Raw genomic sequence first — 115,343 nt, 5'->3', positions numbered from 1 at the left:
ATGAATATAATCGGCATTACAGCAATTACAGTTAAGAATATCGCGCCAACAAAAGTCAGACGATATAACACGCTTGTTAAATACGTTTGAGTGTTTTCACCCGGGCGAATACCTGGAATGTAAGCACCTTGTTTTTTCAAGTTGTCTGCCACATTTTCTGGATTCACTTGTACGAATGCATAGAAATATGTGAACGCGACGATCAATGCAACGTAAATCAACATCCCAACAGGTTTCTGATAATCAAACGTGTTTTCAATGAATGTTGTTACATCATTTTGACCAAAGAACGCTGCTAACGTACGAGGCGTAACAAGGAACGCTACTGAGAAGATTACCGGAATAACCCCTGCAGCATTTACTTTTAACGGTAAGTGCGTTTGTTGACCACCTGTTTGTTGATTGCGTCCAGTAACTCGTTTTGCATATTGAATTGGGATTTTACGAAGTGCTTGTTGCACGTAAATTACACCAACGACAATTGCAAGTAAAATCAAAGCAAGTAATGCAAGGATGATAATGTTAATAAACAGTTTATCACCAGCACCCTCTATTTGTTGTGCATAAATTTGGTTTATTCCTGTAGGTAATGCTGCAACGATACCTGCGAAAATTACGACAGAAATACCATTACCAACACCATGTGCAGTAATTTGCTCAGCAAGCCATACAAGGAAAGCTGTACCAGCTGTCAATACAATTGAAATTGTAACGTAAGTTAGAATTCCCTCTTCTTTAATCAAAGATCCACCATACATTTTGTTGAAACCAAATGACATCGCGAATGATTGAATAAAGGCAAGAATAATTGTAAAGTAGCGAGTAAATTGTGCAAGTTTACGTCTTCCGACTTCACCTTGCTTTGCCCACTCAGCAAACTTCGGTACTACGTCCATTTGCAATAACTGAACAATAATTGAGGCTGTGATGTATGGCATAATTCCCATCGCGAAGATAGAGAAGTTTTTCAAAGCACCACCGCCAAAAGTATTGAGGAAACCAACGAGGTTAAACTCATCAGTTGCCTTTAATACATTTGCGTCAACGTTCGGTACTGGTATGAATGTACCAATACGGAAAACGATTAACATTAAAAGAGTGAAAATGATTTTATTTCTTATATCTCGAACACGCATAAAGTTAGAGATTGTCTGAAACATTAAATCACCTCAGTAGTTCCGCCGGCATTCTCGATTGCTTCTTTCGCTGAAGCTGAGAATTTATGAGCTTTAACTGTAAGCTTTTTGTTAAGTGTTCCGTTTCCAAGAACTTTAATTCCAGCTTTTTCATTGCTCACAAGACCAGTTTCAAGTAATAATGCAGTTGTTACTTCTGCACCGTCTTCGAAACGGTTTAATGTGTCAAGGTTAACGATAGCGTATTCTTTACGGTTAATGTTCGTAAAGCCACGTTTTGGTAAACGACGGAATAACGGGTTTTGTCCGCCCTCAAAGCCTGGGCGTACACCGCCGCCAGATCGAGAGTTTTGACCTTTATGTCCTCTACCCGCAGTTTTACCGTTACCAGAACCGATACCACGACCAACGCGATTGCGTTGCTTACGAGAACCTTCTGCTGGTTTTAACTCATGCAGTTTCATAGTGGGTGGCACCTCCTTGTTCATTAATTAAAAATTAATTTTCTTTTACAGTAACTAAGTGAGCTACTTTATCAAGCATACCGCGAGTAGCTGCATTATCAGCTTTCTCAACAGTTTGATTTAATTTACGCAAACCAAGAGCTTCAATAGTTTTACGTTGTGCCGGTTTAGAACCGATCACAGATTTTGTAAGGGTGATTTCTAATTTGTTAGCCATTATTATTCCCCCCTTATCCTAATATTTCTTCCACTGATTTGCCACGTAATTTTGCAACGTCCTCTACGCGTTTTAATTCAGTTAAACCTTGAACAGTAGCACGCACCATGTTAATTGGTGTGTTAGATCCAAGTGATTTTGAAAGAATATCAGTAATACCAGCAAGTTCTAGTACGGCACGTACTGGACCACCAGCGATAACCCCTGTACCAGGAGCAGCAGGTTTGATTAGGATTTCTCCTGCACCGAAGCGACCAAGCACTAAGTGTGGAGTTGTTCCACCTACACGTGGCACTTCGATTAAGTTTTTCTTCGCATCTTCAACAGCTTTACGGATAGCATCTGGCACCTCTTGAGCTTTACCAGTACCGAAACCAACATGTCCGTTTCTATCGCCAACTACAACTAATGCTGTGAAGCGGAAGCGACGTCCACCTTTAACAACTTTAGCAACACGGTTAATAGTAACTACGCGTTCTTCAAGTTCTCCAAGTTTGTTTGCGTCAATTCGACTCATGAAATGTGTCCCTCCTTCTTATTAAAATTCTAAACCGTTCTCACGTGCAGCTTCAGCTAAAGCTTTAACACGTCCATGATATAAGTAACCACCACGGTCAAATACTATAGCAGTAATATTTTTTTCCGTAGCGCGTTTCGCGATTGTTTCACCGATTTTTGATGCAGCTTCTACGTTGTTACCAGCACCTTCAAAACCATTCTCTTGAGAAGATGCGCTAACAAGTGTTACGCCTGCTACGTCATCGATAAGTTGAGCGTAGATGTTCTTGTTAGAACGGAATACGTTTAAGCGTGGACGCTCAGCAGTACCCGTAATTTTAGAACGTACTCGCGCATGACGTTTTTTACGAACTTGATTTTTATCCTGTTTCGTAATCACAAGGGTCACTCCTTTCTAATGCTTAAGCAGCATTATTTACCTGTTTTACCTTCTTTACGACGAACGTATTCGCCTTCGTAACGGATACCTTTACCTTTATACGGCTCTGGTGGACGAACGTCACGGATATTAGATGCAAGAGCGCCAACGCGTTCTTTGCTGATACCTTTAACGATGATTTTTGTGTTAGAAGGAACTTCTACTTCAAGACCATCTTCTGGTGTGAACTCAACTGGGTGAGAGTAACCTACGTTAAGTACAAGCTTTTTACCTTGTAATTGCGCACGGTAACCGACACCGATAAGTTCTAATGATTTTTCGAAACCTACAGAAACACCAGTAACCATGTTCGCTAATAGCGCACGAGTTGTACCGTGGTTTGTGCGGTGTTCTTTTGAATCAGAAGGACGAGATACAGAGATCACATTACCTTCTTGCTCAATTTTCATATCTTGGTGGAAAGAACGAACAAGTTCGCCTTTAGGACCTTTAACAGTAACAGTATTGTCAGCTTCGACAGTAATAGTTACGTTAGCTGGTACCTCGATAATTTTTTTACCTACACGAGACATTTAGTTGCACCTCCATTCATTTATTGCTAATTACCAAACGTATGCTAGAACTTCGCCGCCAACTTGTTTAGCGCGAGCTTCTTTATCTGTTAATAAACCTTGTGAAGTTGACACTAAAGCGATACCAAGACCGTTCAGTACTTTAGGAACTTCATTTGTTTTAGCATATACACGTAGACCAGGTTTAGAAATACGTTTTAGGCCAGTGATAACGCGTTCGTTTTCTTTACCGTATTTTAAGAAGATACGGATGATACCTTGTTTGTTGTCTTCCACGTATTCTACGTCACGTACGAAACCTTCACGCTTTAAAATTTCAGCGATTTCTTTTTTCACGTTGGAAGCTGGTACTTCTAACTTCTCGTGACGAACCATGTTCGCATTACGAATGCGAGTTAGCATATCTGCAATCGGATCAGTCATTGTCATTACATTTACCTCCTTCCCAAATTAGGGGATTACCAGCTGGCTTTTTTCACGCCAGGAATTTGTCCCTTATATGCAAGTTCTCGGAAACAAATACGGCAAAGTTTGAATTTGCGATATACTGAGTGTGGACGACCACAGCGTTCACAACGTGTATATTCTTGCACTTTAAACTTTTGCTTACGTTGTTGTTTAACGATCATAGATTTTTTAGCCACGTTTTCGCCCTCCTTGTTTAAATTACTTTTGGAACGGCATACCGAATTGTGTCAATAACTCGCGAGCTTCTTCGTCAGAGTTCGCTGTCGTTACGATCACGATGTCCATACCGCGTACTTTTGAAACTTTATCGTAATCGATTTCTGGGAAAATTAATTGCTCTTTAACACCTAGAGTGTAGTTACCGCGACCATCGAATGCTTTTTTAGAAACACCACGGAAGTCACGTACACGAGGTAATGCGATTGCGATTAATTTATCCAAGAATTCATACATACGCTCACCGCGTAATGTAACTTTAGCACCGATAGGCATACCTTCACGTAGACGGAAACCTGCGATCGATTTTTTAGCTTTAGTTACTACTGGTTTTTGACCAGTGATAATTGTCAATTCTTCTACAGCTGCATCTAGCGCTTTAGAGTTTTGAACTGCGTCGCCAACACCCATGTTGATAACGATTTTATCAACTTTTGGAAGTTGCATTACTGATTTATATCCAAATTTGCTCATTAGAGCAGGAGAAACTTCATTTAAATATTTTTCTTTTAGGCGGCTCATGTGTGTACCTCCCTTCTTTTATTTACTAATTAGTCGATTACTGCACCTGATTTTTTTGCAACACGAACTTTTTTACCGTTTTCGATTTTATAACCTACACGAGTCGGCTCGCCAGATTTAGGATCGATTAGCATTACGTTCGAAACGTGAATTGCAGCCTCTTGGCTAACAATCCCACCTTGTGGATTCAATTGGTTAGGTTTAACGTGTTTTTTCACGATGTTTACACCTTCAACAAGAACGCGATCTTGTTTAGGGAAAGAAGCTAGGATTACTCCTTCTTTGCCTTTGTCCTTACCAGTGATAACCTTAACCTTGTCACCTTTTTTTACATGCATGCTGTCGCACCTCCTTGATTGGCACTGTCATGAAATTAAAGAACTTCTGGAGCTAGAGAAACGATTTTCATGAAGTTGCTGTCACGTAATTCACGTGCAACAGGTCCGAAAATACGAGTTCCGCGTGGTGATTTATCATCACGAATAATTACACAAGCATTTTCATCAAATTTGATGTAAGTACCGTCTTTACGGCGAACGCCTGATTTAGTACGAACGATAACAGCTTTAACAACGTCACCCTTCTTGACAACGCCACCTGGTGTTGCTTTCTTAACTGTACAAACAACGATATCACCGATGTTAGCAGTTTTACGGCCAGAGCCACCAAGCACTTTAATTGTAAGAACTTCACGTGCACCTGAGTTGTCAGCAACTTTCATACGACTTTCTTGTTGGATCACTTAGGTTACCTCCCTTCGGAAATTGGTTGTTCCGAAATAGTTATTAAATAATAACCGCTTTTTCTACAACTTCAACTAGACGGAAACGTTTAGTAGCTGATAGCGGGCGAGTCTCCATGATACGTACGATATCACCGATTTTCGCTTGGTTTTGCTCATCATGAGCTTTAAACTTTTTAGAGTACTTTACACGTTTACCATAAAGCTTATGCTTTTTGTGAGTTTCAACTAAAACAGAAATTGTTTTGTCCATTTTATCTGAAACGACGCGGCCCGTGTAAACTTTGCGTTGATTACGCTCAGTCATACTTGAAAACCTCCTTTATCAGTTATTTGCACTGATTTCTCTTTCACGAATAACAGTTTTCATACGCGCGATTGCTTTACGCACTTCACGAATACGAGCTGTGTTTTCTAATTGACCAGTCGCCAATTGGAAGCGAAGGTTGAAAAGCTCTTCTTTCAGTGATTTCACTTTTAATTCAATTTCAGAAGTGGCAAGGTCACGGATTTCATTAGCTTTCATTAGATTCACCACCAGTTTCTTGACGTTTTACGATCTTACATTTAACAGGAAGCTTATGTGATGCTAAACGAAGTGCTTCACGTGCAATCTCTTCAGATACACCAGCAATTTCGAACATTACTTTTCCTGGTTTAACAACTGCTACCCAACCTTCAGGAGAACCTTTACCAGAACCCATGCGGACTTCTAGAGGTTTTTTCGTGTAAGGTTTGTGCGGGAAGATTTTAATCCAAACTTTACCGCCACGTTTCATGTAACGAGTCATCGCGATACGTGCAGATTCGATTTGACGGTTAGTAATCCAGCTAGCAGTTTGAGCTTGTAAGCCCCATTCGCCGAAAGATACTTCTTTGCCGCCTTTCGCTTCGCCACGCATGTTTCCGCGGTGTTCACGACGGTATTTTACGCGTTTAGGCAATAACATATTATTTGCCTCCTTCCACAGATTTCTTCGTAGGAAGAACTTCACCACGGTAGATCCATACTTTAACGCCTAATTTACCGTAAGTAGTGTCAGCTTCTGCGTGTGCATAGTCGATGTCAGCACGTAGAGTATGAAGTGGAACAGTTCCTTCACTATAGTGTTCAGCACGCGCGATATCAGCGCCACCTAAACGACCAGATACTTGTGTTTTAATTCCTTTTGCTCCTGCACGGATTGTGCGTTGGATCGCTTGCTTTTGCGCACGACGGAATGAAACACGGTTTTCTAATTGACGAGCGATGTTTTCAGCTACTAGACGAGCGTCAAGATCAGCACGTTTAATTTCGATAATGTTGATGTGTACACGTTTACCAGTTAGTTCGCCAAGGTATTTACGAAGGTTTTCAACTTCAGTACCACCTTTACCGATTACCATCCCTGGTTTAGCAGTGTGAATTGTAATGTTTACACGGTTTGCAGCACGTTCGATTTCAACTTTAGAAACAGAAGCGTCTTTAAGAGCCGTTTCAATATATTTACGCACTTTGATGTCTTCGTGAAGTAGAGTTGCATAGTCTTTTTCAGCGTACCATTTTGACTCCCAGTCACGAATAATACCAACGCGCAGTCCTATTGGATGTACTTTTTGACCCACGGATTAACCCTCCTTCTTCTCAGATACCACTAAAGTGATGTGGCTTGTGCGTTTGTTAATTGCGCTTGCACGTCCTTGTGCACGTGGACGGAAACGTTTTAATGTTGGACCTTCATCAACGAATACTTCAGAAACTACTAAAGAGTTGATATCTAGATCGTAGTTGTGCTCAGCATTAGCAACTGCAGATTTTAATACTTTCTCAACGACTGGAGACGCCGCTTTTGGAGTATGACGTAAAATTGCAACTGCCTCACCTACTTGCTTACCTCGGATTAAGTCTACAACTAGACGGACTTTACGAGGAGCGATACGTACTGTGCGAGCGATAGCTTTAGCTTGTGTCATTAGGAATTACCTCCTCTCAAAATTAGCGTCTTGTTTTCTTGTCGTCTGCACCGTGACCTTTATAAGTACGTGTCGGCGCGAATTCACCAAGTTTGTGGCCTACCATATCTTCTGTTACGTATACAGGAACATGTTTACGTCCATCATATACAGCAATTGTTAATCCGATGAAGTTCGGGAAGATTGTAGAACGGCGAGACCAAGTCTTAATAACTTGTTTCTTCTCAGAAGCCTCTTGTGCTTCCACTTTTTTCATTAAGTGGTCGTCAACAAAAGGTCCTTTTTTCAAACTGCGACCCATGTAGGAACCTCCCTCTGTGATTCCACCACGGCTCTCACATAGAACCGTAGTTTAACCACTTTATTTTTTACGACTACGGATGATGAATTTATCCGATTTGTTTTTCTTATTACGAGTTTTGTAACCAAGTGCTGGTTTACCCCAAGGAGTCATCGGTGATTTACGTCCGATTGGAGAACGTCCTTCACCACCACCGTGTGGGTGATCGTTAGGGTTCATTACAGAACCACGAACAGTTGGGCGTTTACCTAACCAACGGCTACGACCTGCTTTACCGATGTGTACAAGTTCATGTTGTTCGTTACCAACTTGACCGATTGTAGCGCGGCAAGTAGCAAGAACTAAACGTACTTCACCAGATTGTAGACGAACGATTACGTATTTGTCTTCACGACCAAGTACTTGCGCAGAAGTACCAGCAGAACGTACTAATTGTCCACCTTTACCAGGTTTTAACTCGATGTTATGGATTGTTGTACCCATTGGAATGTTTGCTAATGGTAATGCGTTACCTACTTTAATATCAGCATCTGGACCAGATACGATTGTTTGACCAACCTCTAGACCTTTTGGTGCTAAGATGTAAGCTTTTGCTCCATCAGCGTAATTGATTAATGCGATATTCGCAGAACGGTTTGGATCATATTCAATAGTAGCAACTTTCGCTGGAATGCCATCTTTAATACGCTTGAAATCGATGACACGATATTGCTTCTTATGACCACCACCATGATGACGAACAGTGATTTTACCTTGGTTGTTACGACCAGCTTTGCGTTTAGTTGGTTCAAGCAATGATTTCTCAGGCTTGTTAGTTGTAATTTCCGCAAAGTCTAAAGACGTCATATTACGACGACCATTAGAGGTAGGTTTATACTTTTTAATCGCCATTGTGTTTCCCTCCTTCTTGATTGTTCAAATCATAAATCCCTAAAGGATTACATTTCGAATAATTCGATGTCTTTGCTGTCCGCAGTTAGTTTAACAATCGCTTTACGACGTTTGTTAGTATAACCACCGTAACGGCCAACGCGTTTAAATTTACCTTTGTAGTTAAGAACGTTTACTTTCTCAACGTTTACGCCAAAGATTTCTTCTACAGCGTCTTTTACTTGAGTTTTGTTAGCGCGAGTGTCTACTTCGAAAGTATACTTTTTCTCTGCCATAAGTTCTGAAGAACGCTCAGTAATGACCGGACGTTTTAAAATATCACGTGCTTCCATTATCCAAGCACCTCCTCAACTTTTTCTACTGCAGACTTAGTGAATACAACTTTTTCGTGACCTAAAAGATCAAGAACGTTGATTCCGTTTGCAGTTAAAACTGTTACACCAGGGATGTTACGAGCAGATAATGCTACGTTTTCATCAAGGTCAGCAGTTACGAATAAAGATTTTTTCTCTAAAGAAAGATCTTTAAGAATTTTTGTAAATTCTTTTGTTTTTGGTGCTGCTAGTGTAAGAGCATCAAGAACTAAGAAGTTTTGTTCTACAACTTTAGCTGATAAAGCTGATTTAAGAGCTAAACGACGAACTTTTTTAGGTAATTTATAAGAGTAGCTACGTGGAGTTGGACCAAATACCACACCACCGCCGCGCCATTGTGGAGAACGGATAGAACCTTGACGAGCACGACCAGTTCCTTTTTGACGCCATGGTTTACGACCACCACCAGCAACTTCAGAACGGTTTTTAACCTTATGATTACCTTGACGTAGAGAAGCGCGTTGTGCAACTACTGCGTCGAATAATACTGCTTCATTTGGCTCGATTCCGAAGATCGCTTCGTTTAACTCGATTTCACCAACTGAAGCACCTGTTTGACTAAGTACAGATACTTTTGTCATTCCTGTTTCCTCCTTTCTCGAAGTGATTAGTTAGCTTTAATTGCAGTTTTAACTGTAACTAGAGCTTTTTTAGAACCAGGAACATTACCTTTAACAAGTAGTAGGTTACGTTCCGCATCAACTTTAACGATTTCTAAGTTTTGGATTGTAACTACTGTGCCACCCATTTGACCAGGCAATTTCTTTTGTTTAAATACGCGGTTCGGAGCAACTGGACCCATTGAACCAGGACGACGGTGGTAACGAGAACCGTGGGCCATTGGACCACGAGATTGTCCGTGGCGTTTGATAACACCTTGGAAACCTTTACCTTTAGTAACTCCTGTTACATCAATTACATCGCCTTCTGCGAAAATTTCTACTTTGACTTCTTGACCAACTTCGTATTCTCCAACGTTCACGTTGCGGAATTCACGAATGAAGCGCTTAGGAGCAGTATTCGCTTTTGCTACGTGACCTTGTTCTGGTTTGTTAGAAAGCTTAACGCGCTTATCTTCGAAACCAACTTGGATCGCTTCGTAGCCGTCAGTATCAACAGTTTTCTTTTGAAGAACTACGTTTGGAGTAGCTTCGATAACTGTTACCGGGATTAAATCGCCGTTTTCAGCGAAAACTTGTGTCATACCAATTTTTCTACCTAAGATTCCTTTAGCCATTTGTCACACCTCCTGTAAGTTTTAAAAAGTTATATTGTTTTTACCATTAAAGTTTGATTTCGATATCAACGCCAGATGGTAAATCAAGTTTCATTAACGCATCAACAGTTTGTGGTGTTGGGTTAACGATATCGATCAGACGTTTATGCGTACGCATCTCGAATTGTTCACGAGAATCTTTGTACTTGTGAACAGCACGTAGAATTGTGTACACAGACTTCTCAGTTGGAAGTGGAATCGGACCTGATACACTTGCACCTGAACGTTTTGCAGTCTCCACAATTTTCTCAGCAGACTGATCTAAAATACGGTGATCATACGCTTTTAAACGAATACGAATCTTTTGTTTTGCCATTATTTTCCCTCCTTCTCGCCTATTTTCTAGACATTCTCCACGAAAATTCTCCAACACACCGCCATGGCAAAGCGGCCGGGTGTGTCGGCAACCTCTCGTTTCATCGCAGTCAAAGACCAACATTCAACATTATATACAATAAAAAAAGAATAAGCAAGTCTTTTCGCTAAATTCTTTTAAATGTTGTAGATTTTCTTTACTACTAATATTTCTCGCTTATTTAAGCCGTTTACTAGTATATATAATTTTTAATGATTTTGCAACACATAACCTAATACCATCAACGTTTTCGGACATTTCGAACAATTAATGTTCAACTATAAAATATAAAAGCAGTCTCAATAGTTCAGAGACTGCTTTTATAAGTTATAGAAAGAACACACAAGCGATCCAGCCAAAAATAACAAGTGGAATGTTTATAAAGATAAACGTCGGTACACATGTATCCCAAATATGATTATGCTGTCCATCAACATTTAAGCCGGCAGTCGGTCCTAGCGTTGAATCTGATGCAGGTGAACCTGCGTCTCCTAATGCGCCTGCTGTACCTATTAAACACAGTATCGCTAAAGGGCTCATACCTAGTCCTTGAGCTAAAGGAACAAATAAGGTTGCAATAATCGGCACAGTAGCGAATGAAGAGCCTATTCCCATTGTTACAATTAATCCGATTACTAACATGATGAATACCGCTAAGCTTTTATTCCCCTGAAGGATAGCTAGAGAGCTTGTAATTAAAGTATCTACATCACCCGTCGCATTGATAACTGATGCAAATCCATTTGCTGCAATCATTACAAAGCCAATAAACGCCATCATTTTCATACCCTCAGATAAAATCTCATCTGCCTCTTTCCATTTAAGAGCACCTGTGAAATACATAATCATTATCCCTGCAAAGGCTCCGACAATCATAGAATCCGTACTGATTTGTGCCCATAGCGAAACAATTAGCGCGATAACAGTCGAAATCATAACCGATTTACTTACCTTCACATTTAAAGATGTTGTTTCAACTTCATTATCTTGATATTTGCGAGGTTTGCGATAAACAAAGAACGCTATAGCTAATCCAAGCAACATACCCAAGATAGGAATGGCCATTGCTGCTGGAACATCACTTGCTTTTGCAACCATGCCAGCATTCGTAACTTGCGTTGACACAATCTCTTGGAAAATAGCTCCGAAGCCAGCTGGCACAAAGCTATACGTACCAATCAAACCAACCGCAATCAATGTTGCTATAATTCTACGATCCACTTCAAGCATATTTAAAACCTTTAAAATAGGCGGTATTAGTAATGGGATAAAAGCAATATGAATCGGGATTAAATTTTGAGAGAAAATCGCCATCATAAAAATAAGAAGAAAAATTAATACTTTCACTAAGCCCTTCCTATTACTAGAACCATTTTTATTTAACATGTTCAAAATACCCGATATCATCAACTCAGGTATTCCCGTCTTAGAGATTGCTATAGCAAATCCACCAAGTAAGCCATAGCTTAGCGCGATAGTGGCACCTGCACCTAATCCTTCTGTAAATGACTCAACCGTTGCTTGAATACCCATACCACTTGCTAAGCCTCCTGCAAAGGCTCCTAAAACAAGAGAAAGGACTACATTGATCCGAAGCAAACTTAATATTAACATGACAGCTACTGCCACAATTACCGCATTCATAAAGACACTTCACTTTCACACACTAGATTGTTAATATGTTAAACTTTAATATTCTGACAAACGAAAGTCAAGCAGTTTTTATTCATTACAAAAAGCCCGAAAAGTATGAAATCTATCCTGCCACGTCACATTAACAAAAAAACAGCATGATCTCTATAAGATCACACTGTTTTTTGGAGTTTCTACCTATTTAATAGTCTATAGAGACTCTCTGATGACTTTTTTATAATAACCAACTGAAAGCACCGCAAAGATCGCATATAACGCTATATAACAGCTCATAGCAATCCATAACGGGGCTGTTAACTCCGTACCAAATAAAAACCATCCTGATTTCACCGCAAAATAACTATGGAGGAGTCCAATCAATAATGGAACACCAAAGTTAAACGCTTGTTTCATAAAGATTCCCTTCATAATATCTCGTTCTGAAAAGCCTATTTTTCTTAAAATCGTATATGCTCCTCGTTCCTCTTCTGCTTCAGACATTTGTTTAAAGTACAGGATGCTACCCGTTGTCATTAAAAATGCTAAACCTAAAAACGCCGTTGTAAAAATTGTTAACCCAAGGGATTCAATATTACTTTTACGCTCTGCTTCAAATGAATCGATAATATAATTTTGGGTATTCCCATCAGTGTCTATAATAGATATAACATTTGCGCTCGTTTCTTTATATAATCTCTCAGCTAGCGCTAAGTCTGTTTTTGACTGTAACGTAATAGAAGTTTGTTTATGCCAAGGAAAAAGCTTTGCTTGAGTAGACAATTTGTCAAACAGTGTGTCTGATACTACGAAAATCGGTCCCCCGCCTCCAGCAGTTATTGTTCCACCAATAATACTTTCATCATGAATCGCTTTGACATGCAATGTTTCTTCAAGATCACCTGCAGACACTACTAAATCTCGATCCTTTGCTAAAGGAAACATCTCGGCCATATAGCCTCCGTAGTTTGTTAAAATCACATCATTACCCGAAATTGATGCATTTGGTGTTTTGTGTTGATAATCAGATAGTGGAATCGTGTATATCGTCCCTTTCATATTATAAAAAGGGCTATCTTGTTGTTCATCAGCCATTAATTGAGCTATTGAAGCTGTAACTCCTTGTAAACGATATTCAACTTTGTTATAAGCTATATTATTTTCCTCTAGCTTATTTAAAAAGGCCTGACCTTGATCCTCATGCAAAATATAATCTCCAGGTACTTGGCTATAGGCTGATGCTTCTGAAGAATAATACGAAATATATGATAGTGTTGTAATCCCAAGAGATACACCTGTTAAAACGGTAATAAGCGTCAATGATTTAGCATTACTTTTCATGCGATGCATAATCGGTGTTAATGCTAATACATCATGGACAGACAGATGGCCATTTTTCTTTAAACGGATGGTATTCATTATAAATGCCACGGAGAAACGAAAAACTAGGAACGTTCCACCAATTGTAGTAGCCAAAATAATAATCATATTTAAAAATAGATTGCCTGCAGTATTAATATCAAATAGCTTTGTTGATGCATAGTAGCCATATGCAATGAACACTAGCCCTAAGAAGCCGATAACCATCTGTAATGGATTGAATCGTTTCACACGCTCATCCGCTTGTTTAGCAGCACTAAATAATGATAGTAGCGAGACACGGTGGATCATCCATGTCATTTGTATCAAGACAACTACTAATAAAATAGCGAAAACGAAGATTGATTGCTGTAATGCCTGTGTACTAAAGGTCATAGTCACAAGCGTTTCTTTTTCAAGTAGACGCAATAAAATCATTGCGATTAAGCGGGAGCTAAAGAAACCTACTAGCATCCCTACTACGACAGCTCCGACAAATAATAAAATACTTTCTAACGCCAATAATCGTACAATCAGGCCCTTCGTCATCCCAATTAGCTGATATAAGCCAATCTCTTTACTACGACGCATCATAAATAAATGGTTAGCATACAAGACGAAAAATAAAATAATAAAGTACAAAATATACGTTGCAGCTTTAAAACCAGCTGATGCTGTGCCACTCTTCTGGACCGTATTGAAAACGTCACCATTATGCTGTAATGTCACAAAGGAAAAATAGAGTGTCACACTGAAAATAAGTGCGAAAAAGTATAAATAATAATGCTTCATATTTTTCTTCATGCTTCGGAATACAAGCTTACTAAGACTCATAACCGTCACCACCTAGCACACTTTGCGTATGCATGATTTCTTGGAAAAACGCCTGTCTAGTCTTATCACCTTTATACAATTCACTGTAAATAAGCCCATCCTTTAAAAACAAAACACGTGTACAGAAACTTGCAGCCACCGCATCATGTGTGACCATCATAATCGTCGCCTTTTTAGTTTCATTAATGCTTTGTAAGTTTTTCAGCAATGCTGTTGCTGATTTTGAATCGAGTGCACCGGTAGGCTCATCTGCAAAAACCATCGATGGATTTGTAATTAAAGCTCGAGCAGCAGATGTTCGTTGCTTCTGGCCACCTGATATTTCATTCGGATATTTATTTAAAATATCTGCAATGCCTAGTAGATATGTCAGCTCCTTCACTCGACTTTCTGCAACAGCTTTAGGTAGCTTCCCAATAGCTAATGGCAATAAAATATTTTCTTTGACCGTTAACGTATCCAATAAATTATAGTCTTGGAATATGAATCCGAGCTGCTCACGACGGAAATTAGCTAACGCCTTTTCCTTCATACCGCGTAAACTTTGGCCATTTATTTCAATTACACCTTCCGTTGCAAAGTCAATTGAACACAAAACATTTAATAGTGTCGTCTTGCCTGAGCCTGATGGACCCATAATGCCAACAAATTCACCTTCATTTACTTCTAAATCTATACCTTTCAGCACTTCTTGCACCGTTGATTTTTTACCATATACTTTTTTTACTTTACGTCCAATTAAAACTGCCACAGGTTAACTCCCCTTTCTATACTACAAGTGTACCCCGTCTGCTTATTCTTTTCGTGCGTTTTACATGACAATATAAAAAGGTAGGTGACAATTTCGTCATCTACCTGTTAGTTTGACATATTCATTTTGTAATGGAAATCGTAGCGTAAATATCGAGCCTTCTCCTACAACTGACTGCACGCTAATTCGCACGCCAATTTTTTGAGCAATATTCTGTGCTAAATACAGACCCATACCAGTTGATTGTGCAGATTCTCTTCCTGCCGTACCTGTATATGATTTCTGAAAAATTCGTGGTTTATCCTCTTTACGAATACCTATACCCGCATCCTTAATATGTAGCAAAGTTGCCCCAGTTGAATCAATTTCCGTAAAAATAAAAATCTCTGTATTTACAGGGCTATATTTTATGGCATTGGATAACAGTTGTCTAACAATGAATGCTATCCATTTACTATCTGTCATGACTACTTCCGTTAATTCTCCTACATCGAAGCCAATATCTTTTTCTAAACACCAAGCCTGCATTGCACGGATTTCTTTATAGACAACTGTCCGTAGCTCAATTTCTGTTAAATAATTATCTTTTTCTATAGAAGCTAGCCGTGTTTGATGTAACTGCTGATCAACCAATAGATGGAGCCTTAACCACTCCGTCTCTAATTTTCTACGCAAAGATAAATCCTCGACATGATCTAACATCAAATTTATCGTTGTTAACGGTGCCTTCACCTCATGTACCCAAGCAAGGAGGTCATCTGAATATTCCTGTAGCTGCACCTTCGCATTATTTAGTTCGGCATCCTTATCATAGAAGACATCTTCAATTTTTTTGTAATAAGCCTCTTGAAATGGTGATAAAGCTAAACTTCGAGTATGAGGCTCATCAAGACGACTATCCACATTTCCCAGGAAATCTTTCAACTGACCGACTTCTCTTACATAACGCCATAATAAAAATAAAGAAAAAGTAACGAGCATGATAATATTCACGTACCAAATGGATATACCTACTAAACCAACATCTAAAGAAAATAATATGTTAAGAATAATAAGAAGAAACACAAAAAAACCAACCCACGCAAGCCGTTCTCTTAAAAATAATAATGCCATTTTCATTCACGTCACCTGCGTTACGGCAATATAACCAAGCCCTTTTTTTGTCACAATGACTTCATGTAAACCAATATCCTCTAGCTTTGTACGTAATCGATTAACATTTACAGACAATGTATTGTCATTGACGAAACGCTCGTCGTCCCATAATTTTCTCATTAAGTCTTCTCTCGAAACAATTTGATTAGCCTTTTCCAACAAAATACGTAAAATAAACAATTCGTTTTTAGTTAAGGAAACAAGCTCCCCATTAAACATAATCTCGCTTCGCGCATAATCGAGAACAGCACCATTAAAACGGGTAACATCCATTGCCTCTTCAACATAATCATAAGTACGACGCAAAATAGCTTGTACTTTTGCAAGTAACACTTCCATATGAAAAGGCTTTTGTATAAAATCATCGGCACCCATTTGCATGGCCATCACCATATCCATGGGATGATCTCGTGAGGATAGAAAGAGAATGGGTACTTTCGAAATATGTCGTATTTCACGGCACCAATGAAAGCCATCATATGCTGGTAATTGAATATCAATTAATACTAGTTGAGGCTTCTCTTCTATAAAATCATCCATCACCTTTTGAAAATCATTAGGACCTACCACTTGTAAGGACCATTGCGAAAAACGCTCATGAATCATTGCAAAAATTGATGGATCATCTTCTATCAATAAAACCTTCATTTCCATATACATACACTCCTTCCACAACTATATTTTAACATAAAAAACCAATCTGTAAGCGTCCCTACAGATTGGTTTTAAAATTAGCATAGGCTAAAAATTATTTTTGGATAGTAGCAACTACGCCAGCGCCTACAGTACGGCCACCCTCACGGATAGAGAATTTAGTACCTTCTTCAAGAGCGATTGGAGCGATAAGTTCTACTGTCATTTCGATGTTATCACCAGGCATTACCATTTCAACGCCTTCTGGTAAGTTACAGATACCTGTTACGTCAGTTGTACGGAAGTAGAACTGAGGACGGTAGTTAGAGAAGAATGGAGTATGACGGCCACCCTCTTCTTTAGATAAAACGTAAACTTCAGCTTTGAAGTTAGTGTGTGGAGTGATTGAGCCTGGTTTAGCTAATACTTGACCACGTTGGATATCTTCACGAGCTACACCACGAAGTAAAGCACCGATGTTGTCACCAGCTTCAGCGTAGTCTAATAATTTACGGAACATTTCAACGCCTGTTACAGTTGTAGATTTAGCTTCTTCAGCGATACCTACGATTTCAACTACGTCACCAACTTTAACTTGACCACGTTCAACACGGCCAGTTGCAACTGTACCACGACCAGTGATAGAGAATACGTCCTCTACTGGCATCATGAATGGTTTGTCAGTTTGACGTTCTGGAGTTGGGATGTAAGAATCTACAGCGTCCATTAATTCAACGATTTTTTCTTCCCATTCTGCTTCGCCTTCAAGAGCTTTAAGAGCAGAACCTTTGATTACAGGAATATCGTCGCCTGGGAAGTCATATTCAGATAGTAGGTCACGGATTTCCATTTCTACTAATTCTAATAATTCTTCGTCATCAACCATATCACATTTGTTCATGAATACTACTAAGTATGGAACACCTACTTGACGAGATAAAAGGATGTGTTCACGAGTTTGTGGCATTGGGCCATCAGCAGCAGATACTACTAAGATACCGCCGTCCATTTGAGCAGCACCAGTGATCATGTTTTTAACATAGTCAGCGTGTCCTGGGCAGTCAACGTGTGCATAGTGACGAGTTTCTGTTTCATATTCTACGTGAGAAGTGTTGATTGTGATACCACGTTCTTTTTCTTCTGGTGCGTTATCGATATCAGCGTATGATTTAGCTGTACCACCCATTTTTTTAGAAAGAACTGTAGCGATTGCAGCAGTTAAAGTTGTTTTACCATGGTCAACGTGTCCGATTGTACCAATGTTAGCATGCGTTTTTGAACGGTCAAATTTTTCTTTAGCCATTAGAGATTGCCTCCTCGAAATTGTATGTTTTATTTTTAAAATTTATAGAATGAATGCTGATAGAGAACGGGCCCATCCTCTATCCTGCAATCATAGCTTACAAATTAGTTATACTTTATGCAAGATGAAAATTCAATTATTCACCTTTATTTTTTTTGATGATTTCAGCAGCAATTGATTTTGGTACTTCTTCATAATGATCAAATGTCATTGAGAATACACCACGACCTTGAGTTGCTGAACGAAGAGTTGTTGCGTAACCAAACATTTCCGCTAACGGAACCATTGCACGAACAACTTGTGAGTTACCGCGAGCATCCATACCCTCAACGCGTCCGCGACGAGATGTAATGTTACCCATGATATCACCAAGGTACTCTTCAGGAATTACTACTTCAACTTTCATCATTGGTTCTAAAATTACAGCATCACATTGTTTAGATGCTTCTTTAAGAGCCATAGATGCAGCGATTTTGAACGCCATCTCATTCGAGTCAACGTCATGGTAAGAACCGAATACTAATTTCGCTTTAATGTCGATTAATGGGTAACCAGCTACTACACCGCGGTCAAGAGAGTCACGAAGACCTGCTTCAACTGCAGGAATGTATTCACGAGGAATTACACCACCAACGATAGCGTTTTCGAATTCAAAGCCTTTACCTTCTTCATTTGGAGAGAACTCAATCGTTACGTCACCATATTGTCCACGACCACCAGATTGGCGAGTGAATTTACCTTGAACTTTTGCAGAGCTACGGAATGTTTCACGGTAAGATACCATTGGAGCACCTACGTTAGCTTCTACTTTAAATTCACGGCGCATACGGTCAACTAAGATATCAAGGTGAAGCTCACCCATACCTGAGATGATTGTTTGTCCAGTTTCTGTGTCAGTGTGAGCACGGAAAGTTGGATCCTCTTCTTGAAGTTTTTGTAAAGCTTGACCCATTTTATCTTGGTCAGCTTTTGATTTTGGTTCTACAGAAAGAGAGATTACTGGTTCTGGGAATTCCATTGATTCAAGAATAACTAGGTTTTTCTCGTCACATAGTGTATCACCAGTAGTAGTATCTTTAAGACCTACTGCTGCTGCGATATCCCCAGCGAATACTTTAGAAATCTCTTCACGAGAGTTAGCGTGCATTTGTAGGATACGACCTACACGTTCACGTTTACCTTTAGAAGAGTTTTGTACGTATGAACCTGCATCTAATGTTCCAGAGTACACACGGAAGAAAGTTAATTTACCTACGAATGGGTCAGTCATAACTTTGAATGCAAGAGCTGAGAATGGCTCTTCATCAGAAGATTTACGTTCTAACTCTTCGTCACCATCAACTGAAGTACCTTTGATTGCTGGTACATCAACTGGAGATGGTAAGTAATCGATAACTGCATTTAACATTGGGCGTACGCCTTTGTGTTTGAATGCTGTACCACAGATTACTGGGTAGAATTCTACTGCAATTGTAGCACGACGGATAGCCGCTTTAAGCTCAGCAACAGTGATTTCTTCGCCTTCTAAATATTTTTCCATGATTTCTTCATCAACACTTGCAACAGCGTCGATTAATTTTTCACGGTATTCTTCAGCTAATTCGCGGTGTTCTTCAGGAATTTCACCTTCAGTTACTGCAGTACCTTTTTCGTCGCCGTAGAAAGTTGCTTTCATTTCAACTAAGTCAATGATAGCAGAGAACTGATCTTCAGCTCCGATAGGTAATTGGATTGGGTGAGCGTTTGCTTGTAAACGATCATGTAGAGTTCCTACTGAATACAAGAAGTCTGCACCTGTTTTATCCATTTTGTTAATGAATACGATACGTGGAACGCCGTATGTTGTAGCTTGACGCCATACAGTTTCAGTTTGAGGCTCAACACCTGATTGAGCATCAAGTACTGTTACAGCACCGTCAAGTACGCGTAATGAACGTTCTACTTCAACTGTGAAGTCTACGTGTCCAGGAGTATCGATGATGTTTACACGGTGGCCTGCCCATTGAGCTGTTGTAGCAGCAGAAGTGATAGTGATACCACGTTCTTGTTCTTGCTCCATCCAGTCCATTTGAGAAGCGCCTTCATGAGTTTCACCGATTTTGTGAATCTTACCTGTGTAATAAAGGATACGCTCAGTTGTTGTTGTTTTACCAGCATCAATGTGAGCCATGATCCCAATATTACGAGTATTCTCTAGAGAGAATTCGCGTTTCATTAGGTATTTCTCCTTCCATATTGGGCTTATGCTATGTTTAGATTACCAACGGTAGTGAGCGAATGCTTTGTTCGCTTCTGCCATTTTGTGCATATCTTCACGTTTCTTAACTGATGCACCAGTGTTGTTAGAAGCATCTAGAATTTCGTTAGCTAAACGCTCTTCCATAGTTTTTTCACCACGAAGACGAGAATAGTTAACTAGGTAACGAAGACCTAAAGTTGTACGGCGTTCTGGACGAACTTCAACCGGTACTTGGTAGTTAGAACCACCAACACGGCGAGCACGTACTTCAAGAACTGGCATTACGTTGTTTAGAGCAGCTTCGAATACTTCGATTGGATTTTCACCAGAACGTTCTTTAACTAGTTCGAACGCACCGTATAAAATCTTTTGAGAAGTACCTCTTTTACCATCAACCATCATTTTATTGATTAAACGAGTTACTAGTTTTGAATTATAAATTGGATCTGGTAACACGTCACGTTTGGAAACAGGACCTTTACGAGGCATGTGTTTTCCTCCTTTCGAATAATTATCGATTTATTTTTATACGCTGGCCTTATACGAAGTTATCACTTAACTCTAAATCAGCTAGCATGATTTGAGTTTGGTGATATCAACGTAAGACTCAACACTAATTAACACTTAACGTGTTAAATTATTTTTTTTCTTTAGGGCGTTTTGTTCCGTATTTAGAACGTGATTGTAAACGACCGTTTACACCAGCTGTATCAAGAGCACCACGTACGATATGGTAACGAACACCCGCTAAGTCTTTTACGCGTCCGCCACGGATAAGAACAACACTGTGCTCTTGTAAGTTGTGGCCTTCACCTGGGATATAAGCTGTAACCTCAATTTGGTTAGTTAAACGTACACGAGCGTATTTACGTAACGCTGAGTTTGGTTTACGAGGTGTCATTGTACCTACACGAGTACAAACACCACGTTTTTGTGGAGATTTAACGTCAGTTAAAGATTTTTTAAATGAGTTATATCCTTTGTTTAACGCTGGTGATTTTGATTTCGTGATTTTAGATTGACGAGGCTTACGTACTAATTGGTTAATTGTAGGCATCGGTATTTCCTCCCTTCATTTATTCCTTGTTAATACCACACATCCAGGTGGTTCATTTTTTGGGTAAAAACAAAGTCTTTGTGTTTTATACACAAAAACTAATCTACAGCAATAGCAACAACCGCAGCTCCAACATGGATTCCGCAGGCTTTGCCCAGTTCCTTTTTGGACTCGACAAGAATAACTGGTATACCGTTCTCTCTCGCGAAAGTTATGGCCGAATCGGTTACCCAATTGTCTGCATCAAGTGCCACAAAAAGCTCTTTCACTAAACCAGCTTGCATTGCTTTTACTGCTTGCTTTGTACCAATGATTGTTTTACTAGCCCTTACTTTATCATAAGACATTTTCATATCCTCCGAAGTACAGACAGTTAACTATCAACCTTCAATATATTATCATTATCAATTTCTACTGTCAACTAATATCTTTAAAAAGTCCGAAGAGATGCGCTTTTGCCATCTCTTCGGAGCTTAGTTAAGTTATTCAGCAGAAACTAAATCTTCTGCGTCAAGCTCATCTTTTTCAATGCGGATTTGACGATAACGTTGCATACCAGTACCTGCTGGAACAAGTTTACCAATAATTACGTTCTCTTTTAATCCTAGAAGTTCATCACGTTTACCTTTAATTGCAGCATCCGTTAACACACGAGTTGTTTCTTGGAATGATGCAGCAGATAAGAATGATTCAGTTTCTAGTGAAGCTTTAGTAATACCTAGGATTACAGGGCGACAAGTTGCAGGATTTTTGCCGTTCATAACAGCATCTACGTTTGCCTCTGAGAATTGGTGAATATCTAATAATGAGCCAGGTAATAAATCTGTATCACCAGCTTCAATTACGCGAACTTTACGAAGCATTTGACGTACCATTACTTCGATATGTTTGTCTCCAATTTCTACCCCTTGCATACGGTATACTTTTTGTACTTCTTTTAGTAAATATTCTTGAACTGTTGAAACGTCTTTTACTTTTAATAATTGTTTTGGATCGATAGAACCTTCTGTTAATACTTGACCACGTTCGATTGAGTCACCTTCGATAACTTTCAGACGTGCATTATAAGGTGCTTGGTATTTACGAGTTTCTACGTCACCTTGAACTGTAATTTCTTTTAGACCCTCACGGATTTCAGTAATATCTGAAACCGTACCAGCAATCTCTGAAATGACAGATTGACCTTTTGGATTACGCGCTTCGAAAATCTCTTGGATACGTGGAAGACCTTGAGTAATATCGTCTCCGGCTACCCCACCTGTATGGAATGTACGCATTGTTAACTGAGTACCTGGTTCACCGATTGATTGAGCTGCAATAATACCAACTGCTTCCCCAACTTCAACTTTTTCACCAGTTGCTAAGTTCATGCCGTAACATTTTTTACATACACCATGTTTTGTATTACATGTGAACGCTGAACGGATTGTTACTTCCTCGATACCTGCTTCTGTAATAACACGAGCGACATCTTGGTCGATTAAACCGTCTTTTTCTAAAATTACATCGCCTGTTTCTGGATGGAAAATCGTTTTCTTCGTATGACGACCAACAATACGTTCGTCTAACGCTTCGATTAGTTCTGTACCTTCCATTAACGCACCGATAGTTAAGCCGCGGTCAGTTCCACAATCATCTTCACGAACGATTACATCTTGTGCAACGTCTACAAGACGACGTGTTAAGTAACCTGAGTCGGCAGTTTTTAGGGCTGTATCGGCAAGACCTTTACGAGCACCATGTGTTGAGATGAAGTATTCCAATACTGTTAAACCTTCACGGAATGAAGACTTGATTGGAAGTTCGATAATACGACCAGCCGGGTTGGCCATCAGACCACGCATACCAGCTAACTGTGTAAAGTTAGACGCGTTACCACGGGCACCTGAGTCAGACATCATAAAGATTGGGTTTGTTTTCTCAAGTGACTTCATCAGTTTTGATTGAATTTCATCTTTCGCTGCACTCCAGCTAGAGATAACACGGTCATAACGCTCTTCTTCTGTAATGAAACCACGACGGAATTGCGCTTGAACTTTATCTACTTTCTCTTGTGCTACAGCTAGGATTTCGCCTTTGTCCGGTAATACCACGATGTCAGATACACCAACAGTGATACCAGCGCGAGTTGAGTATTTGAAACCTAAGTTTTTCATGCGATCAAGCATTTTAGATGTTTCAGTAATGTGGAAACGTTTAAACACTTCTGCAATGATATTTCCTAAGAATTTTTTGCGGAATGGGTTTACAACAGGTACGGATGCAAAATGTTTGCGAAGTACTGCTGAACGTTGTGCCTCTACTTTACCTTTTTCATCTAATTGGCTGTAAGCAGCATCTGCTTCAAGCTCTGCTAAAGTTTCTTCGTCAATTGTTAAGTTTACGAAGTATTTCTCTGGTGTTACTTGCTCTAAGTTGAAATCAGTAGGTTCGTTAATGAACGGGAATGATTCAGGCAAGATTTCATTAAAGATCACTTTACCAACAGTTGTTAATAAGAACATATTATTTTGTTCTTCTGTAAATGTTGGGTTGTTCAGTGAACTTGCTTTGATCGCGATACGTGTATGCAAGTGAACATGACCTGTATCATATGCGATTAAAACTTCGTTTGGTCCATAGAAAATTGAACCTTCACCACGAGCATCTTCACGCTCAAGTGTTAAATAGTAGTTACCTAATACCATATCTTGAGATGGTGTTACAACTGGCTTACCATCTTTCGGGTTTAGGATGTTTTGTGCAGCAAGCATTAGAAGTCGAGCTTCTGCTTGCGCTTCTGCTGATAATGGTACGTGAACCGCCATTTGGTCACCATCGAAGTCAGCGTTGTAAGCTGTACATACTAATGGGTGAAGACGAATCGCACGACCTTCAACAAGTGTTGGTTCAAACGCTTGAATACCAAGACGGTGAAGCGTTGGTGCACGGTTTAGTAATACTGGATGCTCACGGATAACATCTTCTAAAACGTCCCATACGTCGTTGTTTAAACGTTCGATTTTACGTTTAGCAGATTTAATATTGTGTGCAAGACCACGTTCTACTAGCTCTTTCATAACGAAAGGTTTAAATAGCTCAATTGCCATTTCCTTCGGTAGACCACATTGGTACATTTTTAAGTTTGGACCTACTACGATAACTGAACGACCAGAATAGTCAACACGTTTACCAAGTAAGTTTTGACGGAAACGACCTTGTTTCCCTTTTAACATATGTGAAAGTGATTTTAACGGACGGTTACCTGGTCCAGTTACTGGACGACCACGACGACCGTTATCGATTAATGCATCAACAGCTTCTTGTAACATACGTTTCTCGTTTTGAACGATAATGCTTGGTGCTCCAAGATCTAATAAACGTTTTAAACGGTTATTACGGTTGATTACACGACGATATAAATCATTTAAGTCAGATGTTGCAAAACGACCACCATCTAATTGAACCATTGGACGAAGCTCCGGTGGAATAACAGGTAGTACATCTAAAATCATCCACTCTGGAGAGTTGCCTGAGTTACGGAATGATTCTACTACTTCAAGACGTTTAATCGCACGTGTACGGCGTTGACCTTGTGCTGATTTTAGTTCTTCTTTTAAAGAATGTGTTTCATCTTCAAGATCGATTTTAGCAAGAAGCTTTTTGATTGCTTCTGCACCCATCGCTGCTTCGAAAGTTACACCGAATTTTTCACGGTATGCACGGTACTCTTTTTCAGAAAGTAATTGCTTACTCTCTAAGTTTGTAGCGCCTGGTTCAATTACAACGTAAGATGCGAAGTAAATTACTTCTTCTAAAGCACGTGGAGACATATCTAAAATAAGGCCCATACGGCTTGGAATACCTTTGAAGTACCAAATATGAGAAACTGGAGCAGCTAATTCGATATGACCCATACGTTCACGACGAACTTTTGCACGTGTTACTTCAACACCACAACGATCACAAACTACGCCTTTATAGCGAACACGTTTGTATTTACCACAGTGACATTCCCAGTCTTTCGTAGGACCGAAAATACGTTCACAGAATAAACCATCTTTTTCTGGTTTTAATGTACGATAGTTAATTGTTTCTGGTTTTTTCACTTCACCATATGACCAAGAACGAATCTTGTCAGGGGATGCTAAACCAATTTTCATATATTCAAATTCATTAACGTCTATCAAGGAGCCTACCTCCCTCTAGTTATAGGTCTTTATAAAGACTCTTTTACGCAGCTCGACAATCGTTTGCAAAAATACATTTTGACAAAAGATTAAAAATAGATTGATTTCATTCATAAAGAAAGTCGAGCAGGGCGTTAAATCCTGCCCGACTAATTTGAAAAATAAGTTTGACCATATTCACACGAATGTGAACTTAACCTTATCCATTATTCAAAAGACTCTACTGGCTCTTCTTCTGTTTCTGGCTGTGGCGCAATATTAAGTGCGTCAGCAGGTTGAAGATCTTCTTCTTCGTCTAGATCGCGAAGCTCTACTTCTTCATCATTGATTGTTAACATTTTAACATCCATACCAAGAGATTGTAGTTCTTTAATCAATACTTTGAATGATTCTGGAACGCCTGGCTCTGGTACGCTTTCACCTTTAACGATAGCCTCGTATGTTTTCACACGACCAACAACGTCATCGGATTTAACAGTTAAAATTTCTTGAAGTGTGTATGCCGCACCGTATGCTTCAAGTGCCCATACCTCCATCTCACCAAAGCGTTGTCCACCGAACTGCGCTTTACCACCAAGTGGTTGTTGTGTAACAAGTGAGTAAGGACCAGTTGAACGTGCATGAAGTTTATCGTCAACCATGTGTGCAAGTTTGATCATGTACATGATCCCAACAGATACACGATTATCGAACGGTTCACCTGAACGTCCATCATACAGAATTGTTTTACCGTCACGGTTCATTCCTGCTTCTTCCATTGTTTCCCATACATCTTCTTCGTTGGCGCCATCAAATACTGGTGTTGCCATATGAACACCTAAGTAACGAGAAGCCATACCTAAGTGTAACTCTAAAACTTGTCCGATATTCATACGAGAAGGTACACCTAATGGGTTTAACATGATATCGACAGGAGTACCATCTGGCATAAATGGCATATCCTCTTCCGGTAAGATACGAGAGATAACCCCTTTGTTACCATGGCGTCCGGCCATTTTGTCCCCAACGCGAATTTTACGTTTTTGAACAATGTAAGCACGAACTAATTGGTTAACACCCGGTGGTAACTCATCGCCGTCTTCACGGTTAAATACTTTAACGTCAAGGATGATACCGCCCGCACCATGTGGTACGCGTAATGAAGTATCACGAACTTCACGTGCCTTTTCACCAAAGATTGCATGTAATAAGCGCTCTTCAGCTGTTAATTCTGTAACCCCTTTAGGCGTTACTTTACCTACAAGAATATCACCATCACGTACTTCCGCACCGATACGGATAATACCACGTTCGTCTAAGTTACGAAGTGCATCTTCCCCAACGTTTGGAATGTCGCGTGTAATTTCTTCAGGTCCTAATTTTGTATCACGAGATTCTGACTCGTATTCTTCAATATGAACTGAAGTATATACATCGTCTTTTACAAGGCGCTCACTCATGATAACAGCATCCTCATAGTTGAACCCGTTCCAAGTCATGAACGCAACAAGTACGTTACGACCTAAAGCAAGTTCACCATTTTCCATAGATGGACCGTCTGCTAAAATATCGCGAGGCTTCACACGTTCGCCAACTTTTACAAGTGGACGTTGGTTGTATGAAGTACCTTGGTTTGAACGAATAAATTTTTGTAATTTATATTTTGTTAAATCGCCTTTAACTTCTTTACCGTCGACTGTTTCAATGCGACGTACATGGATTGAACGAGCTTCAACATGCTCAACAATTCCATCATATTTCGCAACTACAGCCGCGCCAGAGTCACGCGCATCTACGTGTTCCATACCAGTACCAACAAACGGAGCTTCTGGATTTAAAAGAGGAACCGCTTGACGTTGCATGTTGGCACCCATAAGCGCACGGTTAGAGTCATCGTTTTCTAAGAATGGAATACATGCAGTCGCTGCAGAAACTACTTGTTTAGGAGATACGTCCATATAGTCCATTTGAGCCTTATTGAAAACTGTGTTATCTCCACGGAAACGACCTACAACTTCATCGTTAGTGAATGTACCATCAGGATTTAATAGCGAGTTCGCTTGCGCTACATAGTAGTTATCTTCTTCGTCAGCTGTTAAATAATCAATTTGATCCGTTACTTGGCCAGTTTCATGGTCAATACGACGATATGGCGTTTCAATGAAACCAAATTTATTTACTTTAGCGAATGAAGATAACGAGTTGATTAAACCAATGTTTGGACCCTCAGGTGTCTCAATCGGACACATACGACCATAGTGAGAATAGTGAACGTCACGCACTTCGAAACCAGCGCGCTCACGCGTTAAACCACCAGGCCCTAATGCAGATAGACGACGTTTATGCGTTAACTCTGCCAGTGGGTTTGTTTGGTCCATGAATTGAGATAATTGAGAGCTACCAAAGAATTCTTTAATAGACGCAATTACTGGACGAATATTGATTAATTGTTGCGGTACGATAGCGGCTGTATCATTAATAGACATACGCTCACGCACAACACGTTCCATACGAGATAAACCGATACGGAATTGGTTTTGTAATAACTCACCAACAGAGCGAAGACGACGGTTACCTAAATGGTCAATATCATCTGTTGCCCCTACTTGGTAAAGTAGGTTGAAGAAATAACTTACTGAAGATAATACATCAGCAGGTGTAATATTCTTCACTTCTTCGTCAATGTAGGCATTGCCAATAACATTGATTTCTTTTTGAGCTTCATCTTTAGGTGCATAAATTTTAATAGATTGGATTGTTACGTCATCTTCAAGTACTCCGCCAACTTGTGATAAATTGCGGTAGCCAATGCCTTTAGAAGAATCCTCTAGGTAAGGTAAAATCTTATCTAAAGTACGACGATCTAGCACAGTGCCCTTCTCTACTAAAATTTCGCCTGTTTCTGGATCAACAAGCGTTTCAGCAATCGTTTGGTTGAATAAACGATTTTTGATGTGAAGCTTTTTGTTCATTTTGTAACGACCAACATTCGCTAAATCATAGCGTTTAGCATCAAAGAAACGAGAATATAATAAACTTTTCGCACTTTCTACTGTTGGTGGCTCACCTGGACGTAAACGCTCGTAGATTTCTAAAAGTGCTTTTTCTGTACTTTCAGAGTTATCTTTTTCTAGCGTATTACGTAAATACTCGTTATCACCGATAATATCGATAATCTCTTGATCTGAACCGAATCCTAATGCACGAAGTAACACTGTTACTGGTAGCTTACGAGTACGATCAATACGTACATATACTACATCCTTCGCGTCAGTTTCATATTCTAACCAAGCACCACGGTTTGGAATTACTGTCGCACCGAAGCCTTTTTTTCCGTTTTTATCAGTTTTATCATGGAAATACACACTTGGTGATCGAACTAATTGTGAAACAATAACACGTTCAGCACCGTTGATAATGAACGTACCTGTTTCAGTCATTAATGGGAAGTCACCCATAAATACATCTTGTTCTTTCACTTCGTCTGTTTCTTTGTTGTAAAGACGTACTTTCACACGTAATGGAGCTGCGTAAGTAACATCTCGCTCTTTACATTCATCGACATCATATTTAGGATCACCTAATGAATAATCGATGAATTCTAATGAAAGATTACCTGTAAAGTCCTCGATCGGCGAAATGTCACGGAACATTTCACGTAAACCTTCTTCAAGGAACCACTCGTAAGACGCCGTTTGAATCTCAATCAGATTTGGAAGCTCAAGCACCTCTTTAATACGCGCAAAGCTTCTACGCTGGCGGTGTTGTCCGTACTGAACTAGTTGACCTGTCAACTCATTCACCCCTCAATAAAGCGATATTAGGTCTTTGCAAAATCATCCAAATAGTGTATGATTTCGAAAGACAAAAAGAAAACGAGTCTTCAAAAGATCTCATTTTCGGTTAACTAAACTTATCTTGGCAAGTATACCCATATAAAATCATTCATATACCAAAAGGGCACACGACCTCAAAATAATATTTTTGCATTGTATCATATTATCATAGCCGTTTTGTCAAGTCAATATTTTATACATATTTCATTTATTTTTTTGCACGCACTATCCAGTATCCTTTTTTCTTCTCCACAACATCGACTTCAGAAAATTTTTCTTCTAAATAGCTAACCGTTGATGGTGCACCTTGCTTCTTCTGAATCACTACCCATAACTCTCCAGAAGTGACTAACTTATTATAAGCACCATCGTAAAAGCGGAAAACCGTGTCCTTTCCTGCGCGAATTGGAGGATTGGTTAAAATAGCTGCAGCCTTCGCCTCATCATCAACATTCGATAGTCCGTCACTGACAAATATTCGTACATTTTGAACACCGTTTACTTGCGCATTTTTTTGAGAAAGCGCAACTGCTCGTTCATTAATATCCATCATCAAAACAGTGCGCTCAGGATTTGCCTTGGCAATCGATAACCCAATTGGCCCATAGCCACAACCTACATCAAAAATCGCACCATCTACATCCGGCATTTGAAACGCGTCTATCAATACACGGGATCCAAAATCTACTTCGCTTTTACTAAATACACCTGCATCCGTTTCAAAGGAAAACGTATGCCCAAGTAACTCGAACGTCCAGTGACGAGGTTTACTTTCAGTTTGAGGCTTACTTGTATAATAGTGATCTGACATTTTCACGCCTCCTCAGAATGAAGAAAAAGCTCGCCACAATGACGAGCTTCCTTTTGTATAAAAGTAATACGAGATTACTTAACTTCTACAGATGCGCCAACTTCTTCAAGTTTAGCTTTGATTTGTTCAGCTTCATCTTTAGAAACGCCTTCTTTAAGAGCTTTAGGAGCGTTATCTACAACTTCTTTAGCTTCTTTAAGACCTAAACCAGTGATTTCGCGAACCACTTTGATTACTTTAATTTTTTCAGCACCAGCAGATGCTAATACTACGTCGAATTCTGTTTTTTCTTCAGCTGCAGCAGCACCGCCAGCAACTACTGCTACTGGAGCAGCAGCTGTTACACCGAATTCTTCTTCGATAGCTTTTACTAAATCGTTTAATTCAAGAACTGTCATAGCTTTGATAGCTTCTAAGATTTGCTCTTTGTTCATTATAATTTCCTCCTAATTGGATGTGTTTTAGTTTTTTTGCGGTCAAGCCGCGGAAGTTATGCAACGCAAGAAATTATGCGCCTTGTTCTTCTTTTTGTTCTGCAACAGCTTTTGTTGCAAGTGCGAAGTTGCGCACTGGAGCTTGAAGTACAGATAAAAGCATTGAAAGAAGACCTTCGCGTGATGGAAGTTCTGCAAGTGCTTTAACATCTTCAACAGAAGAGATTGTACCTTCAATAATACCCGCTTTAATTTCTAAAGCTTCGTTTTTCTTAGCGAACTCGTTGATGATTTTAGCAGGGGCTACAACATCTTCAGTTGAGAACGCGATTGCGTTAGGACCAGTTAATACTTCATTGATTCCTTCAACGCCAGCAGCTTCAGCAGCACGACGAGTTAAAGTGTTTTTGTAAACTTTAAACTCAACACCAGCTTCACGAAGTTGTTTACGAAGTTCAGTCACTTGTGCAACGTTAAGACCACGATAATCCACTACTACTACAGAAGCAGCGCTTTGGAATTTTTCAGTGATTTCTTGCACTTGTGATTGTTTGTTTTCGATTGCTTTGCTCATGATGACACCTCCTATTAGAATGGGTCATTTATACCGACAAAAGTAAAGCCTCTGGGTCATATAGACACAGAGGCTGAAAGTCATCATCTTTAAAATAAGAATCCGAATTCCGATGTCCTCGGTAGGATCATTAAGTGACAAGTCACTCCTACTGTCTACGGTACAAATGGATGATTCACAACAGCATCCATCTTACCAAAGATACGGATAGCTGTCAATCGATTTATATAAAATTATTTTACTACTACGTTAGCAGCGTCAATTTTAACAGCTGGGCCCATTGTAGTTGTAACATTTACAGATTTCATGTAAGTACCTTTAGCTGCAGCAGGTTTTGCTTTTTGAACAACGTCAAATACAGTTAAGAAGTTTTCTACAAGTTTTTCTGTAGCAAAAGAAACTTTACCGATAGGAGCGTGGATAATACCAGCTTTATCAGCGCGGTATTCCACTTTACCAGCTTTGATTTCTTCGATTGCTTTTGTTACGTCAAATGTAACTGTACCAGTTTTAGGGTTTGGCATTAAACCTTTAGGTCCTAATACACGACCAAGTTTACCAACTTCACCCATCATGTCAGGAGTTGCTACGATTACATCGAAGTCAAACCAACCTTGTTGGATTTTTTGGATGTATTCTGCATCGCCTACATAATCAGCGCCAGCAGCTTCTGCTTCTTTAAGTTTTTCACCTTTAGCGAAAACTAATACACGTTGAGTTTTACCAGTACCGTTTGGTAGTACTACTGCACCACGGATTTGTTGGTCATTTTTACGAGTATCGATTCCTAAACGGAAAGCAACTTCTACAGTAGCGTCGAAGTTTACTGTGCTAGTTTTTTGAGCAAGTTCGATTGCTTCTTGTGCGCCGTATACGTTGTTACGGTCGATTAATTTCACTGCATCTTGCAGCTTTTTACCTTTTTTAGCCATTATATATTTCCTCCTTGATTGTGGTTATAGCGGATTTTACCTCCCACGAATAAAGGTTGCGCGTTCACAAAGAAACTCCGCAACCTTCCAAAAACAAAAACATCAAGTAACTGGGATTAGTCTTCGATAACAATACCCATGCTTCGTGCAGTACCTTCAACCATTAACATAGCAGCTTCAACTGAAGCAGCGTTAAGGTCTGGCATTTTAGTTTCAGCGATTTCGCGAACTTTATCACGTTTAACCGTTGCAACTTTTTTACGGTTTGGTTCACCAGATCCAGATTGGATACCAGCTGCTACTTTAAGTAAAACTGCTGCAGGTGGAGTTTTCGTAATGAAAGTAAATGAACGGTCTTCGAATACTGAAATTTCAACCGGAATAATAAGACCAGCTTGATCAGCAGTACGCGCATTGAATTCTTTACAGAATCCCATGATGTTCACACCTGCTTGACCTAATGCAGGACCAACCGGTGGAGCTGGGTTTGCTTTACCAGCAGGGATTTGAAGTTTAACAACTTTAATAACTTTTTTAGCCACGAGACACACCTCCTTAAGTCCGTGATGTGGTAATTGGGTTGCCCCTCCCACTCAATATCTGTCTGTCAGCTAATTGCCGATAACATTAAAATTATCATTACAGACGCCAACCGAAGTATGACAGTCTGACCTTTGAAATGATACCACTTTTAATTTTTTTAAGCAAGTAGTAATTAACAAAATCTGCGATATACGCTCAATCATACGTAATATGGTAACTAGAAAGTAAAACTATAATTTTTTAATTTGTTCAAAATCAAGTTCCATAATCGTTTCGCGACCAAACATATCTACAGATACTTTCAGTTTTCCTTTTTCAGCGTCGATTTCTTCAACACGTCCTTGGAAGTGCGCAAATGGTCCTTCTAATACTTCAACTGCTTCACCAATAGTAATATCGATTTCAACAATTTTATCAGTCATGCCCATTTGTTCTAATAGACGATCCGCTTCTTCTGGTAATAGAGGCGTCGGTTTAGCTCCGCCACCTGATGAACCGATAAAGCCAGTTACACCTGGCGTATTGCGGACAACATACCAAGAATCATCTGTCATTATTAGCTCTACTAGGACATAACCAGGAAAGACTTTACGCATCATTGTCTTCTTTTTGCCGTCCTTCATTTCTGTTTCCTCGTGCTCAGGCACGATAACGCGGAAGATTTTATCTTGCATCCCCATTGTTTCAACACGTTTTTCTAGGTTTGCTTTTACACGGTTTTCATACCCTGAATACGTATGAACAACATACCAATTTTTCTCCATAACTGCTAGGACTACTCGTCCGTCCCTCCCTTACAAATAAAAGTGAAAATGAGCGCGATATGCAAAGTGCATCCTTTATTCTTTTCACAAACTTCCCAATAGAAAAACATAGCTTTCGCCATTGCAAGCGAAAGCTCGATGATATATACCTAATTAGCATAGTCATCTATCGCTACCAACATACTTTCATTGGTAGTCACACTTATCATAATGAGAACATTTTACTGCTCTTTACTTCATAAAACAAACGAAAAAACCCGTTATTGTAATGGACGGGCTATTTTCAAAAGTATTAACATGCTCTTTTCTAAATTATAAATCTAAGTACCAGCGGAATAATGATGAAATACCTAAGTCTACTAACACAAAAAATAAAGCCATAATTACTACAGTTGAAATTACAACGACTGTATATTTCGTCAGTTCTTTACTTTTTGGCCAGCTAGTTTTTCGCATTTCCGACATTACGTCGCTGAAAAAACTTTTAATCTTGCCCATTCTAGCCTAACCTCCGAATCAATCATATCTGTCTATTTACAAAATATTTTATAACGTTTGTTTATGCACTGTATGTTCATTGCAATGCGAGCAAAATTTCTTTAATTCGAGACGTACAGTAGTATCTCCTTTAGCAGGAAAAGTGTAATTTCTCGATCCGCATTTTTCACAATTTAGCACGACTTTTTTTGCCATATAATCACCTTTTCGGCACTTTGTCTTTTAAAGACTAACACCTAAAATTGTCAATGTCAACAAGGGTACGTGCCCTCTACAACATTTCCTCAAGCACTAAATGACGCTCTAATTTCCGCTTAACTCGTTGCAAAGCATTATCAATCGACTTTACATGCCGATTCAATTTCGCAGAAATTTCATGATAGGATTGCCCATCTAAGTATAGAGCTAATACTTGTAGCTCCAATTCGCTCAAAATTTCACTCATTTTTTCTTCTAAATAACCAAACTCTTCTCTATGAATCATTAACTCTTCTGGATCGTCCATAATAGCGCCTGTTAACACATCCATTAAAGTGCGATCTGATTCCTCATCAAAAATAGGCTTATCTAGAGAAACATAGGAATTTAACGGAATATGTTTTTGCCTTGTTGCTGTTTTAATTGCTGTAATAATTTGTCTCGTAATACATAACTCTGCAAAAGCTCGAAAAGAAGCTAGCTTGTCCCCTTTAAAATCACGGACAGCTTTATACAAGCCAATCATACCCTCTTGTACAATATCCTCTTTATCAGCACCAATTAAAAAATAAGACCTTGCCTTTGCCCTTACTAGCAAACGGTATTTTGTAATTAAAAAATCCAACGCATCTGTATTACCTTGATGCACCATTTCAATAAGCTCTTCATCATTGAATCGTTCAAAATCTTGTGTCACTTGTACAATACTATTTTTAAACATGGTATCACCTCAGCTGCAACAGATAATTAGGAACAGTATAACGGAATTGGAAAATATGCGTCAATCAATCATTTTAATCCACGACGCCACTTTTCGAAGGCAAGTGCCACATCTGGCTTTAGCTCAATGCGTGAAGGTGGCTTGCTATCCTGCTTTCTTTTTACATCGTGAGAAATTTTATGCTGAATAATGCTCATATCAATTTCTAGCTCTCTTGCCGATTTGCGTAGTGCACCATTACCAAAAATAACACTTTGTTCTGCCATATCGGAAGTCGCGACGTGGATTTGTACATGTCTTGCCTTTAGTTCATGTGTCATCTTTTCAATGCGTTCATCTGCTGTTTCATTTTTCCTTGTATAAATGATTTCGACACCATTCTCTATATAAGATTGTTCCACACCCGGCACAAGATGGGCGTCAAAAACTACGATCACGCGCCATCCTATCGCCGCTTTATATTCAGCCATAAGCTCAATTAATCGCTTACGTGCATCTTCAAAATTTGTGTCACGTAATGGACGTAGCTCTTTCCAAGCTCCAATCATATTATAGCCGTCAACAAGCAAAATGTTTTTCATCGTTACTCATTCGCTTCTTGACGTTTACGATACACTTCGTACATTAATAGTGCGGCAGCTACAGAAGCATTTAATGATGTGACATGCCCAACCATAGGCAGATGATATAAAAAGTCACATTTCTCTTTTAACAGGCGTCCCATCCCTTTGCCCTCACTACCAATAATAATTGCAAGTGGTAAGGTTGCATCCATTTTTCGATAATCCGCAGAACCTTTTGCATCTGTACCAGCAATCCATACGCCACGCTCTTTTAACTCATCTACTGTTTGTGCTAGGTTATTAACACGTACAACTGGTACATGCTCAATCGCTCCTGTAGAGGCCTTCGCCACAACCGCTGTCAAACTCACTGAGCGACGCTTTGGAATAATTATACCATGTACGCCGATTGCATCTGCAGTTCGCATAATAGAGCCTAAATTATGTGGGTCCTCTAACTCATCTAATATTAAGAAAAACGGATCTTCTTGTTTTTTTTGTGCCGCCGCAAATAAATCATCTAACTCTGCATAGCTATACGCTGCAACAGAGGCAACAATTCCTTGATGATTAGCATCCGATAATTGATCGACCTTTTTTTTCGGTACAAATTGAACAATGATGCCACGTTCACGCGCTAAATCAAGCAGTTCATTGACCCCCGACTTTTTAACACCTTCTGCAATCCATACTTTATTCATATCGCGGCCTGAACGAAGTGCTTCTAACACTGGGTTTTTACCGGCAATAATTTCACCATTTTGTTCTGCCATTATTTTGACACTCCTTTTAATTCCTCGATTATTTGAATAGCGTATGCAATGATGTCATAAACGCGTTCTAATTCACCTAGTAAGTACAAGCTTCCGAGTACCGCCTCAAAGCCGGAGCTATTCCTGTATGTTTGGACATCTGTATTTTTAGGAACAGAACCGGACTTGGCATTGCGTCCTCGTCGGAACACTGCCAATTCCTGCTCTGTTAAAAAGTTTTCATCCATCATGCGATGTACAATCGTCGACTGTGCCTTTGCTGATACATAATGTGTTGCTTCTCTATGGAGTGTATTGGGCTTTACACGGCCACTACGCAGTAAATACTCGCGGACCTTTTGTTCTAAAACCGCATCTCCCATATATGCGAGCGCTAATGCATTTAATTGCTTAACATCTTCATTTCGGAGTTTATCCAAGTTACTTACCCTCGTTTCCATCTTGTCCCTTGGCGTGTATCCTCTAAAATGATACCTTGCGCCTGTAAATGGTCGCGGATTTCATCTGAACGAGCAAAGTCACGATTTTTACGTGCTTCCACGCGTTCCTGCAAAAGCGCTTCAATCTCTTCGTCTAGAAGTTCAGCTTCTTTTGCAAATTCAATACCTAAGACGTCACCTAATACCTCAAAAGTTTCAACAAAAGTTAACAATACTTTTTCATCCGTATTCGTCTCATTCAAGTAAATATTAGCAATACGAGCTAATTCAAATAATACTGAAATAGCATTTGCTGTATTGAAATCATCATCCATCGCTTCTTCAAATTGTACTTTTTGTGTAGCGATTTGTTGGAGCCATTCGTCCGAGTGTTCACCGAGACTTGCAGTAGTGGATAAGCGGTACTTAACGTTGTTATAGGAAGTGCGAATACGCTCCAACCCAGTAGCCGCAGCATCTACTAAATCTTTAGCAAAGTTAATTGGGTGACGATAATGTACAGATAACATAAAGAAACGTAAAATTTGCGGATCGATTTGTTTACGTATATCGTTCACAAGCACAAAATTACCAAGGGATTTTGACATTTTTTCATTATCAATATTAATATATCCATTATGCATCCAGTAGCGCGCAAATGTTGTATCGTTATGCGCTTCAGATTGCGCAATTTCATTTTCATGGTGCGGGAATGTTAAATCTTGACCACCTGCATGTATATCAATTGTATCACCTAAATGCTCACGTGCCATGACCGAGCATTCAATATGCCATCCTGGACGTCCGTTGCCCCAAGGACTTTCCCAATAAATCTCACCAGGCTTTGCTGCTTTCCATAATGCAAAGTCTAATGCATCGTCTTTTTTCTCGCCTGCTTCAATACGTGCACCGATTTTTAAATCATCCACCGATTGATGCGAAAGCTTACCGTAGCCGTTAAATTTTCGAGTGCGGTAATACACATCGCCAGCCGATTCATATGCGTAGCCTTTTTCGATTAACACTTTAATAAATTCAATAATGTCATCCATGTGATCCGTTACACGAGGATGCACATCGGCCTTTTTGCATCCCAGTGCAGTAACATCTTCAAAATATGCAGCAATAAAACGGTCGGTAAGCTCATGAACTTCTTCACCAAGCTCGTTTGCTGCTTTAATAATTTTATCGTCCACATCCGTGAAATTTGATACAAATTTCACATCGTAGCCTTTATATTGAAAATATCGTCGTACAGTATCGTACACAATTACAGGACGTGAATTCCCAATATGAATATAGTTATAAACAGTCGGACCGCAAACATACATTTTAACTTTGCCTTCTTCTAGCGGTACGAAAGTTTCTTTTTGTCTTGTTAATGAGTTAAAAATTTGAATACTCATTGTGTTTCTCTCTCCTTTTGTAAGCGTCCGATTTCTTCTTGCAATGCTGCTATTTGCTTTTCGAAACCTTGACAACGTTCCTCTACAGGGTCAGGAATATTTTGATGATCTAGTTTTTTCTCTAAACGAACACCATCTCTCATCACTACTTTACCAGGGATACCGACTACAGTAGAATTTGGTGGCACTTCTTTTAATACTACTGAACCCGCACCAATTTTACTATTCTCACCAATTGTAATAGAACCTAATACTTTTGCACCTGTGGCAACTAACACATTATCTTCTAATGTCGGGTGGCGTTTGCCTTTTTCTTTCCCTGTACCCCCAAGTGTAACACCTTGATAAAGTGTAACATTATCGCCTATCTCACATGTTTCCCCTATAACAACGCCCATGCCGTGGTCAATAAAGAAGCGACGGCCAATTTTAGCACCAGGGTGTATTTCAATTCCTGTAAAGAAGCGACTTATTTGTGAAATCACGCGTGCGATAAAATAAAAACGTCTTTTAAAAAACCAGTGTGCAACACGATGCGCCCATGTAGCATGCAGCCCTGAATATGTTAACACAACTTCAAGTACACTGCGCGCCGCTGGATCATTTTCAAAAATAGTCTCTACATCTTCCTTTATTCTTTTAAACATCAAAACTCCCCCTTTTCGATTCAATGTGTGTTTGTGATCTCGACCATGTTATTTCTAACCCTTACAATAACCCCACGCAAAAATGACGTTAAAACCTATTGTTATTAGTAATGATTTCCCTTTTTCATCTAACACCCGAAAATCATAAAAAAATAATAAAAAGCGCCCCTATCATTCCTAAAAAAGGAATGACAGAGACGCTGAATTTGCGCGGTTCCACTCTGATTGAAGGCATATGCCTTCCACTTGGACGTCCTATAACGGGAACGACCCGATAAAGCCTACTATTGTTCAGCTTTATGCTCAAAGGTGCATTTCGGTATTGCCTTGGCTCAGACCACTTTCAGCCGGTGATGGTCCTCTCTTTAGAGCTTGCGCCACGTACTTCTCCTTATCAACGCTTTCTCAATGTACATTCATTTTACATCGAAGAAACAGTTTGTCAATAAATTTCTATTATTTCGCGTATTTTTCTACACGGTCAATTGTTTTCTCTTTACCGATTAAACAAATAGCATTTGGAAGCTCAGGACCGTGCGTTTCACCTGTAGTCACAACACGGATTGGCATAAATAAATTTTTACCTTTGTGACCTGTTTCTTTTTGCACAGCTTTGATAGCTGCTTTGACAGTTTCAGGTGTAAATTCTTCTAAATTTTCAAGTTGTACTTTAAATGCAGCCATTACCTCTGGTACCTGCTCGCCAGCTAAAACTGCTTTTGCTTCCTCATCATATTCAATATGATCGTTAAAGAATAGGCGAGATAACTCCACAATTTCAGCACCAAAGCTCATTTGCTCATGGTAAAGCGCGATTAAATCTGTTGCCCAAGCACGTTCTTCACCTGTTAGCTCTTGTGGTAATAAGCCAGCTTTTTGTAAGTGTGGTAAAGATAAAGCCACTACTTCTTCTAAAGATAATTTTTTGATGTACTGATTATTCATCCAAGTAAGCTTTTGCTTATCAAACATAGATGGCGATTTTGATAAACGTTTCTCATCAAACATTTTAATAAATTCTTCTTTTGTGAAAATCTCTTCTTCACCTTCAGGAGACCAACCTAGCAAAGCGAAGAAATTGAACATAGCTTCTGGTAAATAACCAAGGTCTTTATATTGCGTTACGAACTGAATAATTGACTCGTCACGTTTTGATAATTTTTTGCGGTTCTCGTTAATGATTAATGTCATATGCCCAAAGCGAGGATATTCCCAGCCAAATGCATCAAAAATCATCATTTGTTTTGGTGTGTTTGATAAATGTTCTTCCCCACGGAATACGTGTGAGATTTCCATAAAGTGATCGTCTAACACTACCGCATAGTTGTATGTCGGAATACCATTTGCTTTCACAAGTACCCAGTCACCAACATCTTTTGATTCGAACGATACTTGTCCACGCACTAAATCTTCAAATTCGTATGTTACATTTTCAGGTACACGCATACGAATCGTATATTGCTCGCCAGCCGCTTCTTTAGCCGCTACTTCTTCAGCAGATAAATGACGGCAAGTACCATCATAAGTTGGTGCTGCAACGCCACGAGCTTTTTGCTCTTCACGAGACGCCTCTAATTTTTCTGATGAACAGAAACATTTATAAGCCTTACCTTGTTGTAATAACTTTTCAGCATGCTCTTTATAAATATCTAGGCGTTCCATTTGACGATAAGGTGCATAAGGACCACCAATATCGATTGACTCGTCATATTCGATACCTAACCATTTTAAGTTATCTAACTGAGACGCTTCTCCACCTTCTACATTACGCTCAATATCCGTATCTTCAATACGCACGATGAATTTACCGTTATGATGTTTTGCATATAAATAGTTGAATAACGCTGTACGTGCACCGCCAATATGTAAAAATCCAGTTGGTGATGGCGCGTAACGAACGCGAACTTCTTTCGTCATAATTAAATGCCTCCTAAATGTTCGTCTGAAAATAATTCCGACCTTTTTAATTGTTCATTTTACCACTGTAGTATAGGAAATAAAAGTAGCGCGTGCTTAGGAATTGGACACGCGCCATTTTTTATTTTTTTATCAATAGAATCGTTGCCATTGAAGCAATGCCTTCTTCTCGACCTGTAAAGCCCAATCTTTCAGTAGTTGTCGCTTTGACATTTACTTGTGATGGTTCTGCGTTTAATAGCGTTGCAATGCGATTTCTCATTTGTTCAATGTAAGGCGCCATTTTCGGACGTTGTGCCATAATGGTGCAATCTACATTGCCAAGCACATAACCTTTGTCTTCAACGATTTTCCAAATATACTCTAGTAACTTTGCTGAATCAGCATCCTTCCATTCAGGATCTGTATCTGGAAAGTGACGACCAATATCACCTTCACCTATAGCTCCAAGTGCTGCATCTGTTACTGTGTGTAATAATACATCTGCATCCGAATGCCCTACTAAGCCTTTTTCATGCGGAATTGTAATACCACCAATAATTAGTGGACGCCCTTCTTCAAATGCATGTACGTCAAAACCTTGTCCTACTCGAAACATACAATACTGCCGTTACAATAGAGATAATTGTAACAGCATTCACCTGCCTTTATGATTTTCTATTTATAGACAGTTTACCATATTTCCTAGGAAATTGAGCTCTCCACATCATCTTCACAACACTTTACATACACAACTTACTTACGATAGAGATAATCAACATACTTATTAATAGTTTGTTCAAGATTAATAAAAAAAATCCCATCAGCTACGTTTAAGGCTGATGAGATTTCAAAGTTATTTTTAATAAGCTTCCGACACTCGGCGTTGTAAAATTGCTTCACCAAATAGTAAATCTTCTTTAGTCGTCATCTTTACATTCTCGTAGGTACTTTCTACAATATGTACCGCATGACCAAGACGTTCAACTAGCATTGCCTCGTCTGTGCCTAGGAAGCCTACTTTCTCGGCAACATCCTCAGCCTCTACAATCAAATCAAAGCGGAAGGCTTGCGGTGTTTGAATCATCCACAGGCTTTCACGATCTACTGTTTCTTCAATGATGCCATCACGTACTTTTTTCATCGTATCCTTGGCACGAACGCCGGCGATAGCAGCGCCAAAATCATTCGCACTTTGCACAAGGTTTGCAATAATTGCGTGCGTAATAAATGGACGTGCTGCATCATGCACTAAAACAATATCAACTTGCTCCATTTCCTTCATGCAAGAATGAACCGAATGTTGACGCTCTGCACCACCATCGGGCAAGCCCTTGACCTTAGAGATGCCATAATTCGCGAGCATTTCTTGAATAAACGCTCGCTCCTCCGGCTTCACCGCAAGCCAAATTCCTGTACAGTTTCTATCTTGCTCAAATACTTCTAATGTGTGTATTAAAATCGGTTTCCCTAAAAGCTCTAAAAATAATTTATTTTGTCCTGCTCCCATTCGCTTCCCGCTACCTGCTGCTGGAAGTACTACTTCATACTGCACATTTTCCACTTCCTAATCATCCTTTGGCTTGGCAAAAATCATACGACCTGCTGATGTTTGTAAAACGCTCGTTACAGTTACTGTAATTGCCTGTCCTATATAACTTCGACCACCTTCTACAACTATCATCGTGCCATCATCCAAATAAGCAACACCTTGGTTATGCTCTTTCCCATCTTTAATAACGACAACTTGCATATCCTCGCCAGGAATAACTACTGGCTTCACTGCATTTGCCAAATCATTGATGTTCAGCACTTGCACTTGGTGTAGCTCACATACTTTGTTCAAGTTGAAATCATTCGTAACAATTTGAGTGTCATTACCCATTTTCTTTGCAAGACGTACAAGTTTTAAATCGACTTCCTGCACATCTTCAAAATCTTCTTCGGTAATCTCTACCTTTGTCATACGTTCATCTTGCAGTTTTTTTAATATATCCAAACCACGGCGACCTCGTGTACGTTTTAATGTATCTGAGGAATCTGCAATATGCTGAAGCTCCGTTAGTACAAACTGCGGCACCACTAAGACACCCTCTATAAAGCCCGTTTCAGAAATATCCGCAATACGGCCATCTATAATAACGCTCGTATCTAGCAATTTATAGCTACCACGAATTTCTGGAACATCAATACCTTCAGCGGCTTTTTTCTTCGCATTATGCCCACGTAATGTAAATAACTGTAGTAGCTCATCTCGCTTTTTAAAGCCGACACGGAATCCCAAATAGCCAAGCACAAATGACAGGATGATTGGAATTACTTCTGTAATACCGCGTATCTGAACGCTATCAATCGCAAAGCCTAGGAAATACGCTACGATAAGTCCTACAATTAGCCCCAGCGTACCAAATAATAAATCCCCAACTGGTACTTTAAATAGCACCTCTTCCATCCAGCTAATAAGCCGAACGAAATAGTCGGAAAATGCAAACGATAATGTAAATAGTAAAAGCGCCCCTAAAGCAACTGATACATAAGGATTATCAAGCCAAGGATTAGATGATAAATGAAGCAATTCGTATAATGGCGGTAAGAAAACAAGGCCTAAAGCTCCCCCAATCAGTAAAAAAGCAATTTGAATAAATTTTTTCATACTGTCACCTCCAATTCTTATAATCGATTATACATATTTTTCTGTAGAAAATCTTTTTTGAGCCCATCAAAACATTATTATTTTTACTGCTGTTTATTGGACGTTATTAAAGCCGTGAGAGATGCATTATTTCCGCAATAAATGTTATCCAATTTCAAGGAAATTTTATGACCGCTATAATGGAGGAAAAGTGCATGCTAGGATATCCCTCAGCATGCACTAATTTATTCAATCAATTTCATAATTCACATTTGTATCAAAATAAACTTCAACATTACGCTACAGCTTTCGCTCCACTTAAATATTGGTATTCTTTTAGAAACTAGTTATAAAATGGACCCATTAAATTATTTATAGCTCTCTAAAGCAAGCATTCAATGCATCCTTAATTGTCTCTACACCAACAATTTCGATACCTTGTGGGAAATCCCAACCGCCAATATTAGAGGCAGGGATAAACGCTCGCTTAAAGCCTAGTTTTGCCGCCTCAATCACGCGTTGTTCAATACGTGTTACACGACGAACCTCTCCTGTTAAGCCCACTTCACCAATAAAGCAATCTGTAGCACGCACAGCCTGATCTTTAAAACTTGAAACAATACTCGTCAACACCGCTAGGTCAATTGCAGGTTCATCTAGCTTCACACCGCCAGCAACTTTAATATATGCATCCTGCGCTTGTAGCATGAGACCCATCCGCTTTTCAAGCACCGCCATAAGCAATTGCACGCGGTTTTGGTCTACCCCTGTTGCCATACGTTTTGGATAATTGAAGCTCGTCGGAGTCACAAGCGATTGAATTTCTACTAAAATTGGTCTTGTACCCTCCATTGATGCCACAATGGTTGAACCTGCCGCACCTTGTGAGCGTTCCTGTAAAAACAACTCAGACGGATTCAACACTTCTTTTAAGCCCCCTTGAAGCATTTCGAATATAGCAATTTCATTTGTAGAGCCAAAGCGGTTTTTCTGACTCCGTAAAATACGGTGGTTGTGATGGCGCTCTCCTTCGAAATACAACACTGTGTCCACCATATGTTCTAAAATACGTGGTCCCGCAATTTGCCCTTCTTTCGTTACATGCCCTACTAAGAAAATGGCAATGCCTTTCGTTTTTGCAATTCGCATTAGCTCTGCTGTACATTCACGTACTTGCGATACGCTACCAGGTGCACTTGTCACCTCTGGATGGAAAACTGTTTGTATGGAATCCACGATAACAAACTTCGGCTGTACATCGTCAATCGTTTGGTTTAACAACTCTAAATTCGTCTCCGAATAAATATAAAGCTCTTGAGAAATCACTCCTAAACGCTCTGCACGCAATTTCGTTTGTCGAATAGATTCCTCCCCAGAAATATACAGCACACGGTGCCCTTTATTTGATAGCAACGCAGATACCTGTAATAAAAGCGTTGATTTCCCAATCCCAGGGTCACCACCAATTAATACAAGGGATCCTGGCACGATACCACCGCCTAAAACCCGATTGAGCTCTCCCATTTCGGTAGCTACCCGAGATTCTTCAGCTGCTTCCACTTGTATAATAGGTATAGCCTTTTGTGTTACTGTAGCCGAATGTTGGAATGCTCCACGAGGACCTTTCGCAACGACCTCTACTTCTTCAACCATTTTATTCCATTCGCCACATCCTGGACAACGGCCCATCCACTTTGCAGATTCATAGCCACAACCTGTACAGACAAATTTAGTTTTTTTCTTCGCCATAGTACCACCTCGAATATTTGTTCTTATATTCATTTTACATAAAAAAAGACAGCTTGGCACTAAAGGCCTCGCTGTCTTCTTAAATCAACATGTTATCAATAAGCGACCTGCTTATTTAGAAATTGAAACGCCCTCTTTTTTCTTAACGACGAATTCTTCATTTACATAATCGATTACAACTTGGTTTCCTTTTTCTACATTGCCTTTAAGCAGTTCTTCCGATAGACGGTCTTCCACTTGTTTTTGCAATGCACGACGGAGTGGACGAGCACCATATTGAGGATCATAGCCTTCCTCTGCAATTTTATTTAGTGCAGCATCGGTTAACTCTAACGTAATATCCTGCTCCTGTAGACGTTTTGTTAAGGAATTAGCCATCATTGAAACGATTTCTTTTAAGTGTTCTTTTTCTAGTGAGTGGAACACAATCATTTCATCGATACGGTTTAAAAATTCTGGGCGGAATGCTTTTTTCAATTCCTCTAGCATTGTACCCTTCATATCCTTATGCTTCGATTCTGAGCTTCCTAAGCTGAAGCCAAGATTTTTTTGATACTTTAACGCGTCCGCGCCTACGTTAGAAGTCATAATGACAACCGTATTGCGGAAATCAACGACACGTCCTTTAGAATCAGTTAAACGACCATCTTCAAGCACTTGAAGTAAAATATTGAAAACATCTGGGTGAGCTTTTTCAATTTCATCAAGTAGCACAACGGAATACGGTTTGCGTCGCACTTTTTCTGTAAGCTGACCACCATCATCAAAACCTACATATCCCGGAGGTGAGCCCACTAAACGTGAAGTCGAATGTTTCTCCATATATTCTGACATGTCAACGCGAATCATCGCATCTTCATCACCGAACATTACTTCTGCAAGTGCTCTTGCTAGTTCTGTTTTTCCGACCCCTGTAGGACCAAGGAAAATAAATGAACCAATTGGACGCTTCGGATCTTTTAAACCTGCTCTTGCGCGTCGAATCGCACGAGAAATTGCCTCAACAGCCTCACCTTGCCCAACAACTCGTTTGTGTAATTCTTCCTCAAGTTGTAATAGTTTAGATGATTCTTCATGTGCAATTTTTGCTACAGGGATTCCCGTCCACATAGAAACAACGGCTGCCACATCGTCTACCGTTACTTTCGATTCGGCTTTACCTTGTTCTTCTTTCCATGTTTTACGAGTTGTTTCAATTTCGTCTTTTAGCTTTTGCTCTGTATCTCTTAAAGACGCTGCCTTTTCAAATTCTTGACCAGATACAGCCGCATTTTTCTCAGAGCGAACATTTTCAAGTTTATCTTCAAGTGCCTTTAAATTTGGTGGCACCGCGAATGAACGTAAGCGTACTTTTGAACCAGCTTCATCGATTAAGTCGATTGCTTTATCAGGTAAGAAGCGGTCTGAAATATAACGATCACCCATTTTTGCCGCTGCCTCAATCGCTTCATCTGTAATTTTCACACGGTGATGCGCCTCATAGCGATCACGTAAGCCGTGAATAATTTGAATAGCTTCTTCAACAGTTGGCTCATCGACTTGAATCGGTTGGAAACGACGCTCTAAAGCTGCGTCTTTTTCGATGTATTTGCGGTACTCATCTAATGTTGTAGCACCAATACATTGCAATTCACCACGTGCCAATGAAGGTTTTAAAATGTTTGAAGCATCAATTGCACCTTCTGCCCCACCTGCACCGATTAGCGTGTGCAATTCATCAATGAATAAGATGACATTGCCCGCTTGACGAATTTCATCCATTACCTTTTTCAAACGGTCCTCAAATTCACCACGGTATTTAGTACCTGCAACAACTGTCCCCATATCAAGCGTCATTACACGTTTATCGCGCAAAATTTCTGGCACTTCATTGTTAATAATTTGTTGCGCTAAGCCTTCTGCAATTGCTGTTTTACCTACCCCTGGTTCACCAATGAGCACAGGGTTATTTTTCGTACGACGTGATAGCACTTCAATAACACGTGTAATTTCTTTGCTACGTCCAATAACAGGGTCTAACGAACCTTCACGAGCAATTTGTGTTAAATCGCGCGCTAAGCTATCTAATGTAGGCGTATTTGCAGCCTGTGTCGCTTGTTGTCCAGATTGTGCATTGTCGTTATTACCTAACAACAATAATACTTGCTGACGAGCTTTATTTAGGCCCACACCAGCATTGTTTAATACACGAGCAGCTACCCCTTCGCCTTCACGAATAAGCGCTAATAATAAATGTTCTGTGCCAATATAGGAATGGCCTAATTTACGCGACTCATCGACCGATAATTCAATTACCTTTTTCGCACGAGGCGTGTAGTGCACAATTGGTCCAACATCCTCTGTTCCTTTACCTACTAGCTCTTCAATACCTGCTTCAATCATTTGAGGGCTAATATCGATGGCTTCTAATGCTTTCGCAGCTATACCACCGCCTTCACGAATAAGCCCTAAAAGAATATGCTCTGTTCCTATTGATTCGTGCTTCCAACGAATTGCCTCTTCCTGTGCAAGCTGTAATACTTTTTGTGCGCGTTGTGTAAAACGATTAAACATCATATGAATCCTCTCCTTTTCCCCCTATAATAGGCTTACTCTTAGTTTCTAGAAATAATGCCTCTCGCAACATTTTTGCTCGTGCTCTGTCTCGCTCAGCAGGCGGTAAAACCTCTCCTGCATAGTGCTGTAAAAATCCTGGCTGCATGCTGACAACGCACTCGTTTAAAGATGTTGCTTTAATATTATCAATCAACTGCAAATCCACTCCTAAACGTACATTTGATATGCAAGTAGCAGCTTCTTCACTTGTTAAAATTCGAGCATGTGTTAATGTCCCTAGAGCTCTGTATACACGATCTTCTAAAGCAAGTTCCGCTTTTTCCATTAGCTTACTTCTTGCTTGCCGTTCTTTTTGAATAATTTTTTCTGCAACACTTTGGATATCTGCTAAAATATCTTCTTCTGTTTTTCCTAGAGTAATTTGGTTTGATACTTGATAAATATTTCCTAAATTTTCACTACCTTCACCGTATATACCCCTAACGGTCATCCCTAAACGAGTCATTGCATTGATGATTTGATTCATCTGACCTGTCAGAGTAAGCGCGGGAAGGTGCATCATAACAGAAGCACGTAATCCAGTACCAATATTAGTTGGGCAACTTGTTAAATAACCAAAAGTATCACGAAACGCATATGGCAAGGCTCCTTCTAAGGCTCGATCAATCTTATTTGCTTGCTCGTATGCCTTCAGAAGTTGAAAACTCGCCGTCATACATTGAATGCGTAAATGGTCTTCTTCGTTCACCATAATGCAAATAGATTCATCCTCAGACAACAACATAGCGCCGACTTGCTCTTTTTTTGCAAGCTGTGGACTAATTAAATGCTTTTCAACTAAAATTTGTCGTTGTAACGGTGTTAAATCTTTTATTGAAAAATAAGAATATCTTTCTTGAAGCTTGGAACTGTCCTGTATTGCGTGGGTCACAGCCTGCTCTACCTGTAATGCCTCGTTTTCCGAGAAAACTAAAGGGAAACGAAAACCATCTAAGTTCCTCGCAAGGCGGATGCGTGTACTAATGACGATATCTGAATAATCATCCTCCATATCCATCCATGCAGGTGTAGCACGCTCTAAAAACGACTCAATCATCATGACACATCACCACCTTCGAATTGTAGCTGTTGTTCAAGATCCTTTGCCTCGTCACGAAGCTTCGCCGCTTCCTCAAATTGCTCCTCGTCCACTGCAGCCTTCATGCGTTTCCGAATATCTTCAATTTGTTTTTTAATGACAAAAACATTGTTTTGAGCACCAGGCATTTTACCTATATGCTGTGGTCCTGCTTGAATACGATTAAACAGCTTTGGCAAATGCTCGCTAAACGTGTCATAACAACTAGGGCAACCAAATTTACCCTCTTTCAAAAATCGCTTATACGTAAATCCACATTGTGGACATGTTTGTTGCTGAGGTGGCGCTTGCTGTTTTTCACCGACTTTTTGCCATGTAGGTGAGCCAAACCAGTTGGATAATAATTGTTGAATCGATACAGGCTCTTGTTTAAACTCTGCATGGAACGGATGGAACTGTGAGGCACAGACATCGCAATAATGGTGTTCCACCTTCTGCCCATTTTGTACTTGAGTCACAGTTACTGTCGCATTGCGCTGCTTGCAATGTTCGCAAATCATTTCCATCACCTCTTTTATTTTTGCTTTTCATATTTAATGGTTGTTAACATCGCTCGCAAAATTTTTGCACGAATACTATCCCTTAAAGGGAGTTGTAAATCTAAAGTCGAACGATCAACCGCTGCTAACATTAATTTCGCTTCTCGCTTCGAAATTACCTGCTCATCAATCAAACGATATACTACACCTTCCGCAACCGTTTGTGAGGCTCCTCCTTCAATTTGCAAGAGCACATCATCTATCAAATCAATTTGTGAGTTTGCACGGACACGTAAAATACGGATGTATCCACCGCCACCCCGTTTACTTTCCACCAGGTAACCCCGCTCAGCTGTAAATCTTGTATTAATCACATAATTTATTTGTGAGGGCACACATTGAAATTTATCAGCAATTTCACTACGTTTAATTTCAATATGCCCTTCTCCACCTAATTCAAGTACTTGCTTTAAGTAGCCTTCTATGATGTCTGAAATATTACGCACTTTAGGAATACACCTCGCTAACCTCACTGACTTTGACTATCTTTGACTATCTTTGAGTATATTATACAAAACGCTTGAAAATAATTGCAATTATTTCGCACAAAGATTTGTGTAAAGCGCATTGTTTAACAGATTGTCTACAAAAAACACACGGCAGGGACCTGTTAACTTAATCATGATGTACTATTATTTCTGTGTAAAAAAAGGGAGCTGGCGATTAAAAAAGGCTTGTCCCTAATAATTAAAGTTGGTTTTGCCTATAATGTACCCTTTTTGCTTATAGAAAAAACGCAAGCATATGCTCATAGCATATACTTGCGTCATTAAAAATTATACCCAGCGTCCAACTATCGGGTAACGCCAAGGTTCATCTGAAAATGCCTTCACGATTCCGATAATAGGTACGATGTATACCATAGCGATGAATATTAATAAGAACGGTAAACCGATTAATACAAAAGATAGGATACCCGCAATGATAATCAATACGCCCATCACAATTTGGAACAATAAAGCTTGCACCGAAAAACTTTTCACTTCTTCATCTGAACTAATTAGGAAAAATAAAATCGGCACTAAAAATGGCGCAAAAAATGCGCTGGCATGTATGATTACCTTAGACCACTTTGTTTCCATATATATCAACCTTCCTTTATGGTGTGTCATTATTATTAATACTCCTATTTACGGAACTATACGCTAAATAGTTTCAAATGCTTCTTAAATTTTTTAAACTTTTTTTGAAAGGTATGTGATACTAGATGGAATTTAATAATACGCTTGCTAACGAATATGAAAAAGGCATTCGACGTACTTTACCAAGTTACGATGCCATGCTTCGTTTAACGAAAGCTTTTTATCAATCCGCACTACAAGAGAAAGCTAGTTTTTTAATAGTTGGCTCAGGTAGTGGTAATGAAATTATACAGTTAGCCGAGCAAAGACCCGATTGGTCATTTATCGGTATAGATCCATCTGAAGCGATGTTGGAAATTGCAGAAAATCGTCTTCAATCATTACCTAATGATATTTCTTTATTACAAGGCACAATACTAACTGCATCGGTACCTGCTACGAAGTTTGATGCGGCCAGTTGTATATTAGTTCTCCATTTTATTGAATCCTATGAGGAGAAACTTGCTACATTAAAAGGAATTGCACACCGTTTAAAATCCGGTGCACCATTTGTCCTTGTTTCTAAATACGGTCAACTTAACTCCGCTGAAACAGAGCTTCAATTTGAGTTATGGCGCGCGTATTGGCAACAGCACACAAAACTTTCAGCCTCAGAATTAGCTAGTATGGAGCAATCGATCCGCTCGCTTTCATTTATGCGTGAGGAGGCGATAGTTACACTCTTACAACAGGCAGGTTTTTCACAGCCTTCAAGGTTTTTTGCAACGACACTATTCGGCGGTTGGATATGCTATAAAGAGTAACTTTAATCTCTACAACATAGTAGTGTACTATAAGGACATAAGGTAATGATCTTCCGTTGAAATGTCTCCTCTTCCTTCTCTGCTTTAGGAGCGAGACTTCGTGCTTACTTAATACGAGATAAACAGATTTGAGGTGAATGCCATGATTCGCACGATGGCTATGACGAAAGATCAACAATTAATAAAAGAGTTCCCACTTGAAGACATAAAGCAAAACGATTATGAGTGGTATTGGGTAGATTTTGATTGCCCAACTGCAGAAGAGGAGCTTTTGCTCGATACATTTTTTCATTTCCATCCACTTGCAATCGAAGACTGCTTAATGCGTTTACAGCGACCAAAACTCGATTTTTATGATGATTTTCATTTCTTCGTTATTCATAAATTGAATGAAGAAACATTAATTGCTGAGGAATTAAATATTTTTGTTTCCGACCATTTTATTGTTACATTCCACAAAAATGAAGCGGCCGAAATTGAAAAGGTACAGAAGCTTTTAGAAGAGCAACCGAAATATTGGGAACGAGGCACTATTTTTCTGACCTATCAAACAATCGATAAAATAGTCGATAGTTATTTCCCACTTGTTTATAAAATTGAGGATCATTTAAATGCACTTGAAGATGAGCTGACATATCAAAGTAATGTGAATGCAATGCAAATTGTTTTTGAATTCCGTAGTGATTTACTTCATTTACGGCGCACTATTTTACCAATGCGTGACCTATTGTATCGAATACTTAGCTCCTATCGCTTTGCGCTTAAAAAATCGGAAAGAGCCTACTTCGGTGATATTCACGATCATTTAGCAAAGCTTACAGAAATGGTCGAATCTAATCGTGAGCTTACAGCAGATATGCGCGATAGTTACATGGCCATGAGTTCTAGCCGTATGAATGGTATTATGATGATGTTGACGATTGTCTCCACCATTTTTATACCATTAACGTTTATTGCTGGTGTTTACGGCATGAATTTCGATAATATGCCCGAACTCCACGGACGCTACAGCTACTTTATCGTGCTTGGCATTATGCTCTTGCTTGCACTATCTATGCTAGCATTATTTAAATCTAAAGGCTGGTTCAAACTATTTAAACCATAAGATACCCTAAACTAACTTACAAAAAAATCCGCGTAGTCTTCTGAGGAGAAATAGGGCACGAGTATTAGCTAGATGCATTGGCAAGTAGCCCTACTCGTGCTTTGCCCACAGAAGGCAATCGCGGATTTTTAATTTATAAAAAATTAGGGACATAGATGTCTCCAAAATTATTTAATATGGACCTCGATCATCCACTTTATTTTCACCTTGTTGCGGGAATAAAAAGTATGCTAGCACGCCCGATACTAGTGTTGCACAAATTGTTATTAATAGTTGGTTTAGGTCGGGTACATCTGCATAATATTTGGTTAACATATAAACAGATCCAATTGCTACGATTACCATCACAGGAATTACAAACTTAAAACGCTTCTTCTCCATGTAATACCTCCTCAATACTATTTTTCTCTCACATGCATTTTTTTGTAAATCCAAACAGTTCGTATTTTACAGGTTTCCTCAATGAAATTCAAATTGCGCTCTTACTACAAAAAATTAGTATGTAACAGTTACTCCGACAAACGTCAGCCTTACAAATAAAAAAATAATAAAAAAATATAGAAATATCGGAAATTTTTAACCAAATATACTACAAAAAATAGTAGAATAGATTTAATACCATATATTCACCAAATTTACAAACCTAACAATATATATACAAAGAGTCTTCAATTATTATCATTAATATGGATTTATAAAGAATGGAGCAGACACAATGAGTTGGTTTACAAAGAAGAACAATTATGGTTATTCAATTACATTAACACCTGAGGAGTTTAAGCAACACGTACAATTAGATGTTTCAAACTATCCTAAACTACAAAAACAATTACAGTTATTAGACTTAACAACTGAAGATTTAGCAATCATTAAACAATTACAACCTTTAGTTAAAAACGTCATTCCTGAAATGGTAGATCAATTTTATGCAGCGATTAGCTTAAGCCAAAACTTATTAGATATTATTAACAGAACATCACAAATTGAACGTTTAAAGGTGACTTTACATAAGCATTTAAGCGATATTTTCGAGAGTCACATTAATGACGAGTACATTAAAGAAAGAAAAGCGATCGCTGAGACACATGTTCGAATTGGACTCCAATCAAAATGGTATATTGCTTCATTCCAATCACTAACTTCCACTTTTACAAGCTTTGCGAATGATTTAGATATTTCAAAGCATGATGCTATACGTGCCATCAATGCATTCTGCAAAATCATTAACTTTGAACAGCAGCTCGTTATCGAAGCATACGAAAAAGAAGAAGAACGTATTCGTAGTGTGGCAGATCAAACAAAGCATGCACTTGTAACTACGATTCAAAGTACTGCTGAGGAGTTAAATGCGATAAGTGAGGAAACAGCCGCTTCTCTTTTAGTCATATCTTCGCAAACGGATGATATCGCAGTAGCAACTAAACAAGGTTTAAACTTCGTTGCAGATACACAGGACAAATCTAAACGGGGTCAGCAGCAATTACAAGAGCAAAATGAATTAATACACGTTATTTTGCAAAGTGTTAATGGCCTTGAAGTGACGATGAACCAGTTGCGTACATCTTCACAAAAAATTTCTGAAATTGTCGGGCTTGTCACAGGCATCGCTGACCAAACCAATTTATTAGCACTCAACGCTTCAATTGAAGCTGCTCGTGCTGGGGAACATGGTAAAGGCTTTGCTGTCGTAGCAGAGGAAGTCCGCAAGCTTGCAGAAGAAACAAAAAATGCTGTACAAAATGTATCACACCTTATTAAAGAAACAGAAAGTAATATTTCAACAATGGCAAGTTCTGTCGTCAATGTGGACCAGAAAATCCAACATAGCGTTGATACACAAACAAGTTTATCTGAATCATTCAATGATATAGCAGATGCTGTATCAGGCATTCAACAGCAATATGTAAACACAGCAAGGGATATTTCAGCAATTTCTACTTTAATTACAGAGCTATCTCAGGGAGCGACACTCGTTTCCTCTTCGTCAGACTCATTAATTAATGTTGTAAATGAATTAAATATTTAACACACATAAAAAAGGAAATTGACTGCATCGTGTCAATTTCCTTTTTGTTATTTAATGTGCCAACGCACGTTTTTGCTTGCGATGCTCTCGTCGAGCAGGACCTGTTTCAAACAGTCGTTTCTCCGCATCCGTTTCGGGGAAAATTGCAGGAATGGCCTTTGGTTTTCCACTATCATCTACTGCAACCATCGTTACAAATGATTCGGTTGTTAACTTTTCTTCGCCTGTTTCAATATTACGAGAAATAACGCGGACATAGACTTCCATAGATGAATGCCCTGTGGATGAAACAATACTTTCAATTTCAAGAATATCACCTACATGCGCTGCTGATAAAAAATCAACAGAATCAATGGAGGCTGTTACAACATGCCCTTTTGCATGCTTCATCGCTGTAATTGCAGCAATTTCATCAATATAAGCTAACACTCTTCCACCAAAAATGGAATTATGGTTATTAGTATCCGGTGGTAACACAAGACGCGTCTGAAGCGTACGCGATTGGCTCATTGGTACAGCATTGGTTGTCATAGTTCTTGTAACTTCCCTTCATGTATTATTCTTTCGTCATCGTATCGTAGAAAAAGAATTGATGCAAATTTAGAAGGATTTTTTCATCGTAATAAACTTCATATCGGTCATTTCTTCAATCGCCCATTTAATACCTTCTCGTCCATAGCCACTCATTTTTATGCCACCATAAGGCATGTTATCAACTCGGAATGTTGGAATATCATTAATAATAACAGCACCTGCTTGCAATTCATCAGCAGCATACAGGGCATCCGGTAGTACATTCGTAAAAATTCCTGCATTTAAGCCAAGTTCCGACTCATTCACTAGTCGAATTGCGTCGTCTAATGTTTCATATGAAACAATTGAGACGATTGGTGCGAATGTTTCCTGACAAACAACTTTCATATCAGCAGTTACATTTGTCATAACTGTTGGCGTTAATGTACGTTCTGTAAACGTTCCACCCGTAGCAACTACAGCACCTTGCGTTTTCGCCTCTTCAATCCATTCACGAATTCGGCTTACCTCATTTGGGTTGATCATTGCACTGACATCTGTATTTTTGTCAAGCGGATCACCAACAACAAGTTTTTCTGTTTGCGCTACAAATTCCTTTGTAAAGGCATCGATGATCGAGGAATGTACATAAATACGTTGTAAAGAAATACATACTTGTCCAGCAAAGCTAAAAGCTCCGCTAACACAGCGCGCAATAATTTTATCTATAGGTGTCGATGGCTCAACAATAACTGCTGCATTTGAGCCTAGCTCTAATGTTACTTTCCGCAAACCTACTTTTTCCTTAATACCTAAACCAACCTTACCACTTCCGGTAAAGGTCACCTTTTTCACGAATGGGTGCGTTACGAGTGTATCACTTAGTTCACCACCACTACCTGTAACGATTTGTAATGCACCATCTGGTAGTCCAGCTTCCTTAAATATTTCCGCCATCACAATTGCACTAAGTGGTGTTTGTGTTGCCGGCTTTAACACGACTGTATTGCCTACCGCAAAGGCAGGTCCCAATTTATGTGCGACTAAATTAAAAGGAAAATTAAACGGAGTAATTGCAGAAATAACGCCTAATGGCTCACGCTTTGTCCAGCCAATTCGATCACCAGCTCCTGGTGCGGCATCCATCGGTACCGTTTCACCTTTCACCTGCTTAGCTCCTTCGGCTGCAAACTGATACGTCGCTATTGTACGTTCAATTTCAAGTAAACCTGCTGATATTGGTTTGCCCGCTTCTTGCGCTAAAATTTCCGCCAATTCGTCTTTTCGACGTCGCATAATGTCGACTACTTTATATAATATTTCGGCACGTTCGTAGGCGGTTGTTTTTTTAAATGAAAGAAATGCATCTTGGGCACCTTCTATGGCTTGTTCAACATCAGAAACAGATGCCTTTGCAACCTTTGCAATTACCTCACCGTTATAAGGTGACGTTAATTCATACGTTTCCTTAGCATCTTGCCACTGTCCATTTATCCAAAGCTTTGTTTCGTTCATCTTCAAATACACCTCCAAATAATCTGTTCCTTTTTAGTTTATCATGAAGTGCTCGAATTTGACGCTATTGCGGCTGCTGTAACAGCGGATATCATCACTGCCTGCTGTGCTTGGATTAGTAATTCAATAGAAGACATAATGGCCATTGACAGTGATTGTTGTATTTTTGCTATATCATGAATAGCGATTTGTACGGCCATAAACAATACAAATTCACGATGCCACTTCAATAATTTCATTCCCTTTAATTCATGATATAAATCAACAATTTGCTGAAACTGACCTTTATTCATTTGAAAATTAATCTTTGTATAACACAGTATAGAAAAGGCAGCTCGTTTAGCATGTTAAAACGAGCTGCTCTAGAGAAGTACCAATTGTCCTCTTTCTACTACTACTTAAAATCAAATGAATCAATTTATTGATTCAATAACTTTATTTCGAAATTTATATGCTTTTCTTTGTTCTAATTGAGCAATACTTTCATATTCAATTTCGCTTAAACTTTCAAATAATTTTTCAGACATTAGACTCACTATATCTTCTAATTCAGTGCCTAAATGAATAATTTCTAATATTTCTTTTGAAATTCCTTTAGACTGTAATAAATCCATAGTATAAGGGTTAAATAAAACTTTTTCAGTTTCTTCGATTGTTAATAAATCTTTTTTTTCCGAATCAAACACTTTACCCGAGGCAACATATGTGCTGGCAATAGCTAATATAATTTTCCGATCCACTGTCCAGCCTACAACTTTAGAAATCGCCTCCACAGTTTGTGTAAATTGGTTTTCAATTATAACAATATCCATCTTCAACACATTCCTTTTCACTATTTACGTAACATTCTGTCGAAAAGATTCAATCGTTTTGTAACAATTAACATAAAAAGTAAACATAATTTAATGTTTGTAAATAGGTATTATATGGTTTAATTAATATAAACAAAGATGAACGGGGGCTATATTATGATTGAACGGACAATCAGAAAATTACTATTAACCCAGACCCTACAAGAACGATTACAGCGTTATTTATTATTGCGAAATTCCCCTAATAACGTAAACCTACAACTTCTTTTTCAGAAAAATTAGCATAAAAAACAGCGACAAAAAAGCTTTTGCCGCTGTCATTAAACTATTTAATTAAACCTAACTCTTTTAGTTCCTCTGTAGAAAATGCTCTAGACCTTGTTAAAAATCGTTTACCTTCTACGCCTTCAAGAGAGAACATACCGCCTCTCCCATTAACTACGTCTAAAATAATTTGCGTATGTTTCCAATAATCATACTGGTTTTTGTGCATATAAAATGGTGTGTCCCCAATCTTACCCAAGCATACATCCTGATCACCTAATATTAAGTCCCCGTCAGGATAACACATCGGAGACGAGCCATCGCAGCATCCACCTGATTGATGAAACATTACCGGTCCATGCTTTTCCTTCAACAATTCAATTAGTGCCAGCGCTTCTTCCGTTGCTAAAACACGTTCAACCACGCTTTAGCACCTCCTCACCGATTAGAAGAAACCAAGTTTATTTTCGTTATAGCTAACCAATAAGTTTTTCGTTTGTTGGTAATGCGATAACATCATTTTGTGCGTCTCACGGCCAATACCTGACATTTTATAGCCACCGAACGCTGCATGTGCTGGATATGCATGGTAGCAGTTTGTCCAAACACGCCCCGCCTGAATACCACGACCGAAGCGATATGCTGTATTCATATCACGTGTCCAAATACCAGAGCCAAGTCCATATAATGTATCGTTGGCAATTTCTAATGCCTCTTCTTTTGTTTTAAATGTTGTTACTGCAACAACTGGCCCAAAAATTTCTTCTTGGAATATACGCATTTTATTATGTCCTTTAAAGACAGTTGGTTTAATGTAGTAGCCATTTTCAAAGCCTTCACCTACATTATTTTTCTCGCCACCAATTAGACATTCTGCACCTTCTTGCTTACCAATATCTAAATAGGACAGAATTTTTTCCATCTGCTCACTTGAAGCTTGTGCACCCATCATCGTGTTTGGATCAAGCGGATTTCCAACTTGAATAGCTTCGACACGTTGTAGGACACGCTCCATGAATTTATCATAAATGGATTCTTGAATTAACGCTCGTGAAGGGCATGTACATACTTCACCTTGGTTAAGAGCGAATAATACAAAGCCTTCTACTGCTTTATCTAAAAAGGCATCATCTTCATCCATAATATCTTCGAAGAAAATATTCGGAGACTTTCCGCCCAATTCTAACGTAACTGGAATAAGGTTTTGTGACGCATATTGCATAATTAAACGGCCTGTTGTAGTTTCACCAGTAAAGGCAATTTTGCCGATACGCGGGTTAGATGCAAGCGGTTTTCCTGCTTCTAAGCCGAAACCGTTCACGACATTTAGTACGCCTGGTGGCAATAAATCACCAATTAACTCCACTAGCACCATAATAGATACTGGTGTTTGCTCAGCGGGTTTTAATACAACACAGTTGCCGGCAGCAAGAGCAGGAGCTAGTTTCCAAACAGCCATTAATAACGGGAAGTTCCAAGGAATAATTTGACCGACTACCCCAATTGGCTCATGGAAATGATAAGCAACTGTATCATTATCAATTTGACTTAGCGCGCCTTCTTGTGCACGTAAAGCACCTGCAAAATAACGGAAATGATCAATTGCAAGAGGGATATCTGCATTTAATGTTTCACGAACCGCCTTACCATTATCCCATGTTTCGGCAACGGCTAACTTTTCTAAGTTCTGTTCAATACGGTCCGCAATTTTAAGTAAAATGTTAGCACGCTCTGTAGCGGATGTTTGTCCCCATGCATCTTTTGCTGCATGTGCTGCATCAAGTGCAAGTTCAATATCCTCAGCAGAGGAACGTGCTGCTTGTGTAAAAACTTGTCCAGTAACAGGAGTAACATTATCGAAGTATTGACCTTTCACTGGGGGTGTCCATTCTCCACCAATGTAATTATTATATCTCTCTTTGAATTGAACTACCGATCCTTCAGTGTTTGGAAATGCATAAACCATTTTACTTCTCCCCTTTACACAAAATAATGAGAAAATATCTAGAAATATCGTATTTTTATATCGAAATAACGATATTTTCATAGAGACTCTCTTACCCACTATATTGTCAGAAATTAATGTTTATTTCAACTTTTTAAAATAAATTTTTATAATATTTATTTTAAGTAGAAAAGCTTCTAGAATTCACGGTATTTACAACGATAGGGTATACTTAAGCTAATATGAAATGTATAGGAGAACAATATGAGAATTAACAAATACTTAAGTGAAACAGGCATCGTATCTCGTCGCGGTGCTGATAAATGGGTCGAAGAAGGTAAAGTAACCATTAATGGTATACCTGCTACTGTCGGCAGCCAAGTAGAGACTGGCGATATTGTTTGTGTGGATGGAAAAGAGGTAAAAAAAGAAGAACAACTCGTTTATATTGTCTTAAACAAACCCGTTGGTATTACAAGTACGACAGAGCGCCATATCAAAGGAAATGTCGTGGATTTTATTAATCATCCTTTGCGCATTTTCCATATCGGACGACTGGATAAAGAATCAGAGGGATTATTATTACTAACAAATGATGGCGATATTGTTAACAAAATTTTACGTGCTGAAAACCATCATGAAAAAGAATATATTGTACAAGTAGATAAGCCTATTACAGATCAATTCATCAAAAAAATGGGCGCTGGGGTTGATATTTTAGATACTACGACATTGCCTTGCCACGTCGAAAAAATCTCAGATAAAGTGTTTAAAATTATTTTAGAACAAGGCTTAAATCGACAAATTCGCCGTATGTGTTCAGCATTAGACTATTCCGTTAAACGATTACAACGCATACGTATTATGAACATTAAGCTTGGAAATTTAAAAGTTGGACAATGGCGCGATTTAACTGATAAGGAGCGAACAGAATTATTTAAACTACTTAATTACACAGCAAAATAAAGCAATTGGAGGGGATAGAGAGATGCTTTCCATTCAAAGTACTGAACAACTTACAGGTGTACGGATAAGCGGTGATTTTTGGGATTTAGATGCACTCATTCATGCCATTTATAAAGTAACTGGAGATGAAAACAAATATTATGATTACCAAGGTGCACGTCTTCGCATCCTCGGTATTTGTCATAATCTCCGTCAAGCAATGCAGGGTGAGCATCAGCTTGAATTTGTGAGTAATGGGCTTAACAAAAGTATACTTTCTCGACATGAAATTATTTTTCCAAATAAAAATGTCTACTACGGGGCGGAGGTTCTATGGCCCGAGCTTGTTTTCACTGCAATTGCTTTAAATGATTTTATTCGCTTACATCAGGAGCTAATCGATTCTTCTGCTTGGAATGGTCATGTTGCCACAATTCGCAAATTCCAAGCAGGAGTTGCTGATTGCTTAGAGCAAGAGCTTACTGAAGAGCAATACTTAGTATTTTTAAGGATGCTTCATACAAAGAATCCATTGACTTTCCGTTATGCCACGCAGTATGTAGATATACTAAATTTGGAATACATACAATTGACTATGCAAGCACGTAAAGCCCAATTAGCGTCCTTTGCACTTCGCTTAATGCTCGAGGATGAGGAATACACCGCTCTAAAATCCAAGCTACTTGAAGTCGCCAGTACGACAAAAAAAGCACTACACGAAATCCCTATTAACGCAAACTACCCTGAAGAAATTTTATGGTAGATGCTAATATTTCTTCATTTTAACGGAGGGTAGGTGTCAGGTACTAAAACATATACGAGTTGTTGGTAGCGGAGGCGGTGACTCCTGCTTGAACGCAAGCAGCGTAAGACGCAACAATCCGCGCGCAAGCGAGGGTTTTCGGCTTACGGTGTGCCCGCGGAAAGTAACCGCCGTAGTGGACAACAACGGCATAGCAAAAAAGTGGTAGATTAATTGCAAGCAATCTGCCACTTCTACTATTGCTATTCAATCGTCTCGTATGCCATTTTACGAATAACTGTTTCAAGTTGCGGATAATCAGCTAAAAGTTCATCTTGTGAAAATAGCTCAAAGTCCTCAAAATCAAAACCTGGTGCTACCATACAGCCTACTAAACTAAATGTATTTGCATCATCAACGGAAGATCCAAAAATCGTACCTTTTGGCACTGCTACCTGAGGGACCTCACCCGCTTCTAAATTTAACCCTAACTTTTTCGCCTCGTATGTACCATCAGGGTAAATCATATGCACTGTTAATGGGCTGCCAGCGTGATAATACCAAAGTTCATCTGATTTTAAACGGTGCAAATGGGAAATATCTTGGGATTGTAATAAAAAATAAATGCTTGTATAAATTGGTCTTGTTACATTTCTTACAGCTATCTCCTCTGTTGATCGAAACGAAGAAATATAGTATCCTCCCTCGGGATGTTGATCTAACGCTAATTTTTCAATAAAATATTGTGCAGAATATTGCATCTAACTTCACTCCTTTTTTCCACCTTACCAAAAAGTAAAGGTCAAACGCTACTTCCATCTACCATCCCATCATAAAAAGAGGTATCCCGAATAAATCCGAGACACCCCCTTTTATTATAAGCCGCCTAAATAAGCTGCTTTTACTTGTTCACTCTCTTGCAGTTCTTTTGCAGTACCGGATAACACAATACGTCCTGTTTCAAGTACATATGCACGGTCAGCTACCGATAATGCCATATTGGCATTTTGCTCTACTAGCAATACGGTTGTACCTTCTTTATTGACCTTTTCAATAATATTGAAGATATTTTTTACCATAAGTGGTGCAAGCCCCATTGATGGTTCATCCATTAATAATAGCTTTGGTTTTGCCATTAATGCACGACCCATTGCAAGCATTTGTTGCTCACCACCAGATAATGTTCCAGACTGTTGTTTACGACGCTCCAGTAGACGAGGGAATAACTCAAAGACATGATCCATATCTTTCTTTATACCCGCCTTATCATTACGAAGATATGCTCCGAGCTCTAGGTTTTCCTCTACTGACATATTAGCAAATACACGGCGACCTTCAGGAACATGTGAAATACCTGATTTTACGATTGTTTGCGCAGCCTTACCTGCAATCGAGAAGCCTTCATATTCGATAATGCCCCCTTTAGGTTTTTGCAAGCCTGATAAGGTTTTTAATAATGTACTTTTACCAGCACCATTTGCACCGATTAATGTAACAATTTCTCCCTCGTTTACTTCTAAAGAGACGCCTTTTAACGCTTGAATATTTCCATAGAATACATCAATATTTTGTACTTTTAGCATTAGCTGATAACCTCCTCACCAAGGTAAGCTTCAATTACCTTTGGATTGTTGCGAATTTCCTCTGGTGTCCCATCAGCGATTAATTGCCCGTGATCCAGTACGTAAATACGTTCACAAATTCCCATTACTAAGCTCATATCGTGCTCAATTAACAGAATCGTTAAACCAAACTCTTTACGAATAAACGCTATTAACTCCATTAAGTCATGTGTTTCTTGTGGGTTCATCCCTGCTGCTGGCTCATCCAGTAATAAAAGCTTTGGATTGGCAGCTAATGCACGCGCTATTTCCAGACGGCGTTGCATCCCGTAAGGTAAGTTTTTTGCAAGTTCGTTCTTATAAATATCTAAGCCAAATATTTTTAAGAATTCCGTTGATTGCTGTTCCATTGCTTCTTCACCTTTAAAGTGACTCGGTAAACGGAAAATAGATGACCACATTGAATGCTTAGCTAGTGAATGGTTCGCTACTTTTACATTATCCAAAACAGATAATTCTTTAAATAGACGGATATTTTGGAACGTACGGCTGATACCTTTTTGCGTTACTTGATATGGTGCAAGGCCATTGATCTTTAAACCGTCAAAAGTAATTGTTCCTTCAGTCGGTGTATAAACCCCTGTTAGCATGTTAAAGCTTGTTGTTTTACCTGCACCATTTGGTCCGATTAGACCGACTAATTCACCTTGATTTAGGTACATATTAACGCCCTGTACCGCCTTTAAACCACCGAATTGAATGCCCATATTTTCTACTTTGATAAGAAGGTTTCCAGTCATTATTTTGTACCTCCTTTTTTACCAAACTTAAATAAGTGTGTAATTTCTTTTGTACCCATTAAACCAGTCGGACGATATAGCATTACAATGATTAATACTAAGCTGTAAATAATCATTCGTGTTTCTGGGAAGTTCGCTAGGTATGTTGATATCAACGTTAAAAATATCGCAGCGATAACAGAACCTGACAGACTACCTAAGCCACCAAGAACGACGTATATTAAAATATCAAATGATTTTAAGAAACCAAAAGTTGTTGGCTGAATAATGTAGAAGTTATGTGCAAAAATGGCCCCTGCAAGACCGGCAAAGAAAGATCCAATCGCGAATGCTACAACTTTATAGTAAGTTGTATTAATACCCATCGCATCCGCAGCAATTTCATCTTCTCGAATGGAAATACATGCACGTCCATGACGAGAATTTGTAAAGTTAGAAATTACTAAAATAGTTAATACAACACCAATGAATGCATATGTCCAGTTCGATAAATATTTAACCTGCATCCCTGCTGCCCCACCAACATAATCCGTATTTAAAAAGACAATACGAATAATCTCGGCAAAACCAAGTGTTGCAATGGCTAAATAATCCCCTTTTAAACGTAGCGTTGGAATACCTACGATCAAACCAGCTACTGCTGCTGCAAGCGCTCCTAAGAAAATGGCTAACGGGAACGGCAGCATTAGTTTTGTTGTAATAATAGCTGAAATATAAGCACCAACTGCAAGGAAACCGGCATGCCCAATAGAGAATTGGCCAGTAACCCCGATAACGATGTGCAAGCTGACAGCTAGCATGATGTTAATACACATTGTGATTAACATATTTTTGTAATACAAGTCAATTATTTCTGTTGTAATAAGTGCCTGAATAACTACATAGATGACTAGCGCTAATACGGCGTAGCCCCAGAAAATTTTAGACTTCTTCATCATTACCGCTCACCTACACTTTCTCGCGGGCGTTTTTACCGAAGATACCCGATGGTCTGAAAATCAAAATTAAAATTAAAATAACAAATGCCGCTGCATCGCGCCATAAAGAGAATCCAAGTGCACTTACCATTGATTCCACGACACCTAGTAGCATACCGCCAACCATTGCACCTGGAATAATACCAATACCACCAAGAACCGCTGCGATGAACGCTTTAACCCCTGGAATAACACCCATTAACGGGTCTATTTTCGTATAATACACACCGAAGATAACACCCGCAGCACCGGCTAAAGCAGAACCTATTGCAAATGTTGCTGAAATTGTATTATCTACGTTAATGCCCATTAGACGCGCTGCATCTGCATCATGTGAAACTGCACGCATCGCCTTCCCAATTTTAGTTTTATGTACGATGAATTGTAATAGAATCATCAGTACGATAGCGACAGATAAAATTAAAATAGACGTACTGCTAATTTGAACACCGAACACATCGAATGTTCTATTTTTAATAACTTCAGGGTATGCTGCTGGCTGAGCTCCTCTGAAGAAAATCGTCGTATATTCGATTAATAGCGACACACCGATTGCTGTAATTAAAGCCGCAATTCGCGTTGCATTTCGTAATCGCTTATATGCAATTCGTTCGATTAACACACCGAAGATTGCACAAACTGCCATTGCTAATAATAATGCTGGTAAGAAGCCCAGCTCCCATTTAGCAATTGCGTAAAAGCCAATAAATGCCCCAATCATGAAAACATCACCGTGGGCAAAGTTAATAAGCTTAATAATACCGTATACCATCGTATACCCTAACGCTATTAACGCGTAGATACTACCTAGTGAAACACCATTCACAAGCTGCTGTATCCATTCCATGAGCGTTCACTCCTTTGTTTTTTTTGAGGAATGCAAAAACGGGACCTATTTCTACATAGTTGAATTGAATGCAGAAAAACTCGTGTCCCTCATAAAAAGTTATTTCCGATTCCTTATGCTAGAATCTATGCTTTTTTTTATTAGTCTAGTTGTCTGTTAAAAAATAAAAGAGAAGGCAGGTTGCCCGCCTCCCCCTTGCCTTTTAAAAAAAATTAAGGATTTACTTTAGAGTTGAACACTTGTTTACCGTCTTTAAATTCAAGAACCGTTGCTGTTTTAATTGGGTTATGGTTTTCGTCAACTGAGAAAGTACCTGTTACTAATGAAAGATCTTTTGTTTCAGCTAATGCATTTTTAATTGCTTCGCCGTCAGTAGAGCCTGCACGTTTGATAGCATCTGCAATGTAGTAAATTGAATCATAGCCAAGTGCGTTAAATGCATCCGGTGCTTTATCACCATTCGCTGCTTTAAATGATTTTACAAAGTCCTGAATTTTTTGATCTGGGTCTTCTGCAGAGTAGTGGTTTGTAATGTACGTATTATTCAGTGCATCTGCTCCAGCTAGATCAATTAAAGTTGGAGAATCCCAACCGTCTGCTCCCATAAGTGGTACTGTAATACCCATTTCACGAGCTTGTTTTACAATTAGACCAACTTCTTCATAATATCCAGGGATAAAGATGAAGTCTGGATTCGCTGCTTTAATGTTTGTTAATTGCGTACGGAAGTCTGTATCTTTCGCAACATAAGCTTCCTCTTTGACAACTTTCCCACCACTTTTAGTAATTGTATCTTTAAATGATTTTGCTAAACCTTTTGCGTAATCAGATGCATTATCTGCAAAAATAGCTACGTTTTTCGCGCCAATTTCACCTGAAGCAAAGTTAGCTGCTACAATCCCTTGGAACGGGTCAATGAAACAAGTACGGAAAGCATATTCATTAACGCTGCCATCATCATTTACTGTAATGTTTGGAGCTGTACCCGAACCAGTAACAATCGGAATTTTGTTGTCATTTGCGATTTGAACTGTTGCAACGGTATTACCAGAAGTTGCAGGAGCTAGCATCGCTACTACTTTATCTTGCGTTGCTAGTTTAATAGCTGCCGCAGTTGCCTCTGAGTTTTCTGATTTGTTATCTACTTTAATAAGTTCAATCTTCTTGCCATCAATACCGCCTGCATCATTAATTTCTTTAACAGCTAATTCTGCACCTAAGCCAATTGATGAACCATATGAAGCTACGTTACCTGAAAGCTCTAAGTTTGCACCGATTTTAATTGTATCTCCATCTTTTGAGCTACCACCTGATGATGAGCCACCACCTGAACTTGTATTACTGTCTCCAGCGCCGCAACCTGCAAGTACGCCTGCAAGTAATGAAGAAGCTACTAGAAGTGAACCGAACTTTTTAAGCTTATTGTACTCTCTCATAATTAAATTCCCCCTGAAAATTCTCAAATGTTAGATATTTCTGATAATTATAAACAATCTTTCGCTAATGCTCAATAGCAAAAATAATTATTTATAACTATCTATTTTTGAAACAAAATAATATTCAATTAAGCCTTTTACATTGTAAAACATTCTTTATATTTAGTCTAGAGTGATTTTTCAGTATAATTAGTTATTTGTGAATTATCTATTAATTAGGACTAAATTAATAGAAAGCTATTAAGCAAAATTTTTTGTCTCTATAAAACTAACACCCATTTTGCGAAAATTGCTTTCTTTTTAATTCTTAGCTATTTTTTCTTTTTAAGAGTATACCTATCAATGCCCCGTACACAACATGACCAATAAGCCACCAACTAAAAGCGAAATAATCAGTTATAATCGGTGTCCGTTTTGAGAAAATTGTTGTAGGGAACAACATACAGCCTATAAAAATTTGTATAAAGATACTATTTCTCATTAACATGGAATTATTCCACTTACACTTATTACGAATCGTGCATAATACAGCTGTTATTAACCACGATATAATGAGATGAAAGACAAATACAATTACTTCAGGAAAACGAAAATTCTTTATAATTGGTATATAATCGACGTTTAATAGTAATGTATATACACGGCTGCCTGTAAGATTTTCAACAGCTTTGAAGAAAGCTCCAAATATACAACCTGCAACTAAGGACGCTATTATTACTTGACGATTAATAAGTATTTTCATGTGCTCCTCCTTGCTTCAATCTTAATAAATCCATAAAAGGATGATTCAATATGAATAAAAAAATAATTGTGCTATTCCGCAATGATTTACGTCTAGATGATCACCCTGCTCTATGGCATGCAGCCAATACAGGTGCCATCTTACCCCTTTATATTCAAAATGACCAATTGATAGCGCAAGATTCGGCTCAAAATTATTGGACGTACTATTCGCTTCAAAATCTCCAAATTATATTTAGTAACTATGACATGCAGCTTATTTTACGGAAGGGAGATGTCATTTCGCAAGTACTTCAATTGGCATTAGATACGCAGGCTGATGCTGTTTATTTTAACGAACGTTTTAGTCAAACTGAGCGTTCTGAAGATGAACGTTTAGCCCATATATTACGTGCAAATGATATTGAAGTAAAAGCGTTTTATGGAGATACGTTATTTGACGTGACTTCGATTCGAAATCAGCAAAACAAACCATATGCTATTTTCACATCATTTTATAAACGTTGTTTACAGGAGCTAGCACGAAAACCCCTTGGTCGTCCTGCTAACATGCAAGCTTTTCCTATGAACGTATCATCTCTAGCTTTAGAACAATTGCAGCTACTGAATGGTAACTGGTATAACAAGTTTCACAATTATTGGCGCCCTGGGATGGATGGCGCATTGGACCAATGGGAGCTTTTCATAGAGGGTAATTTATTTGACTACAAGGACAAGCGAGATTACCTAACCAAGGAAACAATTTCTAAAATGTCTCCATTTATTGCAGCGGGTAATATTAGTATTCGTTTTCTGTGGACTACTTGTCAGGAGTTAATAGAAGTTGAGGATAACGCTGCGTTCGGTCAACAAGTCGAAAGTTTTTTAAGACAACTAATATGGCGAGAGTTTTCAATCTATCAGCTGTTGTCCTATCCTTCATTTTCTTCCCTCTCTTTACGCAGTAATTTTCAGCATTTTGAATGGGAGCCTAATTCTCTTCATCTGGATGCTTGGAAAAAAGGGCAAACAGGCTACCCGTTAGTTGACGCAGGTATGCGTGAGCTTTGGGAAACCGGCTATATGCATAATCGAGTAAGAATGGTTGTTGCCTCATTTCTAGTAAAACATTTACTACAGCCCTGGCAGGAAGGCTATTCATGGTTTGAGCATACGCTACTGGACTTTAATGCAGCAAATAATGCTATGGGCTGGCAGTGGGTAAGCGGCACGGGTATCGATTCCGCGCCTTATTTCCGTATCTTCAATCCTTCTTTACAAGGTGAGAAGTTCGATATAGATGGTACATATATAAAAAAATGGGTACCAGAATTAGCACACCTACCATCAAAATATATACACGCCCCACATACAGCTCCCGCTGCTATCTTAGAGCAGGCTAGTATCACATTAGGTGACACCTATCCGCTGCCCATCGTTGACCATAAAACGGCAAGGGCCCGTGCATTGGAACGGTACAACGCCATAAAAAAAGCTGCTGGGACACAAGATAATAAAAAAGTGTTAGATTGAAAGCGATCTAACACTTTTTTGCTGTAAACGTTGATGTTCGCTGCGGCTTTGCTTTCCGCGGACACACCGTAAGCTTTGTATTAAGGTGAATAAAATAAACAATAGCCAATGGGCTTTTCGAGTTGATTGGAGTGGAAGGCGCGATACTCCTGCAGGAATGGCACGAAAGGAAAATCAACCACCTCTATGGAAGTTACGCCTTTTTTAAAGCAAAAACGCAAAGACGTTCATTAATATTTGTTTCATTTTCTAGATGTACCTCATGTATCAATTCAAAAGGTGTGCCGTGATGTAAAAACTGCAAATAATCATATGGTGGGTAATATAAAATAATGTGAATATCCCGCATATTTTGCTCAAAAGACTCCCATATATTATGAATGACAGTTCGAAAAATATTAATGGAGAACGGATTAAAGAAGAAAAAAACATTATCACACGGCTTTATTTTGTAGTTTTCTGCAATAGTATGAACAAAAGAAATGGCACATTGTGAGCCATTTTTCCGACAATAGCTCTCCTTATTATGCTCTGCCTCTTCATAAAAGCCTGCGTCCATTTCTATTCCAATTGCTGGAGCGTGAAATTTATGATGAATATAAATAGGGACCCTTCCTTTTCCACAGCCCATATCAATAAATACTGGATTTTCCGGCAAATCATATTGTGTAAATAATTGTTCCAATCCAGCATAGGGAGTTGGCTCGTAACGATGGTAATGAGCTAGTTTAGGAAATCCATATTGTTCCCCGACCGTATTAATGTGCAAAAATTTATCAAATTGTTGTTCATTCATCATTTAGATACTCCTCGAAAAAAAGAATGCTTTATTTTAGCATGTAAAAAAGCAAACACCCTATATAAAAGATTTGGATACAGATTATTTTTATAGTCCTCTTCGATCAAACCTAAAAACGGAGAATTGTTTGAGTGCCTGGCACTTAGTTTGGGTCCTAAATAATTGTGTGAGTGCCTGGCACATATTCGTTGTGCTCCGCTCCAACCAAATGAAAAAAATAGCATCAAGAGTGAACCTCTTGATGCCTTATACGATATTGTGACTTTATCTAAACGATTTGAATATGGTGTATTTTTAACGTCCTCTACGATTAAATCTAAAAACGAAGAGGAGTGCAGCCACTAAAAATGAAAACGAAGCAGTTGCTGTTAACACTGTGCTTTTATCGATTGTTGCTTCTTGCGTAGCCTGTCCATTACCTTGGTTAGGTCCCCCATTTCCATCAGGACGTTGCATAGGACCACCACCTTTATCTCCTCCGCCTTGTTCATTGCCCATGCCAGCCTCAGGCATTTGTGATGGGTCGAAGTCTTCTGGTAATTGACTCGGATCAAAGTCTTCTGGTAATTGGCTTGGATCAAAATCGTCAGGCAATTGCATTTTATTTCCATTCCCCTCGTTATTTGTGTCGCCATTTGGTATACCCATATTATTTTGAGCAGTCGCACTTGTTTCTACAACTAATTCACCCGACAGTTGTTTTAAGATTGATGCAGAACGTTGTTTAGCAAATTCAGGTAGACTGTTGTCCCCTGCCACACCCTCTAAAAACTGCTCTGTTGTATAAAATTTTGTAGGATCTGCTTCTTCGTAGCTTGTTAATAGCATCGCTAAATTGTTCGTAATCGACTGTATATAATCTTCTGTTAAATAATTCGTTGCGAGTTGTTCTAAATAACTTTCATACTTAGCGCGATATGTTTCATTGGACAGTAACGCATTTAAAAGTGGGCGCTCTTCAAGAGTTGTCCCAGATACAGGTGAAGTTATGCTAAAGTTAATTGCACTATCTGCCATTAGATTACTAGACATACCACCGCCCATATCGAAGTTCCCTTTATTGCGATTGGCATTTGGTTGGCCCTCTTGTGTTTGATCGCCATTTGACTGATCTTCCTGAGGTTGCTCGGTGTTTGACTGCCCTTCTGGTGGTTGGTCACCATTTGGTTGGCCCTCTTGTGGCTGCTTTATTGCTGGTATTTCTGCGTTCTCTTCTGTCTCACCTTCGGGTAATTCCTTATCAGCTTTTTCCCGCATTTGATTTAGATTGCCGCCGCCCATTCCACCACCGCCAGCACCAAAGCCGCCGAATGACATATTATAATCCCAAGGTATAATAGAAAACACTCCATTATTCTCATATAAATAGTAGTTGTGCTTCATATTTCCCTGGTAACTATCAAGATTTACTAGTGCTGTATTGACAGCAAAGTAGCGTAGCATTTCATCGACATCAATATATTGTTCGATGTCTCCGCCATTATTTATGGCATCAAGCATTTCAGTTAACTTTGAATCCTCAATATTGTCTTCATTCGTTTTCAAACCGATACCTGTATAGTCGGCAATATTATCGCTAATATATTTTAAATCACTGCCTGTGCCATCTGGTTTAAATAAAAATCCGTCATTGGATGCATAATTATTCGCTAAAAATGTTTCATCGACTGCTTCTACCCCTAAATATAAGCCACGTTCTTCTCCATTCACCGTAACATACATATAGGAATGGGCAGGGGTCGGTAAGCCCATTTTTTCCATAAGTTCATATGAAATATATTCTCGCATTAAAGTTGAATCACTATAATTGTTGTTTAAATTTAATTTTTTTAATCCATATAAGCTTTGATTATCATCGTAATAGTCAAAATCGACTTTCAAGCTATAACGATCGGAGTCGCTATTGACAACAGAACGTAACGATAAATTCCCTTTTGTACGAATCGCTACATTTTCTATTGTCTTGCCATTTATCGTAATATTGGCCTGCTTAAGCTCCTCATCAGCAGCGTTTTCCAGCATGTCCTCCCAGTCCTCTTGAGGTATTTCAATATCAACAGTTGTTACTTTGCTTTTATTGAACACAAGCGTCTCATAGGAATATTCCGTATTTTTCGTTTCAATGCCTAAGTTTGGAAGTACAGCAACCATCACGCCAAAGAGTAGGAGGAGAATCGCCATACTGGTATAGACAATTCGATTTTTAATCATTGACTGCACCTCTCTTGCTCGTATTTAGAAAACTATCGTTCACTTTCATTACGCTGTGAAGTTACCATCGTAGCTAAGCATAATTGCTGATTTTACACCAGGTACTTTTGTTAAATTGTCCATAAACTTTGCATCATTTTGCTTCACGCGAATTTCATATGTTGTTTCGATTTCATCATTTTGAATGATTGATTTTGATTTTAACGCGTACTTTTTAGACTGTGCAGCAATGATACGCTCCACTTCTTCACAAGCTAAATCTTCTTCAAATTTCACAATTAATAAGTAAGGATTTTCAATCGTAATTTTATTCACTAATACTAGTAGAACTAGACCAATCAAAATTGCGCCAATAATAACAAGTGGAATGAATCCTGCTCCACAAAGAATCCCTGACACTATTGCCCAGAAAATATACACTAAATCCATTGGATCCTTAATGGGCGTACGGAAACGAACAATTGATAATGCACCTACCATACCAAGTGACAACAAGACGTTTGAACTAATACCCATAATAACGAGCGATGTTGCCATAGTCATAATAAGCAACGAAATATTAAAGGAGTGCGAATAAATCACACCATTAAAGGTTTTCTTATATACTGCATAAATAAATAGCCCAACAAAGAAAGCAACAACTAGTCCAATGATTGAATCTGTTAATGAAAATGATGTTGTTTTCTCTAGAAAATTCGATTTAAAAATATCACTAAAATTCATATTATCCATTTTTCATTTCTCCTTTTTATACATGCATACGGCTAAGCTGGTATTTTGAATATGCTTCAGCACGTGTATCCACTGATTGTAGTAAATATTTAATAATATCTGGCAAGTACTCATCATATTTCACTTCTAAAATGACGAGGTTCGGTTCTAGCACATCTACCATAGGCAAATTTTTACTGAACATATCTGTATTGCGAAGGCTTGACTGCACCTTACTATCGAATGTTACACGTACATTGCCAAAGGGATAAATGTACGCCTCTCGCTCATAATCGACAACCGTCGTTGGCTTAATTTGGTGATATTTCATCTCATGAAATAATTCTCTTATTAAAACGCGGTCATCATTTTCCATCCATGCAATTTCACCAGTACGCATTTTTTCGTACTCCGTCTGTGTGATTACACACTTTGTTTTAAACGTTAAATTATTACGCTTACTTTTACGCTCTAAATTCACCAAAGCAGCGGATTTCCCATAAATACGTACTCGGTATTTATCTCGATTAATAAACCCTTCTTTTTTTTCATTCAAAACTTTGTTAGCAAAATTATCGAAGTATGTGCTTCGAATTAAATATTTTCCATCCGGACCTGCATTGTGATCCAGCTTCATCAAATGTTGGATTTTGCTTTTCAAAAGTGCATAGTCTGGATATGAGATAGCCTGTTTAATTTCCTTCCGACCATTCGGGTTAAATGATGTCAGTTTAGGCATGATGTTTTCTCCTTCCTACTATTTCTTTACAATCTTGTATTGCTCTTGTTTTTCAGTTAGCCAAGTCATATATTCTTCATTAATACGAGATTCCAAGACAGTTTCATAAACTTCATCTTTGACATCTTCAAATACCGCTTCTTCTGCAGGCACTTTATCTGTCACTTTAATAATGTGATAGCCTTCTGCTGACTGCACCACACCACTAACAGCCCCTTTTTCAAGAGCGAATGCAGCCTCTTCGAACTGCTCATCCATCTGACCGCGACTAATATAGCCTAAATCGCCACCATCTTCACTTGTATCTGAATCAGTTGAATATGCTTTCGCTAGCTCAGCAAAGTCCTCACCAGCTTTTATCTTCGCTTCAACCTCTTTAGCAGTTGCTTCATCTCCAAGGAAAATATGGCTAGCTACTACTTGATCCTGTTGACCGTAGTCGTCCTTGTTTTCCTCGAAGTATTGCGTTAATTCCTCATCCGAAATATCAATGCTTGCCGCAATCACATCTTTCGTCAGCTGATACATACGAATATTTTCCTTAACACTTTCCTTTGTTAAACCATTTTCATCGAGTGCCTCTTGTAAAGAATCCTCTCCACCATAAGATTCTACAAGCTCATCGTATTCTGCTTGAATGGCGTCATCCGATACGGTAATTCCCTCTTTTGTCGCCTCAAGCTCGACAATTTTATTGTTTATGAGTGTGTCTAACACGTCTGCACCATATTGATCGCGCAATGCCTCATCTAGCTCTGTCTGAAGAATCTTCTCACCGTCCACCGTTGCCACATAATCGCTACTCTCTCCACATCCAGTTAATAGCATTGCTAATGCAACGGGAACAGCAAATATCTTGATAAACCTTGAATTTATAGTCATTCTCTATAACATCCTTTCGTTTATTTTCTCGTTTACATTGATTACTATAAAGTGCTAATGTGTCAGTCAGATGTCAGCTTTACAATTCCTTCAAAAATTTTTACATTTCCATTAGTGAATCTTTATAATAGCTTCACAAATCCCCTTCTTCTCACATACAGCACAACAAAAAAGGCCACCACGCCGTTACAGCGTTGTAGCCTTTAATAAGGTTATTTCAAAACATGTTCCTGTTGGATTACTTTCAACTAAACGTAAATCACCACCAATTGATTGAGCCATCATTTTACTTAACGGTAAACCTAAGCCTAGCCCTCGAACAGCGTATTTTTTATTTTCCCCTCTATAAAATCGTTCGAAAATAAATGCCTGATCTTCTTGAGTGATTCCGTTACCTGTATCTTTAACAGCAATTATGACACTATCAAGTTTTTGCCTTAAGGTAATCGTCACTAACCCTTCCTGCATTGCTTGCTTTGCATTTGTTAAAAGGTTTGTGAATATTTGCTGAATACGCACGACATCTGCCTGCACATTTACTGACTCCAGAAGATAATTTACTTGTATTTTAACGTTTTGTTCATCCTCCATCACTTCCCACTGGGCCACAGAATCTCTTACTAGATGATTGACGTTTACTGTGACGAGGTTAACCGGAATCGCATCTACTGCAAAACTATTAAAAGCTAGTAAATCTCCAACCATCGTTTTCATTTTCGTCGTTTCTAGCAATGCCATGTGAATAAATTCTTCGGCGTCCTTACCGGTTACAACGCCATCTCTTACAGCCTGCAAAAGTCCACTAATGGACGTAACAGGCGTTTTTAGCTCATGCGTCACACCAGCAAGCAGCTCTGTTCGCGTTCTCTCTAATTGTTCAAGCTTATTGGCCATTTCCTTAAAGGATGTCACAAGCTCGAAAATTTCTTCTTCTTTATTATTTTGAGGTAAATCAAATGTATAATTGCCTTCTTGTACTTGTTTAGCCGCTTCAGCTACCTGCTTAATTGGGCGTACTAAGCGCTTTGATAAGAAATAGATTGCTCCCCAGCCTAGGACAGCAAGAGCTCCAATTAGTAAGGCAAGTTGACCATATTCTTGTTGAACTTTTGTTAAGTTTTCCTTTTTCTCTAGCACAAGCACCCATCCGACTACGTTATTATCCCTTTCAATCTTCTTTTTCACTATATATTGAATCGTCTTTTTGCCCTCGGCTTCGACTAGTATCTTCTTCGCTCCTTCTTCATCATCTAATAGGTTAGCAACATTATTAGTGCTTCCTGGAGGCCTCGGTCGATTACTTGTCAGAACATTGCCTTTTACATCGACTACATATAAAATCGGATCAATTTCTCTCATATTATATCGTTCACGATTACCGATAAAGCCCGGTAAGCCGTCTGTTGGTGCATTTGAACCAGTGGTATCAGTCAAACGATAAACTGTTTCTTCCGCTATAAAATTCATTAAATCAAGCCGATTTTCAAAAGCTGTGTGACGTATCCAGCTAGCGGAAATTAAAGAGATAATGGCTAGCCCTATAAAGAGTGTAAGTAAATAACGTCTCGTCCAATAGTTGAGTAAGGAGATTCGCCTATTTTTTTTGAACACTTAACTGATACCCCAATCCACGTAATGTTTTAATCTCTCCTTCTGCTTCATCCCACTCTATAAGTGCTTTACGTAATCGCTTCACCGCTAAATCGACGGCTCGATCACTGCCCTCATATTCCCAGCCCCATACTTGTTCAATGAGCTGATCACGTGTGAATGTTTGATTTGGATGTTCTGCTAAAAATAAGAGCACCGATAAATCCCGCGGTGTTAACACAATTTCTTGACCATTGAGGTGCACTTGATGCGCCTGCATATCAATTTCCAACTGACCGAATCGCTTCTTTAAAGTTGTTTCATAATTGTTTTCGGCTCGCCTTAATACAGCCTTTACTCGCGCGACAACTTCGTCAGCTATAAATGGTTTAGGAATATAATCGTCTGCACCTTGATTGAAACCTTCTAAACGATAATTTACATCTCCTAACGCAGTTAGCATAATAACTGGACAAGCGCTCTCATTGCGAATTTCTCGTAAAATCGTCCAGCCGTTTTTTTCAGGTAACATAATATCTAATAATACTAAATCGGGCTGATGTTCCGTAAACAATTCTATTGCCTGACCACCAGTAAAGCATTGTACAACTTCATATCCTACCTTGTGCAAATAGGCCTTCAATACTTGGCTAATTGCGAATTCATCTTCCACCACTAATATTTTGGTCATCGTTTTTCACCCCGCCACGGCTTGTTGATTTTTTATTATAGCATCTGTTTATGTCAGCCAAATGTCAGCAAGTTCGACTAAAGAATACTTATATGTATATTTGAAAACAGACTTATAACGATACTCCATACAACCTATTTACCTAATGCATTTATAGAAAAAGTTATTATTCTTCTCTCGAATTTTTGCAATTCGGTTGACAATGGCTTCTTTGGACACTTATCATTGATTGCGAATGATAATCATTGATAATTCATTCAATTGTAGTTTAAACTATCTTCAATAAAATGATTAGGGGGTAATAGTATGATTATTGTTACAAATCGTATTCAAGTAAAGCCTGGCTTTGCAGCAAAAATGGCACCAAACTTTACGAAGCCAGGTCCTCTACAACAGTTTGAGGGCTTTCATAAAGTAGAGGTATTAATCTCGACAGATGATCCTACATATGACGAAATGAGCGTCAATATGTACTGGGAATCGAAGGAACATTTCCAAGCTTGGCGTAATAGTGATGCTTTTGCTGCGGCACATCACCGTCCAGAACCTGGTTCAGAAAGTGCAAAACCTGAGAATAGCCCTATTATCGGCAGTAAAATTGTTATTGCAGAGCTTGCTTCTTCTATTGAAGCACAAAGCTAATAACAAATTGTAAACCTTTTAAATATCTTCTGATTCTATCTAAAAAACCATGCATATTTCTAGAAATATGCATGGTTTTTTAATTTAAGTGCCAGGCACTCACACAATTATTGAAACACGACTACTAAAATATAGCCGACAACTGATAAACAAACGGAACCGATTAATCCCGCGATAAATGCTTTAATGCCCAATTGTTTAAAAGTTTTAATCTCTACATTTAATCCTAATCCCGCCATCGCCATGGCAATTAGAATATATGCACAGTTCACAAAAGTTTGCGCAACTGCCGGTGGTACTATTCCTAATGAATTAATCCCGCTCATTACTAAAAACCCTAGAATAAACCAAGGAATAATAGAAAGAGAAAATGCTTTATCTCCTTGTTCTTTATCCCTTCTTTGATACATAATACCGATTACTATTGCTACTGGCACAAGTAATGCTACGCGAGTTAATTTTACTATGACTGCCATATCAACAGCCTCATCACCACCTGCAGACGCTGCTGCAATGACATGAGCTATTTCATGTAATGTACCTCCCGCAAAAATACCATATTGCGTTGGCGTTAAACCAAATATTGAATACAGCAGTGTATAAACAAGTGTAAATACTGTACCAAGCAACGCTACAATCGCTGCACCTACTGCTGTTTCCTTTTCATTCGCTTTAATTTGAGGAGCAATTGCAACTACAGCCGCAGCCCCACAAATAGCTGTCCCGCAGGCTGTTAAAATGCCGAGCTTTTTATCGACATTAAATACCTTCGTTAAGCCGTAAACGACAAAAAGTGCAAATACTAAATTGATAAATGCAATAAGAAAAACGCCTGCCCCTGCATGATAAATATCAGCTAAGTTCAACCGCATACCAAGCAAGATAATACCGAAACGCAATAGTTTTTTACTCGAAAATGATATACCCGTTTGCCACGCATCTGGCACACTAAACGCTGCTCTCCAAGCCATACCTAGTATAATTGCTATCACAAGCTGCCCTAATATTGAGAAGAAAGGAAATGTAGAAATATACTTAGCCACTAAGGCAAGGCCCAACGTCAATATAATGCCCTTTATAAAAGGCGGCGTTAGGAATTTCTTGATCCCTCGTTGTTGTTCCATGCTGTCCACTTCTTTCATTCTTTATGAATATTACTTTATAAAAAAGGTAATCATTAGTAAAATACATATATATAATTGCTATCATTAATTTTTCTAATAATAAGGGGTGATATGATGCAATACGATGCGTTAAAAACTTTTATTACATTAGTTGAAGTAAACAATTTTACGAAAGCCTCAGAAATTTTACATATTTCCCAACCTAGTGTGAGTCTACATATTAAAAACCTTGAACAAGCGTTTCACACGACGTTATTTATTCGTTCGCCAAAGTCTGTGCAAATTACACCTACTGGTGAAATTTTATATAAACGTGCAAAGCAAATTATGGCCATTGCGGAGGCTGCACAGGAAGATATTTTAGCATATCATCACTCAATTCAAGGAACACTCATTATTGGAGCAAGCTTTACGATTGGTGAAAATATTCTGCCATCCATTTTATCAAAACTTCAACAACAATTTCCTCAATTAGAGTTACAAGTTATTATTGGCAATACCGATGAAATTATTCAATTTACGAAGCTATTACAAGTAGATATTGGTCTTATAGAGGGACAAGCACATGACAACGAGCTCGTCATTCAGCCATTTATGCAGGATGAATTATTTATCGTCAGTGCAAGCAACCATCCACTTGTTAAGCAACCCTCTATTACTATTTCACAATTACAACGACAAAAATGGGTTGCACGAGAAGTTGGCTCAGGGACACGCAATTATTTAGACCATCTTTTTCGTACAAATGGTCTTCAAGTCCATTCACTTCTAACAATTAGTAGCAATCAAGGCGTAAAGGAAAGTGTCATTGAAGGACTAGGTCTGTCTTTACTGTCTGGCAGTGTCATTGAGCGTGACATCCGAAATGGTGATATTGCCATTTTGCCACTTGCGGAACAACGTTTTATGCGGACTTTTTCTTACCTTCACTCGCCTACGATGAAGAATAAACGGAATGTTGAGGCACTTATTGAATTTATTACGAGGAAAAATGAGGCATAAAAAAAGCTTAGCTGGCTGTATTTTAGTCGCTAAGCTTACTTTAATGTTCTAGGGTTTATCGTTTTACGAGCCTGTTTACGCTCGATAATCTCTATAAATTTTGTAGCAGCACGAGACAATGGAACGCTTTTTAAATAACACATGCCAATGCTACGATTTGGAATGCTTTCTGTTAATGGAAGCTCATATAGTAGTCCTCGCTGCAAATAATCCTGTGAAAACTCTTTTGTTACACAAGCAATCCCTAAATTACTCCGTGCAAATTCAAGCACCAAATCATGCGAGCCTAGTTCAAACTCAGGTGCAATTTGAATTCCTTTCGACATTAAATAATTTTCTACATAGTTTCTTGAATTTGATTTCTTCTCAAGAAAAATAAGTGGAAACTTAAGTAGATCTTCAAAACGTAAGCTTTTTGATTGCAGTGTTTTATATTTCTCTCCACATACGAAAATATCCTGTATTTCCGTGCACACTGTTAATTGTAGGCTCACATCTTCTATTGGAAAATTGCAAAGCCCTACATCCACTTCACCAGATTTAATAAAGTTACATATTTCAGAGGTCGTACCATTTAGCATCTGTAGCTTAATATTTGGATACATCGTATGAAAAGATTCGAGATACGGCATTAAAAAGAAGCGCGAAATAGTATCTCCTACACCTATTTTCAATTGACCTGTCGTTAAGTTTTTAAATTCCAGAAGCTTTTCCTCTCCAGCATCTAAAAGACCTAATGCCGAGTTTGTATATTCATACAGCAGCTTCCCCTCTGTCGTTAACGTTACGCCTTTCGGTGTACGATTGAAGAGTCGTGTACCAAGTTCCTTTTCCAATTGCATCATTGCTTGGCTAACTGCTGGCTGTGTCATAAATAAATCTTTAGCTGCCCTAGAAAAACTACTATTTTTAGCAACAACACTAAAAACACGATATAAATCTAATTTCCCTATCATATAAGTACTCCTTATAGCTATTATATGAACTATTAATTTTACTTATATCATTAACTGAGCGTATAGTAAAATCATATTGATTTTTATTCATATTATTTAAATTAACATATAGCTTTTTATGAGGAGAGATTATTTTGGAACGTGTAGTTGGTACAGTTGTAAGAGGTCTTCGTGGTCCTATTATTAACGAAGGCGATAATATTGAACAAATCGTTGTAGATACAGTGTTAAATGCCGCTAAAGTAGAAGGCTATTCAATTGAAGATCGTGATATTGTTACAGTAACAGAATCAGTTGTAGCTCGTGCACAAGGTAACTATGCATCAATCGATGACATTGCAACGGACGTAGCTGCTAAATTCGGTGATGATACTGTTGGTGTTATTTTCCCAATTTTAAGTCGTAACCGTTTTGCAAACTGCTTACGTGGTATTGCGAAAGGTGTTAAAAAAGTTGTTTTAATGCTAAGCTACCCATCTGATGAAGTTGGTAACCACTTAGTTGATATCGACGAACTAGATGTAAAAGGTATTAACCCTTGGACAGATACATTAACGGAAGCTGAATTCCGTGAACATTTCGGCTATAAAAAACATACATTTACAGGTGTCGATTATATCGAATACTACAAAGAATTAATTGAGGCTGAAGGTGCTGCTTGTGAAGTAATCTTCTCAAACAACCCGAAAACAATTTTAGACTATACAAAAAGTGTACTAACATGTGATATTCACACTCGCTTCCGTACAAAACGTATTTTAACAACGAATGGTGCTGAAAAAGTATTCTCGTTAGATAACATTTTAGCTGTATCTGTAAATGGTTCAGGCTTCAATGCTGAATACGGCTTACTTGGTTCAAACAAAGCGACAGAAGAAAGTGTAAAATTATTCCCACATACTTGCCAACCAATCGTTGATGGCATTCAAGCAAAAATCAAAGAAGCTACTGGTAAAACTGTAGAGGTAATGGTTTATGGCGATGGCGCATTCAAAGATCCTGTAGGTAAAATTTGGGAACTTGCTGACCCAGTTGTATCTCCTGCCTTTACTGCAGGCTTAGATGGTACACCTAATGAAGTGAAATTAAAATATTTAGCAGATAACGATTTTGCTGATCTTCGTGGAGAGGAATTAAAAGCAGCTATCTCTGAATATATTCAAAATAAAGACGAGGATTTGACTGGTCAAATGGCAGCTCAAGGTACAACACCTCGTAAATTAACAGACTTAATCGGTTCTCTTTCTGACTTAACTTCAGGCTCAGGCGACAAAGGAACACCGATGATTTATATTCAAGGTTATTTCGATAACTATACAAAATAATACGCTTTAACATATAAACACCCACCTGCATAGGTGGGTGTTTTAGTTTGCAGATGATTATTGCCGTTGATTTCCGTTACGGGCGGACGCTTTCCGTGGGCACAGTGTAAGCCGCAACCCTCGCTTTCGCGCGGATTGTTGCGTCTTACGTTCTGTGCTGTTCCCGCTGGAGTCGCCGCCCTCCACTCCAATCAACTCGTATCGCTTCTCTTCAGGGCGAAAAAGATTAAAATCATGCATAATTATCGTCCTCCTGAATAAAAAAGGTCATTTAGTTCAACCAATATTTAAATAAATTCAGATGACTACTGCGTTGCTTTCCGCGGGCACTCTGTAAGCCGCAACCCTCGCTTGTGCGCGGATTGGTGTGTCTTATATTTTGTGCTGTCTCGTAGGCGTCATCGTCCGCCACTCCAATTAACTACTAGATACCTTACACCGACAAACGAAAACACCCGCCTACAATGGCGGGTGTTTTTTATGGGCATAATGTCCGAGCGATATTTTCAAAATAGCGTACACCGTAAATAAGGGCATCCTCATCAAGTTTAAAGCGTGGGTGGTGCAACGGATATGCTTCACCAAACTCTTCGTTATGCACCCCTATAAACTGCATAGAAGAAGGGACAACCTCAGAAAAATCTGCAAAATCCTCAGTGCCGAACATTGGTGCAGCTAATTCTTGTACACCCTCTGTTCCAACAATATCGCCAGCTATACGTCGTGATAAAGCCGTTAGCTCCTTATCGTTTGTCACTGAAGGACAGCCAAGCTCCCATTTAATCTCTACTGTTGCTCCGTGCATCGACGCTATACCATTGACAATCTTTTCTAAATGACGACGAGCATCGACACGTACTGTTGCGTCTAGTGAACGTATTGTACCCCCTAGCTCAGCAGTATCAGCAATAATATTTAATGCTGTGCCACAATGGAATTGTGCTACCGTTAAGACCGGTGCATGAATGCTTGGTACTTTACGCGACACGATTGTTTGCAGTGCAACAACCATTTCTGAACCAATTAACAACGGGTCAATCGCTACTTCAGGCATAGATGCATGGCTACCACGTCCATAAATCTTAATCTCAAAATCATCCGCGGCCGCTGTAAATTTCCCATCCTTCATGGCAAACTGACCAACTTTATAATCAGGACTTACATGTAATGCAAATGCATAATCTACATTTTCTGCGATACCTAGAGAAACAAGTTGAGCTGCTCCCCCTGGCGTTACCTCCTCTGCATGTTGGAAAACGAAACGAATTTCACCATTGAAATCTGTTCCACGCTCGGCTAATGCTTTTGCAGCCCCCAATAACATGGCTGGGTGTGCATCATGCCCACAAGCATGCATAACTCCTGGATTTTTTGATTTAAAAGGCAGATCGGTCTCTTCCTCAATCGGCAATGCATCGATGTCAGCACGTAATAAAATTGTATGACCATTACCTTCTGTCTTCGTTCCTTTTAAAAATGCGCACACGCTCGTTTCAGTTAAGCGCTTCACTTCTAAATGTGGGAATGTTATTAATTGATTATAAATATAATTTGCTGTTTCATGTTCTTGATGTGATAACTCTGGATGCATATGTAAATGCTGTCTCCAGGCAATGACTTGTTGTTTTAAATCTTTTGTTTCTATCATTTGCAAATCCTCCTATCATTCTACCAATTTAAAACGGACCGTAATTCATAGTGTGAGCGATAATTAGTAAAATTATAGCTAAAGCTGTTTGAATAGCGAAGTATGGGAACACCCATTTAAACCATTTAGAGAAAGGAATACCTGCGATTGCTAGACCTGCTAACAATACACCACTTGTAGGGATTACCATGTTTGAAATACCGTCTCCAAACTGGAAAGCCAATACCGCTGTCTGTCTTGATACACCAATTAAATCTGCTAACGGTGTCATAATTGGCATTGTCAAAGCCGCTTGTCCACTTCCTGATGGCACTAAGAAGTTTAGGCAAAGCTGTAGTAAGAACATGCCCACAGCGTTAATAGAAGCAGGTAGTACACTTACTGCATTCGCTACAAAATGTAAAATCGTATCAATTAAGCCACCTGATGTAGTAATAACTAAAATAGTTTGAGCAAAGCCAATGATAAGCGCACCCTCTACCATATCTCTAGCTCCTGAAATAAAGCCTTCAGCCATTTTATTCGGGCTCATTTTACAAATTATCGACATAATAATACTGCTTAATAGGAACACGCCACCAATTTCACTGATATACCATTGGAACTTAATAACCCCAACAATTAATGCGACAAAATTCGCCAATAACACAAGCAATGCTAATAAGTGGCGCCCACTCATTTTAAAGTCTAATGATATTTCAACACTTTCTTCTGGCTTAAATTTCCCGTAAATCCCTTTAGACGGATCTTTTTTAACTTTTTTAGCATGTCTAATAATATAGATTACCGTTAAAAGATAAAAAACAAAAAATACGATAATTCTATAGGACATACCTGAATACATTGGCAATTCAGCTATCGTTTGGGCAACCCCGATGTTAAACGGATTTGTAATCCCCGATGTAAATCCAGTAGCCAATGTCCCTAGCATTACTATCGCAAATCCTGTAATTGCGTCCATTCCAAGAGCCATTGTTAACGGGATAATGATTGCAATATATACTAGCGTATCCTCAGCTGAACCGATTAAAGTTCCTAAACTACCAAAGATTAATATAAGAATCGGAATTAATACGTACTCCTTCTTACCAAACTTAGAAGCCATTACTTTAATAAATGAATCAATAGCTCCTGTTTTTTGCATGATACCAAGTGCGCCACCAAATAAAAATACAAATAAAATAATGGAGGCACCTTCTAGCAACCCTAAATGGACACTATTAAATATTTGAAGAAAACCAACTGGACTCGAATCAATATAGTGAAATGATTCAGGATCCACAACCATTCGACCATTACTCTCCACTCGATCGTACTGACCTGCTGGAATAATATAAGTAAGGGCGCTCATTACCAAAATAATGATAAACATTAAAACAAACGCATTGATACCTTTAACTTTCGGCTCTTCTAAATTATTATTTTCCTGTAAATTTGCCATTCTCTCTCCCCTTTACATTCGTAATATAAAACCCTTTCAAAAGTAGAAACTTGTTACACTAGACAAGAAATCCACTTCACCCCTTTTCCGTTACACGGAAATATATTCCGATAAACGGAAATATGTTAGTAAAAATATAAAAAATTAAAACTGAAATGTCAATATTTTTTGATAATTCAGTTTTATAAAGTATTAAATTTTTATTCACAATACAGCGCAAATTTACTACTTTAATCAATTAGAGCATTGTAAATTTATATGAGGTTAGTTTTAGAAAACCGTAATTCTACGCATAGGAAAAATCGTTCGTGTACTAATATCATCCTCTTTTGAATAAACGACATTACTTTATTTTCAGTAACTTTCTATCATAAAAAAGACTGTTCCATTTTCGGAACAGCCTCTTTAGAAGAACCAACTATGTGATAAAGCCTTAAGCTTCTCATTGTATGTTACAGAAGGACAACCCAGCTTATTCAATCTAATTGCAATCTTTTTTTGGACTATATTTTAAATAGATTGATATTAGTAATAAACTAATAAAAAAAGAATCTATTATTCTGACAACAATTATTCCGTAATTCAAAATTGAAACATAGTCTATTACATACCAAATAATAACTAATAACGATGTAACTAGAAATATAGTTGACCAATAAATGAGCTTACACTTAATACAAACATTGGTATTTTCATGTCTTTGAGATAAAGATCTGAAATACATATAACCAATTATCAAAATTATTCCAAATAAAGTACTACCATGTTGTAAAAACTTATACAATGGTATTTCAAAACTGTAAATACTATAGATTTTGGTAAATACTGCAGGGAAATGAAGCACCATATACCCATTTATATGAGTAAAGGAATCCCATACTACATGAGTAAACATGCCAAACAATGCAGAATAAATAAAGACTACTAAATTCAACATTTTATTTGAATCTACTCTTTTGGTATAAGTATCTTGTAGTAAAATAGGCAAATGACTAACTAAGGTTTGATGTATAAAGAAATGATATATAAAGTAGATTAAAGCTACTAAAGGTAGATTTAAAGTAATAAACCCCATAAAAGTATGCCCTATTTCACCCTTAGGTTGACCTCTTAGAAAATATTCAAAATCTGGAGACATGCTACCGAAAACCATTGCAGAAAAATTAATGTATTTGCTTTTTCTGGAGAACAACAAGACGGCAGCAGGATGTGCAAAAGTGAGTGGCATTGTTTTAAACCCCTTTTGTTAATTTATCTTTTGCTGTAAGTTCTCAAAATTTTTTCGATAAACTGTGAAGCTCAGCTCCTTGTTATGCCTACAATCGACAATCAGTATAAGCATGCTAGGATTGAACCTCTTTTTCAAGTAAAAGTATAAATTCTATATTGAGCACTGACAATTAAAAACACATAAATTTGTCAGAAAAGAGATATTACAACGATTGAAGCCACATCCCTGCCACTAAAAGACGTTTAACTGGATTCACTCGGGGAGAACTTTAAATATAAAACGTATAATCCTCTGGTGTTACACGCTTTAAAAACTTCTTCGTCCGCTCCTCTTTTGGACTAACGAATATATCATGTGGGCTTCCCTCTTCCACAACAACTCCACCGTCCATAAAAATAACGCGGTTTGCGACATCCTTTGCAAAACCCATCTCATGCGTTACAACAAGCATTGTTGTGCCTTCTTTCGCAATGTTTTTCATAACGGTCAACACTTCTCCTACTAACTCTGGATCAAGCGCAGAGGTCGGTTCATCAAACAAAATAATATCTGGATTCAAGGCAACTGCACGAGCTATACCAACACGCTGCTGTTGACCACCTGATAACTGACTTGGATAAGCATCATATTTTTCTGACAAACCCACTTTGTCGAGCGCTTTTTTGCCGATTTCAATGGCTTCAGCTTTTGCTATTTTCCGACCAATCACAAGCCCTTCTGTAACATTTTCTAAAGCTGTTTTATTAGTAAAGAGGTTGTAATTTTGAAATACAAAGGCAACACGTTGTCGAATCGCATGGACATCCTTCTTCTTTACATTTTGAAAATCCACATCGATATTTCCAAACGTTGCATGCCCTTGATCGGCCTTCTCTAGAAAGTTAATGCAACGCAATAAAGTTGTTTTACCTGAGCCACTCGGACCTAAAATAACTACGACATCACCTTTATCAATCGATAAGTCTACACCTTTTAAAATTTCATTGTTGCCAAATGATTTGTGAATATTTTTTATTTTTAACATGATAATCGCCCCTTAGGCATTTGCCATTTTGTATTTGCTCAAATGTTTCTCGTATCGCTTAAACAGGTATTCAACCGTACTACACAAAATTAAATACACGATGAAAATATCAAGATATGCTTCGACATAATTGTAGCCGACATTGGCAGCTACTTTTGCCTTCAGTGTAATTTCTGGCAATGACATGGCATATCCCAATGACGTCGCTTTTATTAAGTTCACTGTTGCTGTACAAATATTCGGCATTGCAACGACTAAAGCTTGTGGAATAATAATTCGTCGATAGGCTTGAAAAGTCGTTAAACCGACAGCGTGTGCAGCCTCAAGCTGGCCCTTCTCAATAGTACTTAAAGCCGAGCGGAATACCTCTATTAAAATAGCTGTTGTACTAAAAGCAAAGACAATAAATGCATACCAAATCGGATTGATTTTATATATATCGTAAGCAATATGATATTTTTCAAAAATCATCTTTAGAATGAGTGGAATGCTACTATAAATAATAAATATCTGAATAATAATTGGAGTACCTCGAACAAAGGACACATAAATTTTTGCTAGATGATGAATAATCGGAATTTTATTGATGCGTGTTAGTGCTAATAAAAATCCTAGTGGTAGGGCAACGAGCAACGCAACAACCGTTACAAGGAGTGCAATCGGTACGCCGGATAATGCTACAAAAAAGGTTTCAACTAAAAATTGATAGTTCATGATTACGCCTCCTTACGTCGTTTCTAACGTTCTTTTCCCCTTGCCGAAAAACTTTTCCAACATAGCAAAGAATTTTTCAATAACAATGGATAGTACCCAATAGACAATCGCAAGTGCAATATAAATTTCTAGTGCGTGCGCATTGATATTACTAGCTATAATTAAATTCGCTTTCCCAACAATATCAATTAAGCCGATTGTGTAAGCTAATGCCCCCTCTTGTAATAACGCAATCATGCCATTCCCGAAGTTCGGCAATGCAATAACAAGTGCTTGGGGGAAAATAATACGCCGATAAGCTTGGAATGGCGTTAACCCTACACTGACAGCCGCTTCATACTGTCCTTTGTTAATAGCCAAATAAGCAGATCTAATCACTTCTGACATTATTGCAGCAAACTGCAATGTGAATGTTACGACAACAAAGAACGCTGTATCTATCGCATGAAGATTTAAACCGATGTTTTCTGCTAATGCAGGAACCCCGTAATATACAAGGAATAATAGAACGATAGATGGCGTACAACGCATAATCGTTGTATATAAATTCGCTATTTTTTGTAACACTTTCATTGAACTTAACTTTGCTGCAGCTAATAACAAGCCGAAAAATATACCTAATACAATGGAAGAACCTGCAACTAAAAAGGTTACTTTTAAAAACGGCAATAATAAGGGAATAGCGTTCCAAATGTATGAGGCATCAAAATACTTCTCCATTTCCTCACCAACTTTATCAAATGTCTTCACTAAAGGCTGCTACGAAACAACCCTTTGTTCTCCGTTTATTAAGAAAGACTGCTGAGTATGTTGACTCAGGCAGCCTTAAAAAAATTATCGATTTACGTTTTCTAACACTTCAAATAAATCACGGCCATAAAATTCTTTACTTAATTCACTTGTTTTCTTTTGCTCCTTAATTTGGGCAATAGCTTTATCGTAAGCATCCGCAAATTCTTGCTCTTTTTTGTTGAACAATGGCCATGTTTTAATCACTGCAAATTCGTTGTAAACAACTTCATCTTTTAAGTTATGATAAGCGCCATCATCGGCTAATACTTGCTGTTTAAATGGCCCTTCAATCATGACACCACCATCAACGCGACCTTCATTTACCCATTGCACAACATCCACAGTAAATGCATCACCAGCTTGTAATTTAACTTCGTTAGTTGGATTTGCTTTATTGTACTCATCTATAATTGTATACTGTGCATTGTTTGCAGCGATTGGTGCTAGTGCATAGCCCTTTGTCGCAAAGTCAGCTAATGTTTTTACACCTTCATCTTCTTTACGTAACACTAAACCTGCACTACTTAACCCTAAAAACTCTTTAGGGAAAATAAACTTCTCTGTACGCTCCTGCGTAAAGAATGCATTCTTTACACCTACTTGGTACTTTCCTTGCTCTACACCGATTAGTAAATCATCGCTTGTAGTCCCTACGTATTCAAACTTATATTCTGGTAATAATTCATCTACTAGCTTCATTACTTCCACATCATAACCAGTTGGATTTCCCTTATCATCAATATAGCTAATTGGCTTAGAAGCTTGATCGTAAGCAACCTTTACAGTACGAACTTTAACCCCATCTTCAGTTTCATTTTTAGATGCTTCACCAGAACTGCATCCTGCTAAAATAGCAAGAGAAGCCAACCCGACTGCTGCAAATTGAAATAATTTTTTCTTTTGTTTAAACATATGTCATTTCCCCTTAATCTCAAGTGATTTTAATATTAATGTTCCGTTAGTTTCTGCTGCTCAATAGCAGCTGTTGCTAGTTTCATAATCGTCATATCATCCATTGGCGGGTTATGTAAACCTGCACGGACATTGCGATAATAGCGCTGTAGTGGATTCGTAAGCTGCAAACTTTTTGCTCCAACTACTCGCATCGCCTTATCTACAATATCTATCGCAATATTTGTCACGGTGTGCTTTGCAACCGCCATTTCATTCGTTAAAGTATCGCGTCTAGCTGGATCATCATAAGCTTCCGCTACCCCATATAGCACAAATCGTGCCTGATGGAGCTTTAATTCAATATCACCTAATAGCTGCTGTACATTAGGCAATGTACTAATCGGAGCATTTAAACTATTTGGTTGATGATGATTAGCAAAATGTAACGCGTAGTCTCGGGCTGCCTGTGCAATCCCTAAGTAAGTTGCTGGAATATGTAAAATCCAGCCATTGATTTTGCCACCACTAGGGTGATTCGGCAATTCTACTAAATGGTTTTTAGGGACAACAACATTCTCTAACACCAAATCATGACTGCTTGTGCCACGCATCGCAGACATTTCCCAGTTTTCTACAATCGATAGCCCTGTTACATCTTTATGAATGAGATAGAAGCCAATTTGCCCCTTTTCTTCAATCCAAGCAGACGTTAAAAAATAATCTAGTACAGGGGATGCAGTCGTAAATATTTTACGGCCATTTAATAGCCAGCCATTATCTGTTGAGACTGCAGTTGTTCCAGGGCGACCACCTCGTGTCGGACTACCAGTTGCTAATTCACTGACAGCTCGGTTTATGATGGCACCTTTTTGTACTTCTAAAGCAAACTCTTGGAGAATATCGTCTGCCCACAACTTCTTGTCATATATCTCACCAACAACGCCTAGAGTCCATCCTAGTGAAAGAGAGGCGTTCTCGTCGTAGCTAGCTAGTGTTTCTTGAACGAGTATCATATCGTAAACAGATAGTCCCTCTCCGCCATATTGTTTTGGTAATGTTAGTTTTGGATAGCCGATTTGCAATAATAGCTTATGTGCCTCAAATGGGAAACGCGATTGCTCATCGACTTCTACAGCCTCTGATTTAATTGGTTCCGCAATTGATGCAAGCTGCTCCAACCAGTAATGCTGGCGCTCAGTTTTAATAAATAACTCTTTCAAGAAATCTCCTTCTTCCTAAATTATATAAAACATATATATTTACTAAGAATTAATGTTGTAAAAAAATCTCTATCTACATTAGTAGTGAGATCACTTTAGTACTGAATTTTCAGATTCATTGTCATTATGATACTTTCAACATGTTTAATTGTCAATGGATAATTACAAGTTTTTTTGTAAGAATTATAGGGTTTTGTTTTCTCCTTCTTTCAGATGTTTATTTATTTTGTGCACGAAGCTGTATTTAAAACATATGCTAACACTAAGAAAGAGGTGTATAAATGAACAAAAATATGAATCAGTCTCCAAATACTGTAAACATCACACATATAGCTCCTCAAATTATTCAAACGAAATTTGGAGATATAAACGGTGATGGCTTTTTTGATACAGTTTTTTTAATGGGTATTAAGACGCCGGAAAGTCCCCTATGGCAGAATCTAACACTCGTTGTCTTTTACGGACAAACAAGACAATTCCAACAAATTGGGCTGAAAGAAAACATTGGCTATAACCCTACAATTTTTCTAGGCGATTTTACAGGGGATCATATAGAAGATATTCTTGTTATTTCTGATACCGGTGGCAGTGGTGGCATTATTAATGGCGAGATTTTTTCCTCGATCAATGGGAAATTGCTATCAATATTTGATACGGAGTCATTTAATAATAAATTCACTTATTCTGTAAATTATTTAAATAACTATAAAGCATCTGTCCGTAGCACGAACCCTAAAAAACGGTATATTCTTGATTTAAATTATAAAGGAGCTGATTATTTAGCGGAAATTTATAATAAGGACGGTATATTGAAGCAACCGATTGAAGGCTGGGTTGACCCTATTAGTGGATTATACCCTGTTGATTATGCTCGGGAGGGAACATATCAACTATTAGCCTATCAGAAAATTGCGGGCAGATATCATGCAGATGGATTAGGGTATGTTGAAAACATCTTAAAATGGAATGGTCGAGAATTTGTAGTTGATCGACAATCCGTGTCCATATATGGCGAGGATTTAACATAAAATGTGAATATTGATATAAACTAAAAAAGTCCGCATACATTCCTGCGAACACAGCATAAAACATAAGCCCTGAGAGAAAATAAGGCTGTCCTACGCTATGTTTAACGGAAAGCAAGCGGATTTTTTTAGGACGCTAAAACGACCCTACATGTTATTTTTCAACTAAAGCGAAGTAATTATTTTCGTGGTCAGCAAAGTTAAAGACTCTACCCATTGGCATCATTACTAAGTCTCCCACTTTAATTCCCTTCGTTTGGAAATCTTGGTACATCTCCGTTATATTATCGGCGTAAAACATAATAGAAGGTGTTTCTAAATTTAATTCAGGCTGCATTTTAGCAATCATTTCTTTGTTGTGTAGTACAAATGACGTTTGTGCGTCTTTTGTAGGGGCAATTTCAACCCAACGCATTTCCGCCTCCGTATTATCCGCTACTACTACAAATCCAATTTTTTCTGTCCAAAACGCTACCGCTGCATCTTGATCATTTACATACAACATTACTTGTCCAATTTGCTGAATCATGACAAAGCCCTCCCTTTTGAACAATAGTATACATCAAAACAAAATTTTATATGTCTTTAGCAGTCATTATTTTTAGTGGAATTTTTAGATTTTCTTAATTATCTTAATAAAAGAAAAACTGATAAAGACTTAACTTTTAATTTTTTTTTGTTAAAATGAGCTAGTCATCTATTATTTACCTTCTCGGGAAATGTATAGAACAATAATATTATAGTGAGGATAACCACAAGTGACAAAACTAAGTTTACGAAAAAAGCTCATTTTTTCATTCTTAGCAATACTTCTCATCCCAACATTAATCATTGGGATCATTTCTTACCAAAGTGCAGAGAAGCAAATTTCTAAGGAACAGCATGCAAGTGCTACCGAAAGTATTCGAATGCTTGATACGAATATCACAGGTACTATTAAACCTAAGATTGAAGACATCCAATATTTTACCAAGAAAATTAATCAATCTTATTTACAAGAAAGTAAAGTTCCAGAGCTTAAATCGCTATTACAAGAATACGTAAATATGCACCCAGAAGTTGAGCTCGTCTATCTCGGCACTAGTGAAGGTAAGATTATAGATGAGCCTGCACAACAATACCAAAGTGACTTTGATCCACGTACAAGACCTTGGTATAAGCAAGCGTTAAGTAATAAGGGTCAAATAGCCATTACAGCACCTTATATTTCACAAGCTTCAAGTCATATGGTTATTACGATTACACAAGCTTTACCAGATGGTTCCGGTGTCATTGGTTTAGATCTCAATATATCTACACTAAGTGACATTACCAATGATATTCACATCGGAAAAACAGGCTTTGCCTCACTTTTAGATAACAACAAAACATATATTTCTCAACATGATAAAGAAAGTGGTTCAGAAGCTACTGAAAGCTATATTGCAAAAATATATGAGCAAGACAGCGGTACCATTGTAGAAAAGGATCGACAGCTACAATTTATCACCAATGAACTAACAGGTTGGAAGCTTGTTGGTACAATGTTTTCAGCTGAAGCAACAAAAGCTGCAGCTTCAACATTTAATATCAACTTAATCATTATTGTCATTTCAATTATTATCGGCGTTGTATTTATGCTTCTGATGATCAAATCCATTGTAAATCCGATTAATCGACTAAAGCACAGTGCTATTAAAATTAGCGAAGGCGATTTAACGGAATTTATCGAAATACATTCTAAGGATGAAATTGGACAGCTTGGAGAGGCTTTCGTTTCAATGAAAGTTAATTTGAAAAAGCTTATTCGCAATGTTGATCGAAGCGTCCAACATGTACAAGCATCTGCACATGGATTATCTGCACATGCAGAGCAAAATATTGCTTCTTCAGAGCAAGTTGCACAAGCAATGCAACAAGTAGCAATTAGTGCAGAAAGTCAGACAACGGGTAGTGACCAAAATGCTATCTCTATTGAGGAAATTGCACAAGGCATCGTTGAAGTGGCCGATAGCGCCATGCAAGTTACAGATCTTTCTAGCAACGCTATTGTGCAAGCAGAAGAAGGTGGACAATCTGTTGAGCGGACGGTCAACCAAATGAATTCAATTAATGAATCGGTTGCGCAATCAGACAAAATGATTAAGTCACTTTACGATCGTTCAAAAGAGATTGGTTCCATTTTAGAAATTATAAGTGCTATTTCAGACCAAACGAATTTACTAGCTTTAAACGCTGCAATTGAGGCTGCTAGAGCAGGTGAACATGGTAAAGGTTTTGCCGTAGTGGCCGATGAAGTAAGAAAATTAGCCGAGCAATCACATCAATCTGCAGAGCAAATTTCCTCGCTCATTACAGGTATTCAGCAAGATACCGCCAAATCTGTTGAAACAATGGTTAAAGCATCTTCAGATGTACAAGAAGGTATTTTGTTATCAGAAGACACAAGCAAAAAATTTGCTAGCATTACTGAAAGCTTACGTAATATTGCACCAAAAATGGAGGGTATCTCAGCTTCCGCCCAAGAAATTTCAGCGGTAGTGGAGGAAGTTTCAGCAACTGCGATTGAATTAACCGACCACGCTAAGCTTAATGCAGCGGCTTCAGAGGAAGTTGCCGCTTCAACTGAACAAACATTATCCTCAATGCAAGAAATGACTGCATCTGCCAAAGCTTTACTCGATATGGCTGATGAATTACAAAGCTATGTAAACCGTTTTAAATATTAAAAAATGCACGATGAACAAAGGTTTTCCTCTGCTCATCGTGCTTCTTTATATAATTATTTAGCTTTTTCTTCATGGCTAATCTGCCATTCAATTCCAAACTTATCAGTAAGAGACCCGTAACATTTACTCCAAAATGTTTCTTGTAGCTCCATCGTTACTTTGCCACCTTCTTTAAGTCCTTCAAATGCTTTTTTCAATTGGGCTTCATCATCGGACACAACAGCCAATGTTACGTTGTTGCCAATTGTGAATGGTGAACCTGGGAATGTATCAGAAAACATTACTGTGCTTCCCAAAATCGATAAACGTGTATGCATTACGAGATTTTTTGCTTCTTCTGGTAATGGATAGCTTGGATCACTTGGTGAATCGCCAAATGTCATAATTTCAGCCTTGTCCGAATTAAAAACTTGCTCATAAAATGATACAGCCTCTCGACAATTACCATTAAAAATTAAATACACCTCTACCGCCATTTCCACCACTCCTCTGAATTTTCTGAAACAACTATATTGTACTTAGATTACGAACGATAAGCTAGTCTTATCATGTGAAACTCTGTATAGGTTTACTTTTTCAATTACATATTATACTTATAAAAAGGTTTGCGATTTTCTATATTTTAAACACTTTCTTGTCTCCTCCTACAAATTTTTTATTTATTTTGTTAAAATCTTTGACTTTTACTTAAAAATCATGTAAATTACCAAATGGCGAACAATTTAAAGTAAACATTTAAAAATATTCGTATTTTAGGAGTGTATATAATGGATAACGTATTTGACTATGAGGATATTCAACTAATTCCCGCAAAATGTATCGTAGAAAGTCGTTCAGAATGTGATACATCTGTTACTTTAGGTGGACACAAATTTAAATTACCTGTAGTACCTGCAAACATGCAGACTATAATTGATGAAAATATCGCAGCAAAGCTTGCTGAAAACGGTTACTTTTATATTATGCACCGCTTCAATCCTGAAACACGCATTAATTTCATTAAAGATATGCAAAATCGCGGTTTAATCGCTTCGATTAGTGTTGGGGTAAAAGAAGAGGAATATGCATTTGTAGAAGAGTTAGCAACTGCTGGATTAGTTCCTGAATTTATCACAATTGATATTGCGCATGGTCATTCAAACGCTGTCATTCGTATGATTCAGCATATTAAAAAACATTTACCAAATAGCTTTGTTATTGCTGGTAATGTTGGTACTCCTGAAGCTGTGCGTGAACTTGAAAACGCTGGCGCTGATGCTACTAAAGTTGGTATTGGGCCAGGTAAAGTTTGTATTACAAAAATCAAAACAGGCTTCGGCACAGGTGGCTGGCAGCTAGCAGCATTACGCTGGTGTGCAAAGGCAGCGACTAAACCGATTATTGCTGATGGTGGTATTCGCACAAATGGGGATATTGCTAAATCTGTTCGTTTCGGTGCTTCAATGGTTATGATTGGATCTTTATTTGCAGGTCACGAGGAATCACCAGGTGAAACAATCGAAATCGAAGGTAAATTAGTAAAAGAATACTTCGGCTCTGCTTCTGAATTCCAAAAAGGTGAGAAGAAAAATGTTGAAGGTAAAAAAATGTTTGTGGAACATAAAGGTAGCCTGAAAGATACTTTAATTGAAATGCAACAAGACCTTCAATCATCTATTTCGTATGCCGGTGGCACTAAGCTAGAAGCTATTCGAAATGTAGATTATGTAATCGTAAAGAATTCAATTTTTAACGGCGATAAAGTATATTAAAATTTTAAAAACGACTGTTTTCTAAAGTCGCTCAAATAGACAAAATATCTCGTGAGCTTTCGAGATATTTTGTTTTTTTATTTAGTAGAGAAACGGTGAATATCTCTCAATTATGCTAATAAAAAAAGACTATAGGCAAACTCAAATTGCTTTGAATTTGTCTATAGTCAGAAATAATTTTTACAGCTTGTTGATTACTGCATGTAAAGTTTCTTTTAGTTCTGCATCATGATTAGAAAGCTCAACAAGGTTACCTAAGCGCTCACGTAATACAGGACGTTCAATGACTAATTTCTCGTCAAGTACTTTTACTAATAATTCAATAATAAGACGGTCACGAACATCTAACGCTTCTTCCAAACGCTCTGGTGTAATTTTCGCATCATTTTTTGCTGCATTTGCCATTTAAAAAAACCCCTTTTATTTTATATTCATGCACATCTATTTTAGCATACCGCCTAATTTTTTTAAAAACTTTCTTTTACAATACTATACAGTAATTTACAGTATTACGCATTCCACAATTACGTTGTCATGTTATATTCTATAGTATTAATAAAATACACGAAATAGTAACAATTATTCTGACAGTCACCATTCTCTTTATAAAGTTTTTTTCATATTCTATAAAATAAATATTATTTTTAAATAAGAAAATGGAGGAATAGCATGAACCAAAAGCATTATACGTATATGCAACTTGTGAAAGCTGTGCCAAAAACTTTACAACTGTTTCTCAACGTATGCCTTGTATTGTTAGCACTTATATTAGCCTTCCTACTTATGAAAGAACTAATTGAATTTCTACACATATTATTAGCAGATGGTACTGGTGATTATAAACTTTTCCTCGCGAATATTCTAATTTTCTTTTTGTATTTTGAATTTATTACGATGATTATTAAGTACTTTAAAGAGGATTATCATTTCCCTCTAAGATACTTTATTTATATTGGAATAACTGCCATGATTCGATTAATTATCGTTGAGCACGATCATCCTATTAACACTTTGATCTATTCCCTTATTATTTTAATTTTAATTATTAGCTATTTTATTATCAATATTACCCCATTAGAAAGACCTATTCGTTCATCCATTCTTTTTAAAAAGGAGTAATCCTCTATATGCAGTGTACTTCTCTTAACGCTTAAAAGGCTGTCAAACACATTGGTTTTTCCAAAACAAAGAAAAGTTTGTACAATGCCTGTAAATGCTGGCTATCACTAATCTTTACCTTGCCAAGCATAAATAGATCTTGAACCGTGACAACGCCCATCATTAGTGAAGAAAGCTCTGCAATATCAATAATCATTTCTACATCATAGCTTTCATTTTCTATCATTTCTATATAGCCATCTACTGCCTGTAATATAATGTTTTGGTTGTTTTCTGCTAATAGTGAATCAGTAACAGTAAGCTTAACCGTCAGATTACTATTATTAAAATTATGTGTTTTTAGTTCCTGAAAGAAACCTCTAACATTTATTATTCGATACATTAACCCAATCCCTACAACAGCATTTGCATGAAATACACTTGGAATTAAATGATTGGAGCCATTTCGTACATCACCTAAAAAGAAATGAATATTATCATCCTGTGTATTCCATTCAATTCGGTTTATTTGATCTGCTTGGCTATTTAAAAACGTACTGAGTTCTAGTAAAGCCTCTGGAGTTTCATATATAAATTCTTTTATGACCAAATTATTTAACATAAAATTCGTCTCGCTTTGCTTTTTAAACGAAAACACCACATACCCTTCAATATAATCGTCTTTTTCAACGGCAATAATATAGTTTTGCTTATTTTTAAAAATCGCTGTTAGCTCAGATTGGGTTTTGAAAAACATGCCATGCTTTTTAAGCGCTATTCTGTTATAACAGTCTGCTACCTGCTGCTGATCTTGCTCGCTTACATATTTGATATGCTGTTTTGTTGGCCCCTTAGGAAAACTAGAAGGTTCTACTAAGTACTGGTACATTTTAGGTCCATAGCCAAAGCCCATTTTTTTATAAAAATCAGGTCTAAATGGATATAAAGCAACGATGTGGACTTCTTTCTCTAAAAAAATTTTATAAAAATACTCGATTAGTTCTTTGGCAATTCGCTCTTTTTTATGTAGTAGGTCAACAGCAACTTGACCTACACCGCCAATTGGAATTATTTTCGAAAATAAGTTCATCTCAAAGTCATGGATACGCATACAACCCAGTAAGTCGTTATCCTCCCATAGCCCATAATAATTTATAGAAGGTTCATTACTAAGGTTATGCTTAAAAACTGATATTAATCGTTCTGTTGTTTGTGGGGAAGCTTCCACTACCCCTGGATAGGCACCAATCACAATATTTACATACTTTAAAATGTCATCTTCCTGTAGTAATTTCTTTACAATTCGCATTTACACCCTCCTATTGCCAAAATAATTTTGGTTTAGCCCATTTGCTTTTACATTATTTCACGCATCTATTAATAACATATATTACCACAAGACTTTTAATGCTGTATGATAACAATAAAGCACCATGAAATGATGAGCTTGCGTCTCAAACCGAGAACATTCAAAAACAACAATTATTACTCTCTATAAATTAGCCTACTGTGCAGTATAGAAGATTGCCCCAAAAGATTATGTATCAGTACGTTTAGCTTCTAACGACGGTGTAAGAGCTATATACATTACCTGAGGAGGATGAAAAAGTTGGATCTGATTGATGCCTATATTTATGAAGTGACTAGAAGGATCGCTAAAAACAAGCGAAATGCTATTGAGCTTGAGCTAAAATCTACAATTGAGGATATGTTACCTGACAACTATTCAGAATTAGAGGTAACTGAAGTGTTATTGAAGCTTGGGGACCCTGCAAAGCTTGCTGTGAACTATCAAGATCGACCAAAATATTTAATTGGCCCTGAATTATACGATACTTACATTCAGACAATCAAATTGATTATTCCCTGGGCAATTCTTATAACATTGATTGTTCACCTTGTAAGTAGTATTTTTTCATTTCCAGAACAGGGAATATTTTTGTCTACAATCATCAAAGCCTTTTCTACAACAGTTGCCAGCGTTATTGGAGTAGTATTACAAGTACTTTTTTGGGTTACCGTTGCCTTTATTATAGCGGAGCGCTATAGTGGCACTGAAATGCAAATTCCCTTTATTAAAGGGAGCAAAGAATGGACACCTGAAGAATTAAAAAAAATTACAGCAATCTCCAAAGACAATAACATACCACTAAGTGATATTATATTTAGCTTTTTAGGAATAGCCTTTTTTTCTTTCATTTATTTTAACGCTTCTCATCTTATCGGAATTTACTCATCTGATGACAGAATTGGCTTAAAATTTGTCATGCCAATATTCAATCAAGATACCCTTTTGTCCTTTAAACCTTTTATTTTAAGTTGGATAATATTAAGTTTTGCCTTAACTCTATATAAATGGAAGATTCGGCAATGGTCCATGCCGATCGCCATCATAAGTGCACTTCTTCATTGTTTTGGTACCATTGTTTTTATTGCCATGGCGAACCAGCCTGATTTTATTCATAGTGCTGCTATTCCATATATGGCAGCTATTATGGAAACCACATCTGCAAAGATTATGGTAACATTAGATCGTATACTGTTCGTTTGTATTGCTATTACCATTTTAGCAAGTGCGTTTGATATTTATAGCGGCTTTAAGAAGGCTAAAATTAAATAAAATTGAAACTTTATTTAAAAAATAGGTTAGATAATTGTTTTTTTAGGGTATTAATGTAGTTGTTATTATTTCTCTTTTCATTGACGACTTTCACCTATGGAAAACATAGTCCCCTCTATAATAACGCAAACTTATTACCTAGTAAAATATACCTTAATTTCATTAAAATACCGGTATTCTCTAATATTTTGTATAATAATGATATTAAGAGTATTTTTAATACAATTTATAATCTGCACTTCATCAACGTCCAAGCAGAATAAGGGGTAAAAACTATGACAATTCTTCTTGTAGATGACAATCAAGTCAATCTATTTGTAATTGAAAAAATTTTAAAAAATGCAGGTTATGATAACTGTGTATCTCTTTCATCAGCTTATGAGCTTTTTGACTATCTTCAGTTAGATGCTAAAAATCCAGCGGGTAGTTCAGTAGAGTTAATATTATTAGATATTATGATGCCTGAAGTGGATGGTATTGAAGCTTGTAAACGAATTAAACAAAATGAAAAATTCAACGACATTCAAATTATTTTCGTTACAGCATTAGAAGATAAAAACAAACTCGCAGAAGCACTCGATATTGGAGGGGTCGATTATATTACAAAACCCATTAATAAGACGGAACTTCTTGCAAGAATTCGTGTTGCCCTACGATTGAAGGCCGAATTAGACTGGCATACAAAACAAGAAGCAAAAATCAAATATGAATTAGATTTAGCTACACATGTACAGCGCAGTTTATTAAGTGCACCTTTACATGAAGATAATATTCAAATTGAGGTTTCCTACCTCCCAACCTCTAATTTAGCAGGCGATATGTATTATTGGTACAAAATAAACGATAACCGCTACGCAATCATTTTGCTTGATATGATGGGTCACGGTATTTCAGCTGCACTTGTTTGTATGTTTATCTCGTCCGTCCTAAGAGAAGCTGTTAAACAGCTCGTGGAACCCGAGTTGGTCATAAAGGAACTGAACCGTTATATGACGCTTTTACAGAATGCTAAGGAAGAAAATATTCATTACTTTACAGCTATTTACATAGTGATTGATACTGAACAAAAAACGATTGAATACGTAAACGCCGGTCATCCTTCTGGATACGCACTTGTTGACGAAGAAACATTAGTTCCATTAAACCAAGGAAGTTGTGCTGTCGGTTTCTTTGAGGAAATAAAGGTAGAAAAGCAACTTATCAAATATGAAAAAGATGTCCAAATTGTTTTATATACAGATGGTGTGTTAGAGGCGATGGGCCCATGTGAAATAGAGTCTGAAAAACATTTGCAAACGCTAACATCCAGCAAATGGAATTACACCCAATGTTTGATTGATAACCTGCTTCCTAAAGAAAAGCAAACAAACCAACCTGATGATATGTGTGTATTAATGATTCAAGCACAGGCAAAGTAAATTAGACAGCTATAAAAGCAAAAATCCGCATACACTTCTGCTAATGGCATGCATTAAAGCAATGTCTAAGCAGAAAGTATAGCGGATTTTTATATTTGTTATCGCCTATTAATCTAATTTTTGGTAAATTTTCTCAACGCCTACGATTTCTTTATATTTCGAAATAATTGCTTCACAGCGAAGCGTTTCCTTATCTCCTAAGCATAAAAAGCCATTTTGACTTAGGCTTTCGTAAAATAAATGATGTACTTGGCTTTGTAATACAGGTGAAAAGTAAATTAATACATTTCGGCATATAATTACATGGAATTCATTAAACGATTGATCTGTCACTAAATTATGCTGTGCAAAAATAATGTTTTTTAATAATTCAGGATGGAAATAGGCATATTGATAGTCAGTTTTATAGTATTCTGAAAAAGCATGGCTTCCGCCTGCAAGCATATAATTCGTTGTATATGCTTGCATTTTTTTAATTGAGAAAGCGCCCTTTTTTGCCTTCTCTAGCACATGCTCATTCATATCCGTTGCATAAATCACCGCTCTATCTATTAGTCCCTCTTCCTGTAGTAAAATCGCCATCGAATATACTTCCTCACCTGTTGCACATCCTGCATGCCATATTCGGATCTCGGGGTACTGTTTTAAATAAGGAACGACTTCTTTACGGAAAGCTTTAAAAAAGCTAGGGTTTCGAAACATTTCCGTGACATTAATTGAAAAATCATTTAAAAGCTGCTCTAAAAAATCTTCTTCATGTATAACTTTTTCCAATACACGAGAAATCGTTGGAATATTACTAATCCTCATTCGATTGTATATTCTACGAGAAATAGAAGATTGATTATATTGTCGAAAGTCAAAACCTGATAAACGATAGACTGCTTCGAGTAGTAACTCAATTTCCATATTCGAATGCTTGTTCAATTGTTGCTTGAGCTCAAAATTTTGGAATTGATTATCCATACTTATTTTAACTCCCTTTAGAAACTAGCCATACACGTAACACCGATACTAATTGATCTAAATTTAATGGCTTACTAATATAATCCGAAGCACCAGCCTCTAAAGATTTATCACGATCTGTTTTCATCGCTTTAGCAGTTAAGGCGATAATCGGCAAATCTGTAAGCTTCATTTTTGTTCGAATGATAGACATCGTCTCGTAACCATCCATATTCGGCATCATGATATCCATAAGAATAAGATCTATTTTGTTATTCGTCTCCATAATCTTTAAACATTCTAATCCATCTTTTGCAACGAGAATATTCATGCCTCTATTTTCAAGGGCTGCTTTCAATGCATAAATATTTCGATAATCATCATCTACGATTAATATATTTTTCCCTTGGAACACTTCTACTTCCTGTAGAGAGACAATGTCGCTTTCATTCCCTTGCTCCTGCACCTCTTCAATTATCTCAGGAGCTTCAAGAGTTGCCACTACTTCAACAACTGCGGAATCGATGGTCGTCGCCTCATTTAAGCCATTGGGTAAACTTGGAATAGTAAGAGAGAAGCTACTGCCCTTTCCTTCTTCACTTTGTAATGAAACCCAGCCACCGAGTAATTTTGCAAATTCTCTACAAATGGATAAACCTAACCCTGTTCCACCATATTTTCTTACAGTGGCACCATCTGCTTGCTGGAATGATTCAAAGATTAGCTGATGTTTGTCTTTTGGAATACCTATTCCTGTGTCAGACACTGTAATTTCGAGCCATTCTGAGCTTATATCTTGCATATTATTTGTTAACTGTTCAAGGTCAAGTTGTTTGATATCCACACGCACATAGCCCTGTTCCGTAAATTTCAATGCATTTGATAGTAAATTTTTTAAAACTTGCTGGAATCTCTTTTCATCTGTATAGAAAATATCAGCAACATTTTCTGCCTTCGATATTTGCAACTCTAGATTTTTTTTCTTCGCTACTGGAGCAAAGGTTTGCTCTATTTGTATCGGCATTTCACTCATATTCACTTCATCGAAAATAATTTCGATTTTCCCAGCCTCAACTTTTGATATATCTAAAATATCATTAATTAATACGAGTAAGTCCTCACCAGATGAATGAATGACTCTTGCGAATTCCATCTCTTCTTCAGTTAAATTATTGTTGCCATTCTCCGATAACATTTCAGATAAAATTAAAATGCTATTTAACGGTGTTCGTAATTCATGAGACATATTAGCTAAAAATTGAGATTTATAATTAGAATGTAATACAAGTTGCTCAGCACTGTCTTCTAATTCTTTTTTAGCTTTTTCTAATTCTTGTGTTTTAATTTCAGCATCTTTTGTTCTTTCCTCTAGCTGTTCATTAATCATTGTTAGCTCTTCTGTTTGCATTTGCAATTCTTCAGATTGCGTTTGCAGCTCTTCAGATTGAACTTGTAATTCCTCTGTCATAGCTCTGGATTCGTTTAGTAAACGGACAATTTCCATTCGACCTAAAATACTATTAACCGTTAACCCAAATGTTTCAATTATTTGATTCACTAATTCTTTCTGTAACGCTGTGTAGCTAGTCATTGTCGCTAATTCAACGACAGCTATAACATCATCCTCGAATATGATTGGGAAGATAAAAATACTCTTCGGTGGCACTTCACCTAAGCCTGTTCCTATTACACGATAATCTTTCGAAATATCATCGTTAATGAAAACTCGTTTTTCCTGCGCACATTGGCCAATTATACCTTGTCCAATTTTAAATTTTTCAATCCCAACATTATCTCCAGCATCGGCAAAGGCAGCTTTCTTTACAAAATAGACATCACTATTATGCATTTCCCGAACATAAAAAGCTCCGAATGAAGACCCTGTCTTGTGCGACATTTCTGAAAGGAAAGTTTCGGCCAATTTCGTAATAGCTGAAATCCCTTGATATTTAGTGACAATTTCAGCGATATTAGCCTGCAACCATTCTCTGCGCTCAAATGCATCTAACAACCCATTTGTAGCATCTGCAAGATCATTTATTTCGTCGTTTGTTTTGACATGAATTCTTGTCCGATAGTTACCCTTTGAAGCCGCCATTTCTTTAATTGTTTGTGTAACTTCTTTCATTGTTTTAACGATTGACCGCGAAATCCCACTCGCAATGACGATTGAGATGAGAGATACGAGCACTAGAATGCCAAACAAGCCTGTTGTTAAATTACTGTTTTTTCTATCCAATTGCTTGGCCTTATTTTGCGTTAACGTATTCTCGTCTAAACGGAAAGCATCAAACTGATTTCGCATCGTTTCCATATCTTTACGACCGACGTCCACTTTGAAAAATTCATTTAATGCTTCCGTATTATTTTCTTTTTTTAATCTTATTGTCGGTTCGCCAGCAGTTGCAATCCAATGCTCAATCGTTACTTTAATAGCATCTAACTTCTCTTGTTGGTTTCCCCTATTTTCTAATAGCTGATACAATTCATTAAAATCAATCTTCCAACGTTCTTCGGCATTATTGTATGGATCTAAGTAACTCGAATCACCGGTAATCATATAGCCTCTTTGGCTCGATTCCATATCTAAAATGTATTTTTCAATACGATTGGTAAGTGTTTGAACTTGAGCATCATATTTAATAATGTGATTCCTTTCCTGCTGTAGGGAAGTAATTTGATTGTTTAATATAATCACTGATGCAAGTAAACAAAGAATAATAACTACATAGCCGAGGATAATCTTTGTACGTATACCCATTTTTATCTTTTTATACATTTAATCCCCCTACCTTTTACTGTCCTATAGCTATATTAACAGTATAATGGTGGAATTGAAATTAACAGGTTGACTTTAATTTGTTCAACTCTAGTTATTCCCTAGTATAACCATAGATAAAACCTCACAGCGAAGGGATTTCAGCAAATCGCCTTTATTTTAAATTTTTCTCTATGCGTTCTGCTTTTAAATTCAGAATTGTTTTTGTGCCTGGCACTTATTTATTAATAAGCATTTGATAATTTCATATACATCTTATAGTGAACGATTTTGAAATAAGGGGAGAAAAACTGTGGACATATTTGTTAGACCCGGTGATTCGCTGTGGTATTTCAGCGAGTTATATAAGATACCTCTTCAACTAATTATAGACTCCAACCAAAACATCAACCCTCAACGACTTCAAGTTGGACAACGCGTTCAAATTCCTGGATTTGTTACATCTAGTTATTCAATTAAACAAGGAGACTCTTTGTGGCAAATTGCTCAAAGTCAAAATGTGCAGCTAAATGCCATTTTGCTTGTCAATCCCGATGTTCATCCAAATCGACTGTACATTGGCCAGATTATTCAAGTCCCTCACAGACTCACTTGGCGGCTCGTTAACGGTAAACAAAATTACGACTACAACATTATGATAAATGATATTAAAAAGCTACTAGATGCCTATCCATTTCTTCAAAACACCTCCATTGGCAACTCCATTTTAGAGCGCCAAATGCCCGAGATTCTTATTGGTAAGGGCTCTAAGCGCGTTCATTATAACGGTTCATTTCATGCCAATGAATGGATTACTACGCCGATCATCATGACATTTCTAAATGACTACCTACTCTCACTAACAAATCAAACGACTATTAGAGGGCTCTCCACACTGCCTCTATACGAGCAAACAACACTTTCTATCGTACCGATGGTTAACCCTGATGGTGTGAATTTAGTTCTTCATGGTCCACCAGATAATGAAGCATTAAAAAATAAGCTAATTACATGGAACAATAACAGTACCGATTTTTCTGGATGGAAGGCGAATATCAATGGTGTCGATTTAAACGACCAATTCCCTGCAAAATGGGATCTAGAAAGTGCTCGCAACCCTCAATCACCAGGACCACGAGATTATGGAGGAGAAGCACCGTTGACTCAGCCTGAAGCTATCGCCATGGCCGATTTAACAAGGAGAAGCAATTTTGCTTGGGTTTTAGCGTTCCATACACAAGGCAAAGTAATCTATTGGGGATTTGAAAATCTTGAACCACCTGAATCACAAACGATGGTGGAGGAATTTAGCCGTGTAAGTGGTTATGAGCCTGTTAAATCAGCAGACAGCTATGCTGGCTATAAAGATTGGTTCATACAAGACTGGCGAAGACCAGGGTTCACTGTGGAGCTTGGTAGCGGTACGAACCCGCTTCCAATCAGTCAGTTTGATGACATTTACCAAGAAGCTTTAGGGATTTTTCTAGCAGGATTATATTTGTAACAATCAATACTTCTAGAAAGCCGATAAGGCAGGATCCTCGTCCTGCCTTATCGGCTTTTATATTTGAAATAAGGAATAAAATTTTTCTATAAAGTCCCAAATATTACTTTGACAGATAGAGTAATCTTTGATAATATTACTCCATCAGATAGAGCAATAAAGGTTAAGTAGGTGACTTATGGTTCGAAGTGACATTATCCGCGGACATTTGGATTCAATTATTTTACGGCTAATTTTAGAGAAGGATCGTTATGGGTATGAAATTTCCCAAGAAATAAGCGTACGTACAAATAATCGTTTTCAAATTAAAGAAGCAACTTTATACGCAGTATTTCAACGTTTAGAAAAAAAGGAAGTAATTGAAGCCTATTATGGTGATGTATCACATGGGGGCAAAAGGAAGTACTACCGCATTACCTCATTAGGCAAAGCTTATTTAAGCGAGCTTGTTAAAGAGTGGACAGAAGTGAAGGAAATTATCGACTTATTTATGGAGGGCTTAGAATGAAAAAAATCAAACATCATATCGATGAGCTATTTAAAGACATGCCACGCAATAATGAAACTGAAATGGTGAAGCAGGAAATCATCGAAAATCTGGAAGAAAAGGTATTTTACTTAATAGAGCAAGGAAAAGAAGAAGAGGATGCAATCAATAAGGCAATCGTTGAATTTGGAGATATTGACGATTTAAAAAAAGAATTAGGCGTGAAAGCGCCAGAAAAGAAAAGTATGGCGAAGTTAAATTTAGAATTTTCCTTATGGGGAAGTGGCTTAATAACAGCCTTCTTTATTTTTATCAATCTATACTATACACCAAACACAATTTGGGCGATTTATCCAATTTTCGCCATACTGTGGTGGCCTCTTTCAATGTATTTCGTATGGTCCCGCAAGAAATGGAGTGAGTAAAATGAAGCATTACATTAGTTTTTCTGTTGTCGGTAGTTTGATGACTATGCTGTTTTTAGGAATTGTCAATTATTCAACAACGCCAAACACGATATGGTTTATTTACCCTTGCTTATTGTTGTTGCTATGGCCTATCACTTTATATTACATGTCAAAAAAACTTTATAAACAGTACGCTGTTATTTGCAGCGCCATGGTCATTGCTTTCCTTATCATTGAAAATCTTTTGTATTCACCGCAGCATTTATGGTTCATATACGCCATATATCCGATTATATGGTGGCCTATTCTTATGTTTTTAGAGGAAAAAGCTAAATCCATGAACATAGCACTTATTGGCTGTGCAAGCACAATCATTTATTATTCAATAACAAATTTCATTATGTCCCCCCAATATCCTTGGGCAATCTACCCTGCATTTTTAGTTATATGGTGGCCCTTATCTCTATATCACGCTAAGAAAAAAACATTCGTTGCCTTCTCGGTTTATGCTAGCATACACATCAGTATCTTTTTTATTATCGTCAACATCGTTTCCTCGCCAAGCGTAATTTGGGCTATCTATCCAATCTTCTTAGTTCTATGGTGGCCACTAAGTATGTATTTTTATGTTTATAAAAGAAGAATGTATAAAAGCTCTACAATGTAAGGCATCATGCAAGTGCTCACATAGTAGCCAGCCCCTATTTCAGTAAGGCAAAATACGATTAAAGGGAATATACGTTATGTATAAAAAACAATTAGCCATTCTAAAAATTTTCGCCATGACCTTGCTCATGTTATTCGCTACTGTTAACGGTCTTGTCTTTGCAAACGGTGATGTTACAGATAAAACTCTAGATATTGCTACTATTAATGCGTTTATGGCAAAAGAAATCGATAGGCTGAACATTCCAGGTGCTTCACTTGCTATCGTTAATGAAAATCATGTTGAATATTTACAAGGGTATGGTGTCTCCAGCCCAGATGGCACAAAAATGACACCACAAACACCTATTGTTATTGGATCAGTGAGTAAATCATTTACAGCTCTTGCCATTATGCAACTTGTAGAACAAGGGAAAATTCATTTAGATGATTTAGTTCACAATGTGCTACCGGGATTCCAACTTGCAGATAAAGAGCAATCTAAAAAAATAACTATTCAACACTTACTAAACCAAACGAGCGGTCTTTCTACATATGATGGTCAAGTAGCGATATCGCAAGGAGATAAATCATTAAAAGAACATGTACAAAGCTTAGCAAATATAAATTTGTCATCACCGGTTGGTAAACACTACGAATATTCGAATTTAAATTATAGCATTTTAGGTGCAGTCATAGAGGAAGTGACAAATACCCCCTACAAAGAGTATATAGATGAATTTATATTTAAACCGCTTGAAATGAACAATAGCTATGCTGATCCAAAAGATGATATCAACAATACTATTGCACACGGCTATCAAACTGTATTCGGCATGAAGGTACCAACGGAGCAATTAATCCATGATGGCACCGTTCCTTCTGGTTACATTATTTCTAGCGCAGAAGATATGGCTAATTACATGATGGCACAATTGAATGAAGGTCAATTTAATAGAAAAAGCATTTTGTCAGCAAGCGCAATGAATACGCTGCACCAACCATCCTCGTTCATTTCGCATGATACTTATTATGCCATGGGCTGGGAAGTAAATAATGACGTTATCTCCCATAATGGATGGACAGAAAATACTTATTCAAAAGTGTTGTTAGATAGGAAATACGGTATTAGTCTTCAAATCAATGCTATGGATTATTTTAATTTAAATGAATATGATGCCATAGTTAGTGGCCTTAACAAACTTGTCCATCATGAACAACCTACTATATCTAATAGTAACCCATTTATGAAATATATAATATTTGATTTGATATTCGTAATAATTATTATGCTAATTGCTCGCTCGGTCTATAAAAATTTCAAACGTAACAAACAGAAAATATCAACTTTCCGTACAGTTCTTAATTGGTTGTCTCTAATTATATTTAACTTCCTAATGCCTTTATTTATTTTAATTGGATTCCCCAAATTATTCGGACCACTTTCTACGGTAACAATATTTGCTCCAGGCATTGGACATTTGTTATTTCTAATACCTATACTGCTTTTAATGGTGGGTGTCCTTATATTAGGAAAACTACTGTTAAAGAAACCTAACGTAAGTGTAAAAATCTTGCTTTGATTTTGAGAGTTATTCACTTAACATAAATCATATATTTACTATATAATTTAATTAGTAAATATTTTAATAGGCTGTGATCAATTGTTAAATAATAATCCATTGCAAAACGTAGAAGTTATAATGCGGGAAATGCTTGAAATACAACAAAAATCGATGATGTTTGTTAACCTGCTATCAGAAGGTGAATCATTATCACAGAACCAGCTGATTCTACTTCTTCAGCTAAAAATTAATGGTGGTATGAAAGCAACTGAGATTGCGGATTTCTTTAGCGTAACCCCTGGTGCTGTTACGTCCATGTGCGATAAACTAGAAAAATTAAATTTATTACAACGAGTGAGAGAAAAAGAGGATCGACGCGTCGTAAACATGATATTAACAAATGATGGAGAGACAAAAGTACATGAAATATTTTTGAAGTTTCCACAAGAAAAATTAGCTGATATAGCAAAAGTGTTAATTGATGTAAATAAATTAATGAATAAAATTTTTTAGGATTTCAAGCAAATTGAAATCCTTTTTTTATTGCCCTCTTTATTGCCTAACACAATAGGCATTTTTTGTTCTTGACAAATTAACAGAGTATATACTTTAATTGATATATGTTTTAATAATTAAAATATATATCAATTAAATTAAAGAGGTGATCACCATGTCAAATGAACATATACAAAAGCAACGTAGTATTACGCTTACGAGTGGCACTATTAATGATTTAGCGCCTGACTGTGAACAATTAAAGATTCGCGGTGCTGTTGCTTTTCATCAAGAGGTTCGCTTAAAAACAATCTCTACTCATGGTCATAGCTCGTTCCATTCATGCGTTATTGCGCATGTTTTAAAAAATACAGGCTCTTGTGTTATGAAGGATTATTGTGAAATTAAGGAAGTGACGAATGCGGGGAATTTAAAGATACGCAATGGACAAATCGCGACTATTAATAGCTCAGGGAAATTAACAGTTGAGCAAAATTTACAAGCACAACAGTTTCACGCAATTGGCTTTGTTAAGGCACAAGAAATACATGCAGCACATTTTTACTTAAAATTATCAGGAGCAAGTGAGATTGACCGGTTAATTGCCGAAGATATAACGATAGAGAAAGATAAATTATCGATTTCAATTGTTAGAAAAAAACTTCATTGTATATCGATAACAGGAAAACATTTGCATCTTTCCTATACAAATGCGGAGGTCGTTGAAGGAGATATTATTGTAGTGGGCAGTCATTGTTCAATACAAACGCTTTATTACACAAAAAGCTATACTATTTCTCCCAATGCGAAAGTGCAACAAGTTATACGAAGGGAGCAACTATGAAAATGATACGTGGATTTTTTTGCTCGTTAGCACTAATTGTCCTAACTGTCCTATATGTGGGGCTAGTTGTAAGTGCCTTATTAGCAATACTTGCTGGCATTTTACGAACTGTAGGCATTGACCAAATAAAAATGAGTATTTGGCAAGGTGTTGATCTCCCAGTCGTTTTCAGCATACCTTTAGCACTTGTTGTTTCTGGCTTACTGTTCTATTGTTCACTTTATGTAAAACGTTCCATCACATTTTGTTTTTCGAAGCTAAAAATCTAGAGCCATGAATGCTAAAGAGGTTCAAATCTTCCACACTTTTGCTCGAACCTCTTCTTCCGCTATACTCACACTTTTAAATACTAATTATTATTTTCCTTGATTTGCAAAGCTTGCTTATTTGTTGCTATATGGATAGACATAAAGAGTGCAAATACAAGACCCACTGTACCAAAGATGACTGCTACGAGCTGTAGTGAAAACCAGTCTGCCAATATACCTAAACTAAACGTAAGTACAATTTGTATAACACTTTGAACAAGGCTAACAGAACTACCGAATCGTCCCATTAAATTTGGCGGGATATTTTTTTGATAGACAGTATCGTATCCCGTATTGCTGAATGCCATAAAAATGCCTAATGTGATAAAACAACACGTAGCAAACCAAATATTGCTAGAAGCATAGAAGGCGGTATAGGATACCATCGTACATGTAAGTCCAACTCCTACATAAGTAGCAATTGAAAATTTATGTACTAAAACCATTGCCAATAAACCACCAACAATAGCCCCAACGCCAGCAATACTCACTAGCACACCGTAAAGACTGTCCGAAGCAGATAAAACTTTCTTTATAAAAGTCATTTCTTGTGAATCTAATGCAAAAGCGACCATTAGCGCAATTTGATAGGACATAAAAAATTTTAAGAAATTACGTTGTTGCTGTATAAAGGACCAAACCACTTTAAAATCAGTTATTATTACGCTCATTGTAAGCACTACACGCTTCTCTTCTACTTCCTCTTCTATATTCTGTAAACGTGAAATGACCCACGCACAAACAAAAAATGTCACGCTATTAATCCATATGGCGATACTTATATTAAAAACAGCAATAAGGACACCTGCGATTGCAGGACCTAACATAAAAGAACCTGAATTTAATGTGCCTAATAATGCGTTAAAACGTTGCTTATCTTCATCGCGTACGTATTTCGCAATATAATATGTACTACTTGGACCGAAAAAACTACTCGCTATATTCGCTAAAAATAACAAGCCATAGATGAGCCAGATAGACGTCATAAATGGCATAAGGAAAACAATGATTCCACGTATAACATCCATTGCGATCATTATCTTTCTTTTGTTCGACCTATCAATAATTGAGCCTGCTACAAAATTGGTCAGTATACGTGCAATCGGACCAACAATAAAGATACCCGCAACTGCTGTCGCAGAATAAGTTAAATGCCAAACCATTAAATTTAAAGCGACAAGATAAATCCAATTTCCAAGATAAGAAAAGCCAAATCCGCCTAATAACAGCCCATATTTTCGAATCATCGCCACAGCAATCCCTCCTTTTTAATATTTTACCATTTACTTCTAAATTAGTATTAAGTAAATTAAATTTCATTTTTTATCCTTGCAAAATCGCTACCTTACATACGTGAAATTCATTACAAGATCATATCTAAGAGTTACATAAAATCATTCTATGTTGCTTTTCATTCACTTTTCTTACTATAAAACTATACAAGAAAGGTGGTGCTTCAATCGTGGACGAACAGCTTTTATTCAGTACGGTTTTTATTGCAGGGATACTATCCTTTCTTTCTCCCTGTATAGTCCCTTTACTACCTGTTTACTTTTCAGTACTTTCAACCAATGAAAGTGGTGTCGCTATACAACACAACTTGACCTTAGGTAAATGGCAAGTGAACCCACATTTAATTTTTAAGACGGTTATTTTCGTTTTTGGTCTCTCAACAAGCTTTGTCATCTTAGGGTTTGGCGCCGGTTTTCTTGGTGCGTTTATTAATAAAGACTGGTTTATCGCCATATGCGGTGTAGTGGTAGTGTTACTCGGCCTACATCAAATAGGTCTTTTGAAATTAGCAGTGCTCCATAAAGAAACAAAAGTACAACTGAAAAGAAGCGATAAACGTGATTTACTTGGTACCTATTTATTGGGTCTTACGTTTAGTATGGGCTGGACGCCTTGTATCGGACCTATTTTAGGGGCGGTATTAGGAATATCCGCTAGCGAGGGACAGGCCACTTACGGGGCACTTATGATGTTTTTCTATGCACTCGGTCTATTAATCCCCTTTTTAATTCTTGCTATTTTCTCTGATTTACTATTACGACATGTTAAAAAATTGAATAAGCATATAGGGAAAATCAAAATTGCCGGTGGGATTATCATAATTTTTATGGGAATTGTCTTAATGACAAATAATTTAAATGTCTTACTTACGCTCATTCCACAATAAGAAAGGAGACTTACCATGTACAATTTTAAACTGCTCATTGTCATGTTAGCAGCAGTGTTTCTTTTAGGGGCATGCGCGGGGGATTCTACATCCTCAACGAAAGCAGCAGCTAAAAATGAAGGGACTATCGCTCCAACCTTTGAATTAGTTGATACCAAGGGCGATACTTACAATCTTGCTGACTATAAAGGCAAAAAAGTGTATGTGAAATTTTGGGCATCTTGGTGCTCTATTTGCTTAGCAGGCTTAGAAGAATTAAACACACTAGCTGGGAAAGAGCAGGATTTTGTTGTCTTAAGCATCGTATCACCCAACTTCAATAATGAAAAAAAGAGTGATGCATTTATTAAATGGTTTAATGGTGTTGAAGGAACATCCAATATTAAAGTGCTATTAGATGAAGATGGTGCAATTGCGAAACAATACAATATACGAGCCTATCCAACATCGTCCTATATCGGCTCAGATGGCCGACTCATACAAACGCTGCCCGGCCATATAAGTAATCCACAAATTATTGAGAAATTTAAAAGTATCCAATAATAGAGGGAGGTACATCTAATGAATATAAAACTATTTGGTGTATTATTTAGTGTTTTATTATTTTTATCAGCATGCTCGGTCGATCCTTCTTTGTTAACTAGTCGTGCAAGCACAGCCCAAGCCGAATCTAAATATCCAGCCAACCCAAACGTCAACTTAAATTTTGATACAAATAATTTAAAAGATATTTGGCTTGCAGGTGGTTGTTTCTGGGGCGTAGAAGCATATATGGCACGTGTTTATGGTGTTTATGATGCAGAGTCAGGTTACGCCAATGGAAATACAGAAAATCCCACTTATGAAGATGTTATTTGGAGAAACACAGGGCATGCGGAAACTGTTCATGTCCGCTATGATCCCGAACGAGTTAATTTAGAAAAGCTATTAACACATTTCTTTCAAATTATTGACCCTACATTATTAAATCAGCAAGGAAATGACCGCGGCACACAATATCGTACAGGTATTTACTATACAGATGAAGCAGATAAACCAATTATTGATCAGGTAGTAGCGAACGAACAAGAACGCTATGATGACCCCATTGTTACTGAAGTGGAACCACTTAAAAACTTTACTCTTGCAGAAGAATACCACCAAGATTATCTTGAAAAAAATCCAGATGGCTATTGTCATGTAGAATTTGATTCATTGAAAAATCAAGAAATGCCATCCCTCATTGACCCAGCGCTATATCCAAAGCCACGTGATGAGGAAATTAAAAAAATGTTAACAAAAGAGCAATATCGAGTAACACAAGGGAATGGGACGGAAATGGCTTATTCAAATGAATACTGGGACAACTATGACCCTGGTATTTATGTTGATATTGTAACAGGTGAGCCACTATTTTCATCAGCCGACAAATATGATTCTAGATGCGGTTGGCCAAGCTTTACTAAGCCGATTGATCCAGCCGTAGTGCTTGAGTTTAAGGATACGAGCTTTAATATGATTAGAACCGAAGTAAGAAGCCGTACTGGTGATAGTCACTTAGGCCATGTGTTTAACGATGGTCCTATCGATCGTGGCGGTTTGCGTTACTGTATAAATAGTGCTGCGATTAAGTTTATTCCACAAGCTGAAATGGAATCAGCTGGTTATGGTTACTTAGTACAGCTAACAAAATAACAGTACACCCCTTCATTCAGTGCCAGTCACTAAAACAATTTTGAATCCTCCTTGCACTGCAAGTAGTCATATTTATTACTTACCAAGTAAAAATCCACGAAGACTCCTGTGGGAACGCACGCAACGTAAGACGCAATAGGCGGCGCGTTAGCGACGGTTGCGGCTTACGCTGTGCCCACGGAAAGCGTAGTGGATTTTTACGATTTAGAAATCTTGGTGCCAGTCACTAAAACAATTTTGAATCCTCCTTGTACTGCAAGTAGTCATATTTATTACTTACCAAGTAAAAATCCACGAAGACTCCTGTGGGAACGCACGCAACGTAAGATGCAACAGGCGGCGCGTTAGCGACGGTTGCGGCTTACGCTGTGCCCACGGAAAGCGTAGTGGATTTTTACGATTTAGAAATCTTGGTGCCAGTCACCAAATCCATTTTGAATCCTCCTTGTACTGCAAGTAGTCATATTTATTACTTACCAAGTAAAAATCCACGAAGACTCCTGTGGGAACGCACGCAACGTAAGATG

The 115,343-nt window shown here is 37.9% G+C and carries 121 protein-coding genes and 2 other annotated features (1 of these 123 cut by a window edge); of the genes, 25 read left to right on the top strand and 96 right to left on the bottom strand.

Features of this window, described 5'->3' with window-relative positions; all coding sequences use genetic code 11:
• The 58 genes from secY to ACIQXJ_RS21200 form a co-directional block, all read right to left on the bottom strand.
• On the bottom strand, positions 1 to 1,160 hold the 5' portion of the coding sequence (gene secY, locus ACIQXJ_RS21485) for a preprotein translocase subunit SecY (protein WP_173479259.1). The gene continues 136 nt to the left of window position 1, outside the view; 1,160 of the gene's 1,296 nt are visible here — the first part of the coding sequence; the start codon lies at positions 1,158 to 1,160; the stop codon falls past the left edge of the window.
• Entirely contained in the window at positions 1,160 to 1,600 is a 441-nt protein-coding gene (gene rplO, locus ACIQXJ_RS21480) for a 50S ribosomal protein L15 (RefSeq protein WP_173479258.1), read from the bottom strand. Before rplO ends, secY begins: the two co-directional genes overlap by 1 nt.
• A 34-nt stretch (positions 1,601 to 1,634) precedes the next feature.
• Positions 1,635 to 1,817: a 50S ribosomal protein L30 gene (rpmD, locus tag ACIQXJ_RS21475; RefSeq protein WP_024364361.1), complete on the bottom strand. Its 183-nt coding sequence runs from the start codon at positions 1,815 to 1,817 to the stop codon at positions 1,635 to 1,637.
• Positions 1,818 to 1,830: 13 nt separating this feature from the next.
• Entirely contained in the window at positions 1,831 to 2,334 is a 504-nt protein-coding gene (rpsE, locus tag ACIQXJ_RS21470; protein WP_024364362.1) for a 30S ribosomal protein S5, read from the bottom strand.
• Between the two features lie 21 nt (positions 2,335 to 2,355).
• Positions 2,356 to 2,715 carry a 50S ribosomal protein L18 gene (rplR, locus tag ACIQXJ_RS21465; protein WP_401012540.1) on the bottom strand — a complete coding sequence of 120 codons (360 nt, stop codon included), beginning with the start codon at positions 2,713 to 2,715 and terminating at the stop codon, positions 2,356 to 2,358.
• 32 nt (positions 2,716 to 2,747) lie between these two features.
• Positions 2,748 to 3,287 (bottom strand): 50S ribosomal protein L6, encoded by a 540-nt coding sequence (rplF, locus tag ACIQXJ_RS21460; RefSeq protein WP_401012538.1) that lies wholly within the window; start codon positions 3,285 to 3,287, stop codon positions 2,748 to 2,750.
• 30 nt (positions 3,288 to 3,317) lie between these two features.
• On the bottom strand, positions 3,318 to 3,716 hold the full coding sequence (gene rpsH, locus ACIQXJ_RS21455; protein ID WP_401012537.1) for a 30S ribosomal protein S8: 399 nt from the start codon (positions 3,714 to 3,716) through the stop codon (positions 3,318 to 3,320).
• Between the two features lie 29 nt (positions 3,717 to 3,745).
• The gene (locus ACIQXJ_RS21450; RefSeq protein ID WP_004233656.1) at positions 3,746 to 3,931 is read right to left on the bottom strand and encodes a type Z 30S ribosomal protein S14; all 186 of its coding nucleotides are present in this window, start codon (positions 3,929 to 3,931) and stop codon (positions 3,746 to 3,748) included.
• Between the two features lie 22 nt (positions 3,932 to 3,953).
• Positions 3,954 to 4,493, bottom strand: a complete 540-nt coding sequence (rplE, locus tag ACIQXJ_RS21445; RefSeq protein ID WP_024364365.1) for a 50S ribosomal protein L5 — start codon at positions 4,491 to 4,493, stop codon at positions 3,954 to 3,956.
• A gap of 29 nt (positions 4,494 to 4,522) precedes the next feature.
• Positions 4,523 to 4,831, bottom strand: a complete 309-nt coding sequence (gene rplX, locus ACIQXJ_RS21440; RefSeq protein ID WP_107925086.1) for a 50S ribosomal protein L24 — start codon at positions 4,829 to 4,831, stop codon at positions 4,523 to 4,525.
• Positions 4,832 to 4,866: 35 nt separating this feature from the next.
• Complete coding sequence (gene rplN / locus ACIQXJ_RS21435; protein ID WP_004233650.1) at positions 4,867 to 5,235, bottom strand: 50S ribosomal protein L14; 369 nt, start codon at positions 5,233 to 5,235, stop codon at positions 4,867 to 4,869.
• Between the two features lie 43 nt (positions 5,236 to 5,278).
• The gene (rpsQ, locus tag ACIQXJ_RS21430) at positions 5,279 to 5,542 is read right to left on the bottom strand and encodes a 30S ribosomal protein S17 (RefSeq protein WP_024364366.1); all 264 of its coding nucleotides are present in this window, start codon (positions 5,540 to 5,542) and stop codon (positions 5,279 to 5,281) included.
• A gap of 18 nt (positions 5,543 to 5,560) precedes the next feature.
• Complete coding sequence (gene rpmC / locus ACIQXJ_RS21425; protein ID WP_004233646.1) at positions 5,561 to 5,761, bottom strand: 50S ribosomal protein L29; 201 nt, start codon at positions 5,759 to 5,761, stop codon at positions 5,561 to 5,563.
• Positions 5,751 to 6,185: a 50S ribosomal protein L16 gene (gene rplP, locus ACIQXJ_RS21420; protein ID WP_010860599.1), complete on the bottom strand. Its 435-nt coding sequence runs from the start codon at positions 6,183 to 6,185 to the stop codon at positions 5,751 to 5,753. The genes rpmC and rplP overlap by 11 nt, the downstream gene beginning before the upstream one ends.
• 1 nt (position 6,186) lies before the next feature.
• Positions 6,187 to 6,840: a 30S ribosomal protein S3 gene (gene rpsC, locus ACIQXJ_RS21415; RefSeq protein ID WP_340821766.1), complete on the bottom strand. Its 654-nt coding sequence runs from the start codon at positions 6,838 to 6,840 to the stop codon at positions 6,187 to 6,189.
• Between the two features lie 3 nt (positions 6,841 to 6,843).
• Positions 6,844 to 7,188, bottom strand: coding sequence for a 50S ribosomal protein L22 (rplV, locus tag ACIQXJ_RS21410; protein ID WP_004233639.1), 345 nt, complete (start codon positions 7,186 to 7,188; stop codon positions 6,844 to 6,846).
• 22 nt (positions 7,189 to 7,210) lie between these two features.
• Complete coding sequence (rpsS, locus tag ACIQXJ_RS21405) at positions 7,211 to 7,489, bottom strand: 30S ribosomal protein S19 (RefSeq protein WP_004233637.1); 279 nt, start codon at positions 7,487 to 7,489, stop codon at positions 7,211 to 7,213.
• Between the two features lie 60 nt (positions 7,490 to 7,549).
• Complete coding sequence (gene rplB, locus ACIQXJ_RS21400) at positions 7,550 to 8,380, bottom strand: 50S ribosomal protein L2 (protein WP_340821765.1); 831 nt, start codon at positions 8,378 to 8,380, stop codon at positions 7,550 to 7,552.
• A 47-nt stretch (positions 8,381 to 8,427) separates the two neighbouring features.
• On the bottom strand, positions 8,428 to 8,712 hold the full coding sequence (gene rplW / locus ACIQXJ_RS21395; RefSeq protein ID WP_036205532.1) for a 50S ribosomal protein L23: 285 nt from the start codon (positions 8,710 to 8,712) through the stop codon (positions 8,428 to 8,430).
• On the bottom strand, positions 8,712 to 9,335 hold the full coding sequence (rplD, locus tag ACIQXJ_RS21390; protein WP_340821763.1) for a 50S ribosomal protein L4: 624 nt from the start codon (positions 9,333 to 9,335) through the stop codon (positions 8,712 to 8,714). Before rplD ends, rplW begins: the two co-directional genes overlap by 1 nt.
• Positions 9,336 to 9,361: 26 nt before the next feature.
• Positions 9,362 to 9,991: a 50S ribosomal protein L3 gene (gene rplC, locus ACIQXJ_RS21385; protein ID WP_368637315.1), complete on the bottom strand. Its 630-nt coding sequence runs from the start codon at positions 9,989 to 9,991 to the stop codon at positions 9,362 to 9,364.
• Between the two features lie 46 nt (positions 9,992 to 10,037).
• Positions 10,038 to 10,346, bottom strand: a complete 309-nt coding sequence (rpsJ, locus tag ACIQXJ_RS21380) for a 30S ribosomal protein S10 (protein WP_004233624.1) — start codon at positions 10,344 to 10,346, stop codon at positions 10,038 to 10,040.
• A gap of 366 nt (positions 10,347 to 10,712) precedes the next feature.
• The gene (locus ACIQXJ_RS21375; RefSeq protein WP_403057436.1) at positions 10,713 to 12,029 is read right to left on the bottom strand and encodes a Na+/H+ antiporter family protein; all 1,317 of its coding nucleotides are present in this window, start codon (positions 12,027 to 12,029) and stop codon (positions 10,713 to 10,715) included.
• Positions 12,030 to 12,227: 198 nt separating this feature from the next.
• A complete protein-coding gene (locus ACIQXJ_RS21370; protein ID WP_403057433.1) occupies positions 12,228 to 14,207 on the bottom strand; it encodes an FtsX-like permease family protein in 1,980 nt (659 codons plus the stop codon).
• Complete coding sequence (locus tag ACIQXJ_RS21365) at positions 14,197 to 14,958, bottom strand: ABC transporter ATP-binding protein (RefSeq protein ID WP_403057430.1); 762 nt, start codon at positions 14,956 to 14,958, stop codon at positions 14,197 to 14,199. The genes ACIQXJ_RS21370 and ACIQXJ_RS21365 overlap by 11 nt, the downstream gene beginning before the upstream one ends.
• 96 nt (positions 14,959 to 15,054) lie before the next feature.
• Positions 15,055 to 16,077: a sensor histidine kinase gene (locus tag ACIQXJ_RS21360; protein ID WP_403057427.1), complete on the bottom strand. Its 1,023-nt coding sequence runs from the start codon at positions 16,075 to 16,077 to the stop codon at positions 15,055 to 15,057.
• Positions 16,078 to 16,761, bottom strand: coding sequence for a response regulator (locus tag ACIQXJ_RS21355; RefSeq protein ID WP_403057505.1), 684 nt, complete (start codon positions 16,759 to 16,761; stop codon positions 16,078 to 16,080).
• Between the two features lie 100 nt (positions 16,762 to 16,861).
• Complete coding sequence (tuf, locus tag ACIQXJ_RS21350; protein ID WP_173479253.1) at positions 16,862 to 18,049, bottom strand: elongation factor Tu; 1,188 nt, start codon at positions 18,047 to 18,049, stop codon at positions 16,862 to 16,864.
• Positions 18,050 to 18,185: 136 nt separating this feature from the next.
• The gene (gene fusA / locus ACIQXJ_RS21345) at positions 18,186 to 20,264 is read right to left on the bottom strand and encodes an elongation factor G (RefSeq protein ID WP_340821752.1); all 2,079 of its coding nucleotides are present in this window, start codon (positions 20,262 to 20,264) and stop codon (positions 18,186 to 18,188) included.
• Between the two features lie 42 nt (positions 20,265 to 20,306).
• Positions 20,307 to 20,777 carry a 30S ribosomal protein S7 gene (rpsG, locus tag ACIQXJ_RS21340; RefSeq protein WP_024364378.1) on the bottom strand — a complete coding sequence of 157 codons (471 nt, stop codon included), beginning with the start codon at positions 20,775 to 20,777 and terminating at the stop codon, positions 20,307 to 20,309.
• A gap of 148 nt (positions 20,778 to 20,925) precedes the next feature.
• Positions 20,926 to 21,345: a 30S ribosomal protein S12 gene (rpsL, locus tag ACIQXJ_RS21335; RefSeq protein ID WP_010860613.1), complete on the bottom strand. Its 420-nt coding sequence runs from the start codon at positions 21,343 to 21,345 to the stop codon at positions 20,926 to 20,928.
• A 98-nt stretch (positions 21,346 to 21,443) separates the two neighbouring features.
• The gene (locus tag ACIQXJ_RS21330) at positions 21,444 to 21,692 is read right to left on the bottom strand and encodes a ribosomal L7Ae/L30e/S12e/Gadd45 family protein (RefSeq protein WP_340821750.1); all 249 of its coding nucleotides are present in this window, start codon (positions 21,690 to 21,692) and stop codon (positions 21,444 to 21,446) included.
• 135 nt (positions 21,693 to 21,827) lie between these two features.
• Positions 21,828 to 25,514 carry a DNA-directed RNA polymerase subunit beta' gene (gene rpoC, locus ACIQXJ_RS21325; protein WP_403057424.1) on the bottom strand — a complete coding sequence of 1,229 codons (3,687 nt, stop codon included), beginning with the start codon at positions 25,512 to 25,514 and terminating at the stop codon, positions 21,828 to 21,830.
• A 206-nt stretch (positions 25,515 to 25,720) separates the two neighbouring features.
• On the bottom strand, positions 25,721 to 29,296 hold the full coding sequence (gene rpoB / locus ACIQXJ_RS21320; RefSeq protein WP_403057421.1) for a DNA-directed RNA polymerase subunit beta: 3,576 nt from the start codon (positions 29,294 to 29,296) through the stop codon (positions 25,721 to 25,723).
• 241 nt (positions 29,297 to 29,537) lie between these two features.
• Entirely contained in the window at positions 29,538 to 30,140 is a 603-nt protein-coding gene (locus ACIQXJ_RS21315; protein ID WP_403057418.1) for a class I SAM-dependent methyltransferase, read from the bottom strand.
• 74 nt (positions 30,141 to 30,214) lie between these two features.
• Positions 30,215 to 30,574, bottom strand: a complete 360-nt coding sequence (gene rplL, locus ACIQXJ_RS21310; RefSeq protein ID WP_010860618.1) for a 50S ribosomal protein L7/L12 — start codon at positions 30,572 to 30,574, stop codon at positions 30,215 to 30,217.
• A 73-nt stretch (positions 30,575 to 30,647) separates the two neighbouring features.
• A complete protein-coding gene (gene rplJ / locus ACIQXJ_RS21305) occupies positions 30,648 to 31,148 on the bottom strand; it encodes a 50S ribosomal protein L10 (protein WP_401012517.1) in 501 nt (166 codons plus the stop codon).
• Positions 31,149 to 31,180: 32 nt separating this feature from the next.
• Positions 31,181 to 31,327 (bottom strand) — a sequence feature (ribosomal protein L10 leader region).
• 54 nt (positions 31,328 to 31,381) lie between these two features.
• Positions 31,382 to 32,080 carry a 50S ribosomal protein L1 gene (gene rplA, locus ACIQXJ_RS21300; protein WP_403057415.1) on the bottom strand — a complete coding sequence of 233 codons (699 nt, stop codon included), beginning with the start codon at positions 32,078 to 32,080 and terminating at the stop codon, positions 31,382 to 31,384.
• Between the two features lie 116 nt (positions 32,081 to 32,196).
• Complete coding sequence (gene rplK, locus ACIQXJ_RS21295; protein ID WP_004233593.1) at positions 32,197 to 32,622, bottom strand: 50S ribosomal protein L11; 426 nt, start codon at positions 32,620 to 32,622, stop codon at positions 32,197 to 32,199.
• A gap of 231 nt (positions 32,623 to 32,853) precedes the next feature.
• Positions 32,854 to 33,387: a transcription termination/antitermination protein NusG gene (nusG, locus tag ACIQXJ_RS21290; protein WP_401012513.1), complete on the bottom strand. Its 534-nt coding sequence runs from the start codon at positions 33,385 to 33,387 to the stop codon at positions 32,854 to 32,856.
• Positions 33,388 to 33,699: 312 nt separating this feature from the next.
• Positions 33,700 to 33,885, bottom strand: a complete 186-nt coding sequence (gene secE, locus ACIQXJ_RS21285; RefSeq protein WP_004233589.1) for a preprotein translocase subunit SecE — start codon at positions 33,883 to 33,885, stop codon at positions 33,700 to 33,702.
• Positions 33,886 to 33,933: 48 nt separating this feature from the next.
• Positions 33,934 to 34,080, bottom strand: coding sequence for a 50S ribosomal protein L33 (gene rpmG / locus ACIQXJ_RS21280; RefSeq protein WP_340821740.1), 147 nt, complete (start codon positions 34,078 to 34,080; stop codon positions 33,934 to 33,936).
• A 76-nt stretch (positions 34,081 to 34,156) separates the two neighbouring features.
• Positions 34,157 to 34,804, bottom strand: a complete 648-nt coding sequence (sigH, locus tag ACIQXJ_RS21275; RefSeq protein WP_139859439.1) for an RNA polymerase sporulation sigma factor SigH — start codon at positions 34,802 to 34,804, stop codon at positions 34,157 to 34,159.
• 68 nt (positions 34,805 to 34,872) lie between these two features.
• Positions 34,873 to 35,385, bottom strand: a complete 513-nt coding sequence (locus tag ACIQXJ_RS21270) for an NYN domain-containing protein (protein WP_139859441.1) — start codon at positions 35,383 to 35,385, stop codon at positions 34,873 to 34,875.
• 2 nt (positions 35,386 to 35,387) lie between these two features.
• Positions 35,388 to 36,140: a 23S rRNA (guanosine(2251)-2'-O)-methyltransferase RlmB gene (rlmB, locus tag ACIQXJ_RS21265; protein WP_340821738.1), complete on the bottom strand. Its 753-nt coding sequence runs from the start codon at positions 36,138 to 36,140 to the stop codon at positions 35,388 to 35,390.
• Positions 36,140 to 36,559 (bottom strand): Mini-ribonuclease 3, encoded by a 420-nt coding sequence (locus ACIQXJ_RS21260; RefSeq protein WP_427430070.1) that lies wholly within the window; start codon positions 36,557 to 36,559, stop codon positions 36,140 to 36,142. The genes rlmB and ACIQXJ_RS21260 overlap by 1 nt, the downstream gene beginning before the upstream one ends.
• Before the next feature lie 5 nt (positions 36,560 to 36,564).
• Positions 36,565 to 37,965, bottom strand: a complete 1,401-nt coding sequence (cysS, locus tag ACIQXJ_RS21255) for a cysteine--tRNA ligase (protein ID WP_403057411.1) — start codon at positions 37,963 to 37,965, stop codon at positions 36,565 to 36,567.
• Entirely contained in the window at positions 37,962 to 38,612 is a 651-nt protein-coding gene (gene epsC, locus ACIQXJ_RS21250) for a serine O-acetyltransferase EpsC (RefSeq protein ID WP_340821735.1), read from the bottom strand. The genes cysS and epsC overlap by 4 nt, the downstream gene beginning before the upstream one ends.
• Positions 38,613 to 38,802: 190 nt before the next feature.
• Positions 38,803 to 39,019, bottom strand: a binding site (T-box leader).
• Positions 39,020 to 39,068: 49 nt separating this feature from the next.
• Positions 39,069 to 40,529 carry a glutamate--tRNA ligase gene (gltX, locus tag ACIQXJ_RS21245; protein ID WP_403057408.1) on the bottom strand — a complete coding sequence of 487 codons (1,461 nt, stop codon included), beginning with the start codon at positions 40,527 to 40,529 and terminating at the stop codon, positions 39,069 to 39,071.
• A 121-nt stretch (positions 40,530 to 40,650) separates the two neighbouring features.
• Positions 40,651 to 41,127: a 2-C-methyl-D-erythritol 2,4-cyclodiphosphate synthase gene (gene ispF, locus ACIQXJ_RS21240; RefSeq protein ID WP_401012501.1), complete on the bottom strand. Its 477-nt coding sequence runs from the start codon at positions 41,125 to 41,127 to the stop codon at positions 40,651 to 40,653.
• Between the two features lie 243 nt (positions 41,128 to 41,370).
• Positions 41,371 to 42,063, bottom strand: coding sequence for a 2-C-methyl-D-erythritol 4-phosphate cytidylyltransferase (ispD, locus tag ACIQXJ_RS21235; RefSeq protein ID WP_403057502.1), 693 nt, complete (start codon positions 42,061 to 42,063; stop codon positions 41,371 to 41,373).
• A gap of 12 nt (positions 42,064 to 42,075) precedes the next feature.
• Positions 42,076 to 43,161 carry a PIN/TRAM domain-containing protein gene (locus ACIQXJ_RS21230; protein WP_403057405.1) on the bottom strand — a complete coding sequence of 362 codons (1,086 nt, stop codon included), beginning with the start codon at positions 43,159 to 43,161 and terminating at the stop codon, positions 42,076 to 42,078.
• A 351-nt stretch (positions 43,162 to 43,512) separates the two neighbouring features.
• Positions 43,513 to 44,889, bottom strand: coding sequence for a DNA repair protein RadA (gene radA / locus ACIQXJ_RS21225; protein WP_401012497.1), 1,377 nt, complete (start codon positions 44,887 to 44,889; stop codon positions 43,513 to 43,515).
• Between the two features lie 111 nt (positions 44,890 to 45,000).
• Complete coding sequence (locus ACIQXJ_RS21220) at positions 45,001 to 47,445, bottom strand: ATP-dependent Clp protease ATP-binding subunit (RefSeq protein ID WP_401012495.1); 2,445 nt, start codon at positions 47,443 to 47,445, stop codon at positions 45,001 to 45,003.
• Positions 47,435 to 48,544 (bottom strand): protein-arginine kinase McsB, encoded by a 1,110-nt coding sequence (mcsB, locus tag ACIQXJ_RS21215; RefSeq protein ID WP_401012493.1) that lies wholly within the window; start codon positions 48,542 to 48,544, stop codon positions 47,435 to 47,437. Before mcsB ends, ACIQXJ_RS21220 begins: the two co-directional genes overlap by 11 nt.
• Positions 48,541 to 49,083 (bottom strand): UvrB/UvrC motif-containing protein, encoded by a 543-nt coding sequence (locus ACIQXJ_RS21210; protein WP_403057401.1) that lies wholly within the window; start codon positions 49,081 to 49,083, stop codon positions 48,541 to 48,543. Before ACIQXJ_RS21210 ends, mcsB begins: the two co-directional genes overlap by 4 nt.
• A 14-nt stretch (positions 49,084 to 49,097) precedes the next feature.
• The gene (locus ACIQXJ_RS21205; protein ID WP_340821721.1) at positions 49,098 to 49,568 is read right to left on the bottom strand and encodes a CtsR family transcriptional regulator; all 471 of its coding nucleotides are present in this window, start codon (positions 49,566 to 49,568) and stop codon (positions 49,098 to 49,100) included.
• A gap of 330 nt (positions 49,569 to 49,898) precedes the next feature.
• Positions 49,899 to 50,204, bottom strand: a complete 306-nt coding sequence (locus ACIQXJ_RS21200; RefSeq protein ID WP_403057398.1) for a magnetosome magnetite crystal formation protein family — start codon at positions 50,202 to 50,204, stop codon at positions 49,899 to 49,901.
• Positions 50,205 to 50,329: 125 nt separating this feature from the next.
• Here ACIQXJ_RS21200 and ACIQXJ_RS21195 point away from each other — a divergent pair, with 125 nt between their 5' ends.
• A complete protein-coding gene (locus ACIQXJ_RS21195; RefSeq protein ID WP_403057395.1) occupies positions 50,330 to 51,007 on the top strand; it encodes a class I SAM-dependent methyltransferase in 678 nt (225 codons plus the stop codon).
• A 142-nt stretch (positions 51,008 to 51,149) separates the two neighbouring features.
• Entirely contained in the window at positions 51,150 to 52,112 is a 963-nt protein-coding gene (gene corA / locus ACIQXJ_RS21190; RefSeq protein ID WP_403057392.1) for a magnesium/cobalt transporter CorA, read from the top strand.
• A 171-nt stretch (positions 52,113 to 52,283) separates the two neighbouring features.
• Here corA and ACIQXJ_RS21185 read toward each other — a convergent pair whose 3' ends face one another.
• On the bottom strand, positions 52,284 to 52,493 hold the full coding sequence (locus ACIQXJ_RS21185; protein WP_403057389.1) for a hypothetical protein: 210 nt from the start codon (positions 52,491 to 52,493) through the stop codon (positions 52,284 to 52,286).
• Between the two features lie 334 nt (positions 52,494 to 52,827).
• Here ACIQXJ_RS21185 and ACIQXJ_RS21180 point away from each other — a divergent pair, with 334 nt between their 5' ends.
• On the top strand, positions 52,828 to 54,138 hold the full coding sequence (locus tag ACIQXJ_RS21180; protein WP_340821715.1) for a protoglobin domain-containing protein: 1,311 nt from the start codon (positions 52,828 to 52,830) through the stop codon (positions 54,136 to 54,138).
• 51 nt (positions 54,139 to 54,189) lie between these two features.
• On the opposite strand, the gene ACIQXJ_RS21175 is transcribed toward ACIQXJ_RS21180, so the two are convergent.
• The 6 genes from ACIQXJ_RS21175 to adh form a co-directional block, all read right to left on the bottom strand.
• Positions 54,190 to 54,669 carry an acyl-CoA thioesterase gene (locus ACIQXJ_RS21175; RefSeq protein WP_340821712.1) on the bottom strand — a complete coding sequence of 160 codons (480 nt, stop codon included), beginning with the start codon at positions 54,667 to 54,669 and terminating at the stop codon, positions 54,190 to 54,192.
• Between the two features lie 69 nt (positions 54,670 to 54,738).
• Positions 54,739 to 56,166, bottom strand: a complete 1,428-nt coding sequence (locus tag ACIQXJ_RS21170; RefSeq protein ID WP_403057383.1) for an aldehyde dehydrogenase family protein — start codon at positions 56,164 to 56,166, stop codon at positions 54,739 to 54,741.
• Between the two features lie 41 nt (positions 56,167 to 56,207).
• Positions 56,208 to 56,459 (bottom strand): hypothetical protein, encoded by a 252-nt coding sequence (locus tag ACIQXJ_RS21165; protein ID WP_403057380.1) that lies wholly within the window; start codon positions 56,457 to 56,459, stop codon positions 56,208 to 56,210.
• A 120-nt stretch (positions 56,460 to 56,579) separates the two neighbouring features.
• Positions 56,580 to 56,978, bottom strand: a complete 399-nt coding sequence (locus ACIQXJ_RS21160) for a DUF3969 family protein (RefSeq protein ID WP_403057377.1) — start codon at positions 56,976 to 56,978, stop codon at positions 56,580 to 56,582.
• 325 nt (positions 56,979 to 57,303) lie between these two features.
• Positions 57,304 to 57,666: a DUF779 domain-containing protein gene (locus tag ACIQXJ_RS21155; protein ID WP_403057374.1), complete on the bottom strand. Its 363-nt coding sequence runs from the start codon at positions 57,664 to 57,666 to the stop codon at positions 57,304 to 57,306.
• A 21-nt stretch (positions 57,667 to 57,687) separates the two neighbouring features.
• Positions 57,688 to 59,208, bottom strand: a complete 1,521-nt coding sequence (gene adh / locus ACIQXJ_RS21150) for an aldehyde dehydrogenase (RefSeq protein ID WP_403057371.1) — start codon at positions 59,206 to 59,208, stop codon at positions 57,688 to 57,690.
• Between the two features lie 243 nt (positions 59,209 to 59,451).
• On the opposite strand from adh, the gene rluF reads away from it, so the two are divergent.
• Both rluF and ACIQXJ_RS21140 read left to right on the top strand, forming a co-directional pair.
• The gene (gene rluF / locus ACIQXJ_RS21145; protein ID WP_403057368.1) at positions 59,452 to 60,153 is read left to right on the top strand and encodes a 23S rRNA pseudouridine(2604) synthase RluF; all 702 of its coding nucleotides are present in this window, start codon (positions 59,452 to 59,454) and stop codon (positions 60,151 to 60,153) included.
• A gap of 22 nt (positions 60,154 to 60,175) precedes the next feature.
• On the top strand, positions 60,176 to 60,895 hold the full coding sequence (locus tag ACIQXJ_RS21140; protein WP_403057365.1) for a DUF6904 family protein: 720 nt from the start codon (positions 60,176 to 60,178) through the stop codon (positions 60,893 to 60,895).
• Between the two features lie 242 nt (positions 60,896 to 61,137).
• Here the strand turns inward: ACIQXJ_RS21140 and ACIQXJ_RS21135 are convergent, their stop codons facing one another.
• The 7 genes from ACIQXJ_RS21135 to ACIQXJ_RS21105 form a co-directional block, all read right to left on the bottom strand.
• Positions 61,138 to 61,635, bottom strand: a complete 498-nt coding sequence (locus ACIQXJ_RS21135) for a cupin domain-containing protein (protein ID WP_403057362.1) — start codon at positions 61,633 to 61,635, stop codon at positions 61,138 to 61,140.
• A gap of 114 nt (positions 61,636 to 61,749) precedes the next feature.
• Positions 61,750 to 62,457, bottom strand: a complete 708-nt coding sequence (locus tag ACIQXJ_RS21130; protein WP_139859965.1) for an ABC transporter ATP-binding protein — start codon at positions 62,455 to 62,457, stop codon at positions 61,750 to 61,752.
• Positions 62,457 to 63,236: an ABC transporter ATP-binding protein gene (locus ACIQXJ_RS21125; RefSeq protein ID WP_340821698.1), complete on the bottom strand. Its 780-nt coding sequence runs from the start codon at positions 63,234 to 63,236 to the stop codon at positions 62,457 to 62,459. Before ACIQXJ_RS21125 ends, ACIQXJ_RS21130 begins: the two co-directional genes overlap by 1 nt.
• Entirely contained in the window at positions 63,236 to 64,171 is a 936-nt protein-coding gene (locus ACIQXJ_RS21120) for a branched-chain amino acid ABC transporter permease (protein ID WP_403057499.1), read from the bottom strand. Before ACIQXJ_RS21120 ends, ACIQXJ_RS21125 begins: the two co-directional genes overlap by 1 nt.
• Before the next feature lie 13 nt (positions 64,172 to 64,184).
• A complete protein-coding gene (locus tag ACIQXJ_RS21115; RefSeq protein ID WP_340821697.1) occupies positions 64,185 to 65,060 on the bottom strand; it encodes a branched-chain amino acid ABC transporter permease in 876 nt (291 codons plus the stop codon).
• A 212-nt stretch (positions 65,061 to 65,272) separates the two neighbouring features.
• Entirely contained in the window at positions 65,273 to 66,496 is a 1,224-nt protein-coding gene (locus ACIQXJ_RS21110; RefSeq protein ID WP_403057359.1) for an ABC transporter substrate-binding protein, read from the bottom strand.
• 307 nt (positions 66,497 to 66,803) lie between these two features.
• Positions 66,804 to 67,238, bottom strand: coding sequence for a hypothetical protein (locus ACIQXJ_RS21105; RefSeq protein WP_403057356.1), 435 nt, complete (start codon positions 67,236 to 67,238; stop codon positions 66,804 to 66,806).
• 50 nt (positions 67,239 to 67,288) lie between these two features.
• Here ACIQXJ_RS21105 and ACIQXJ_RS21100 point away from each other — a divergent pair, with 50 nt between their 5' ends.
• Positions 67,289 to 68,749, top strand: a complete 1,461-nt coding sequence (locus ACIQXJ_RS21100) for a cryptochrome/photolyase family protein (protein WP_403057353.1) — start codon at positions 67,289 to 67,291, stop codon at positions 68,747 to 68,749.
• A gap of 193 nt (positions 68,750 to 68,942) precedes the next feature.
• Here the strand turns inward: ACIQXJ_RS21100 and ACIQXJ_RS21095 are convergent, their stop codons facing one another.
• From ACIQXJ_RS21095 to ACIQXJ_RS21065, 7 genes are all read right to left on the bottom strand, one after another.
• Positions 68,943 to 69,545, bottom strand: a complete 603-nt coding sequence (locus ACIQXJ_RS21095) for a class I SAM-dependent methyltransferase (protein ID WP_403057496.1) — start codon at positions 69,543 to 69,545, stop codon at positions 68,943 to 68,945.
• Positions 69,546 to 69,842: 297 nt separating this feature from the next.
• Positions 69,843 to 71,759, bottom strand: a complete 1,917-nt coding sequence (locus ACIQXJ_RS21090) for a CotH kinase family protein (protein WP_403057351.1) — start codon at positions 71,757 to 71,759, stop codon at positions 69,843 to 69,845.
• Between the two features lie 48 nt (positions 71,760 to 71,807).
• Positions 71,808 to 72,491: a DUF4956 domain-containing protein gene (locus tag ACIQXJ_RS21085; protein ID WP_173479225.1), complete on the bottom strand. Its 684-nt coding sequence runs from the start codon at positions 72,489 to 72,491 to the stop codon at positions 71,808 to 71,810.
• A 16-nt stretch (positions 72,492 to 72,507) separates the two neighbouring features.
• Positions 72,508 to 73,209, bottom strand: a complete 702-nt coding sequence (locus ACIQXJ_RS21080; protein ID WP_403057348.1) for a polyphosphate polymerase domain-containing protein — start codon at positions 73,207 to 73,209, stop codon at positions 72,508 to 72,510.
• Positions 73,210 to 73,227: 18 nt separating this feature from the next.
• Positions 73,228 to 74,091, bottom strand: a complete 864-nt coding sequence (locus ACIQXJ_RS21075; protein ID WP_403057345.1) for a peptidylprolyl isomerase — start codon at positions 74,089 to 74,091, stop codon at positions 73,228 to 73,230.
• A gap of 186 nt (positions 74,092 to 74,277) precedes the next feature.
• A complete protein-coding gene (locus ACIQXJ_RS21070) occupies positions 74,278 to 75,702 on the bottom strand; it encodes a sensor histidine kinase (RefSeq protein ID WP_403057342.1) in 1,425 nt (474 codons plus the stop codon).
• Positions 75,686 to 76,372 (bottom strand): response regulator, encoded by a 687-nt coding sequence (locus ACIQXJ_RS21065; protein ID WP_403057339.1) that lies wholly within the window; start codon positions 76,370 to 76,372, stop codon positions 75,686 to 75,688. Before ACIQXJ_RS21065 ends, ACIQXJ_RS21070 begins: the two co-directional genes overlap by 17 nt.
• Positions 76,373 to 76,678: 306 nt before the next feature.
• Between ACIQXJ_RS21065 and ACIQXJ_RS21060 the strand changes: the two genes are divergently transcribed.
• Positions 76,679 to 77,014 (top strand): heme oxygenase, encoded by a 336-nt coding sequence (locus ACIQXJ_RS21060; RefSeq protein WP_401012451.1) that lies wholly within the window; start codon positions 76,679 to 76,681, stop codon positions 77,012 to 77,014.
• 107 nt (positions 77,015 to 77,121) lie between these two features.
• Here the strand turns inward: ACIQXJ_RS21060 and ACIQXJ_RS21055 are convergent, their stop codons facing one another.
• A complete protein-coding gene (locus tag ACIQXJ_RS21055; RefSeq protein WP_403057336.1) occupies positions 77,122 to 78,138 on the bottom strand; it encodes a YeiH family protein in 1,017 nt (338 codons plus the stop codon).
• Between the two features lie 114 nt (positions 78,139 to 78,252).
• On the opposite strand from ACIQXJ_RS21055, the gene ACIQXJ_RS21050 reads away from it, so the two are divergent.
• Positions 78,253 to 79,140 (top strand): LysR family transcriptional regulator, encoded by an 888-nt coding sequence (locus ACIQXJ_RS21050; protein ID WP_403057493.1) that lies wholly within the window; start codon positions 78,253 to 78,255, stop codon positions 79,138 to 79,140.
• Positions 79,141 to 79,175: 35 nt separating this feature from the next.
• On the opposite strand, the gene ACIQXJ_RS21045 is transcribed toward ACIQXJ_RS21050, so the two are convergent.
• Positions 79,176 to 80,096 (bottom strand): LysR family transcriptional regulator, encoded by a 921-nt coding sequence (locus tag ACIQXJ_RS21045; protein WP_401012446.1) that lies wholly within the window; start codon positions 80,094 to 80,096, stop codon positions 79,176 to 79,178.
• A 134-nt stretch (positions 80,097 to 80,230) separates the two neighbouring features.
• On the opposite strand from ACIQXJ_RS21045, the gene ACIQXJ_RS21040 reads away from it, so the two are divergent.
• Positions 80,231 to 81,421 (top strand): coenzyme F420-0:L-glutamate ligase, encoded by a 1,191-nt coding sequence (locus tag ACIQXJ_RS21040; protein ID WP_401012444.1) that lies wholly within the window; start codon positions 80,231 to 80,233, stop codon positions 81,419 to 81,421.
• A 478-nt stretch (positions 81,422 to 81,899) separates the two neighbouring features.
• On the opposite strand, the gene ACIQXJ_RS21035 is transcribed toward ACIQXJ_RS21040, so the two are convergent.
• The 8 genes from ACIQXJ_RS21035 to ACIQXJ_RS21000 all read right to left on the bottom strand — a co-directional run bounded on the left by ACIQXJ_RS21035 (position 81,900) and on the right by ACIQXJ_RS21000 (position 90,385).
• Positions 81,900 to 83,069 (bottom strand): M20 metallopeptidase family protein, encoded by a 1,170-nt coding sequence (locus ACIQXJ_RS21035; RefSeq protein ID WP_403057331.1) that lies wholly within the window; start codon positions 83,067 to 83,069, stop codon positions 81,900 to 81,902.
• 28 nt (positions 83,070 to 83,097) lie between these two features.
• On the bottom strand, positions 83,098 to 84,510 hold the full coding sequence (locus ACIQXJ_RS21030) for a YfcC family protein (protein WP_403057328.1): 1,413 nt from the start codon (positions 84,508 to 84,510) through the stop codon (positions 83,098 to 83,100).
• A gap of 481 nt (positions 84,511 to 84,991) precedes the next feature.
• A complete protein-coding gene (locus ACIQXJ_RS21025; protein ID WP_403057325.1) occupies positions 84,992 to 85,738 on the bottom strand; it encodes a DUF4184 family protein in 747 nt (248 codons plus the stop codon).
• Between the two features lie 271 nt (positions 85,739 to 86,009).
• Positions 86,010 to 86,765 carry an amino acid ABC transporter ATP-binding protein gene (locus ACIQXJ_RS21020; protein WP_340821672.1) on the bottom strand — a complete coding sequence of 252 codons (756 nt, stop codon included), beginning with the start codon at positions 86,763 to 86,765 and terminating at the stop codon, positions 86,010 to 86,012.
• Positions 86,766 to 86,777: 12 nt separating this feature from the next.
• A complete protein-coding gene (locus ACIQXJ_RS21015; protein ID WP_340821671.1) occupies positions 86,778 to 87,479 on the bottom strand; it encodes an amino acid ABC transporter permease in 702 nt (233 codons plus the stop codon).
• 12 nt (positions 87,480 to 87,491) lie between these two features.
• Positions 87,492 to 88,229, bottom strand: coding sequence for an amino acid ABC transporter permease (locus ACIQXJ_RS21010; protein ID WP_403057322.1), 738 nt, complete (start codon positions 88,227 to 88,229; stop codon positions 87,492 to 87,494).
• Between the two features lie 84 nt (positions 88,230 to 88,313).
• On the bottom strand, positions 88,314 to 89,183 hold the full coding sequence (locus ACIQXJ_RS21005) for a transporter substrate-binding domain-containing protein (protein ID WP_403057319.1): 870 nt from the start codon (positions 89,181 to 89,183) through the stop codon (positions 88,314 to 88,316).
• Between the two features lie 35 nt (positions 89,184 to 89,218).
• Positions 89,219 to 90,385, bottom strand: coding sequence for an acyl-CoA dehydrogenase family protein (locus tag ACIQXJ_RS21000; RefSeq protein ID WP_403057316.1), 1,167 nt, complete (start codon positions 90,383 to 90,385; stop codon positions 89,219 to 89,221).
• Between the two features lie 281 nt (positions 90,386 to 90,666).
• Between ACIQXJ_RS21000 and ACIQXJ_RS20995 the strand changes: the two genes are divergently transcribed.
• The gene (locus ACIQXJ_RS20995; RefSeq protein WP_403057313.1) at positions 90,667 to 91,413 is read left to right on the top strand and encodes a hypothetical protein; all 747 of its coding nucleotides are present in this window, start codon (positions 90,667 to 90,669) and stop codon (positions 91,411 to 91,413) included.
• 151 nt (positions 91,414 to 91,564) lie between these two features.
• Here the strand turns inward: ACIQXJ_RS20995 and ACIQXJ_RS20990 are convergent, their stop codons facing one another.
• Entirely contained in the window at positions 91,565 to 91,939 is a 375-nt protein-coding gene (locus ACIQXJ_RS20990; RefSeq protein ID WP_403057310.1) for a VOC family protein, read from the bottom strand.
• Positions 91,940 to 92,168: 229 nt separating this feature from the next.
• On the opposite strand from ACIQXJ_RS20990, the gene ACIQXJ_RS20985 reads away from it, so the two are divergent.
• Positions 92,169 to 94,118, top strand: a complete 1,950-nt coding sequence (locus tag ACIQXJ_RS20985) for a methyl-accepting chemotaxis protein (protein ID WP_403057307.1) — start codon at positions 92,169 to 92,171, stop codon at positions 94,116 to 94,118.
• A 53-nt stretch (positions 94,119 to 94,171) separates the two neighbouring features.
• Here the strand turns inward: ACIQXJ_RS20985 and ACIQXJ_RS20980 are convergent, their stop codons facing one another.
• The gene (locus ACIQXJ_RS20980; RefSeq protein WP_403057304.1) at positions 94,172 to 94,594 is read right to left on the bottom strand and encodes a VOC family protein; all 423 of its coding nucleotides are present in this window, start codon (positions 94,592 to 94,594) and stop codon (positions 94,172 to 94,174) included.
• Positions 94,595 to 94,885: 291 nt separating this feature from the next.
• On the opposite strand from ACIQXJ_RS20980, the gene guaC reads away from it, so the two are divergent.
• Complete coding sequence (guaC, locus tag ACIQXJ_RS20975; RefSeq protein WP_403057301.1) at positions 94,886 to 95,869, top strand: GMP reductase; 984 nt, start codon at positions 94,886 to 94,888, stop codon at positions 95,867 to 95,869.
• Between the two features lie 180 nt (positions 95,870 to 96,049).
• Here guaC and ACIQXJ_RS20970 read toward each other — a convergent pair whose 3' ends face one another.
• A complete protein-coding gene (locus ACIQXJ_RS20970; RefSeq protein ID WP_401012421.1) occupies positions 96,050 to 96,274 on the bottom strand; it encodes a phosphate-starvation-inducible protein PsiE in 225 nt (74 codons plus the stop codon).
• 264 nt (positions 96,275 to 96,538) lie between these two features.
• Between ACIQXJ_RS20970 and psiE the strand changes: the two genes are divergently transcribed.
• Positions 96,539 to 96,988, top strand: coding sequence for a phosphate-starvation-inducible protein PsiE (gene psiE / locus ACIQXJ_RS20965; protein ID WP_403057298.1), 450 nt, complete (start codon positions 96,539 to 96,541; stop codon positions 96,986 to 96,988).
• 31 nt (positions 96,989 to 97,019) lie between these two features.
• On the opposite strand, the gene ACIQXJ_RS20960 is transcribed toward psiE, so the two are convergent.
• Complete coding sequence (locus tag ACIQXJ_RS20960; RefSeq protein WP_403057295.1) at positions 97,020 to 98,276, bottom strand: GNAT family N-acetyltransferase; 1,257 nt, start codon at positions 98,274 to 98,276, stop codon at positions 97,020 to 97,022.
• Positions 98,277 to 98,576: 300 nt separating this feature from the next.
• Between ACIQXJ_RS20960 and ACIQXJ_RS20955 the strand changes: the two genes are divergently transcribed.
• Together ACIQXJ_RS20955 and ACIQXJ_RS20950 are read left to right on the top strand one after the other, a co-directional pair.
• Entirely contained in the window at positions 98,577 to 99,587 is a 1,011-nt protein-coding gene (locus ACIQXJ_RS20955; RefSeq protein ID WP_403057292.1) for a hypothetical protein, read from the top strand.
• A 275-nt stretch (positions 99,588 to 99,862) separates the two neighbouring features.
• Entirely contained in the window at positions 99,863 to 101,005 is a 1,143-nt protein-coding gene (locus ACIQXJ_RS20950; RefSeq protein ID WP_403057289.1) for a SpoIIE family protein phosphatase, read from the top strand.
• 108 nt (positions 101,006 to 101,113) lie between these two features.
• Here ACIQXJ_RS20950 and ACIQXJ_RS20945 read toward each other — a convergent pair whose 3' ends face one another.
• A complete protein-coding gene (locus tag ACIQXJ_RS20945; protein ID WP_403057286.1) occupies positions 101,114 to 101,971 on the bottom strand; it encodes a CheR family methyltransferase in 858 nt (285 codons plus the stop codon).
• Positions 101,972 to 101,978: 7 nt separating this feature from the next.
• Positions 101,979 to 104,729, bottom strand: a complete 2,751-nt coding sequence (locus ACIQXJ_RS20940; protein WP_403057283.1) for an ATP-binding protein — start codon at positions 104,727 to 104,729, stop codon at positions 101,979 to 101,981.
• Positions 104,730 to 105,021: 292 nt separating this feature from the next.
• Between ACIQXJ_RS20940 and ACIQXJ_RS20935 the strand changes: the two genes are divergently transcribed.
• From ACIQXJ_RS20935 to ACIQXJ_RS20905, 7 genes are all read left to right on the top strand, one after another.
• On the top strand, positions 105,022 to 106,212 hold the full coding sequence (locus ACIQXJ_RS20935) for a M14 family metallopeptidase (protein WP_403057280.1): 1,191 nt from the start codon (positions 105,022 to 105,024) through the stop codon (positions 106,210 to 106,212).
• A 178-nt stretch (positions 106,213 to 106,390) separates the two neighbouring features.
• Positions 106,391 to 106,720, top strand: coding sequence for a PadR family transcriptional regulator (locus tag ACIQXJ_RS20930; protein ID WP_340821646.1), 330 nt, complete (start codon positions 106,391 to 106,393; stop codon positions 106,718 to 106,720).
• Positions 106,717 to 107,124 carry a permease prefix domain 1-containing protein gene (locus tag ACIQXJ_RS20925; RefSeq protein ID WP_403057277.1) on the top strand — a complete coding sequence of 136 codons (408 nt, stop codon included), beginning with the start codon at positions 106,717 to 106,719 and terminating at the stop codon, positions 107,122 to 107,124. The genes ACIQXJ_RS20930 and ACIQXJ_RS20925 overlap by 4 nt, the downstream gene beginning before the upstream one ends.
• Positions 107,125 to 107,849: 725 nt before the next feature.
• On the top strand, positions 107,850 to 109,334 hold the full coding sequence (locus tag ACIQXJ_RS20920; protein ID WP_403057274.1) for a serine hydrolase domain-containing protein: 1,485 nt from the start codon (positions 107,850 to 107,852) through the stop codon (positions 109,332 to 109,334).
• 120 nt (positions 109,335 to 109,454) lie between these two features.
• The gene (locus ACIQXJ_RS20915) at positions 109,455 to 109,829 is read left to right on the top strand and encodes a MarR family winged helix-turn-helix transcriptional regulator (protein ID WP_403057490.1); all 375 of its coding nucleotides are present in this window, start codon (positions 109,455 to 109,457) and stop codon (positions 109,827 to 109,829) included.
• Positions 109,830 to 109,986: 157 nt separating this feature from the next.
• Positions 109,987 to 110,655, top strand: coding sequence for a hypothetical protein (locus ACIQXJ_RS20910; RefSeq protein ID WP_403057272.1), 669 nt, complete (start codon positions 109,987 to 109,989; stop codon positions 110,653 to 110,655).
• On the top strand, positions 110,652 to 110,924 hold the full coding sequence (locus ACIQXJ_RS20905) for a hypothetical protein (RefSeq protein ID WP_403057269.1): 273 nt from the start codon (positions 110,652 to 110,654) through the stop codon (positions 110,922 to 110,924). Before ACIQXJ_RS20910 ends, ACIQXJ_RS20905 begins: the two co-directional genes overlap by 4 nt.
• A gap of 80 nt (positions 110,925 to 111,004) precedes the next feature.
• Here ACIQXJ_RS20905 and ACIQXJ_RS20900 read toward each other — a convergent pair whose 3' ends face one another.
• Complete coding sequence (locus ACIQXJ_RS20900; RefSeq protein ID WP_403057486.1) at positions 111,005 to 112,210, bottom strand: MFS transporter; 1,206 nt, start codon at positions 112,208 to 112,210, stop codon at positions 111,005 to 111,007.
• Positions 112,211 to 112,425: 215 nt separating this feature from the next.
• On the opposite strand from ACIQXJ_RS20900, the gene ACIQXJ_RS20895 reads away from it, so the two are divergent.
• From ACIQXJ_RS20895 to msrB, 3 genes are read left to right on the top strand one after another with little or no spacing between them, the layout of a single operon-like run.
• Positions 112,426 to 113,142, top strand: coding sequence for a cytochrome c biogenesis CcdA family protein (locus ACIQXJ_RS20895; protein WP_403057266.1), 717 nt, complete (start codon positions 112,426 to 112,428; stop codon positions 113,140 to 113,142).
• A gap of 15 nt (positions 113,143 to 113,157) precedes the next feature.
• On the top strand, positions 113,158 to 113,685 hold the full coding sequence (locus tag ACIQXJ_RS20890; RefSeq protein WP_403057263.1) for a redoxin family protein: 528 nt from the start codon (positions 113,158 to 113,160) through the stop codon (positions 113,683 to 113,685).
• An 18-nt stretch (positions 113,686 to 113,703) separates the two neighbouring features.
• Positions 113,704 to 114,816, top strand: a complete 1,113-nt coding sequence (gene msrB, locus ACIQXJ_RS20885; RefSeq protein ID WP_403057261.1) for a peptide-methionine (R)-S-oxide reductase MsrB — start codon at positions 113,704 to 113,706, stop codon at positions 114,814 to 114,816.
• Positions 114,817 to 115,343 lie beyond the last annotated feature (527 nt).

Source organism: Lysinibacillus sp. NPDC097868, from assembly GCF_044761135.1.
Taxonomy (GTDB): domain Bacteria; phylum Bacillota; class Bacilli; order Bacillales_A; family Planococcaceae; genus Lysinibacillus.
Note: the sequence above shows the minus strand (reverse complement) of the source record. Positions and strands in the feature narration are given on the sequence as shown.

What these genes read in the sequence shown, in the direction of transcription:
- ACIQXJ_RS21115 (WP_340821697.1), bottom strand. Translation starts at nt 65,060, where the DNA reads ATGGAATGGATACAGCAGCTTGTGAATGGTGTTTCACTAGGTAGTATC.
- ACIQXJ_RS20995 (WP_403057313.1), top strand. Translation starts at nt 90,667, where the DNA reads ATGAACAAAAATATGAATCAGTCTCCAAATACTGTAAACATCACACAT.
- ACIQXJ_RS21315 (WP_403057418.1), bottom strand. Translation starts at nt 30,140, where the DNA reads ATGTCAGATCACTATTATACAAGTAAGCCTCAAACTGAAAGTAAACCT.
- ACIQXJ_RS20890 (WP_403057263.1), top strand. Translation starts at nt 113,158, where the DNA reads ATGTACAATTTTAAACTGCTCATTGTCATGTTAGCAGCAGTGTTTCTT.
- ACIQXJ_RS20980 (WP_403057304.1), bottom strand. Translation starts at nt 94,594, where the DNA reads ATGGCGGTAGAGGTGTATTTAATTTTTAATGGTAATTGTCGAGAGGCT.
- msrB (WP_403057261.1), top strand. Translation starts at nt 113,704, where the DNA reads ATGAATATAAAACTATTTGGTGTATTATTTAGTGTTTTATTATTTTTA.
- ACIQXJ_RS21065 (WP_403057339.1), bottom strand. Translation starts at nt 76,372, where the DNA reads ATGACCAAAATATTAGTGGTGGAAGATGAATTCGCAATTAGCCAAGTA.
- cysS (WP_403057411.1), bottom strand. Translation starts at nt 37,965, where the DNA reads ATGAGTATTCAAATTTTTAACTCATTAACAAGACAAAAAGAAACTTTC.
- ACIQXJ_RS21170 (WP_403057383.1), bottom strand. Translation starts at nt 56,166, where the DNA reads ATGAACGAAACAAAGCTTTGGATAAATGGACAGTGGCAAGATGCTAAG.
- ACIQXJ_RS21095 (WP_403057496.1), bottom strand. Translation starts at nt 69,545, where the DNA reads ATGAATGAACAACAATTTGATAAATTTTTGCACATTAATACGGTCGGG.
- gltX (WP_403057408.1), bottom strand. Translation starts at nt 40,529, where the DNA reads ATGACGAAAGAAGTTCGCGTTCGTTACGCGCCATCACCAACTGGATTT.
- corA (WP_403057392.1), top strand. Translation starts at nt 51,150, where the DNA reads ATGATTCGCACGATGGCTATGACGAAAGATCAACAATTAATAAAAGAG.
- rplC (WP_368637315.1), bottom strand. Translation starts at nt 9,991, where the DNA reads ATGGCTAAAGGAATCTTAGGTAGAAAAATTGGTATGACACAAGTTTTC.
- ACIQXJ_RS21135 (WP_403057362.1), bottom strand. Translation starts at nt 61,635, where the DNA reads ATGCAATATTCTGCACAATATTTTATTGAAAAATTAGCGTTAGATCAA.
- rplL (WP_010860618.1), bottom strand. Translation starts at nt 30,574, where the DNA reads ATGAACAAAGAGCAAATCTTAGAAGCTATCAAAGCTATGACAGTTCTT.
- ACIQXJ_RS20945 (WP_403057286.1), bottom strand. Translation starts at nt 101,971, where the DNA reads ATGGATAATCAATTCCAAAATTTTGAGCTCAAGCAACAATTGAACAAG.
- guaC (WP_403057301.1), top strand. Translation starts at nt 94,886, where the DNA reads ATGGATAACGTATTTGACTATGAGGATATTCAACTAATTCCCGCAAAA.
- ACIQXJ_RS20910 (WP_403057272.1), top strand. Translation starts at nt 109,987, where the DNA reads ATGTCAAATGAACATATACAAAAGCAACGTAGTATTACGCTTACGAGT.
- rpmD (WP_024364361.1), bottom strand. Translation starts at nt 1,817, where the DNA reads ATGGCTAACAAATTAGAAATCACCCTTACAAAATCTGTGATCGGTTCT.
- rpmG (WP_340821740.1), bottom strand. Translation starts at nt 34,080, where the DNA reads ATGGCAAAAAAAGTCGTGCTAAATTGTGAAAAATGCGGATCGAGAAAT.
- ACIQXJ_RS21195 (WP_403057395.1), top strand. Translation starts at nt 50,330, where the DNA reads ATGGAATTTAATAATACGCTTGCTAACGAATATGAAAAAGGCATTCGA.
- rplW (WP_036205532.1), bottom strand. Translation starts at nt 8,712, where the DNA reads ATGGAAGCACGTGATATTTTAAAACGTCCGGTCATTACTGAGCGTTCT.
- secE (WP_004233589.1), bottom strand. Translation starts at nt 33,885, where the DNA reads ATGGGCAAGATTAAAAGTTTTTTCAGCGACGTAATGTCGGAAATGCGA.
- ACIQXJ_RS21020 (WP_340821672.1), bottom strand. Translation starts at nt 86,765, where the DNA reads ATGTTAAAAATAAAAAATATTCACAAATCATTTGGCAACAATGAAATT.
- rlmB (WP_340821738.1), bottom strand. Translation starts at nt 36,140, where the DNA reads ATGGCAGAACAAAATGGTGAAATTATTGCCGGTAAAAACCCAGTGTTA.
- fusA (WP_340821752.1), bottom strand. Translation starts at nt 20,264, where the DNA reads ATGAAACGCGAATTCTCTCTAGAGAATACTCGTAATATTGGGATCATG.
- ACIQXJ_RS21355 (WP_403057505.1), bottom strand. Translation starts at nt 16,761, where the DNA reads ATGAAGGTTTTATTGATAGAAGATGATCCATCAATTTTTGCAATGATT.
- ACIQXJ_RS21050 (WP_403057493.1), top strand. Translation starts at nt 78,253, where the DNA reads ATGCAATACGATGCGTTAAAAACTTTTATTACATTAGTTGAAGTAAAC.
- ACIQXJ_RS21005 (WP_403057319.1), bottom strand. Translation starts at nt 89,183, where the DNA reads ATGTTTAAACAAAAGAAAAAATTATTTCAATTTGCAGCAGTCGGGTTG.
- rplJ (WP_401012517.1), bottom strand. Translation starts at nt 31,148, where the DNA reads ATGAGCAAAGCAATCGAAAACAAACAATCACAAGTGCAAGAAATCACT.
- rpsG (WP_024364378.1), bottom strand. Translation starts at nt 20,777, where the DNA reads ATGCCTCGTAAAGGTCCTGTTTCCAAACGTGACGTGTTACCAGATCCA.
- ACIQXJ_RS21270 (WP_139859441.1), bottom strand. Translation starts at nt 35,385, where the DNA reads ATGAAAAACATTTTGCTTGTTGACGGCTATAATATGATTGGAGCTTGG.
- rplO (WP_173479258.1), bottom strand. Translation starts at nt 1,600, where the DNA reads ATGAAACTGCATGAGTTAAAACCAGCAGAAGGTTCTCGTAAGCAACGC.
- ACIQXJ_RS21105 (WP_403057356.1), bottom strand. Translation starts at nt 67,238, where the DNA reads ATGAAAATACTTATTAATCGTCAAGTAATAATAGCGTCCTTAGTTGCA.
- ACIQXJ_RS21185 (WP_403057389.1), bottom strand. Translation starts at nt 52,493, where the DNA reads ATGGAGAAGAAGCGTTTTAAGTTTGTAATTCCTGTGATGGTAATCGTA.
- ACIQXJ_RS20900 (WP_403057486.1), bottom strand. Translation starts at nt 112,210, where the DNA reads ATGATTCGAAAATATGGGCTGTTATTAGGCGGATTTGGCTTTTCTTAT.
- ACIQXJ_RS21180 (WP_340821715.1), top strand. Translation starts at nt 52,828, where the DNA reads ATGAGTTGGTTTACAAAGAAGAACAATTATGGTTATTCAATTACATTA.
- ACIQXJ_RS21330 (WP_340821750.1), bottom strand. Translation starts at nt 21,692, where the DNA reads ATGTCTTATGATAAAGTAAGGGCTAGTAAAACAATCATTGGTACAAAG.
- rplP (WP_010860599.1), bottom strand. Translation starts at nt 6,185, where the DNA reads ATGTTATTGCCTAAACGCGTAAAATACCGTCGTGAACACCGCGGAAAC.
- psiE (WP_403057298.1), top strand. Translation starts at nt 96,539, where the DNA reads ATGAACCAAAAGCATTATACGTATATGCAACTTGTGAAAGCTGTGCCA.
- ACIQXJ_RS21230 (WP_403057405.1), bottom strand. Translation starts at nt 43,161, where the DNA reads ATGAAAAAATTTATTCAAATTGCTTTTTTACTGATTGGGGGAGCTTTA.
- rluF (WP_403057368.1), top strand. Translation starts at nt 59,452, where the DNA reads ATGAGAATTAACAAATACTTAAGTGAAACAGGCATCGTATCTCGTCGC.
- rplX (WP_107925086.1), bottom strand. Translation starts at nt 4,831, where the DNA reads ATGCATGTAAAAAAAGGTGACAAGGTTAAGGTTATCACTGGTAAGGAC.
- tuf (WP_173479253.1), bottom strand. Translation starts at nt 18,049, where the DNA reads ATGGCTAAAGAAAAATTTGACCGTTCAAAAACGCATGCTAACATTGGT.
- ACIQXJ_RS21080 (WP_403057348.1), bottom strand. Translation starts at nt 73,209, where the DNA reads ATGCCTAAACTGACATCATTTAACCCGAATGGTCGGAAGGAAATTAAA.
- rplF (WP_401012538.1), bottom strand. Translation starts at nt 3,287, where the DNA reads ATGTCTCGTGTAGGTAAAAAAATTATCGAGGTACCAGCTAACGTAACT.
- nusG (WP_401012513.1), bottom strand. Translation starts at nt 33,387, where the DNA reads ATGGAGAAAAATTGGTATGTTGTTCATACGTATTCAGGGTATGAAAAC.
- ACIQXJ_RS20940 (WP_403057283.1), bottom strand. Translation starts at nt 104,729, where the DNA reads ATGTATAAAAAGATAAAAATGGGTATACGTACAAAGATTATCCTCGGC.
- ACIQXJ_RS21175 (WP_340821712.1), bottom strand. Translation starts at nt 54,669, where the DNA reads ATGACAACCAATGCTGTACCAATGAGCCAATCGCGTACGCTTCAGACG.
- ACIQXJ_RS21025 (WP_403057325.1), bottom strand. Translation starts at nt 85,738, where the DNA reads ATGCCACTCACTTTTGCACATCCTGCTGCCGTCTTGTTGTTCTCCAGA.
- adh (WP_403057371.1), bottom strand. Translation starts at nt 59,208, where the DNA reads ATGGTTTATGCATTTCCAAACACTGAAGGATCGGTAGTTCAATTCAAA.
- ACIQXJ_RS21375 (WP_403057436.1), bottom strand. Translation starts at nt 12,029, where the DNA reads ATGAATGCGGTAATTGTGGCAGTAGCTGTCATGTTAATATTAAGTTTG.
- ACIQXJ_RS21210 (WP_403057401.1), bottom strand. Translation starts at nt 49,083, where the DNA reads ATGATTTGCGAACATTGCAAGCAGCGCAATGCGACAGTAACTGTGACT.
- rplB (WP_340821765.1), bottom strand. Translation starts at nt 8,380, where the DNA reads ATGGCGATTAAAAAGTATAAACCTACCTCTAATGGTCGTCGTAATATG.
- ACIQXJ_RS21100 (WP_403057353.1), top strand. Translation starts at nt 67,289, where the DNA reads ATGAATAAAAAAATAATTGTGCTATTCCGCAATGATTTACGTCTAGAT.
- ACIQXJ_RS21360 (WP_403057427.1), bottom strand. Translation starts at nt 16,077, where the DNA reads ATGAAAATGGCATTATTATTTTTAAGAGAACGGCTTGCGTGGGTTGGT.
- ACIQXJ_RS21120 (WP_403057499.1), bottom strand. Translation starts at nt 64,171, where the DNA reads ATGAAGAAGTCTAAAATTTTCTGGGGCTACGCCGTATTAGCGCTAGTC.
- ACIQXJ_RS21035 (WP_403057331.1), bottom strand. Translation starts at nt 83,069, where the DNA reads ATGATAGAAACAAAAGATTTAAAACAACAAGTCATTGCCTGGAGACAG.
- ispF (WP_401012501.1), bottom strand. Translation starts at nt 41,127, where the DNA reads ATGTTTCGAGTAGGACAAGGTTTTGACGTACATGCATTTGAAGAAGGG.
- ACIQXJ_RS21160 (WP_403057377.1), bottom strand. Translation starts at nt 56,978, where the DNA reads ATGGATATTGTTATAATTGAAAACCAATTTACACAAACTGTGGAGGCG.
- ACIQXJ_RS20915 (WP_403057490.1), top strand. Translation starts at nt 109,455, where the DNA reads ATGCGGGAAATGCTTGAAATACAACAAAAATCGATGATGTTTGTTAAC.
- ACIQXJ_RS21045 (WP_401012446.1), bottom strand. Translation starts at nt 80,096, where the DNA reads ATGATAGGGAAATTAGATTTATATCGTGTTTTTAGTGTTGTTGCTAAA.
- ACIQXJ_RS20960 (WP_403057295.1), bottom strand. Translation starts at nt 98,276, where the DNA reads ATGCGAATTGTAAAGAAATTACTACAGGAAGATGACATTTTAAAGTAT.
- ACIQXJ_RS20930 (WP_340821646.1), top strand. Translation starts at nt 106,391, where the DNA reads ATGGTTCGAAGTGACATTATCCGCGGACATTTGGATTCAATTATTTTA.
- ACIQXJ_RS20950 (WP_403057289.1), top strand. Translation starts at nt 99,863, where the DNA reads ATGACAATTCTTCTTGTAGATGACAATCAAGTCAATCTATTTGTAATT.
- rplE (WP_024364365.1), bottom strand. Translation starts at nt 4,493, where the DNA reads ATGAGCCGCCTAAAAGAAAAATATTTAAATGAAGTTTCTCCTGCTCTA.
- radA (WP_401012497.1), bottom strand. Translation starts at nt 44,889, where the DNA reads ATGGCGAAGAAAAAAACTAAATTTGTCTGTACAGGTTGTGGCTATGAA.
- ACIQXJ_RS20990 (WP_403057310.1), bottom strand. Translation starts at nt 91,939, where the DNA reads ATGATTCAGCAAATTGGACAAGTAATGTTGTATGTAAATGATCAAGAT.
- ACIQXJ_RS21075 (WP_403057345.1), bottom strand. Translation starts at nt 74,091, where the DNA reads ATGACTATAAATTCAAGGTTTATCAAGATATTTGCTGTTCCCGTTGCA.
- ACIQXJ_RS21125 (WP_340821698.1), bottom strand. Translation starts at nt 63,236, where the DNA reads ATGACTGGAAACCTTCTTATCAAAGTAGAAAATATGGGCATTCAATTC.
- ACIQXJ_RS21140 (WP_403057365.1), top strand. Translation starts at nt 60,176, where the DNA reads ATGCTTTCCATTCAAAGTACTGAACAACTTACAGGTGTACGGATAAGC.
- ACIQXJ_RS20970 (WP_401012421.1), bottom strand. Translation starts at nt 96,274, where the DNA reads ATGGCAAATGCAGCAAAAAATGATGCGAAAATTACACCAGAGCGTTTG.
- ACIQXJ_RS21220 (WP_401012495.1), bottom strand. Translation starts at nt 47,445, where the DNA reads ATGATGTTTAATCGTTTTACACAACGCGCACAAAAAGTATTACAGCTT.
- rplV (WP_004233639.1), bottom strand. Translation starts at nt 7,188, where the DNA reads ATGACACAAGCTAAAGCTATCGCTCGCACAGTACGTATCGCTCCTCGT.
- rpmC (WP_004233646.1), bottom strand. Translation starts at nt 5,761, where the DNA reads ATGAAAGCTAATGAAATCCGTGACCTTGCCACTTCTGAAATTGAATTA.
- ACIQXJ_RS21200 (WP_403057398.1), bottom strand. Translation starts at nt 50,204, where the DNA reads ATGGAAACAAAGTGGTCTAAGGTAATCATACATGCCAGCGCATTTTTT.
- ACIQXJ_RS20905 (WP_403057269.1), top strand. Translation starts at nt 110,652, where the DNA reads ATGAAAATGATACGTGGATTTTTTTGCTCGTTAGCACTAATTGTCCTA.
- ACIQXJ_RS21130 (WP_139859965.1), bottom strand. Translation starts at nt 62,457, where the DNA reads ATGCTAAAAGTACAAAATATTGATGTATTCTATGGAAATATTCAAGCG.
- ACIQXJ_RS21165 (WP_403057380.1), bottom strand. Translation starts at nt 56,459, where the DNA reads ATGAATAAAGGTCAGTTTCAGCAAATTGTTGATTTATATCATGAATTA.
- ACIQXJ_RS20920 (WP_403057274.1), top strand. Translation starts at nt 107,850, where the DNA reads ATGTATAAAAAACAATTAGCCATTCTAAAAATTTTCGCCATGACCTTG.
- ACIQXJ_RS20925 (WP_403057277.1), top strand. Translation starts at nt 106,717, where the DNA reads ATGAAAAAAATCAAACATCATATCGATGAGCTATTTAAAGACATGCCA.
- sigH (WP_139859439.1), bottom strand. Translation starts at nt 34,804, where the DNA reads ATGTTTAAAAATAGTATTGTACAAGTGACACAAGATTTTGAACGATTC.
- rpsL (WP_010860613.1), bottom strand. Translation starts at nt 21,345, where the DNA reads ATGCCTACAATTAACCAATTAGTACGTAAGCCTCGTCAATCTAAAATC.
- ACIQXJ_RS21015 (WP_340821671.1), bottom strand. Translation starts at nt 87,479, where the DNA reads ATGAACTATCAATTTTTAGTTGAAACCTTTTTTGTAGCATTATCCGGC.
- rpsJ (WP_004233624.1), bottom strand. Translation starts at nt 10,346, where the DNA reads ATGGCAAAACAAAAGATTCGTATTCGTTTAAAAGCGTATGATCACCGT.
- rplD (WP_340821763.1), bottom strand. Translation starts at nt 9,335, where the DNA reads ATGACAAAAGTATCTGTACTTAGTCAAACAGGTGCTTCAGTTGGTGAA.
- ACIQXJ_RS21055 (WP_403057336.1), bottom strand. Translation starts at nt 78,138, where the DNA reads ATGGAACAACAACGAGGGATCAAGAAATTCCTAACGCCGCCTTTTATA.
- ACIQXJ_RS21370 (WP_403057433.1), bottom strand. Translation starts at nt 14,207, where the DNA reads ATGAGTCTTAGTAAGCTTGTATTCCGAAGCATGAAGAAAAATATGAAG.
- epsC (WP_340821735.1), bottom strand. Translation starts at nt 38,612, where the DNA reads ATGTTTAAAAGAATAAAGGAAGATGTAGAGACTATTTTTGAAAATGAT.
- ACIQXJ_RS21060 (WP_401012451.1), top strand. Translation starts at nt 76,679, where the DNA reads ATGATTATTGTTACAAATCGTATTCAAGTAAAGCCTGGCTTTGCAGCA.
- rpsH (WP_401012537.1), bottom strand. Translation starts at nt 3,716, where the DNA reads ATGACAATGACTGATCCGATTGCAGATATGCTAACTCGCATTCGTAAT.
- ACIQXJ_RS21030 (WP_403057328.1), bottom strand. Translation starts at nt 84,510, where the DNA reads ATGGCAAATTTACAGGAAAATAATAATTTAGAAGAGCCGAAAGTTAAA.
- rpsE (WP_024364362.1), bottom strand. Translation starts at nt 2,334, where the DNA reads ATGAGTCGAATTGACGCAAACAAACTTGGAGAACTTGAAGAACGCGTA.
- ACIQXJ_RS21085 (WP_173479225.1), bottom strand. Translation starts at nt 72,491, where the DNA reads ATGGATAATATGAATTTTAGTGATATTTTTAAATCGAATTTTCTAGAG.
- rpsS (WP_004233637.1), bottom strand. Translation starts at nt 7,489, where the DNA reads ATGGGTCGCAGTTTGAAAAAAGGACCTTTTGTTGACGACCACTTAATG.
- rplA (WP_403057415.1), bottom strand. Translation starts at nt 32,080, where the DNA reads ATGGCTAAAAAAGGTAAAAAGCTGCAAGATGCAGTGAAATTAATCGAC.
- mcsB (WP_401012493.1), bottom strand. Translation starts at nt 48,544, where the DNA reads ATGATGATTGAGTCGTTTTTAGAGCGTGCTACACCTGCATGGATGGAT.
- rpsQ (WP_024364366.1), bottom strand. Translation starts at nt 5,542, where the DNA reads ATGACTGAGCGTAATCAACGCAAAGTTTACACGGGCCGCGTCGTTTCA.
- ACIQXJ_RS21090 (WP_403057351.1), bottom strand. Translation starts at nt 71,759, where the DNA reads ATGATTAAAAATCGAATTGTCTATACCAGTATGGCGATTCTCCTCCTA.
- ACIQXJ_RS21110 (WP_403057359.1), bottom strand. Translation starts at nt 66,496, where the DNA reads ATGAGAGAGTACAATAAGCTTAAAAAGTTCGGTTCACTTCTAGTAGCT.